We start from the raw sequence: 80,763 nt of genomic DNA, 5'->3' as shown, positions 1-80,763 counted from the left end.
ATAAAAAGCAAGTTTTTTTTTGAATCCTTAAGCCCATTATAAAATGTGACATGCAATGTTTAGAACCTATCCCCGCAAACTTTTAAGCAAATATATTATTATCGGACAACCCTATAAAAACTTTATTATAATTCATTTTAACTCATCAATCTGGTTTTTGAATATTTAAAAAATCCTCTATATCCATATCAAAGGCAAATGTATTTTTTGCAAAACTATTTTTTTTCAGGTTATTATCTTTAATTCTATCAATGCGCTCTTCTGTTAATTGATATACACTTGATATCTCGCCTACTTTTTGTGATCTTCATAAACATTTTAATCCCTTGTAAATGATAAAATTAAAATGTACAAAAATGTACATAGTTGCTATCTTTACTTTAGGAGGGATAGCAATGGAAGACGGCTTAAGAATGCAATTAGGCATAATAAAAGCTATGGAACTAAAACCTAACTTTTCAAAGTTAGCTAGAAAATATGGCATTGATAGAAGAACTGTTAAAAAATATTATGATGGATATGAAGGGAAAACCAAAATCAAGGAATAAACTAAGTAAATTAGATAAATATAAAGACGAAATAATTGAAAAACTTCAAATTGAGGGAGTTAAAGTTAAAGCTGTTTATGAGTATTTTGTGGACAAGGAGTGTGATGTAGGGACTAATTCTAACTTTAATAAATACATTAAGAATAATAATCTAAAACCCATTAGTAAGACAAAGGGACATCCAAAGTTTGAAACACCACCTGGCAAACAAGCTCAGGCAGATTGGAAAGAGGATTTAAAGTTAATATCTAAATATAACGAGGAGTTTATCATAAATGTTTTTACTTACAAGCTAGGTAATTCAAGATATTGTCACTTTGAATATAAGAAACATAGAACTCAACAGGATGTATTTGATTCATTAATTAAGGCTTTTAAAAAGACGGGAGGTATTCCTAAAGAGATCTTGTTGATAATATGAGTACTGTTGTAAATTTAATAAATGGAAGGAGGAGGATAAATACAAAGATGCAAGCATTTGCAGATGATTTTGGTTTTTAAATATCTCTTTGTAAGCCAAGAAGATCATTTACTAAAGGGAAAGTAGAGACAGCAAATAAATTTGTTGAATGGCTTTTAGCCTACAATTATGAGTTTGAAGATGAAGATGATTTGAAAAATATAATAAAAAAACAGGTAAATCAATATGTTAGTCAAGCTACAGGTGTACCACCAATACTTCTATTTCAAAAAGAAAAAGAGTATCTTCAACCCTTGCCTAAAAACCAGATAATTGAATCATATATGAACCATGAGTTGAGAGCCTGTGTTCATAAAGATTCATTAGTAAATTACAAGGGAAGAAAATACTCTGTTCCACCGAAATACATCGGTAAAGAAGTATTATTAAAGCAAATTCAAAATGAATTACATATCTATTGTAACACAGAATTAATACGTATTCATCAAATAAGTGATAAAAATTTCAATTATCATCATGAAGATTACAAAACACTAATGGCACAGTCTATTTTAGAAAAAATATGGTAACTAATAAAGTTAGACTTATTTTAGGAGTTTGAAATTAATTATATTGGGATTATCTATCCAAATATTAATTCTTTGATATTTGCTAAGCTAATATCTTTATTAAGACATTTATTAATAAAATAGCAAATATTGTGACCTAAAATTTTTGCTCGTAATCTTGTTATTAGACCCCATATAGACTTAGCTCTAACTATATTTATATTAAGCTGTTCAGTTAATTGGGAGAATGAAGTTTCTATCCTTCTTCTAGCATTAAAAATTAATTGTCTAAAGGATTTAGGAAATTGGGTTTTACTTTTATTTCTTTTCATAGATATTAACTCTATTTCTTTTTCTTGCTTTAGTTCTAAAGCTAGCTTTTCCCCTATATAACCTTTATCTCCTATAATGTTTAATGAGTTATAGTTAGAAACTAAGTCCCAAACAGCACTACGATCATCTTTATTAGCATCAGTTAAAACAAAGTCTGTAATATATCTATCCAAAGTGCATAGTATATGAGCTTTAAAACCAAGGTAATTTTCTTTTTTAGATGGACATTTGCCATAGGTGGCTATGCCCTAAAAGCTTTATGAAATACAGCTCTACCAAATTTGCAAACTGGTATAGGTATACTATAAATTATTCTATGAGGATCATTAATGTATCCAAGTTTTGAAGAAAGCTTTTTTCTAATTTCATCTATGATAGAATGTAGATTTCTACGTGTTCGATTAAATCTAGTTCTATCGCAAAATCTAGGAAATAGATCAGCTAGATTCTTTTTACAAAAGTTAAACCAAGCTTTTTCAGAATCTATAGATAGCAATTCATCTACAATACTAATGGTAATGATTTCGCTATCAGATAAAATTGAATACTCAATATTTTTACGAAATTTAACGTATTCTGGAGACACTTCTTGGCATAAATCATCAATAACTACATAGGTTACCAAGAAAAAATCCTTAAGCGCTTCCCTAAACATATCCTTTAGATATAAATGGAGATCACTAGCTGTCTTTAGGTTTCCTTCCTTTATCATTTCTCTTAATACTTATTTTGGTAATATTGACATAAAAAATGCTCCTTTCTGGTTTAAATATTATTTAGATTCTTGCCAGAAAAGAGCATTATTTTTCACAAAAGCACAAACTAAATTATATTACCATTTAATTAAAATCTCGCTTTAGGTGGACTTAGTTCAACCTGCTTTATTTTTATAGTTTTACAAATGTAATTATGCAATTTCCTCGATTGCATATTATTTTAGTGCATCCATTATATACATTGCGATATTTGACGAGTGATCCGACACTCTTTCAAGGTTGCTTATTAAGTCTAAAAATACTATACCTGAACTAGGTTCGCATGATTGAGTATTTAATCTTTCTATATGAGAATCTCTATATTTCTTCTCCATCATATCAATCTCTGCTTCTAATGTAATAACTTCCTCTGCAACCTTAGCATCTGCAGTTTTAAATGTCAATAGAGATTTACTGAATACTTCATCGACCTTATCAAACATTATATGCAACTCATCTAAGGCTGTGTCCGTGAACCATAGTTTGTTATCAATCCTATCTTGACATAATTCAGCTATATTATCAGCATGGTCTCCTACACGTTCAATATCGTTAATTGCATGGAACAATATATTCACTTTAGCATGTTGTTGATCCGTAAGAGGAGCATTAGAAAGCTGAACTAAGTATTTAGTTATCTCTCTTTCTATTTCATTTATCCTTTTTTCTTCTTCAAAAACCTTTTGAACTAGCTTCTCATCTTTTTGATAAAAAGCTTCAAATGCAGTTCTTAAATTGTCTCTTACAATTTTCCCCATTCTTAGCACTTCTTTACTTGCTTGATTTACAGCTATAGACGGAGTCTCCATAATTCTTGTATCTAAATATTTTAAACCATGAACTTCATCTTGTTCTTCACCTCTAATAAGCTTCCTAGCAGCTAAAACTAAAAAGCCTGCAAATGGGAATTGAATTATTACGTTAATTAAATTAAATAGAGTATGAGAGTTTGCTATTTGTCTTGAAATGTCATTTGGTGTAAAGCTCATAACTAAGGCCTCTACTGGCTTTCTCAAAATAAACATAAATATAATTGTTCCTATAACATTAAATAAAAAATGTATAAGGGCGGCTCTTTTAGCAGTTTTATTTGCTCCAATACTTGATATAAGCGCAGTAGTTGTAGTCCCTATATTATCTCCAAAAAGTATAGGTAATGCTATGTCTATAGTAATAAGACCTTGACCGGAAAGTGCTAGCAATAGTCCTATAGATGCACTACTGCTTTGAAGTAAAGTAGTTAGTCCAAATCCAACTAATATTCCTAAAAATGGGTTTTCAAGGCTTACCAGTAAATCTTTGAAACCTTGATATTCTCCTAATGGCTTTAAATGGTTACCCATAAAGTCCATACCGATAAAGAGAATACCGAATCCAATAAGAATCTCAGCTATTTCCTTATTCTTTTTCTTAGAGGAGAAAAGCCAGATTGCAACACCTATAGCTACTACTACAGGGGCATAGTCACTTAATTTAAAAGCTATAAGCTGAGCTGTCATAGTGGTTCCAACGTTTGCGCCCATGATTACTCCAACTGCTTGACTTAAGGTCATTAAACCTGCATTTACAAACCCTATAACCATGACAGTTGTCGCACTACTGCTCTGAATAACCATAGTAACAAGAGTACCTACGATTACTCCCATTAACCTGTTACTAGTAAGTACTTCAATAAGTCTCTTTAGTTTTTCTCCTGCAGCTTTTTGAAGGCCTGTCCCCATAAGATTCATGCCATATAAGAATAGCCCTAATCCTCCTAACACACCAAAAGCAATTTGCATAATTAACCTCCTGTTTTCAAAAATAAATTTGACACTAGCTAATGTGTTGATCTATATTTTTATATAAGTTTGGGAAATTTAAGCTGCCTTAAAGCCTCATATACTATTATGGCAACAGAGTTCGAAAGATTTAAAGATCTAGCTCTCTCATCCTCTACCATAGGTATCCTCATAGTCCTTTCAGGATACTTAGAAAGAATATTCTTAGGTAGTCCTGCTGTTTCCTTTCCAAATAATAAATAGGCTCCTTCTTGAAAATTAAACTCTGTATAGCTTTGATAGCCTTTAGTTGTGGCAAAATATAACTCATTTGAATCATTTTTTTGAAAAAATTCATCTAGACTTTCATAGACATGTAAATCAAGTAAGTTCCAATAATCAAGTCCAGCTCTTTTTACATGCTTATCGTCTATTGAAAATCCTAAAGGTTTTACAAGATGAAGTGAAGAGCCAGTTGCTGCACAGGTCCTCGCAATATTTCCTGTATTCTGCGGAATTTCCGGTTCAACTAGTACAACATTAAGTGGCATAATTTCCCCCCTATATTGGTATTATTAATTAAATGTTATTTATTACAACCCAATTGATTTTACTAGTCTTTTATTATTATGTCAATTGTTAAAATTACTAAATTTTTGTTCCCCATAAATATCCAATATTGTTATCATATTCGCTTCTGTCAAAGCTGTTTCGTATTGAATTATTGTTACATTTTTATCAATGGTCGTATAGTTAACATCATTGCCTTCAATCATGCAATAGCTTCCTAATTCTATTGAAACTCCATTTTCATAAAAACTAGCACATGAATTTCCAATAATAATCTTCCATAATTCCAAAATACTCTTCCTGACATTTCCGTCTATTTCAACAGCTAGAACACCCTTCTTATGTCTATGATAAATGATTTTTGCTAATTCTCTTGGGATATTTACAATTACTTGTCCTGAAAGTATACCTGAAAGACTTACGATTATAGATACCCCATCATTGAATTTTATATCTGATGATTTATAGGTTTTCTCATCTAAATCCATATTAACAAATTGCTTGAAAATTTCTTTTGTATTTTTATTAAATATCTCATCAATTTTTAAATCTATAATTTTTATCCCTCCAACAGGTTGTTTTCTATAGTCTACAGCACATATTTCTTCTAGACTACTCTTAACAATTTTGAACCTCGTTAAGTTTGGTCTTTCCTTCAGTCTCAAAACAATCAGGTTAGGTCATAAAAAAGATTCTAAGAATTGGTCCTTAGAATCTATTATTCTGTATTTTAAACAGATTTATTCTCATTTATTTTAAGATATTTAATGTTCTTATGTACAACAACTATATATTTTTCTTAGACTTTCTTAATAAATATATAAAAAATGGTCCACCAAAAATAGCAGTGATTATACCTACAGGTATCTCTGTAGGAGATATCATAGTCCTAGCTATTGTATCCGCAAATATCATAAATATTCCTCCTACTAGCATAGAAGTAGGAATAAGAATTCTATGGTCTGGACCTACTACTAGTCTTACAATGTGTGGGATTATAAGACCTACAAACCCGATTATCCCACTAACTGATACTGCAATTGATATAATTAAAGAACAAATTACTAATATAATTATCTTTGTTTTCTCCACATTAATGCCTAGATTTTGTGCTGATTCTTCTCCTAAGAGCATTATATTTAAATCCCTTGAAAACAAGTTAATAGCAATCATAGGTAATAATATTGGGACAGATATAGAAGCTAAGTGCTCCCAACCTTTCCCTGAAAAACTACCTAAAGTCCAATATATTATTTTTGTCATGTCTTTTGTGTATATTACCATTAAGAATGATAATATAGCTGTTAAAAATTGACCTACTGCAATTCCCGATAGCAGTAATATTGTAACTGGAACTTTATTTTTTACTTTTGAAATCCAATATACTAAAAAGGTTGATAATATAGCTCCTATAAATGCTGCTATAGATATAGTGGATATGCCAAAGGCTGTCCAAGTTAGTCCGAAAATAATAGCTAAGCCTGCTCCCAATGCAGCTCCAGAAGATATACCTATAACGTATGGGTCTGCCATTGGATTTTTGAACATACCTTGAAAAACAGCTCCTACCCCAGCTAAAGCAGCCCCTACTATTACTCCAATTAAAACTCTAGGGATTCTTATATTAAGTATGATAGTTTGATGAGACTTTGGCAAGTATGAAATATCTATATTATCTCCCAATAAAGGTACTCTAGAAAGCACAATCTTAAAGGTGTCTATTGGGCTAATACTTGCCGAGCCTAAAGTCGAAAACGTTATTATACTAATAATTAAAGATATTACACAGACTATAATAATGATACTCCATTTTTTTTTGCTTATTATTTTTTCATCCATATTACCTCTACCAACCTATTTTTATTCGAAAAGTTCAGGATATATGCTCTTAGCTATTAATTCAAGTCCATCTACTATTCTAGGACCAGGTATTGATATTAGTGGGTCTAATATATATATTCTATCGTTTTGCACAGCACTAAGTTCACTAAATCCTGGTCTTAATTTTACTGATTCAATAGTCTTAGTTTCCAAATCCTCAGACATTAAATACACTTCAGGATTTCTCTCTATAAGCTGTTCTAAATCAAACTGTGCATAAGCGCTTTCAGCATCACTAGCTATATTTTCACCACCAGCTAATCTAATCAATTCATCTACAAATGAGCCTGGACCTGCAGCTTGAAGTGGTTCATCCCAAATTTCAAAAAATACAGTGGCTTTCTTATCTACGTTACTTACTTTATTAGTTATATAGTCTCTTTTGCTTATCATATCTACAGTTATTGCCTCTGCTTGTACCATAGTATTTGTTACACTTCCTAATTCTTCTATAAGGCTGATAACCTCGTCTACTGACTCAGGTAGATAGCTAAGTACAGCTATACCAGATTCTGTTAATCTATTGTTAACATCTTCTTTTCCAGGACCATAATTTATTACTAAGTCCGGATCTAGCTCTAATATCTTTTCAAGATTTAAATTAAATGCATCTCCTACTCTCTCTTTAGCTTTAGCTTCTTCTGGATAGTTACAATAAGTAGTTACCCCTACTATTTCATCATTAAGTCCTAAAGCAAAGAGTATCTCTGTATGACTTGGAGCAAGTGAAATAATCCTTGTAGGTTGTTTTTCTATAGTTACTTTATTTCCAAATCCATCTTCAATCTCCATTGGATATACATCTATTTTCTCTTCTGATATCATAGGACTCTCTTCATTAATTTTAGGTTCTTCTTTTGGTGTGCAACCAATTACAAGTGTAAGAACCATCATAAATATAAGTCCAAAACTAAAAGCTTTTTTCATAATGTTTTTCATTTTATTTCCCCTCTCATAAATGTAATTGTCGTTAATAGATACACCTAAATAATAGCAAAACAGATAGGTTATTTCAAGACAATATATATTAGTTTATCTATTTACAAACATTTTGCTCCATAAAGATTTACAGTTGTATCCTTGCTGCTAAAGCTTCTTTTTATCATATCAATTTCTCCATTTCCTTCTGCAAAAAATACAAGCATTTCATAATCTTGTTCTTTTTCTGGATTTAGTCTTAATTTAATTTTTTCCTTCTCCTTTGAACTGAATATAATCCACCGTATATTATCTCCTATTTTTCTAGTTATAAAGTCTCTTGTAGTCACATTTTCTGCTATATTTATTGCTTTTTCCGCTATTCCAGAATGAATCTCTCCTATTGGAGCATTTCTCAATATAATACTATATACATAGTCTTTATTCTTTTCTCTTTTATTGTCATTTCTAGGAACGGATGGACGCATTAGTATTGATCCTAAAATATCTTTTGATTTTTTTAACATATCTCCATGATTTGAATTCAAATAATAGTTTTTACTATATATTGCTTCTGCACTACCTATAGTTATAGTTCCATCTCCATATGGCATTGAAATAGAATATATTGGTTTACCATCAAACCATTTATCACGTACTTTTTCGTTTTTATTCACGCAAATTATATCTATTGTTTCTAAGCCTGTTCCTATTATATGATATGGTATTACACCTCTATTAAATATTGTATAACTAGTCCCATTTAATTTATTAAGATGTCTATTTTGTGATTCCATTTGAGTAATTGGTACTGGCTTTTTAATTCTTCCATTATCATCATAAAATAAATAGTTTCCGTATTCATAGCTAGGAAGTAATTCCTCAGCTACTGGGAAAATATTTCTCAAAATATTCAAATTGCTTATTGGCCCATGTAAAAACCTATATATCCAAGTGAACCCAATTTTTAATAGCTGATAAAATACATTTCTCTCTAGTCTATCGTAAGGCATCTGCCCCCCGCTCCAAAAGTAATATGCATTTACTGCACCGGCATTGGGGGTTCCCATCATTATAAGGTTTCTGACATCACTATTATATATGGAGCCCTGAACATAAGTTCTAGCTACAAGTCCACCTAAGCTATGACCTATTATATCTATTTTATTTTTCATAGATATTCTCTTAGCATCTTCTATTTTAGGTATCAAATATTTTTCTACGTTGTATTCACAACCCTTTCTCCAATCATAAAAAGCTACGAACAAATCTTTTCCTTCTCTATACCCTAGTTCCTCTAAATTATCTATTATGGGCCTATATATATACTCAGCCATACCAAAGCTAAAATCTCCAGTTCCAGGTAATATATCATCGCCAAGTGAACCAAAAAGACCTGGTATAAGTACTATTGGTAATTTTATTGAGTTTCTGTTTTCTGTATAATAATACATAAATATCCCACCTTTAAAACATTTTATTATATACTATGTGGGACTTATTCCTGAGTGCAACAAAAAACCTGACAATTATAATGTCAGGTAAATATTAAAATTTATTACGAAACATAATACAGCTTATTTCCATTACGTTCTTTTTCAATTATATTCAACCCTTCTAGTTTTAATAGCTTTACTTTAGCCTCTATTCCTCCACCATAGCCTACAAGCTCTTTACTGCTTCCGATGACTCTATGACAAGGTACTACTATAGATACTGGATTTCTGTTGTTTGCCATTCCTACTGCTCTAAATCCCTTTGCTTTTCCTACTGCAATTGCAATGTCCTTATATGTTCTTACCTCTCCATAAGGGATTTTTATTAGCTCTTGCCAAACTGATAACTGAAAAGGTGTACCCACTAAATCCAAAGGTAAATTAAAGCTTTTTAGTTTTTTTTCAAAGTAAAGACTTATTTGTTTCTTATAGTCAGAAGCCGTTCCACTATATTCAATTATATCATCATAACTTTTTTTAAGTTCTACTGCAAACTGATCCTTCCTTATTGAAAATTCTAATCTAGCCAATCCTTTACTAGTAAACCCAATCCACAAATGACCTATATCTGTTTCCATACTTTCATAATAAATTTTCTTATCATTGCTCATTCTCGTCCTCCTTTGCTAGAAGCCATTGCTCCCTAGCTAAACTTTCTATCCTAGGATTAGTCTTTATTAGAGGATTTGATACAGTTTTTCCAAACCATAATAGAGCTTCTTTTTTTCTTCCTAATCTTCTATGTAGTTCACCAATTAAATACCCAAGTGTAATTTCATCTGTGGATTGTGATAATAAATCTTCTTCATAGAATGCTTTCTCAAAAAGCTCCACTGCATTCTGTAAGAACCTCATTTCTTCATCACTTTTTTTTGCTCTAAAAAACCAAGCTATCTTTAATGCAATATTTCCAAGTTCATAATTTTTTATTCCCATAAGTTGTCCACAATAAAAAGCAAGCATATAGCATTGAATAGCATCATCATCTGTTCTAGGACCAGAATAGTCTCTTTCTTTCCATTTTGATGATACTTCTTTCTTTATAATTTCTCTCTCTGCTGCTCTAATTTTATTGAACCTATTTTCTAATGCCGAATATCCACATTTAGGACACACAAAAACCTGATATTTTAATGGGTTTTCGCTCTTGTAATGATTCATAAAGTCTCCATCTACTTTATCTATTCTAACCTGAGTTGTCCTCATTTTACTAGTAGTAAATTCATTATTACATACAGGGCACTTCACTTTCTTAGTGTATAAAGCATCTACTGTCATTGTTGTCCTCCTTAAGCTATATATATTATTAAAGTAAAATTATTTTTTCCAATATACATCTACTCTGTCATTTTCTCTTAATTCTTGAGTAAACTCTGCCTTTATCCCATTAACATTTAAGATGAGCTCTCCCTGAGGTTTAGTCAGATTTATATCAATATAGTCGAAAACATCAACAAAAATAAAGCTTTTCTTATTATGGTGTATTATTTTTTCTTCTCCATTAATAATTAGTCTCAAGGCATTGCCACCTTCTGGTTCAAGACTTGTCTTGCTTGATTCTAGCAATGATTTTACTTCTATAGCATCATTATTTTTAAACTCATAGTCTTCACTAAGAATTTTACCATATTTATAAGCACCATAAGTATTTTTATCTAAATTTAAATACTCTAACATGTCTCTAACATACCTAATTTCATTAAATTGAATTGTATCTCCATCTCTTATAATAATATCGTCAGTCACTAGTTTGTTATTTACCTTAACTTCTTGAAATAAGCTAACATACCTATCGTCTACTAGTACTTTCTTATATAAATCAATACAATGAGATAATTTGATTTCAGCTATAGTGCCTTGAGTTGCTTCAATGACTTTTACATGATCCCCATTTTTAAGTTCCTTTTCAAGACTAACTAATTGATCATTTACATAGATACGGGCAGGTTCACCTACTTGTCCAAGAATCTTTTTTTCTTCACCATTTAAATAATATGTCAAATCCTCCCCTCTCTTAGGTATTAGTTTCCTTGGATTGTATCCTATAAATGCTAAAGCATCAGAAACCTTTATGTTTTTAGTATTAAATAGCTTAATTTTCTGTTCATTAACTTTTACCTCTATAAAATCCTTATAGGCATTTTTTATTGCATAATAGCCTATACCAATTGGGGTTATAGCATCAGGCCCCTTTAATTCTTCTGGGATATCGATGACATTTTCAATAATACTAGTATTTCTAATTACAACCCTTTCTTTGGGAAGTCCAATGTTCTTTGCAATATATTCTTTAAGTCGCGGTAGTTGGCTTCCCCCACCTACTAAAAATATGGCACTGGGGGCCTTGTCATTAAACTCCAAAATCTTAGCTGCAATTTCTTTAGCAATAGTATCAATGGTATCATCTATGCTATCTAATATTTCATCAGTTCTCAACTCATGCTCCATGCCAACTATATCTACAAATTTATGTATTTCCTTAGAATCCAAATTAACCTTTAGCTTTTCAGCTGCATCAAAATCTAAAAGATATGTCTTTGCAATATTTTCTGTTATCTCATCTCCGGCAACTGAAGCCATAGCATATGCTACTATAGTTCCATCTCTAGATATTGCAATATCAGAAGTTCCAGCTCCTATATCTACTAATGCAATATTTAAAAGCCTAAGGTTTTTCTTCACTGCAATATTAATAGCAGCTATTGGCTCTAAGGTTAGATTCACTACCTCAAGCCCTACTCTACCCATAACAGTGTATAGACTGTCTACCACTGTATAGGGCAAGAAAGTAGCTAATACATCTACTCCGATTTTATTTCCTCTATGACCTTCAAGGCTTTCCATAAAGTTACCATCTAAGTAATAATTCACCACTGTATAACCTACACAATAATATCTAGTTTCTTCGTTTTTCATGTTTTCATCTAGAGATTTTTGAGCTACTTGTATGGATTCCATCTCTAGACTTTCAACTAGCCTCGAGTCTATTTCAATACTAGAATCTATTTCTCTTTCTAGCTTTGTTCTATAGGTCTTTAATGCTCTTCCTGCTGCTGCTATTGCTACTTTATTTAAATTAATATTAGCCTTTTTTTCAAGTTTATCCTTAACTTTTTGCACGATGTTTACAACACTATTGATATCATGAATCTGTCCATCATACATATTTCTTTTATCATGCTCTACTATTTCACTTGCTAGAATTCTAAAATTATCACCCTGAAGCTCTCCTACTACGCCAATGACAGTCCTTGTTCCTATATCTAAGGAAAATATCATATTATTAACATTAATTGCATCCATAGGTTAATACTCCACCCTCTATATAATTTTTTGATTCTATTATGCTATTCTCCAAATATGTTTTATTTCCTTTTAATTTGACAAAAATTCGTTTAATCTTCTACATTTTCTTTGAAATATATACAATATTCTGTTAAGGGACATTCGTGGCATAAAGGTCTTCTAGCCTTGCAAATACGTCTCCCATGAAATATTATGAGATGATGGGCCTTAGTCCACTGATTTTCTTCTATATTTCTCATCAAATCTTCCTCAGTATCATGTACATTGTCACTACTAGCTAGACCAATCCTATTTGAAACCCTGAATACATGCGTATCTACAGCTATGGCATTTTGACCAAAGGCATTGCTAACTACCACATTTGCCGTCTTTCTTCCTACCCCAGGAAGCTTCATAAGCTCTTCTCTATCAGATGGAACCTTAGAATCATGTTCATTAACAAGTATTTCACATAATTTCAATATATTCTTACTTTTAGTTCTATAAAAACCTATACTTCTTATTAAATCAGCCAGTTGCTCTTCAGTTAGTTTAAGAAAATCATCTGGAGTTTTATATTGTTTAAATAATTCCTCTGTAACTATATTCACTCTTTTATCAGTAGATTGTGCAGATAAAACAGTTGCAATTAATAGCTCAAAGGGATTTGTGTGGTTAAGCTCACAAGCTGCATCTGGATAAGTTTTATCTAGAATCTCCAGTACTTTTTTTATTCTACCCTTGTCTAGTGTATTTTTCATAGCATACCATCCTCTTATTATAGTATTTCTATTCGATGATCAACTATTTCTACTCTACCATCACCTTCTATAAATTTTAACACATTGGATATAATCTGGTTAGCGTGTGTAGTATCATTAGTAACACAAGCAAAACCAATTTGAGAGTTTTTCCAAGTATCATTTAAGTCAACTTCTGCAATTGATACATTAAATCTAGATTGTATCTTTCCTATTATGCTTTTAATCACATGCCGTTTATCTTTTAAAGAGTTTGATTCGTAAATCATTAGTTCAACTGAACATGCACCAATTATCATTATGCTTCACCTCATTATGAAATTATTATCTTTTATAAGGTAAAATCCACCTCTTTATAAAATAATAATATTATATACATTATAGCCTATTTTATCACTATAAAAATAAAAACCACTAAATGAAATAAAACCTCAAAAATTTTTATTGAGATTCATTGAGATAAACCCTCTCGTATCAAAGCCGCTAAATTAGAGTTTTTCTATTGGTTAAAAGAAAAACCCTACAACTTTAGACTAAGTTTAATAGGGTTTAGTACCTTTTTACTATATTTAATTAGCTATATTTCAAAATATGCTATTGCTTTATATCCTTCAGGTATATTGTACTTGCCTGTATGAATAATATCAAATTTCCACTTTCCAAGTAATCCTTCTTCCTGTGCTACTTTTTCGAAATACAGCATTATGATACCAGCATCAAGTTTCTGTTGGAAGTCTTTGTCCATTATAACTAATATGATTTTGTCATTGTCTAGTATGAACCTCCAAGGCTGAAGATTTCCCCAAGAAGGAGCTAATCTTGTATAGTAAAGTATATTCATAATACCTCTTGTTTCTAGTATATCAGTAGTACATGGCTTATCCCACTGGTTATAGTATATTAGCTCTTCTACTCCAATTCTACTACTTTTTGAAGATGTATCTGTTTTAAAGATGCCTTTATATTGGTAGCCAATAGCAATTAAGGAAATAGGGATAAACTCTTCATTAATATTCAAAATTCTACATAATTCTTTTTCATCCTCAATGCTTAGCCAACAAGTTCCAAGTCCTTTATCCCATGCTCTTAGTCTTATATTTTCCATTACATAAGCACTATTTTCTACATATCCTTCAAACTGTCTTGATGAAATGAGTATATAATGAGGCGCTTCTATCATCTTCCCAAAATATCCAGCCTTTCCTATTAGATTGCTGTAAATATTTTGTCCGTCTTTAATGAATGTAATCAATAGGTCATCTCTTCTACCTGTTAAAATATCTTCTTTTATATCTATTATTTCCTCAATTAAGTTATTTGGCACTTCCTCTTTTTTATAATCTCTTATAGTCCTTATTCCTTCAATTATCTTTGTATATTTCATGTATATCCCCCTGACTTTTTAATATCACAATAAGTAGAAGCCCACATTTTATAGATATCCAATTATTGCTGTTTGAATCACAATTATGGAAATAGAGATGCAGGTTACCCTACATCTCTAGAATTAAATTATATTCATTTCCTTTCCAACTTTTTCAAAAACTGCTACTGCTCTATCTAATTGCTCCTCTGTATGAGCAGCTGTAACCATACATCTTACTCTTCCTGTTCCCCTTGGTACAGTCGGGAATACAATACCTGAAACAAACACACCGTTATCAAATAGTTTTCTACTAAATTCCATGGTTTTTGCTTCGTCTCCAATAATAACTGGAGTTATTGGAGTTTCACTCTTTCCAGTATTGAAGCCTAAAGCACCAAGTTTTTCTTTAAAGTATTTTGCATTTTTCCAAAGTCTATCTGTGTATTCTGTTGTTTCCATTAGCATAGTAATAGCTTCAATAATTGCTCCTACTGATGCTGGTGTTAATGAAGTACTGAATAATATCGGTCTTCCTCTGTGGTTTAGCCATTCTTGCATAGTTTTGCTACCTGCCACATATCCGCCTACTACCCCTATAGCCTTAGAAAGAGTTCCAATAGTAAAATCAACTCTACCATGAAGTCCAAAATGGTCAACTGTTCCTCTTCCACTTTCACCAAGAACACCTGAGCCATGAGCATCATCAACATAAGTCATAGCCTCATACTTCTCAGCTAATTCAACTATTTCTGGGAGCTTTGCTATATCTCCATCCATACTAAATACACCATCAGTGATAATTAGTATGTTTCTATATTTGTCTCTGCTTTCTTTTAATACTTGCTCTAAACTATCCATATCTGAGTGCTTATATATAGCTCTATCTGCTCTACTTAGTCTTGTACCATCTATTATACTAGCATGGTTTAACTCATCTGAAATTATGATATCGCCCTTTTCTGTAACAGCTTGTATAGTACCTGCATTACAATTAAAGCCTGATTGGTATACCATCGCTGCTTCTTCTCTTTTAAATTTTGCTAATAATTCTTCTAGTTCTTCATGAATAGTCATATTTCCTATAATTGTTCTTACAGCTCCTGCACCAGCACCATATTTTTCTATTGCTTCTATTGATGCTTTTTTTAGTCTAGGGTGGTTGGCAAATCCTAAATAGTTATTTGATGAAAGATTTATTACTTTTTTGCCATTTAAAATAACTTCTGCTTCGTTAGCTCCTTCTAAAATAGGCAGTTTTCTATAAACGCCTTGATCCTTTAACTCTTGTATTTTTTCTTTTAAAAATCCTAATTCATGAACATTACTCATCTTAACCCCTCCCAAATATTATGATTTTTAAAAAATTAGGTTGAAATACATGCTCATGCTTTCTGTAAGCGTTTGCCTAATATTTCTTTCATAATTTTTTGATACAATTAACTACATATAAAATAAAATTACTACACAAAACTCAAATATCCTTCATTTAAGTCTTTTTTTTAACAAGTATTTTTTGATTGCTATTTCTCTGTAATTCAATTAGTCTTTTCATCTCTTCTGCGATATCTATGTCTTTTTCTTTTAAAATTCTTTCCTGTACTAACTCTATTCCTCTTTCTTCGTCAATTTTAATTATTGCCCAAGCTGCATATTCTCTAATCATTGGACTCTCATCATTTAATGCATCCTTAAGTAATTCCATACAGCTTTTGTCTCCAATATTGGCTAAAGCAATAATGGCGTTTCTTTTTAGAACATTTTTACCTCTCCAAGCTCCTGACATGGTTCCGTATTTTCCTTTAAACTCCTTATTAGAAATAGTCATTATTTCTTCTATATTAACAACTCCATTTGTCGTTTTGGGTATGAATTCCTCACTATTGCCTTTCTGTATATTTTGGTTTTTAGGACATACCTGCTGGCAAGTATCGCAACCATAAATCTTTACCCCCATCTTTTCTCTTAAGTCATAAGGTACCCTATCCTTAGTCTGAGTTAAATAAGAAATACATCTCTTAGTATTTATAATGTATCCTTCTTCTATGGCTCCTCCTGGACAGGCATCTATACATAGTCTACAATCTCCACATTTTTCTTCTACTCTATTATCCTCTTCTAACTCTAAATCTGTTAAAATATATCCTAAAAAAATAAATGAACCAAAATCATCATTTATTATTGAGCAATTTTTCCCATACCAGCCAATTCCAGCTCTCATGGCAATTTGTCTATCTATTAATGGAGAGGTATCTACACAAACAGTATATTTGAAGTCTACTACTTTACTGATTTCCTTTACCAACATCTCCATTTTACTTCTCAAGACTTTATGGTAATCTTCTCCCCATGAGGATTTAGATAGTACCCCCTGCCATTTTATGTCTTTGGAGGAAATCATTTTATATTCAACATTATATGAAAGACCAATAGCTATGATTGTCCTACTGTCAGGCATCAAAATTAAAGGATTAGTTCTTAAAACAACATCTTTTTCTTCAAATTCTGTATCATATCCTTTTTCTTCTCTATCTCTTAAGAATTTAGCCATATCATTTAACTTTTCTGTTTTTGTAAATCCTATTATATCGATACCTAACTTCTTAGACTTATTTATAATGTATTCTTTTAAATCCATGCTATTCGTCCTCACTTATTTAATTTGTCTTCATAGCTTACTGCTAGGCTCTTGAATCCGCCCACGGGCCAGAGCTTTGTTATTGCCTTACCTTTAATACTTTTAATTGGTACAAATCCGAATACCCTACTATCATTACTATTATCTCTGTTATCTCCTAATAGAAAAACATGCCCTTCTGGAACTCTTCCTTTTAAAAGCTTAAATTCCTTATTACTAGAATTGTTATTATTAATATATTCCTCATAAACAGCTATACCATTTATGTAGAGTGTGCTGTCACTTATTTCAAAATAATCTCCAGCTACTGCAATAACTCTCTTAATAAAAAGCTCATGCTCTCTGCCTTCTATTGGAGGATTAAATATAACTACATCACCTCTCAATGGTTTTTCAAAAAAGTAGGATATCTTATTTACTAATATTCTATCATTATCTTCAATAGTATTCATCATGGATTCCCCGCTCACTATAGTAATACCCAATATATAGTTTTCTATAAGTATGGCCAAGGAAAATAATATTATCAATACTCTGCTTACTTTAATTATACTATGAAAATAGTTCTTTTTCATTTTCACACTTCCTATCTATGCAAATAATTTCTAAAGATACTGTATAATTAGTATTATTGCTATTTTTTGCTTTTTTATATCATTGCAGTTATATATACAGAAATCTTTTTAAATTATTATTCATAGACAGGTTAAATAATACTTAAAAATTAAAATGTAAAGAAAAAAGAAGTACAAGTCATCATTTTCTAATATTAATGATACTCGGTACTTCTACATAACATTATTCTAACAGCTTTTCAGTACATCCTTTATAGTTTCTATTTCTTTCTTATGTCCCTCAGGTTCATATGGAGTCTCTAAGAAAAATGGCAAGTCTTTAAGTTGAGGATGTTTTATAATGTTTATTATAGCCTCTAGTCCTATTGTTCCTTCACCTATTCCTGCATGTCTGTCTTTGTTGCTCCCAAACTCAGTCATACTATCATTTAAATGTATTGCCTTTAGCTTATCTATACCTATTATTTTATCAAAGCTTTCAAGAACACCATCTAAGTCATTTACAATATCATAGCCAGCTGAGTACAAATGACAAGTATCTAAGCACACTCCCATCAATTCAGAATGTTTTACCCTATCTATAATAGCTCTTAACTCTTCAAAGGTACTGCCTATTTCAGTCCCCTTTCCTGACATACCTTCTAATAAGATTATTGTACTTTCATTACCAGTGATTATTCCATTTAACACAGTTGCAATTCTCTCTATGCCATATTCTACCCCTTTCCCTGTATGACTTCCGGGGTGAAAATTATATAATGAACAAGGAATAGTTTCCAGCCTTTGTAAGTCATCTTTGAATGCCATCTTTGCAAAATTCCATGTATCCTCTTTATAGGAGGCCATATTTAGTGTATAAGGAGCATGAGCTAAAATCGGTCCAAAATCATAATCTTCCATTATTCTTTTTAACCCTTCTATATCTTCTGTATCGAGTGCTTTTGCATTTCCTCCTCTAGGATTTCTAGTGAAAAACTGAAATGTATTAGCACCTATACTCACAGCAACTTCTCCAGCCTTTGTGAAGCCTTGAGATATAGATAGATGACAACCTATGTGCATGTAATCACTCCTTAATCTTCATCTCTGATACTAAGAAACTTAAATAAAATACTAAGCGAACATTTGCAGGACATGATTATAATTCTTAGCGAATGTAGATGAAAAATCCGTTAAGCAACTTGCACTGTTTGAGTGTAGCGAGTTTGCAAGTTGTAGGATTTTTCATCGGAATGAGCTATAGAATTTTTCATGTCCGAAACCGTGAGTGTGTATTTTATTTAAGTTTCGTTCGCTACTAAAGACTATTATACCCTCCATTACTCACTAACAACCACCTCCATTAATTTTAGTAGTGTCAATAGTATAATAAATAACATATTTTAATATTGTAACCACTATTAAATATTTAGGAGGACCAGCTATGCTCTTTAAAAATAGACTTTCTATAGATAATATTAGAAAAAATATTGTTGGTATAGATAAAAAAGTAATGCTTAGAAATGGTAAAAAAACAAACTATATTTACTTTGACAATGCTGCTAGTACTCCAACCTTAGTACCTGTATTAGAGAAGGTAAATGAGTTTTTAGAATGGTACTCAAGTATTCATAGGGGAACTGGGTACAAGTCAGTAATATCCACACGTACATATGATGATTCTAGAAAAATCGTTGCAGACTTTTTAAACGCTGATTTTAAAAAAAATGTAGTCATATATGTAAAAAACTCTACTGAAGCTATAAATAAGTTATCTTATAGGCTACACTTAAACAAAAATGACGTAGTTATTAGTTCACTTATGGAGCATCATTCAAATGACTTGCCTTGGAGAAATAAGTGCAAAACCTTATTTGTAGATGTACTTGAAGATGGCAGTTTAGATTTAGATGACTTAGAAAAAAAATTAACTTCCAATAAAGGGAAAGTAAAGCTAGTAGCTGTTACTGGCTGTTCAAATGTCACCGGATATATAACTGACATACATTATATTGCATCTTTAAGCCATAGATATGGAGCAAAGATACTGGTAGATGCTGCTCAGCTTGCACCACATCGTAGTATAAATATGAGTGGTAAAAGTTCTGATGATTATTTAGATTTTGTTGTATTATCTGGCCATAAAATATATGCTCCTTTTGGAATTGGAGTTCTAGTAGGACCCAAATCAACTTTTCAAAGTGGAGAGCCTGAATATACAGGAGGAGGAACCATAATAAGCGTTTCTCAAAGCAATATTTATTACGCTGGTCCTCCTGAAAGAGAAGAGGCTGGCTCTCCTAATATAGTGGGAGCAGTTGCATTAGCTGAAGCTATTAAAGCTATAAACGAAATAGGAATAGATAAAATTGTAGAGCATGAAATAAAGCTTACTAAGTATTTTCTAGAAAAATTAACTAAGATACCAGAAGTTAAAATCTATTCAAACACTAAAGAATCCCTAATCCCCAATATGACAAGTGTTATATCCTTTGATGTAGTAGATTTTCATCATTCACTCCTAGCATGCTTACTTGCTTATGAAGGCGGTATAGGAGTAAGAAATGGCTGTTTTTGTGCTCACCCTTATATTCATAGACTACTAAATTTGTCACCTTCGGAGATTCGTAAAATACAACAAGATATGATATTTGGAAGACTTAAGAATGTTCCTGGTCTAGTGAGAGTAAGCTTTGGTATGTATAATACAACTCAAGAAATTGATGTATTTATAAACGTTTTAAATTATATTATAGAAAATAAAAAAAGTATTTGTGATGAATATAAGTATATTAGTTCCACAGGCAGATATGAACCAAAGAGTCTTCCTAAAAACATTTACTCCGAGTTTACGTTGTGATTTATATTAGAGGTATGATATAATCATAGTGTCCATTATATTAAAAGAAAGGGTTATTTTTTCATGTCGAACAAACGAAAAGGATTATGGAAAAGATTTGACTTCACACTCTTTTTTACTGTAATAGTATTGTGTATATATGGTCTAGTTGTACTTTCTAGTGCAACTGCAGGAGAAGGTAGTATGGGATATTTGAAAACCCAAGGAATTGCCTTTATCCTAGGACTAGTTTCCATAATGATAATAATCTTTATAGATTATGACACATTTAGCAAGTTCTATATGCCTATTTATGTTATATCTAATATATTGCTTGTAGCAGTTCTGGTTATGGGAGATAAAGCAAAAGGTGCTCAAAGCTGGCTTATATTAGGCCCTGTTCGCTTTCAACCTTCTGAATTCGTAAAGATAGGGATAATTATTTCGTTAGCAAAATTTATTGAAAAAAATCATGAAAAATTGAATCAATTTTTTACCCTTATTAAAATCCTTATATTTGCCTTTATACCAGTAGGATTGATCTTAATGCAGCCTGATTTTGGAACAGCTATTGTGTTTGTTTTCTTTATTTTCGTTATGTTGTTTGTAGCTGGTCTAGATTGGAAATATATACTTTATGCAACAATAGCAGGCATTGTAAGTCTTCCTATTTTGTGGTTTTCCTTAGATCCTTATCAAAAAAATAGAATCTTCGACTTTCTTGACCCAACTCGTGATGCTATGGGGTCAGGATATCAGGTTATCCAGTCTGAAATTGCCATAGGCTCTGGAAAAGTCTTTGGAATGGGACTCTATAATGGAAACTATACTCAATTTGGTTTCTTGCCTGAAAAGCATACTGATTTCATTTTTTCAGTTATTGGCGAGGAGCTTGGGTTAATAGGAGGATTATTGCTAATTGTTTTATATTTTCTTTTGCTATTTAGATTAATTAAAATAGCTAGAAACTCTAAGGACATATGTGGTTCTGTTATGGTTGTAGGTATTGCTGCCATGATGTTGTTCCATATACTAGAAAATATTGGTATGACTATGCGATTAATGCCTGTTACTGGTATACCTCTACCATTTATAAGCTACGGTGGTACATTTATGCTTTCGAATATGATTTGTATAGGCCTTGCTTTAAGTGTAGGTATGAAAAGAGAAGGGCTAAGTTTTTCAAGAGATGCTTAATCAATCATCTCTTCATTTTTATTTACTGTAATACAAAATATAATATTATGGAAAACTACTTGTATAAAATACTAAGGTGGTGTTAATTTGAAAGATAAAAAGAATATAGGTGATATTGATGCAACCCTTAGATTAAGCGGCGGATTTACCTTGTTAGGTACAGGTATAATAAAAAAATCAACTCTTATGATAATAGCTGGCTCCATAATGCTAGCAGAAGGAATAACAAGATTTAGTCCTTTATTTTACTTGTTAGGTTTCTCTACTTATGATGAAGATGTCAGCATAAAAATAAGCAAGGAATTCTACTAGTCAAAAACTTACTAAAAAAAGCTAAAGCCTAAGACTTAGTTTGGTCAACTTAACTTACTCAACCAATATAGGCTCTAGCTTTTTTATTTGTCTCTTAATTATCTTTTTTAGTATTAAGATAATTTTTTAATTTAATATAATCTAAAACCATTTCATACATCTTTTTATCTTCTACCTCTTGAGGAAGCTCATCAAATAATTTTACTAAATCTGCTTCACACCATTCTAGTCTTGGTTCAAATCTACTAGCCTTACCAAAATAAATACCTTTCTTTACGGGTGTAATACCTTCTAGGACAGTATAGGATCCTATTAAAAAAACAATTTCTAAAATAGCACCAGTTCTTTCAAAAGTTTCTCTAGTTATGCATTCTACCATAGTTTCATTTTTTTCTTTTTTTCCTGATGGAATTACCCATATCTTCCTTTTAGAATCAAATATCATAACTAAGTTAGAATTATAAAATATAAAAATACTGCCTTCTTCTAAATCTTCAACTTCTGAAACATTCTCATTCTCAAAATAAATTAGAGCATCTTCATCAGTGTCATTAGTCATTATATTTCCACTCATTTTATCACCCACTAAGAAACTGTTATATAATATCTTATGAGTGATTTAAGATTAATGGTACCTTACCCTAAAAGAAACTCAAGTCCAATTCCTTAGATAAATCTTTTAATACTCCATAACCTGCTATGGAATTTCCCTTCTCATCAAGTGCAGGACTAAAAACTCCTATTCCCATTCTACGTGGAACTGCTGCCATTATCCCCCCACCAACTCCACTCTTAGCAGGTATTCCTACATTTATTGCAAATTCTCCAGAAGCATTATACATTCCACAGGTTACCATAAAGGTTTTGATAGTTTTAGCTACCTGTTCTTCTACTACCCTTTCTCCTGTCTCTAGAACTACACCATTATTTGCTAAGAACAATCCTATTTTAGCTATGTCTATACAATCTACTTCAATTGAGCATTGCTTAAAATAAATATCTAATATACCTTCTACTTCCCCATGAATAACTCCTACATCCTTCATAAAGTATGCTAAAGCTCTATTTCTATTGCCAGTTGACTTTTCTGATAAATAAACCTCTTCATTAACTTGTAGATCTTCATTATGACATATCTTCCTAAAAAGAGCTAATAGTCTATCAAATTTTGATTCAGGGTCTTCTCCCTTTATTAATGAAGCCACTGCAATAGCTCCAGCATTAATCATAGGGTTTAGTGGCTTAGAAGGTAAAATTGTCTCTAGTTTAATAATGGAGTTAAAAGCATCACCAGTTGGTTCCATACCTACCTTGCTAAAGACTTCCTCTGCTCCATTATCCATAATAGCCAGCATTAAGGATATGGTCTTCGATATGCTCTGTATTGTAAATTTCTGCTTATAGTCTCCTGCTGCAAAAATATTTCCCTCCATATCTGCTATGCAAACTCCTATTTGGTCAGGGTTTGCCCTTCCTAATGCTGGTATATAGCTAGCTACTTTTCCTTTGTTTATTAAATACCTATTTTTTTCAATAATTTCATCTAATAAATCTTTCAAACTTATACCCCCTTTAAAAACAGCTTCCTCCTATAAATTCCCTAACTATCGAAGTGCAAGGAATGGCTTGCTCATCTTTGATGTCTATAAAATAGCTCAAAAATCTAAGTAACCTTTTACTTTCCTTATAGTATGAACTAGTTTTACTAATCTCTCGCAATAAAGGCTCAGCATACTTTTTTAATACAGATAAATCATATACTAGAGATGAATTGAACATAGCATCTGCCTCTTCCTGATATGGGAAGATATTCTTTTCTTCCCCTCTTCTTACAGAATCCCAGCGCTCTAAGGTCATTTCTGCACTATAACCTCTATATTTGTAGTCTCTAACCATCCTTCTTATTAGTCTTGTATCTGTAGTATGAATTCGATTATGAGAGTCTAGATTTAGTTGAGTTAATGCACTGATATAGATTTTATATTTATTTTCTTGAGGAATAGACTCAGTAAGTCTATTATTTAGACAGTGTATTCCCTCAATTATAATCGGATGCTCTTCATCTATTTTGATTTTTTTTCCATTATACTCCCTTTTCCCTAACACAAAGTTAAATGTAGGAACTTCAACTTCCTCACCTGCTAATAGTTTTGATAAATCTCTATTGAAAAGCTCTAAATCTACTGCTTCTATAGCCTCGAAGTCATATTCCCCATGCTCATCAAGAGGAGTGTCCTCTCTATTTACAAAATAATCATCTACAGAAATAGATATGGGTTTCTTACCATTTACCTTAAGCTGAATGCCTAGTCTTTCAGCAAAGGTGGTTTTACCAGATGATGAAGGTCCTGCTATAAGAATTATTCTGATTGCATCATTTTCACATATTTTATCAGCTATATTGGCAATCTTTTTTTCATGTAGTGCTTCTGATATTCTAATTATCTCGTTTATCTGTTCATTCTTAATTTTATCATTAAGTGCTCCTACATAACCTATATCAAGTATGTCTCCCCACTTCTCTGATTCCCTAAAAATCTTAAAAAGCTTCGGATGCTCTTCAAAGTCTGGAATTTGAAGATTAGTTTCTTTAATAGGATATTGTAGCACTATGCCAGGACAATAATATACTAAATTGAATTCGTCAATATAGCCTGTTGATGGGGCTAAATAACCATAATATGTATCATATAGGTCTCCTATTCTATATATATGAATTCTAGTTTTTGCTACATGATTTAAGAGCCTTACTTTATCTTGCATATTTTGCCTTGTGAAAATTTCAATTGCCTCTTCCTTATCTATTTCTTCTCTGCTTATTTCATAATCTTCCTCAATTATTTCCTTCATTCTTTGCATTATTTTTATGGTGTCATCTTTACTAATTAAAGATTCTTTATGTATTTCTGAATATATACCTTTACTTAGAGAATGTTCTATAGTGACTTCGCAATTTTTAAATATGTCATTGCAGGCCTTAACATAAATAAAAGAAAGTGTTCTTGCATATATTCTGCGTCCATCCTTGTGATTTAAGTCTATAAATGTTATACGACAGCTTTCTTCAATTCTATACCCCAAATGTCTAACCTCGTTATTGATAATTGCACCTAGATATTTTTTATAATCATTTTCAAAAATTCTCTTTGACAAGTCTAACAAACTTATATTTTTATCTACATCAATATCCCCATAGCCTTCAACCATTACTCTAATCTTTTCAACACTCAAAAAAAGACCCTCCCTATTGTTTATTTCTTCAGTTAATCCTATTGTATACTATCTGCTGCTTAATCTTCAAGTGTTTGCTAAAAAATAAGCTCCTGACAAACAGGAGCTTATACTACATCATTGGACTAGCAGGTTCTGAAATACTAGATAATGCATCACCAGCTTCATTTATATAAATATCTCTTACTGCAAGATCTCCTATAGACACTATACCTACAACCTCATTGTTTTCAACTACAGGAAGTCTTCTAATTTGATTTTTAGCCATAATTCTAGCTGCTTCGTGAACACCAGTATCAGGACTTATTGAAACTGGATTTGTGGACATCACTTGACTGACAGGAGTATTTGAATCTACACCAGAGGTTAATCCCCTAATAACCAAGTCTCTGTCCGTAACCATACCTACTAACTTGTTAGATTGATTACATACTGGAATAGAACCTACATCTAAGCTTTTCATATGTTCAGCTGCTTCTTGTATAGTACAGTCTTCACTAATTGTTTTCACATTCTTAGTCATTATTTCTTTAATCTTCAAAATCATCCCTCCTAATTATTCTTATATTAGGATATGTAATTTTAAAGATTTTTAAACAATTTCTCTTCAATATTTGAAAGCTTATGATCAAGCTCTGCAATAAACTCCTTATTGTTGAGATAGTTTAACTCATCGTCTAATCCATTAAAAACAATCTTATATGCATGCAGGTATTGATTTGTTAAATCAAATTCATTTTTAAACTTCTTATTCGTCTCCATATCTCCATACTTTAAGTCTCCTACTATAGGATAACCTATAGATGCTAGGTGAGCTCTAATCTGGTGTGTTCTGCCAGTAATTAAATCTATCTCTATTAGGCTATATCTTCCATTAGTACACATTGGTTTTACCACTGTATGTATGTCCTTAGAACCATTCATATTTTTATTGGTAATATATACCTTGTTTTCTTCTTCATCTTTTACTAGAAAACCTTTAAGCTTCATTTCCTTATCTAATTTTCCTCTTACTAAAGCCTTATAATATTTTTTTATATGCCCTTTCCTAATAGCTTCATTTATTGCTTTAAGTGATGTAAAATTTTTAGCTCCAATAATAAGTCCACTAGTATTTCTATCTAATCTGTTGCATACTGAAGGTGTAAATGTCTTTTCTAATCTAGGTACATATTCCTTCTTTTCATAGAGATAACTGATTAAATTATCTACTACATTATTTTCATGGTTTTTCCCCGTTCCATGAGACAACATACCCTTTGGTTTGTTTATTAGCACAATGTTATTATCCTCATAGATAATATTTAGGGATTTTCCCTTGCTGATTTCCTTAGGTTTTAATGCAAACTTTTCAATTGTATCATTAGATAAGTAAAGCTGTATTATATCTCCTTCCTTGATAACATCCTCTGGTTGTGCTTTTCTTCCATTAAGTTTAATATTCTTTTTTCTTAGCATCTTATATATGAAGCCTAAGGATGCATTAGGCAAATATTTCTTTAAAAATCTATCTAATCTTTGGTCATGCTCATTTCTATCTATAATTATCTCCTTCATTTAGCTAACTCTCCTTTATCAATTTTGTCATAAACTCTACGTAGGAAACATATTAGGTAATTCCATTATAACCAACTACATATAAAAATAAATAATTTTTTTAACTAATAATATTTAGGCATGGATTCTCAAATATTGCCATCTAAGATTGTTGAAAATCATATACTATCTGTGATATTATTTAAATAGTACTAAATAGTGGAGGTATACATAATGAAAAACTTTGTAGAAAAGATAAAAGACTTTTTATATGATGCCACAGATTACCTGTTAATATTAGTTATAATAGTTGGCGTTGTAGCTGTTATAGGATGGAGACTTGATATATTATTTGCTAAAGATATGGACAAGACTGATGAGGCTCATGACAAACCTCCTATAGTTAATGTAACATCAGATAAAAAAGATAATGATACAGATTCAGATAAAAAAGACAATGATATTACAGATAACAACGATAATATGGACAGCAATGATAAAGAAGATAACATTAACCAAGATGAAACTAGAGACAATACTGACAATGAAAATGACCAAAATACAGATAATAATGATGAAGATATAGATTCAAAACCTGATACAGATGAAATAGTTATCTTTAAAATCCCAAGTGGTTCGTTCCCTCCTGCTATTGCGAATATATTGTTAGAGAAGGGGCTAATAGATAATAAAATGGACTTTTTAATAAAATCACAGGAGCTTAAACTAGATACAAAGCTTAAGTCTGGTGAATTTAAGATTAAGAAAGGTACTGACTTAGAGGAGTTAATAAAAATATTGGCAAAATAAGATAGAGATAATATGAAAACTACAATCGTAGAGACTAAAATTCTCTACCACGATTGTAGTTTTTCTTCTTTTTCTATAGTTTTTCTTCTAAAAAAATATACTATTAGCGTTACCAAAGGTAATATGACTAAAAAAATCGCAGATAGAGTAGTCGACAAGTCCCCTAAAAAACTTCCTAAACCTAAAATAGGGCTTTTCAAGCTTACATATAATGCTATTATCCCTATTGCAATACCAGTAATAATTACAAGAGTTTTTTCCTCACCCCTACCAAATATCTCTCTTAATGATCTACTTGAAATATATAAAAATCCTGTGACTTTAATGAACTTTGCAAATATCCAAACGGCAACATAAAAAGACTCTATTCTCTCTGCAACTCCATGAGCAGTTATTAGTCTGGTATAGGTTAAAAAAGGAAAGTTAGCATGTTTAGCCTGCTCCACTCCTAATGCCCCCTGACTAAAAACTATGGGAAATATTATAATTATTGTAGAGAAAAAAACTGATTTTAAAAAAATAGAATTTAGCTTAGTGCTATCTTCAAGATTGGGGCAAATCATAGTCAATACAACTACTTCTCTAAATAAAAGAGTCATTTCTATAGCCCCTTGACTTAATTCTAATAAAGTAGAGTCTTTATATATGGGTAACAATAAAGCTAACTCAACGTTTCTATAGCCTGAAATTAATACAATAAAAATAACAAATATAATAATAGGACCAAGTAGCTCTGAAGTTCTTCCGTAAACCTCTAGCCCTTTAGAAGCAATATAAACACATACAACAATTATTATAGAAGTAATAATAAAGTTAGATGCCTCTGTTAAGAGAGTAGTAGTTATTACCTGAACCTGAACATTTACCATATAAACTGTTTCATACAAAAAATATAATCCATATGATAATCCTAAAATTTTACCTAATCCCTTTCCAAAAATTATTCCCATATATTCAATAATACTAAATTTACAAAACCTATTAGTTAGAAACACAATTGGTGATAGCAAAATTATACTATAGAAAATGGATATGATTACCATAAGCCAAATATCTTGATTGGCTGGTGGCATGTTTATTGTTGGCATAAAGGATATAACAGTAGTTACCCTACTAATAATAATAAAAAATATGACTTGTCTTGATGATACCTTTTCTATTCTCATAATTTCACCTTTTTCTTATGTTTCCGGGAGTATCTATTAGCCCAGTCCTTAGTATTTCTGTTTTAACATCTACAGTATAACTAATTTTAGTGAAAACATTATGCCAGTCATCAGATACTTTTCTCCATTCAACTGGGTGCTTTCTATGCATTAATGCTCCAATACTAAAATTATCGTATTGAAATTCTTTCTGAGCTTTTTCCATAGTGTTTTCTATAAGCTCTTTTACTCTTTCTGAACAGGCATTTTCAATAACCTCTATGACCTCTGGATTACCTACATCAACACCTGCAGTTGCTTCTCCCAATGATCCTCTGATATTCACTTTGATAGAAAGATGTATTTTCCCATCCACAATTTCTATTTCTTTTTTTGTCTTACTCCTAAGAACTTCTACTACTAAGTTTTCGCTAGCTCTCCCTATGCTAGAAATATCCTCACTTAGTTCTTTAGGAGTTTCAAGCACTACTAACCCTTTTTCATATTCATCAACAATAAAGTTGAACCCTATCATTTCATCTCCCGAAAAATATCCTAGTAGTTTATCCCTTGCAAATGCTGCTCCACCAGTTAAATCAAGAATATATTTATCTAAGCTCTCATCTTTTGATTCTTGAAAAATTTCCTTATTTGTTTCCTTACTTATCTCAATTTTTTCCTTTTTTTCTACTACCCCTAGTATAGGTCCTGTACTTAGATCATAATAATATCTAAAAAACTCAAAAACTGTCAGACTTCTAGTTTTTTCATTTCTTTGATAGTTCTCTATTATATTTGTTAAATAACCACCAAAAGAATTACTTAACCCTGCATTAATTCCCATGACCTCATAAGCTTTAGCATCTTTGGCTACAACTAAATATGCTGTTTCTCTCTGCTCATTGTCTCTAGATAAAAAATCAATAATATCGCCAATTCCACGTCTTGCAAGCTCTTCACCTATAATTATTACATTGTTATGTGATAAATATGCTCTTCTATCAAATTCCAATGTCACATTTCTCCCAGCCTCAAATACTGTATTGCCTATTCCTTGAATAAAAATAGAACTCCTTTGTGCAGGCATACCAGCTGATAGTTTAGAGGATGTAGGGTTGATTATTTCAAGCGTCATAATTATTTTTTCATCTTCAACATCTAGACCCATAGATATAACAATCCCTAAGTCGTCTAATTCTCGACGTTCTGTACATGATGTTACGGTTATAATGATCATTATCCATAGTACTAACAGAACTACCCTTTTTTTCATACTCTCTCATTCCTTTTTCTAGCCTTCTTATATGAAATATTTCTTGGTCTTAAGTCAAGTTTATCCATTGGAAATCTGATAATAAAATCCTTCATCCCTTTCTTGTCATAGGGTGCAATTGGATAGAGATAAGGTACGCCAAAGGATCTCAATGAAGCAAAGTGTACTACGAGTATAGTTATTCCACATGCTATTCCATATAAACCAAAGAGTGTCCCTAGAAAAAGTGATATAAGTCTATATATAGATATTATCTCTCTTAGTGAAGGTACTATAAACTCACATATCCCTGAAATAGCAACTATAATTATCATAATTGGACTTACTATTCCAGCATCTACAGCTGATTGCCCTAAAATTAAAGCACTTACTACACTGACTGCTGAGCCTATATTTTTAGGCAATCTAAGTCCTGATTCTTTAATTAATTCAAAAAATATAATCATTAAGAGTGCCTCTAGAAAAGAGGTAAATGGCACTCCTTCTCTTTGCCCAGCCATAGATACTAAGAGCTTTGTAGGTATCATTTCTTGGTGAAAACTTTGCAAAGCTATAAAAGTCCCTATTAAAAATATTGATATGAAAAGTGAAGTAATCCTAATAACCCTAAGGAAGGTTGCATATTGTGGTTTTACATAATAGTCCTCTGCTGTCTGTAGGTTTTCAATAAACAGTTTAGGTACAGTCAAAACATTTGGTGTTCCATCACATAAAATCCCTATTCTACCTTCTAGTATTTTAGCAACTGCCACATCAGGCTTCTCAGTATATCCAATAGTACTTATTAAAGACTTTGGTGAGTCTTCTATATGCTCTTCTATGTACCCAACATCTAGTACTCCATCAATTTGGATTTTCTTTATTCTTCTTCTTACCTCTTCTAATATGGGTTGTTTTACTATGCCATTTATATAAACTAAGGAAATTTTTGTATTCGTTTGAATCCCTAGGGTATAGTCTTCAAAAATCAAATTATTGTTTTTTATTTTACGTCTAATAAGAGCTTTATTTACACTTATATCTTCAATGAATCCTTCTTTAGGACCTTTTACTACCTGCTCTGAATCTGGCTGTTCTACTGTTCTTCTATCCCTATGACTAGTGTTGTATAAAAAGCATACTTCTAATCCCCCTATGAAAACTGCTACATACCCTTCGGTCATAGGACTGATTAATTCTTCTATGTTAGATACTTCTTTGACTTCAGAAATAAAAACTGTCGACCTAATGTCCTGAGGATGAGTTAGGTTTTGTATTAAAGGCTTTATTATATATTCATTTAAGCTATTTTTATCTATGAGACCATCTATATAAGCTACTAATATCCTAATATCTGACAAAGTTCTAAACTCAAATAATACTAAATCACTTGAATTGTTAAATAGCATGGTTGTTTTTTCTTTATTTTCCTGTACTTTTTTAGAAATCAAGACCATCACCTGCCTTATAAAAATAGTTCCCAATTTCTAAATAAAAAATTCTTCTCACTAGTTATAAATATACTATAGCCCAAAAAAATAGATAGGTTTGATGTTATCTCAAACCTATCTATTCTCACTATAAGAATAACTATAAATTCTAGTATTTTTCATTAATATATCCATCTATAAGAGATACCTTTTTCTTTTCGATAAAAACCCCTTCTTCTCTCAAAATTCTCAGTAGCCAATTGCTTTTAGAGTGAAATATTGCAAATTCATAATCCTTTAGTACAATTTCATACAACTTATCCTTTAAGTATTCAGATTCTACCTTAATAAAATAAGCCTCAATATTTTTGAACTCTAAAAACCTCAATAATTGCAGTGTAGCCTTATCTTTTTCATTATAATAATAGTTTGCCTTATATCTACAGGATTTATATTGCCTAGCAAAGTTAATGTCATCTTTAATATCTGCTGCAAGCATGTTATAATATTTTGCTAGTACATTATAGTATTGATAATTATATATTCCCTTTTCATAGCTGTCAACCTTAGAAAAGGGCTTAAGCTTAATCTTTTGAACAAAATCAAAGTTCCCTTCTAAAAATTCTCTTTTTGTTATATCTCCGTTTTTATACTGAATTATCAAAGAGTCTCTATGTTCAAAAAATCTGTCAAAAATACTCTGTCTTTTAAAATGTTTCAATAATAACACCCTATCTAATCTTGTATTCACTTATTCTATTATACCATAAATATTAAAATCTTCCATGGCAAAAAGAAACTACTTTGATAATCCCTTTTTTTCAAGTAGCAATATTTCTTCATTTGTCAACTCTCTATACTCTCCAAGCCCCAAGCTTTCATCAAGTCTTAAACCGCCAATTGCCATTCTCTTTAAATAAATAACTCTTTTACCAACTGATAAAAACATTCTTTTTACTTGATGAAACTTCCCTTCTTTAATAGTTAAATATATCTTGGAAATACTATCTGAAGCAATAATCTCAAGTTTAGCTGGAAGAGTCTTATATCCATCATCAAGAATAACCCCTTCACTAAATAATTTTTTGTCCTCCTCAGTAACTACCCCTTCTACCTCAGCGTAATATAGCTTTTCAACATGCTTTTTAGGAGATAAAACACGATGAGATAGCTGTCCATCATTTGTCAGAACCATAAGTCCTTCAGTGTCCTTATCTAGTCTACCTACAGGAAAGGGGTTAAACACCTTATACTGGTCTGAAATCAAATCAATTATTGTTTTATCTCTAAAATCATCTGTAGAAGAAATCACACCTTGGGGTTTATTCATCATTAAATATATAAATTCCCTATACTCTACTACTTCACCTTTTATCTTAAGCACTGAACTATATGGGTCTATCTTAAGAGAGCCGTCTTTAACTATCTTTCCATCGACTTCTATGCTACCAGATTTAACCAAGCCCTTGACATCTTTTCGACTTCCATAGCCTAAATTTGAAAGAATCTTATCTAATCTCTCTTTCTTTTGCATAGGATCACTCCTTAAATAAAGTCTATAACATTCTCCACTGACTTCTATAATAGTTTTTAAGGCTACCTTGGATTTGCTTGCCCCAACCTACTGGATATCCATCTATACATACTAGATTCCAGCCCTTTTCTCCTTCTAATAATAGAGTCTCTCCCTTTAGGTATTTGATTGCATCAATACTTTCACTTGGTATATCTACATAATTAGTCACGTCTTCCTTTTCCAACGCCATTGCAAGAGCTTGACTAGGCTCAAACCTATTTTTTAAAAACTCTCCTATGTATAAGCCTGTGTTTACAACATTAATACCTCTAAGTTCAGGTATATCCTGCGGAATAGCATACAATCTATTTCCAACTCTGTGTAATCTCTCTTTAAAATCTATCTTTAAGTTTTCTTCTGTAAATTTATAGAATTCATCTAGCTCCTTATTATTTAGCACAAATGGTTTAAAAGAACTTAATATGGAGTTGTCTTTTTTTCTAAGACTTGCAACAAAATGTCCTTCACCATTGATTTTATGAGGCCATGCCCTTCCAGCCTTAGTTAATTGGCTACTAGCTCCTATCCATTCTGGTCTTCCTCTATCTAATCCTTCTATGCCTTCAATAGCTTCTATTTCAAACTCAGGGAACTCTTTTAAAAACCAATCTATTGTCCCTTCGTTCTCCTCTGGTGAAAAAGTGCAAGTAGAGTAAACAAGTCTACCGCCTGGCTTTAGCAGTTTTGGTATCCACTGTAAAATATCTTTCTGCATATTGCAACATTCATGGACAGAGAACTCATTCCAGCTTTTAGTAGCCTTTGGATCTCTTCTAAACATTCCTTCTCCTGAACATGGTGCATCTACTAAAATCTTATCAAAATACTCTACAAACTTCGTTGCTAGCTTTTTAGGCTCTTCATTAGTTACTATAAAGTTTTTAATCCCAAAAATTTCAATATTTTTAACTAATGCTTTTGTACGCTTAGGACTAATATCGTTTGCGACTATAACTCCTTCACCTTGAAGTTTAGCTCCGATTTGGGTAGATTTTCCTCCTGGAGCTGCACTTATATCCAGTACCTTATCTCCAGGCACAGGAGCTAATACTTCTACTGGTATCATGGCACTTGGCTCTTGTATATAATATAGGCCACAATGATAATGTGGGTGCTTACCAGGTCTATCTTGTTCGTCATCCATATAGTAAAAGCCTTCTTTAACCCAAGGTATAGGCTTAAGCTTGAAGGGCGTAATTTTCAAATATTCATCTACTGGTATTTTTAAAGTGTTTATCCTAATGCCTTTATAATGCTCATAGTCATAGGTAGATACGAATTCACCATATTCGTCATCTAAAAGCTTCTCCATTCTTTCTGTAAAAGCCAAAGGTAGCTTCATTATTTTCACCCCAATATTTATATTTAAATACGAAAAAAGCACTCTACTCAGGAGTGCCACATATCCGTCTACAGTTTGTTTATTTGGTGGGGAGTATAGGACTCGAACCTACGACTTCCACCATGTCAAGGTGATACTCTACCAGCTGAGTTAACTCCCCATAATAGATATAATACAGTTTTTTTATTTATTTTTCAACTATTTTGTTTAAAATATTCAATATATGAATATTTCCATTGTATTTTCACAAAATAATGATTGAGGTAATACTAATTTAAGGAGGTATATAATGCGTATCGAAAAAACAGATAGAAATCTAAGTGGAGTTAAATGTGTAGTCAATACTTGCTATTACCATGCAGAAGGTGACAATTGCACAGCTGCAAGTATAGAAATACAACCAAGAAATGCAACCTCAACTGATGAAACAGATTGCGCTACCTTTACTCCTGCATTAAAATAATAATATTAATGGGCAGAAATTTTTCTGCCTATTTATTATTTTTTGCAACTAACCTATATATGCTTTTTCCTTGACTAATGAATTTTTCTTCATATTCAGTTTTTATTGTGTCAATACTTTCATCTCTATAAAGGTTTAAGGATACATCTCTCACTATATATTCTGTATCTAACATTTCATTTAGAGAAAATTCAAATAGCTCCTCTCCATCAGTTTTAAAATGTATCTCACCATTCTGGCTTAAAATTTTTCTATACTTATCTAGAAATTCTCTATGTGTCAGCCTTCTTTTACTATGTCTCTTCTTTGGCCAAGGGTCGCAAAAGTTAATATAGATACGTTCTACTTCATCTTCGTCAAAAATAGTATCTATATTATTAATATCATGCCATAAATATTTTATATTATTTAGTCCATTATCTAATGATTTTTTAACTGCATCCAAAAGAATTTCTTCTTTAATTTCTATCCCTATAAAAAATATATCTCTATGCATCTCTGCAAGAGTGTTTATAAATTGCCCTCTACCAGTTCCAAGCTCAACATGAATTTTCTTATTATTGGAAATATCCTTCCACTTTCCTTTGTTCTCCTCTGGACTTAATATTAGCAAGTTCTCAAATTTTAGCAGTTCATCTTTGGCTCCTGGTTTTTTTCTTCTTCTCATAGATTGCTATTCCTCCACAACTTTGTATATAAATATGAAAATTCTTCAGCTTCGCTTCAGAATGACCTAATGTGTAATCCTCTTTCTTGCTTCGTTAGAATATTAAGCTTTGCTACTTATTAAATTTCTTTAGAGCCTTTCCATTGAGATAGTCACATTTTTTCCCTTGATATGTTTTCATCTCTTCCATTTTTTCCAGTATTTCATCTCTTATTTTCCACCAACTTGTATTCCAATTAACAAAAAGAGTGTTCTCTTCTGGTGCTCTTCCAATAACTCTTTGTATTATAGTATCAGGGTGAAGATATTCAAGAAAAGCAACTACTCTATTTATATACTCTTCCTTTGATAGCATAGTAATTTCACTGTTTTTATACATTCTTTCAAGCAATGTATTTTCAACTATATATAGAGAATGTAGCTTTACCTGCTCCACTGATAATGCAGATAATATTTTGGCACATTCAATAGCATCCTCAATATTATCCCAAGGCAAGTCTAATATAACATGGGCACATACGTCAAAACTATGAGGTTTTATTCTTATCATACTATCTATAAATTCTGCAAGGGAATGTCCCCTATTTATTTTCTTTAATGTATGATAATTTACTGTTTGTAATCCTAGCTCAAAGCTAATATTAATTTCATATTCTTCTTTAATATGAGAAAGAAACTCTAGATACGAATCTGATATACAGTCTGGTCTAGTAGAAATACTTATCTCAACTATATCTTCCATAATTGCATCTTTGATATATTTTTTAAAAGTCTCTAATCCCATATATGTATTTGAAAAATTTTGAAAGTAAGCTATAAACTTCTCAGCTTTATATTTTTTTCTTATATATTCTTTATTTTCTAAAAGTTGATCTCTAACTGATATGGTATTAGAAAGATTTTCATAACCTGCACCTTCTTCTCCACAGAAAATGCATCCTCCATATCCAACACAACCGTCCCTATTTGGGCATGTAAGAGGTAGATTTATAGGTAATTTATAAACTTTTGTTCCATATTTGTTTTTTAGATAGTCAGAATATACTCTATAATAGTTTCTCTCTTCCATAAAAATTCCTCCTATAATAATTAGGAGGAACTCCTAGCCACTAAAAAATTACTTGTGTCAATAATAGCTTTTTAATGGCCTTGGAACTCCCCATTATTCACTTACTATTGCATTTTTACTTCATATTTATTCAATAGTTCTGTAGCTTTATTGGTATAAGCAGCGTTTTGCTTTACAATGATAATTTGCCTTTCAAGTTCATCTCTTACTTCATCTATTGTACTTTCAGATTCTTCTTTTTTGTCAGTTACATGAATAATATGATATCCAAATTGAGTTTTAACAGGATTGCTAATTTCATCTTTACTCAATTCAAATGCTGACTTCTCGAACTCAGGAACCATTTTTCCTCTAGTAAAATATCCTAGATCTCCACCATTAGTGCTTGAAGGACATTTAGAATATTCTTTTGCAGCCTCTGCAAAGGATAATCCTTCTTTTATTTCTTTTATTATGTTCAAAGCTGTATCCTCATCATCAACTAATATATGGCTAGCCTTTACACTTTCAGGCTTCTTAAATGTATCTTTGAATTTTTCGTAATAATCTTTTATTTCATCCTCAGTAGCAGTTACACTGTTTAATATTTTAGCTACCGAATACTGTTTAAGTAAATTTACCTTTATACGTTCAAGTTCAGTAATAAAGGCTTCTTCTTTATCAAGATTATTATCAATAGCATCAAGATAGAATAATTCTTGATTCACAAGCTCCTGCAAAAGCTTTTTCTTACCTTCTTCACCACCAAACTGTGCTGCTACTTGAGGTTGAAGACTCTGAATAAATGCTTCTACATCATTTTCTGTAATTTCCTTACCATTGACTATTGCTAATACTTTATTTTCTTCCATTAATAACTCTCCTTTATTTTAGTTTAGAGTATACCCAATTTAAGTACACTCTAATACTACCAGAAATAAAGGATAAAGTAAAACCCAAGCTTAACTTGGGTTAAAAAAGATAGGTTTTTATTAAAATTATTTAATTCTTACTTAGTCAATAGCTTTAACTGTCCCAATTTGTATTCTAACACTTTCATCAAATCCTATTTTTTCTGTTCTTCTTTTACTATATTTTCTATCTCTTCAGGAGTTAGGACATTCTTTTCTTCATAATACGTATTCATTATTTCTTCAACACCTTCATTCTCAAGATGTTTCATTATGGCATTTAGGGATTCCAAATCGGTACCCATAGGCTTAATTAGTTGAATACCTGTCTCTGAAATAAAGGAATCTATAGAATCTCTCGTGAAGTAATATTCACCATTAACAGATATGAACTCAATTCTTCCTTTGTCAGCCCACTCAGTCACTGTTTTTGTACCTACTCCAAGAATTTTAGACACTTCTTTAAGCGTTAACATATTTACCACCTTTTTCATAATAGAATTAACCTAAATCAAAATCATTTATGACAAAATCGAATATTTTTTTGGTTCCTTATATGAAGCACAGGAAGTTATTATACTAATATGTAACATCTTTTGCAACTAGCTAAGTCACTGAATAGTAAATGAAATCTTTTTGTCAAAAAAACCTTTTGATGTCTTTCTATGACTGATAAGAATAATTGTAATATCTTTAAATCTGTTAACTATATTATTCAAGATTCTTATTTCCATTTCTTCATCCAAGGCTGAGAGGGATTCATCAATAAGTAATACTTTTGGTTCTCTAATCAAACTTTGAGCTAGATTTATTCTTGACTTTTCTCCACCAGAGAGTTTGTCATTGCTAACACAACCTGTCTTATTGTGCTCATATATATCTTGAATTTCACATATCTTCACAACATCATCAATGGGACTATCAGTACTTAACTTAATAGCTTCTTCGAAAGATAGATTGAAAACTCGATTATCTTGAAATGTAATCCCAATGACTTTTCTCAAATCTGTTAAATTTAGCATCTTAAAATCAATATCGTTTATTTCGATAGTTCCTTCATAGTTCTTAATGAGTCCACAAAGTATATTGAAGAATGTAGATTTGCCACAACCACTAGCTCCACTTATTAATATCTTATCTCCTTTATTGACAATCATATCTTCAAATTTTATTGTAGTATTGCCATCAAGAGTTACAATCAGATCTTTGATTTTAAGTTTTTGAAAATCTGTTATCGGAACAGAACCTAACTCTTCAGATTCAATTTCATACAAATCACTTAAACTTTCCATATAAGGCTTTGAGGACATCATTTGGAGTATCAGAGAATGAATATCCTGCAATGTCCCTAAAATTATAGGAATGTATAAATACACTGATACAATATTCCCCACTGAAGTAAAGCTATGTCCTGAGATACTGATTATCACAGTAACAGCAATAATTGGAGTAATGTTAGAAATGAAGTTAACCAAATTACTAGATATGTTCTTTATTAAACTATCTTTTATTATGTTATCATTAAGCCTATTTTGATTTTCTTCAATCTTTGCAATGAAGTACTCTTCTTTATTTTTTGCCTTTATATTTCTAATCAGTTTTATATACTCAACAATTGAAGAACTTAAATTTTGAGAAGCAAGTAAAAATTGTTGCTGATAGTATTGGACCTTTTTCTTTATTTTGTTTATTATAAATATGTTTATAATGAAAACAATCAGTATTATGAGGCTTGCGTATAAATCTATAGAGATTAAGACTGTAAAATAAATTAATATTTTTATTACACGATATATAATATTAATGAAAGCATCATAATACATACATATATATGAGGTACTAAGATTAATATCTGTCCACAATTTGCTTGAATCTTTTTTAAGGAACATTTGGACATAATCTGCTGAAAACACCTTCGATATTGTTTCATCAATGAAATTGGTACACCCTTTCCAGTAAGTAGCGGTTTTTAGTACTGGCAATGCAATATTTAATAGGATTAATGATATTGATGCTATTAGAAATAAAATCATATCCCTATTCAATTCTGAACTATTTGCTGCTAATATACCTTTGTCTAAGATGTTTTCTATTAATGAAATGTTTTTTACTGAAAGTACCCCTACAGAAACAGTTACTAAAAATAAGAGTATATTGTTTATGATATTGTTTTTAAGATAAATTCTAGCATTTTTCAACAGATACACCCCCTTCTTCAAAATTTATAGTTCTATCGAAGTATTTTTCTAAGGATAAATTATGACTTATGCAAATAATAGTAGACTCCTTATATTTTTTTAAAATTCCCTGCATAATCAAATCTACATTGTACTCATCTAAACTGGAAAAAGACTCATCAATAAGGATAACATCAGGATTTCTTATGAGGTTTTGCGCCAAACTTATTCTTGATTTCTCACCACCTGATAGCTCGTTCTTGTTGATAACAGAATTAGAGTTATTTTTCAGCTTGTCTAATTGGCATAAATCTAGAATACTTTCAAAACTTTCAAATTCTACTTTGCCACCCAAGGTAATATTATCTTCTAGACTAAGTGAAAATAAGTCATTGTTTTGAAATGATATTCCGAACACATTTCTTATTGACTTGATATCATATTCTTTCAAATCAACGTCATTTACAGAAATAGTTCCTTTGTAGTTTTTTGTGAAACCCAATAGGATATTAAAAAATGAAGATTTACCTATTCCGCTTCTTCCTATTATCAGAACTTTTTCCCCTTTTTCCACTATCATATCAGGTATTTTTAGCTCCCTCATATTATCAAGTTGAACGGTCAAATTTTTTGTCTGTAAAAGTTCAAATTTTTCAATTATTCGATTACCTGTCAACTCAGTATTTAAATCACATATTTCCTTATAAGTAAGTAGATATGGTTTGCATTCAAAATAATCCCTAAAAATATTATATAGATTAGAAAAACTATACAAGAACATAGGTATAAAGGTAAATAGCATTATAATTTCAGCACTACTTAAAGCATTGCTTTTAATGAAAACTATATATGTATATATGACTAGTACTGGTGCTAAACTTATTATGAAATTAACTATGCTATCAAAATAGGAGTAAAAAAGTGTATATATCGTTGTATTCTTTTTTAGTAATAGTTGCTCGTTGAGAATTTTACCCTTAAACAAGTCATACTCATTTTTTACCTTGATGTTTTTAATATTGTCAAAAGCATCTAAAACTCTACTTGTCCTATTTTTTGAGTAGTCAAAAAATCTTGTCTGATAATGTGTGATCTTTTCCTTAATCCCTATAGTACATAGGACAATCAAAGGTGTTAATAATATACATAGGATCAATACAGTTGAATCTATCTGGATTATAATACTTGCATATGCAATCAGAATGATTACTGAAGTAATTATTTTAATTACTGAAGTGTAGTACTTTGAAATTGAATTACAGCTCATGGTAGCCTTGCTTATAAGAAGATTTGAATTTTGGTTTAATATATATACATCTTCACTATAGAACACCTTTCTCATAAAGAAAATCAATAAATTATTGACACCCTTTCGAAGTAATTTGACTTCAATTAAATTCGATAAAATATTAATGCCGAGCAATAGAAAGTATAAGAATATTAAGATAGCAACAATACTAAAGTCGAAGCTCAATGTACCACCAGTGATTTCCTTAAAGAATGAATCCAATTTATCGTATATTACAAAATTAAGGTAACTGATTAGTAGTGTAAGTAGCAAGAGAGTAATCACTTTTGCTCTGTTAGCTTTTAAGTATATTTTAAATGTTTGCATAGACGACCTCCTTTACCTTGTAAAATGGAGTAAATAAGCTACTGCCTTCATAAGCTAGCCCATTATCTAATGAATTAATGTCCTCGAATTGACTCAAATGTAATTCTTGAAACTTAATCTGTACTTCTGGAAAGATTACTTGTCGATTACAATATTTTTTTATCTTCAGTATTTCAGTTTTTACATTCTTTATCTCATCAAGGTTTCTATTAGGCCCCAAACTATATCTAAATAAATGATAGCCTAATTTCTTTAATTTTGCATAATTCTCGCAAAAGCCTTAAATGAGCAACTGCAAAGTATAAACTATTAGTCCTTAAGACTAGGGAATTTAAACCTTTTAGCCTTAGCAGTTCTGAAAATATTGCAATGTTAGTCATATATGTTTCAATGGTTAAGAATCTACAGGATAATCTTAAAAGGATTCTAAAGGCTATTCATCAGTTGATTACTGATGACTTATCCAAGGACATTCCTATGCTATCCTTAACTCTTAAACTTCTTCAGAGTATCCCTGGTGTCGGTCTCCTTACAGCTGCTACAATTATTGCTGAAATTGGTGACTTCTCCGCATTCTCTAAGCCTAATAAATTGGTAGCATTCTTTGGGGTTGATCTTCTGTTAAACAATCTGGTGAATTTACTGGTACTAAGAATAAAATGTCTAAGAGAGGCTCTATATTACTTAGGAGAGTACTTTTTACTATAGCACTTGCTAATATCCGTACTAAGCGAAATAATGAGGCTTGTAACCCTGTATTGATGGAATATTATAAAAAGAAATCACAAAACAAGCCTAAAAAGGTAGCCTTAGGAGCTGTTATGCATAAGCTTATTTTTATCATCTTTGCTGTACTTAGAGACAGAAAACCATTTGAGCTTCGTTCACCAGAAGAACATGTTAAGATGCTTACAGCAAAGTGCTCTGTAGCTTAATAGTACTTATATTTGATGTTCAGTTTTCAAAGTTCATTTATTAATAATGATTCTTTCACTAATGTTAATGTACTTTTAACTAAACACTTCATTATCTTACTAAACATATTAACATGTAAATATATTTATGTGTTAGTATATTTACCTTAAGTATATATTGTTTAAACTTGATTTTCAATTGATATTTTTCGACAATATTTTGTATTATCAAGCTTTCCATATGGTTATATAAGTGACTATACAGTACAGTAAGCATGGAGACAGCAGACTGCAAAAAAATGTAGATAGCAATATAAAATCTGATTTTAACAATTAAATTTGTTAAATGCAGATGTGAAAATCTTGATTGTAACACAAAAGTATTTAGCGGAAAGATAGATGATTTAGCTGGTACGAAGGAACAAAAAGCAAATAGATTAATAGATTATAAAGTTAACACTAGAAATAAAAGAAGAATCAGCAAAAGAAAAGTCAAATATAAGCATAGCAAGAAAATATGGCATAAATAGAAGAACAGTTGCAAAGTATGTTAGTGTTACAGATATAGAACAAGTTAGTGTTTATAATACTAGTAATAGGAGCTTTGTTATCTTGACCCTTATAAAAAGAAAATATAAACAAAATAATGCAAAGCAAAAGGGATATATAGCCGAGCAAAAAGCTATAAACTATTAAGATCAATCCTTACTTTTTTGACCAACTTAACCGATTATTAGGAATAACCTTTTTTATATTGACATTACATTGTTAACTTTTAAGTATATCTTATATGTTTTCACAGATGACCTCCTTTACTTTAATAGAATTTCTGAAAGCTTGTCCTTTATGAAAAAACAGGTATATTATGTGAATAAGTTATTGTAATTGCAGTATGTATATATACAAGTATGCCAAAATTCTATGACTTATAAATAAGTAGTCTAATCTGTTTTTTTCATTCCAGAAGATTAAGCTTCTATTTAATTTTAGCACATACTTATAATATTTTCCATAATTCTTGCATATTTGACATAATTATATAAAATCTGCGTGTTTTTACAGCTACACCAATAGTTAACTATAAACATGCTAATTTTTTAGAGTAGACTTAATTGAAACAATCTAATACTACTAGAAATAAAGGATAAATTAAACCCAAGCTTGGCTTGGGTTATAAAAGTAAATATAAAACTGTATATATTCCTGCCAATCCTATAATTAAGTATATTATTCTAGATATAGTTTTATCTCTTCCACCAAATAAAACCTCTACAATGTCAAAGTTAAATAAGCCAACAAGTCCCCAATTTATTGCCCCTAATACAATGAGTAATGATGCAATCCCTGTTAGAATCTTCATCGAACCTTCCCCCCAATTTTTAGCTTTAGTAAAATATATTAGCTTATTCACATATTTATTCAAATATTCTTATATATTATTTGGTTATAGTCCAAAAACCTTAGTTAAAACTTCAGCCACTCCACACTCATCATTTGTCTTTTCTGTAATCATATCGGCGACTTTCTTTACTCCTGGAGAAGCATTTTTCATACCTATTCCTATACCTGCATTTTGAATCATTTCTATGTCATTATCATCATCACCAATGGCTACTATTTCTTTTTCATTTATTCCCTTTTGTCTAGTATAGTCTAATAATGTCTTCCATTTTGACCCTAAAGGACCCATAACCTCTAATATTGGGCCAACTTTGCTTAAACTAGTCAATACATGAGAACAATATTTATCTTTATGGGTATTATTAAGCAGCCCATGAAAATCCTTAAGTAATTTAATATCTCCAGGGAACACTACTGACAATACCCTAGGATTCTCATATAAAAGTAAATCCTCTATTTGCTTATATCTATCAGGTATATCATATAGATAGGATGAGTACTTTTCGTGTTCCTTGTCTAATTCAATCATTATATCATAGCCCTCTTCAAAATGATCAACGTGGATAATTGGGTATAAGCCCCTTTTTCTTCCTTCCCTTACCAATTCATAAAAGTCTTCTTTATTTAAATACTTATTTAGTATTGCTTTATCATCATTCATACTTCTTATTATTGTTCCATTGTTTGCTACAACAGTTAGATTCATATTAATTTCTCTCATGAACTTTCTAGCAGACCAATACCTTCTTCCAGTTGCAATAATTATTTCAATCCCTTTATCTGATAGCTTCCTTAAGACATCTGCATTTTTTGAAGGGATTCTTTTTTCCTCTGTAAGCAAGGTACCGTCTAAGTCAATAGCAACAAGCTTATAATTCATAGTCGCACCCCTTAATATATGTTTAATCATGTTTTGAAGATTTCGTTGAGTACTTTTATAATAGTATCCATAGAATACCCTCTTCTCTGCAAAAATCCACCTAACTTTCGATATGCAGCTTGAGTATCATCATTCTTGTAGGTAGTACTCATTTTCTTCTCTGCTAATTCTAAGGCTCTTTTATACTCAGCATCCATATCAATGAGTTCACTTAATGTACCTTCAATAATTTCACTATCAATACGCTTTTGGAAAAGCTCGTTCTTAATTCGAACATATCCTAGCTTTTTTATATTTACTTTATCCTTTACATAGCTCCTTGCATATTCTTCATCATTAATATATTTTTGTTCTTTTAAATATTTCATTGCTTTTCTTATAGCTTCTTCATTGAAGCCTTTCTTAGTCATCTTGTCCTTAATTTCATACTCATTTCTCGCCTTATGGCTTAGTAGCTTCAATCCAAAGGCTTTACATGAGTTTATCTCCTCTTGTTCTAAAATATAGTCTAATTGTTCTTTATCAACTTCCATTCCCTTTCTTAGTCTTAGCTTTACAAGTGTGTCCTCGCTAACTGAAAAAGAATATTCTTCATCTAAAAATATAGAATATCTATGGATATTCTTTTTTTGCTGCTCTATTTTTGTAATTATACTCAATGGTTTCACCTTCCTATGTATAGGAATGATAATAATAGACCCTTCCCATCACCCAACTTAACATTCTATAGTCATCTTGGATGTAGCGAAGGATCTAATATAATCTATCAAGCTTTATAATTTATAAAACTCATCAAAGGATTTCTTAATATAATAGTGATCTAATACTCCTCCTAGCTCCCTAATAGAATGCATAGAAAGCATTGGATTTCCTATATCTATTGAACGGATATCTAGATGTGTAGAGGATATTGGACCAATAGTAGACCCTCCTCTTAGGTCAGATCTATTTACAAATTTTTGAACTGGTACTCCAGCTCTTTCGCATAGTTTTTCATATACAGCACTTGAGTCACTATCAGTTGTATATGACTGATTTGCATTTATCTTTATTACTGGTCCCTTATTTATTATAGGTCTATTTGTAGGGTCATGCTTATCAGTATGGTTTGGATGTAGTGCATGGGCCATATCCGAGGAAATAATAAATGAACTATACAAAGCTCTGAAAAAATCTTCTTTGTCTTTTCCAAGCCCATATACTATTCTTTCTAATACAGTTTTAAGCATTGGTGAATCAGCACCCTGCTTAGTACTACTTCCAATTTCTTCATTATCAAAACATACCATAACTTTAGTAGCATTAGAGTCAGTGGATTCAATTAGTGCTTCTATTCCAGCATGTACCATAGCCAAATCATCAAGTCTACCACATGAAATAAACTCATTATTTAAGCCTATAATCCTTCCCTTTTCAAATTCATATAAGAATAAATCAAAGTCTATTATTTCACTAGGTTCTACATTTAATTCTTGAGCTACTAGCTTTAATAAATAATTATCCTTGTTAAATTCCTTGTCAATTAGAGAAAGTAAAGGTAGCATATCTTTTTGCTTGTTAAGCTCTACTCCCTCGTTTACATTTCTATTCATATGTATAGCTAGATTTGGTATTATAAGTACCGGTCTATTTATATTTATCAATTTATTATTTGGATATAATGGGTTTTCAGATTTTAAGCTAACCCTTCCTGCTATTCCAAGTGGTCTGTCTAGCCAAGTAGATAATATGGGACCACCATAGGTTTCTACATTGAGCTTTAGATAATTATTTTCCACAACTATTTCTGGATTTGGCTTAATTCTAAAAGTTGGAGCATCTGTATGAGCACCTATGATTCTAAATCCTTCTTCTTCAAGCTCTCCGTTTCCTACTACAAAACCTATTAATGCAGTTCCATTCTTTTCAATATAATATTTGCCACCCTTTTCGATATTCCATCTTTCTCTAATATCTAACTTCTTAAAGCCTTTCTTATCTAGCATGGTCCCAATATTTTTCACTACATGAAAGTTACTTGGGCTTTCATATATGAAATCAATAAGCTTCTGTGCAAAATCTAACTCTTTAGTCATGTTTTCCCCTCCTATACTAATTGAAGTCTCGCAACACAAATTCATTTGCTCGCTATCGCTCACATGAATTTGGTGCTCGGTGCGTTTGACCTACCATCGATTTTCTGAAAAAAGCATTCAGAAAATCGGGTTAGGTCATAAAAAACAAGTACCTCGGTTACTACCCCGAAGTACTTATATTTTAGCCTAGTTTATTCTTCGTCTTCCTCTTCGTCATAATCTTCATAATCTTCATCGTCGCTGAATAATTCATAGAAGGCTTCTACAACAAGGTCGTACTCGCTGTCATCTTCAATAGTTTCTAGTTCTATACTCTCTTCAGTTTCACTATATTTGTATAGTAAGACATTCTCCTCTTCTAAAGGAAGTAGAGCTATATACTCTTTGTCTTCTACTCCGAATACTCCTAAAACCTGACATTCCATATCAGTACCATCATCTAAAGTCAATGTCATTATTTCCATTTCTTCATGGTCATGACCACAGCCGCATCCATCATGTTCATGCTCGTGGTCGTGTCCACAGCAGCAACCATCTTTATGTTTATTGTCTGTCATATTTTCATTCTCCTTTATTATTTATTTCATACTTTTCCCACAGTCTTGCAACACAAATTTATTTGCTCGACTATCCTCCATAAATTTGGTCCTAGCGGACACTCCTATCATAAACCTACAATAGGGTTGGTGCTCGGTGCGTTTGACCTACCTACGATTCTTTCAGAAAAGCATCCGAAACAATCGGGTTAGGTCATAAAAGTATGTATATTTTATATGATATATCATTCCCTAGAATTAGTATATAGTAAAATGTAAAATTTTCTTATAAATTATTTGATTGACTTAAGAACTTCTAGCAAATACTCCCAAACTCTCTTTGTAGATGATATGCTGACATGCTCGTTTGGTGTATGTACATCATACATATTTGGTCCAAGTGAAATCATGTCTACATTATCAAGCTTTTCATCAAAAAGACCGCATTCAAGACCTGCATGTATAGCTGTTATTATTGGCTCCTTACCGTACATTCTCTTGTATGTATCAACAAATACTTCTCTTATATATGAATCTTTTCTATACTCCCAAGCAGGGTAATCTCCCTCGCTTGATGTTCTGGCACCAATTAAATCCGCTAATGCTTCCATTTTCCTTACAATGTCCAGTTTTAGAGTTCTAACAGAGCTTCTTATAGCACATTCTAATGAAACTTCTTTTTCAGTAGTAGTTAAAACTCCTAGATTCGTTGAACTTTGAACTAATCCTTCAATTTCCATACTCATGGTCTGTACGCCATTTGGGATTAAAACTAATGCAGTCAATACTTTTTTCATTGTTTCTTTAGAAAATACTTTTTCATATGTAGAATTTGATAGTTCTAATTCTATTCTTAGATCTGGATCAGCTGTTTTTAGTTCATTCCCTATAATCTTATTCCATTCTGCTATTTCTTCTTCAACCTTAGCTCTACCATTACTATTTACTAATAAGACAGCATCGCTTTCCCTAGGTATGGCATTCATCTTAGCTCCACCGCTAATTGCTGCTAGATAAATATCATTATTAGTCGATATTTCTTTAAGGACTCTTCCTAATATAATATTGGAGTTTCCTCTTTCTTTATTGATTTCCATTCCAGAATGTCCACCCTTTAATCCTCTTACCCTTAAGTCATATACCAGGTAGTCCTTTGGTGAATCATTCCATTCAATAGGTATACTAATAATATTTCTAATGCCTCCTGCACAGCTTACTAAAAGTGTACCCTCTTCTTCAGAATCTATATTTATTAATATTTTCCCCTTTAAATTACTAGGATCAAGGCTATTTGCTCCACCCATTCCAGTTTCTTCTTCAGTAGTTATAAGTACTTCTAGTGGCGGATGTGAAATTTCGTTAGAATCTAATATAGCCAATGCGTATGCTACAGCTATACCATTGTCTGCTCCTAATGTAGTTCCTGTTGCCATTAACATATCATCTACTACCCTTAGTTTTAATGGATCAGTAGAGAAATCATGATCTGTATCTTTATTTTTTTCGCAAACCATATCCATGTGACCCTGCAAAATTACTGTTGGTGCATTTTCATATCCTTTAGTACCAGGCTTTTTTATTATGACATTTAATGCCTCATCTTGAATTACTTCTAGGCTTCTTTTCTTTGCAAATTCTACTAGATAGTCACTTATAGCCTTCTCATTACCTGAACACCTCGGAATTTGAGTCATGTCCTCAAAGAAACTAAAAACAGCTTTTGGTTCAAGATTTTCTAACACTCTACTCATCTTATACACCCCTTATTATGTAATTAAAAATAATTTTTTGGAATTTATTCATGATTAACATAGTAGAACAGTAGTCAAACTATTCAACCACTGTTGGTTATCGTTCAACTACCGTTATACTATTGCTAAACTTTCCATAAATCATCTAGTTCTTAATAGCAGTCCTTACATGATTATCACTTTTAAACTCTAATTTCTTATGATGCTATCAATAATCCCTCCACCTAGGCATTCTTCTCCATCATAAAATACAACAGCTTGCCCTGGAGTGACTGCTTTTTGAGGTTTTTTGAATATTACCTCACACTTATTATCATCAGTTAAATAAACACTTACTTCATTATCAGGTTGTCTATATCTAAACTTTGCTGTGCACTCGAATTTCTTTGGCTTAGGTCTATCACTTATCCAGCTCAAGTCACTTGCCATAAGCCCATTTGAATACAACATAGGATGTTTATCACCTTGAACTACATACAAAATATTTTTATTTAAATCCTTATCTACAACAAACCAAGGTTCCCCTGTGCCTATACCTCCAATTCCCAGTCCCTTCCTCTGACCTAATGTATAATGCATTAGGCCTGAATGTCTACCTACAACTTTTCCATCTAAAGTCATTATATCTCCTGATTGAGCAGGTAGATAATTGTCTAAGAATTTATCAAAATCTCTTTCTCCTATGAAGCAAATTCCAGTACTATCCTTCTTACCAGCCGTGATAAGACCTTCTCTCTCTGCTATAGCCCTAACCTCAGCTTTTTCTAAATGTCCAACAGGGAACATACTCTTTGATAGCTGGTATTGATTTAAAGCACATAGAAAGTAAGTTTGATCTTTATTATTATCCAAACCTCTTAAAAGCTTATACTCTCCATCCTTATAATCAACTCTAGCATAGTGACCTGTTGCAATATAATCTGCTCCTAGCTTTAATGCATAATCTAAAAAAGCCTTAAACTTGATTTCTTTATTACACATAACATCAGGATTTGGAGTTCGCCCTTTCTTATATTCCTCTAAAAAATAGGAAAACACCCTATCCCAATACTCTTTTGTAAAGTTAACTGTATAATATGGTATCCCCAATTGAGTAGATACTCTTCTAACATCTTCATAATCCTCTTCAGCAGTACATACACCTGCTTCATCCTTTTCGTCCCAGTTCTTCATGAATATACCTATAACATCATATCCCTGTTCTTTCAAAAGATATGCAGTAACAGAAGAGTCTACTCCACCAGACATACCTACTACAACTTTAATGTCCTTGTTATCCTTAGCCATTCATATCATTCCTTACCGTTTATTCAATTTCTATTGTTTCCTCTTTACTCTCCAAAAATCCTTTTATTTATAGCCTTTCCTGTTTCAGTAGTTGCTAATCCTCCTAAAGCTGTTTCTCTTAATTCCATAGGAAGAGATTTTCCAACTCTATACATTGCATCTACAACTTCATCAAATGGAACTATACTTTTAACTCCGGCTAAAGCCAAGTCAGCTGATATCATAGCATTTGCTACACCAGATGCATTTCTTTTAGCACAAGGAGCTTCTACAAGTCCTGCTATAGGGTCACATACTAAGCCTAATACATTTTTTATGGCAGTTGCAGCAGCATGAAGAGACATTTCTGGTGTTCCTCCTGCCATTTCTACTATGGCAGCTGCAGCCATTGCAGCAGCAGAACCACACTCTGCCTGACACCCTCCTTCTGCTCCTGCTACAGTAGCATTTGAGGCTATTATAGTTCCAATTCCTGCTGATGTAAACATTGCATCTATCATCTCTTCTTCTCCTAAACCAAGCTCTTCTGCAACTGTTATTATTGCTGCAGGAATGATTCCAGAAGAACCAGCAGTAGGTGACGCACATATTCTTCCCATAGCTGCATTTACTTCAGATGTAGAAAATGCTCTAGCCATAGCCTTATTTACTATGTCTCCACAAATTGTTTTTCCTTTCTTTCTATATGTCTCAATTCTTTTAGCATCTCCACCGATAATTCCACCAACTGATTTAACTTCCTCATCAATGCTCTTTTGGGCAGAACTTTTCATAACTTTTAAGACACTCTTCATTCTTTCTCTTAGCTCTGATTCTGTTATTTCCAAAAGTTCACTTTCTCTTTTTATTACTATTTGAGATATCTTAACATTAAACTCTTCTGTTAATTTTAATAATTCATAACCATGGTTAAACATTTTATCACCTCACCTTTACTGGATTAATTACTTTTACTCCCAAAACATTTTCTGTATTTTTTAGCTGATTAACTACATCCTCGGTGATCTCATCATCTGTCTCTATAATCATGTAAGCTTCTACGCCCTTTTTCTTTCTTCTAACCTTCATAATTCCAATATTTATACCATTTTGTGAAAGTACTCTAGTGACTTCACTAATAATTCCTTTCTTATCATTTTGTACTACGATTAAGGTTGGGTGATCTCCTGTCATCTTAACATTAAATCCGTCTACATTTGTAATTAATATATTTCCCCCGCCAATAGATGAACCAGTTACCTCCGTTTTGCTTCCATCATTTTTATCAACAACAATCTTTACTGTATTCTCATGCTGTATACCTAAGTCAGCTTCTATAAACTTGATTTTAACACCTTTTTCATTAGCTATTTCTAATGAATTCTTCAAATTCTCATCATAAGGCTCCATCCCTAGAATTCCTGCAACTAAAGCCCTGTCTGTACCATGTCCCTTGTAGGTTTTAGCAAAAGAACCATGAAGATAAAATGTAACTGAATTAAAATTGCTTCCTGCAATATATCTAGTAACTTTACCAATTCTAGCGGCACCTGCTGTATGGGAGCTAGAAGGGCCAATCATAATAGGTCCTAGTATATCAAATACACTATATTCCCTCATGGATAATCACCTCTCCTTAATATTTTTTTGTTTTATTTTCTCGAATTCTACCATAAAATATTTACCATTTCAATTATATTATCTATGTTCCAAAAGTAAGCTGCTGAACTTTTCAGCAGCCTATTTAATAACTAGATTTCCGTCTTCCACATCTACATTTATGGTATGTCCCTTTGTAAATTCATCTCTTAAATACAGCTCTGCTATTTCATCTTCTATATATTTTTGTATAGCTCTTCTTAACGGTCTAGCACCATATTTTTGGTCATATCCCTTTTCTACTAAAAAGTCCTTTGCTCTGTCTGATACATGAATATTCATGTCCTTTGCTTTTACATCTTCTTCAACTTCCTCAAGCATTAAATCAACAATCTTGCGTAACTCTTCCGCAGATAAATGAGTAAATACTATGGTCTCATCTACTCTATTAAGAAATTCTGGTCTAAATGTTTGCCTTAGTGCATCCTTTGCTCTAGTCTCCAATGCTATATAGTTTTCTCTTGCAAAACCAAATGTGCTTGTGTTAAAGCTAGTTCCAGCATTAGAAGTCATTATAATAATAGTGTTTTCAAAGAAAACAGTCCTACCTTGGTTATCAGTAAGTCTGCCATCTTCTAGTATTTGAAGAAGCATATTAAACACATCTGGATGTGCTTTTTCTATTTCATCTAGTAATATAACCGAATATGGTCGTCTTCTAACCTTTTCTGTTAATTGTCCGCCTTCATCATAACCTACATATCCCGGAGGAGCTCCTATAAGCTTAGATACAGTATGCTTTTCCATAAATTCAGACATGTCTACACGTATCATAGCTTCTTCACTTCCAAACAGCTCACTGGCAAGGGCCTTTGCTAACTCAGTCTTTCCTACGCCAGTAGGTCCTACAAAAATGAAGGATGCTGGTTTTTTCTTTCTCCTAAATCCAGAACGGTTTCTTCTAATGGCTTTAGATAAGCTTACTATTGCTTCATGTTGGCCTATAACTCTTTTGTGCAAAATTGCCTCTAAGTTTAAGAGTTTAGTAGCTTCTTCTTTTGTGATTCTTTGAACAGGGATCTTAGTCCAAGATTCTATTACATAGGCTACATCATCAACAGTCACATGTATTTCTGAACATTCCTTTTCAATTTCTCTAATTTTATCTTCTAGCTCATATTCTCTCATCTTATATTCTGCAGCCTTTTCATAGTCGTCAGAAAATGCAGCAGTCTCTTTTAATTCCTGTACTCTTTTTAATTCTTCTCTCAAAGCCTCTAGCTCAACAAACCCTTTATTTTTCAAGTTTACTCTTGATCCAGCTTCATCAATTACATCAATAGCCTTATCAGGCAGAAATCTATCAGTAATGTATCTTTCAGAGAGTCTTGCAGCAGATTCTATTACTTCATCTGCTATCTGAACCTTATGGTAGTCTTCGTAATAGCCTTTTATTCCCTTTAAGATCTCAATAGTCTCTTCCACAGTTGGCTCATCAACTAATACTGGCTGAAATCTTCTTTCTAATGCTGAGTCCTTTTCAATATGCTTTCTATATTCCTCTAGGGTCGTAGTGCCTATAACCTGAATTTCTCCCTTAGCTAGAGATGGCTTTAGGATGTTTGCAGCATTCATCACTCCACCATGAACTTCTCCTGCACCCATTATATTATGAACTTCATCTATAACTAAGATTATGTTTCCTAGCTCTTTTGCTTCATCTATAATAGCTTTCATACGTCCTTCAAACTGTCCTCTAAACTGGGTACCTGCTACAATTGCAGTTAAGTCTAATAAATACACCTCCGCATCATAAAGCTTTGAAGGAACTTGTCTTTCAGCTATTCTAACAGCTAATCCTTCAGCTATTGCAGTTTTTCCCACTCCTGGTTCACCAATAAGTACAGGATTGTTTTTTGTTCTTCTATTTAATATTTGAATTACCCTATCAATTTCTCGATTTCGTCCAATAATTCTATCTACTTGTTTGTCTATTGCCTTATTTGTAAGATTCGTTCCATAGGTATCTAAATATTTCTTTTTCTTTCTACGAGATTTTTTTTCATCCTTTACATTAGATTCCTTTTCTTTTAAATCTGAATCTATACCCTTAGTCTCTGAGTTGTCCTCTTTATTTGACATATTGCTAAAAAGACTCATAATTGGGTTCTCTGAATCCAATTTTTCTATATCTGCATCCTGAAAAACATTATTCATCTGATTAGTTATATTTTCAAGTTCTTCAGGCTTCATATTCATTTGCTGCATAAGTTGGTCTATTACAGGTAAGCCCATTTTCTTGGCACATTCCATACAAACTCCTGTAATTTCAGTTTTCCCATTTTCTATTTTTGTAGTTAGCATTACAGCAATATTTTTCTTGCAAATAGAACATAACTTCATCACAACCACCTCTATCTTTATAAGAAAATACAACATTTTTAGTATATCACACTTTATACCCTCATTTGAATAAGTTAACTAACAATTCATTAGTCTCTTATTACCGACTCTATCCTAGCTCCACCAATGATTTCATTTCCCTTGTAAAATACTACAGATTGACCTGGAGCAATTGCTCTTTCTTTCTTATGAAAAGTCACATTTATTCTACCATTTCCTAAACCTGTAATAGTAGCTGGTAAAAGCCAACCCCATTGGCAGACCTTTGCCTCAGCTTCTATGGTTCCTTCTAATTCATCGAATAGAGTAAAATTTGCATCCTTCCCAACTAACCCTTTAGAATAAGTATCTTCATCATCTCCGAGAACAACTGCATTATTCTCTGGATCTATATCTACTACAAACATTGGCTTATTAAAATACTGACCTAAACCTCTTCTTTGTCCTATTGTATAGTGGACTATTCCTTTATGCTCACCTATAATATTCCCATGTTTATCTACAAAGTATCCCTTCTTTACCATCTCAGGTCTTTCATTTTTTATATGTTTTCCATAATCACCATCTGGTATAAAGCATACTCCCATGCTGTCCGATTTCTTGGCAATATTTGCATCTATACTATTTGCTAGCTTCCTTACTTCACTCTTTGACTTAAATACACCGATGGGTAATATTACGTGCTTTAGCTGTTCCTGAGTAAGTGAATGAAGTACGTATGCTTGGTCTTTTCTTCCCGCTTGACCAGAATATATGCGATACCTTTTCAAGACTTCATCATATACTATATTTGCATAATGACCTGTTGCTATATAGTAAGCCCCTAGTTCATTAGCTGCTTCGATAAATTTCCCATACTTAATCCTTTTATTACAGGTAACACAAGGATTAGGAGTTTTTCCAGCAATATATTCATTAATAAATTCCTTCTTTACCATAGTATCAAATTCTTGTCTTAAATCAATTATATAATGAGGAATATCTAGAACCTTAGCTATGGCTCTAGCATCTTTAATAAATTGTGGTTCTATAGCTCTCCCTTCCTCATCATAAGCATCAAAAAGAAGCATAGTTGTTCCAATAACTTCATATCCTTGTTTTTTTAGCAAATAGGCTGCTACTGTACTGTCTACTCCACCACTTAAGCCTACTGCTACTTTTTGCTTACTTATCTCCATTGGACCACCTTTCAATATTTATAAGATCAAAATATTCTAATTTAACTAACTATATTATATCATACATATATTCTGCATATATGAAATCTTTATGGGTAAAAATATAAATGTAATAATTCTAAATCTAATAATTTTAGTTGCTATTACATATAAAATCCCTTATAATTAGAATGGTTTAAACAGGAAATTTGATAAAATAATGAATACTTACATAATTTAATATAATTTTTGTTTATACTACTATAAAAAATATATAGAGAAGGAAAAGGTATTATGAAAAATTTAACATTTAATGAATTAAATCTATCTTTGGAGATAGAAAAAGCAGTTGCTGAAATGGGCTTTGAGGAAGCAACTCCAATCCAATCTCAATCCATACCTTATATAATGGATGGAAAGGATATAATAGGACAGGCACAAACTGGTACTGGAAAAACATGTGCTTTTGGTATACCGGCAATAGAAATGGTGGACCCTAGAAATGAAAGTATACAGGCTCTAATCTTGTCTCCGACAAGAGAGCTTGCTATACAAATTTCAGAGGAACTAAAAAATGTATCTAAATACAAAAAAGGAATTAGAATTCTTCCTGTATACGGTGGTCAGCCAATTGAGCGTCAGATCGCTGCACTTAAAAAACGACCTCAGATAATTATAGGAACTCCTGGAAGATTGATGGACCATATGAGAAGAAGGACTATTAAATTATCTGAGCTAAAACTGGTGGTATTAGATGAAGCAGATGAAATGCTAAATATGGGCTTTAGGGAAGACATAGATGAGATCTTAGAAAAAGTACCCACCAATAGACAAACAGTTCTATTTTCTGCTACTATGTCTAAGGAAATTATGGACTTGACTTCTAAGTATCTAAGGAATGCTGTTCTAGTCAAAGCAATTCATAAGGAGCTTACGGTCCCTAGAATTGAACAATATTATCTAGAAGTTAGAGAGTCAGCAAAATTAGAAGTTCTTTCAAGAATTATTGACAAAGAAGGAATCAAGTTAGCACTTGTGTTCTGTAATACTAAAAAGCGTGTCGATGAACTCACCTCTGGGCTTCAATCAAGTGGCTATATGGCAGAGGCTCTCCATGGAGATATGAAGCAGTCACAACGTGATAGGGTAATGTCTAGATTTAGGAATGGAGCAATTGAAATATTAGTAGCTACTGATGTGGCTGCACGTGGAATTGATGTAGATGATGTTGAAGCTGTTTTCAATTACGACATTCCAAATGATGAAGAATATTATGTTCATAGAATAGGTAGAACTGGTAGAGCGGGAAGAACAGGAAGAGCCTTTACATTTGTATCGGGTAGAGAATTTTATAGGCTTAAGGACATTCAAAGATACACAAAATCTAAAATTACACTTATGAGTCCTCCCTCTCTATCTGATATAGAGGAAAGTAAGGTTAATAATGTAATAAAAGACATTAAAACTAGCTTAGAAAAAAATAATCTTTCCAAATATGTAATCTATGTTGAAAAAATACTTGAGGAGCTACACGTAGGTATTCAGGAGAATTATGTAACAACAATAGATGTAGCAGCAGCATTATTGAAATCAATAATAACTGACAATGGCAAGAGCGAGTTTTCTGATATTGATGAACTGGATTTTAAAGAAACTGGTGCCGAAAAAGGTATGGCAAGGCTATTTATCAATATGGGAAGTAGAGATAGAATTCAACCTAGACATATTGTAGAAGCCATTGCTTCAAAGACTAGCCTGCCAGGAAAGAAAATTGGTGCCATAGATATATTTGATAAGTTTTCTTTTGTGGATATACCTTTAGAATATGTCAAAGAAGTGTTGTCAACAAAAGGATTTAGAATAAAAGGTAAGAAAATTAGTATAGAGAAGGCCAATAGAAAGTAAATGGTTTAAAATATGGGCTTACAGAAAAGGGCTTTTTAGCCATCATCTTAAGCCTTAGCGAAAAACCCAATGTTGTTGTTTACAACATTGGGTTTTTCGACTATACAAAACTGTACAGAAACTTTCATGAAAGGAATTAAAGTGTCTCAAAAATATTCTTCTTTTCCTTTAAAACAACAGATATTTTATATCCTATCCCAATCAATATATTGATTTAATTTTTCAACAAATCTCTCAAAATATTTTACTTCAAGCTCTGTAAACCTTTCAAACTCTGGGCTATCTAAGTCAAGTACACCATATACTTTGTTATTTTTTATAATTGGTACTACAAGCTCTGAATTGGATGCAGAATCACATGCTATATGTCCCGGGAAATCATGTACATTAGGTACTAGCTGAATTTTCCTAGTGGTTGCTGCTGCACCACACACTCCTGTATTTAGCTTTATTCTGTTACAAGCTGGTAGCCCTTGGAAAGGTCCCAAAACTAGTTCTTCTCCTCTCATGAAGTAGAAACCAGCCCAGTTAAGTCTATCTATAATTGCATATATCAATGCTGAGGCATTAGAAACATTTGCCAAAGGATCACTTTCAGAACTTAACTGTCCTTCTAAACATAAAAGTAAATATTCCAGTTTTTGTTTGTCGTTCATTTTTTCAATTCCCTCTAGTTTAATCATAAAACTCTCCCCATTTATTCGATTTATGTATTATAATACTATTATAAAAACTAAGTCAAACTATAATAAAACTAAATATCTTAATGTATTAAATAGCTACTGATTTCAATTATATCACTAAGTACATAATATTGACTAATATTTTGTATATGAAACCACAAATAATAGCTTTATAAGCAACCTAATACATACTAAAATAGTCTAGAAAGGAATGAATCTATGGAAAAACTAGAAAGAAGCTTTTATAGAAAAACTGCTTTAGTTCTTGCAAAAGATCTATTAGGTAAATACCTAGTATTTCACAATTATAAGGAACAATTAGTAGGAAAAATAGTTGAGACTGAAGCATATATGGGATTTAATGATAAGGGATCCCATACCTATAATGGAAAAAGAACTCCCAGAGTAGAAACCATGTATGGAGAAGAAGGGCATGCGTATGTATATATGATATACGGAATGTACAACTGCTTTAATGTAGTAGCAGCAGAAAAGGATATAGCCCAAGCAGTTCTTATAAGAGCATTGGAACCTGTTAAAGGTTTAGAAGTAATGTCATTAAATAGATTTAAGAAGCCTCTTGACCAGTTAAAAAAGACACAGATAATAGGTCTTACAAATGGTCCTGGAAAGCTCTGTAATGCCTTTGGAATTACAAGGGAAATGAATGGTGAAGATTTGACTAAAGACCGACTATATATATGTACTGGAGTAGAGGAAAAGTTTCATATAGTAGAAACTACAAGGATAGGAATAGATTATGCTGAGGAAGCAAAGGATTTTCCTTGGAGGTTCTATATTAAAGATAATAAGTTTGTTAGTAAGCCTTAACAAAACCAACTAGTATGGGTATTATATTAACCCCTATTCCATTAGTCAATCCTTATTTGCTTTCTACATAATTGACTAGAAAATGTAAAAAAGGGAATAAGTTTTATTTTTCGTAAAATTTATTCCCTTCTTATATAAAACAACTTATTATTCTTTGTTTATCATTATTATTCCTGATGAGACAAGCACAATTCCTAATACTATATTAATCCCTAGTAGTCTTTCTCCTAAGAAAATATATGAAAGTAATACACCAAATAACGGCACAGAAAACTTATAGATTGAAATTCTTCCTACACTATTGTACTTTAGCAGAATAGTCCATAGTGAAAATGCTGCCGCTGATATAAAACCAAGATATAGAAGTAGCATCATACCTTTTAATGTAAAATCTATATTTTCTCCACCACCAAGAATGCCTACAATTATTAAAAATATAGATCCTATAAACAATTGATATCCTGATACTGCAAAGGGAGATATGTTCTTTGCCACTTTTTTAGTATATATACCTGCTAAAGCACCTACTAAACTAGAGATTATAATAAATCCATCTCCTGTAAGATTAAAACCACCCTGAAATCCACTACCACCTAAGTTAACAATCGTGACTCCTAAAAATCCTAATATGACTCCACTAATCCTTTTGACGCTCAGTTTATCTTCCTTATAGAAAAAATGAGCTAATAGCACACTAAAAAATGTAGTAGTTGCAGAAAGAATAGAGCCTTTTGTTCCACTAGTGTTGGAAAGTCCAATATAGAAAAATATATACTGTATTGTAGTTTGCATAATGCCTAAAAAACCAACTTTGGGAATATCTTCTTTGTTGATTCTTAAAGGTCGTTTCGTTACTAAACAGAATATGAATATCATCATTGAAGATATAAAAAACCTAAACCCTGCAAAGACTATTTTTTCATAGCTATTAGAAGCATCAACAGAAAAAAGCTCATATCCTATTTTTACAGAAGGAAAGGCACTTCCCCATAAAAAACAGCTAAATAGTCCTAATATCGTTACTATATAAGTCCTTGTAAAAAATGCTTCTTTCTTTTCTCTCAATCAAATCTCTCCTTTTGTTACATCTATCACCGTCCTATTATATAAAATTAAATTAATAAAATCAATAAAATTAAGACCTACTCAGATTAGAGTAGGTTCAATATTTTTACACCTTTAGTTTTTATAATTATCCATAAAATTATATTTGTAATCAGTAATCCTAGAACTACTAATACAGAGAAAACATTGAAGTTTTCAGGCTTAAGACTAATATATAGGAATATTGGGATAACTACAGAGATAGCCCCTGCCAGCATAGAAATCATTGAACTAGCACTTTGCTTTACAATCTCTACATGAGATTTCCATTCAAGCTTTGGCAAGTGTAAGTTTACTATTATACCTATCATTGAAATTAAAAAAGCGTATAAAACTGTGATAGCCAAAAATAACAAGTATTGTATCAATATTATCCTTAGTGAGACAGCTAAAATTAAAGTATTGATTATTAAAATTGGAATAATTATAGTCAGATTAACTAATATTTTGCTTTTTATAATTTCAATAGGGTCAATTGGCAAAGACTTCACTATCCAAAAGTTCCTACCTTCAAGTGATATAGATGAAGAAGTTGTACAATTTAAACAAACACACATAGATACAATTGCCATAATTACAGGAACTATAAATTCTCCCATCATAGGCAACTCTAAAAACTGAGCTACTTTATCTCCTCCAAATATGGCTATTCCTATAGTTAATATAGTCATCATTACCATACCCATTGCAGTATTTAAAACATACACATGAGAAGAAAAATAGAAACTAAGTTCTTTTTTAAATAATGATTTTAAGGGCGATGATACTCTTAATGATTCCATTTTATAATTAGATGCTTTAAAGCTTTCATTCATTTTTGAATTAATAGATTTAAAACTCTTAGAAAATATATAAACTAGTGCTAAAAAAGGTACTATTGCAGTTAATATAAATCCTGTTAAGGATACAATATCTATACTTACTAATGCATTTACATAAAGCTTAATAGGAAAATATGCATTTGATATTATATCCATCAAACCGGTAATATCCTGAATAAATTCTGGAGTTACATTTCCTATAAAATTAGAGCCTATCATTATCAAAAGTATTAAAGCAAATGAGCCTATTATCATTGCTAAATTTGTTGACTTAAATCGTGAGGAAATTTTACCTACTATAAACGAAAATACTGCTCCAATAATCATGGGAAAAAGAGAAATAAAAAACATTGCGATTATTGCAAATATATAGTATGTCACTCCGCTTGAAGATCTAATACCATACACTATTAGTGAAGGCAGTCCCATAACAATAGTTATCATAAAGTTTGCAATATATAGTAAAAGTAACTTGCATATAAGTACCTCAGATGTTTTTACCGGTAAGGACATCAGCAAATCAAAATCCTTAAATGAAAATAAATATCCTGATGCTTTATAAATGCTCATGAACAAGGATACTACACTTATATTAATAAATGAAATAACTAAAAGCATAGATAGAGCATTAAACTGTACTAGAACATCTGAAATCATATTGAAGTAAGCAAAAGCTGAACCAAAAACTGCTATAATTGCCCACAAGATCACTACTGCCAATAATATCATTTTCATTTTTTCAGATTTTGAAGATTCCTTCAGGAACTTATTTGCCCCAAAAGAATTAATGATGTTTGCTTTAAGAAGCAGCTTAACATTATTCATTATCAGTCACCTCTAAGAACAATTGTTCAAGAGAACTATCACCCTTAACTTTTTCTGTCTCTCCACTAGCAATAATCTTTCCAGCTTTAATAATAGCAATTTTATTACAAAGCTTTTCAGCTACTTCTAACACATGAGTAGAAAAGAATATAGCACTCCCTCTTTGGCACATTTCCTTCATGAATTCCTTTAAGGTATGAGAGGCTTTCGGATCTAATCCTACAAAAGGCTCATCTAAAATAAGTAGCTTTGGCTCATGTATTAAAGCAGAAATAACTGCAAGCTTTTGCTTCATTCCATGTGAATATGATGATATCAAATCACCAAGGTTTTTTGTAAGCTCAAAAGCATCTGAAAACTTTTCTATATTTCTTTCTCTAGATTCTTTAGAAATGCCAAATATATCTGATATAAAATTTAAATATTGTATTCCCGTCATGTTATCGTATAGGTCAGGATTATCTGGAATATATGCTATAAGCCTTTTACAGCCTATTGGATCGTCTTTTATAGATTTTCCATCAATGAATATTTCACCTTCATCAAAGTCCAGTATTCCAGTAATACATTTAATTGTAGTAGTCTTTCCAGCACCATTATGACCTATAAATCCATAAATATCACCTTTATGAATTCTCAAACTAAGTTTATCTACTGCTTTCTTTCCACCTTTATAGGTTTTCGAGAGGCTTTCTATTCTTAGCATCTTACATCTTCCTTTCTTTATTTCTTAATTTGTCCTTTCTAATTACCAAAAAGTAAAAGAAAACTAGTGGCATAGGAAAATGAATTAATCCCCAAAGCCCCCAAAGCCAAGGGAAAATACCACGTTTTTGAGCACTTCTGAAAAGCCATAAGGCCTGTGTAAATAATAACACAGCTATTAAACATATAATGATAACCAATAGCCAAGTAGGTAAATTGTTTGGAAAATCAGGTTTTATCATTGTAGCTTAGCCTCCCTTGCTAATAGCTTCATTATAATAAATATTATTATAGGAGCTATTATTGATAGGACCTGCATTACGATAAAAGCTGAAAAGAAAAAATTGTATAAGCAAAATAATAGTGTAATGATACCTACTCCTAGTGCACCAAAAATTGATAATTGCTTATTTTGTTTCTTTTCAATTTTCAGTTGTTCATCTGAAACTAAATTAACAAAATACATTAGTTCGGGTTCTTTTATATGCGTAGAATCAATGTTTTCAATTGCTTTCTTTATTTGATTTTCTATGGAAGTGTTATTCATAAGATTTCAACTCCTTTCTCATAGCTTTTATTCCGTTAGAAATCCTTGACTTTACTGTTCCTATAGGTATCCTTAAATACCTTGCAATTTCCTTATAGGAAAAATCATATCCATATTTTAAAATTATGGGAGCCTTCAGCTTAGGAGAAAGTCTTCTTATATATGATATTAATTCATCATTTTGCAAATAATCGTCTAAGGATAAAAGTTGTGCTTTATAATGGCTTTCTATCTTACTTTCAGCCTTATATTTCTCAAAGCGCTTCCTCTTTCTAGTGCTATCGATGAAAGTATTTCTTGCTATTGTAATCAACCATGTAGAAAATGAAGATTGCTCGTAGTTATAGGAATTAATTTTTTCAATAGCTTTCACCATAGCATCTTGAGTAATATCCTGTGCCTCATGTTCGTTTAGCGTTAATTTAAGCAGGTACTTATATACAGTTGTATAGCTTTCATGCAGTAGCTGTGCTAGTTCATATCTATTGCCTTCCTGAGCTGCTTTTACTAATTCAATTGTCCTTTCATCCAACTGTATCCCTCCTTAAATTTTATCTTCATATGTTATACGCATTAAGTTTTTGTTTTGTTCACTTTTAAATTCAAAAAAACGAAAAAAAATTGACTGCAACACACATTGCAGTCAATTTTAATTAGAAATTACTATCGTCTATATTATCTAGCCATTCTTTTATAGGTCCAACTACCTTCTTGATTGTACCATCTACAAATGGATTTTCTAGGTTTGCTAGCTCTACTAATTCTAGGAATGACTTACTTCCTCCTGCTTTACATAGTCTGATATAGTCTTCCCAAGCTTTATCTCTGTCTAGATTTATTTTAATCCAGAACTGGAATGCACAAACTTGAGCCAATGTATAGTCAATATAATAGAATGGAGATGCAAATATGTGACCTTGTCTAAACCAATAACCACCTCTATTGAAGAAATCATTATCCTCATAGTCTCTAAATGGTAGATACTTCTTCTCTATTTCTCTCCATTTAGCCTTTCTCTCCTCTGGTGTTGCTTCTGGATTCTCATAAACAAAATGTTGGAACTCATCTACAGTAACTCCATAAGGTATAAAGTTAACTGCTCCACTTAAATGGCTAAATTTATATTTATCAACTTCTTCTTTAAAGAATAGTTCCATCCATGGCCATGTGATAAATTCCATACTCATAGAATGAATTTCACACGCTTCATATGTTGGGAACCCGTATTCAGGAACCTCATAATCTCTACTCAAATATACTTGAAATGCGTGACCTGCTTCATGGGTAAGTACATCCACATCTCCACTGGTTCCATTAAAATTAGAAAATATAAATGGTGATTTGTAATCAGAAATATATGTACAATATCCCCCACTCATTTTTCCTTTTTTGCTCACTAAGTCCAATAATTCTCTCTCTACCATAAATGTAAAGAACTCATCTGTTTCCTTTGACAATTCTTTGTACATTTTCTTACCATTTTCTAATATCCACTCAGGTTCTCCCTTAGGTGTAGCATTACCAGTAGTGTATTCTAATGATTCATCATAGTATTTAAGCTCGTTAAGTCCAAGTCTTTTTCTTTGTCTATCCTTTAATTCTACTACTACTGGTACTAAATCTTCATAAACCTGCTTTCTATAGTTGGCTACCATACTAGCATCATAATCTGATCTAGACATACGAGCATATCCCATAGCTACATAATTTTCAAAACCTAGTTTTCTTGCCATGGCAGTTCTTACTTTAACTAAATTATCATAAATCTCATCAAATTTTGATTCATTTTCTTTAAAGAAATTAGTATAAGCTTCATAAGCTCTTTTTCTCATAACTCTATCTTTTGATTGGATGAATGGAGCCATTTGACTAAGATTTCTTTCTTCACCTTCAAAATCTATTTTCGCTGAAGCTATGAGCTTGTCATATTCAGTAACTAACTTGTTTTCTTTAACTAAATCCTCCATAATTTCCTCTGAGAATGTTTTTAGTTGCAACTCTGCCAATGTAAATAATTGCTTACCCCAAACTCTTTCTAGGTCTTCTCTAAACTTTGACTTAACTAATGCCTTATAATATTTGGATATTATATTTTGATACTTTGGCATATTTTCATCTAAAAAATCCTGTTCCTTGGCATAAAACTCATCCTCAGTGTTAATAGAATGTCTAATGTAAACTAGATTTCCCATAGTATCAACATTAGAACGAATCTTATTAATCTCTGTCATTATTTGATTTTGCTCATCAAATGTTTCTGCATTTTCAAACCTTGACAATAGACCTTCAAATTGCTCTGCAATTTTGTCCAGATCAGGTCTAACGTATTCATAATCCTTGAATTTAATCATAAAGTACCTCCCCCAAAAATAATTAATCTAATTAGTTATATATACAGTAACCTAATATAACACTACCACAATATGGAGAAAAAAACTATCCTATGACTATCATTTTAAATATTTGTTAAACCAATTTGTAATTTCCTCTAATCTCCTAATTCTATGCTTTGGCTTACCTGATCTACTTAACTCATGATTTTCCCCTCTAAACATACAAAGTCTAGATTCAACTCCATGATATTTCAGTGCTGTAAACATTTGAATACCTTCTGTTAGCCAACAACGATAGTCCTCTTCAGAATGTATAAATAATGTTGGTGTAGTAACCCTACCTGCATACTTCATTGGAGAATGAAACCATAATTTTTCATAATCAGACCAAGGAGTAGCTGCATTTTGGTCTTCTACAAAATAATATCCTATATCAGTTGTAGCAAACTTCGAAATCCAGTTGGATATACTTCTTTGAGATGCTGCTGCCTTAAATCTATTTGTATGACCTATTATCCAGTTTGTCATAAAGCCCCCATAGGAGCCACCAGTTACCCCTATTCTCTTTTCATCTATACAAGGATATTTCTCTAATACCAGATCAGTAAACTTCATTATATCGTCATAGTCTATAGTGCCATATTTTCCACGAATATCTGCAAATTCATTGCCCCTACCATCACTACCTCTTGGATTACAGAAAAATACTACATATCCCTCATTAGCCCAATACTGCATTTCATGATAAAAAACTTCACCATAAGCAGTTTTCGGTCCACCATGAATATCTAATATAGCAGGATATTTTTCCTCTTCCCTATAATCTACAGGTTTTAGAACCCATCCTTCAATAGTTATGTTATCACCAACTGTAAATGTCAACCTTTCAGGCTTTGATACTTTTCTTTCTTCCAATACCCAAGCATTAAAATGGGTTAGCTGTGTCTCTTGTTTTCCATCTAAGCAATATAATTCTTGTAATTTAAGACCTCTTAAGCCTATAAAATGTATTTTACCATCTAATACATCAAAGCCATCAATCGAACCTTTTTCAGCAGATAATTTCTCTATATTTCCATTTAAATCTATTCTATTTATAAATGAACTATCCCATTCAGTCGTTACAAAGTATAAATGCTCACCATCTACCTTCATAGATTGACTGCTACCATATCTACAGTCAGACCCCACTGAATTTCGAATGCTATAATCAAAGTCTTTAGAAATTCTTTCAACATTTGAGCCATCTAAGTCCATTTTATAAAAGTGTGGATTTTCATTGACACCATAGTGTTCCCCAGCATGTCCTGTAAATACTATTTTATCCTCTAAAAAATTTCCATACGAATATCTAAATGGCTTTTCCATAGAAATATTTTTTAAATTGTTTTCAGCTATATTATAAATATAAATATCTGATTCTAATTCCATTTTATCTGCATATGTAGTTCCAATTACAATGACCTTAGTTTTTTCTTTGTTTAGCTTATAGCTGTTTACATCTGTGTATTCATCAGTTATAGCGGTAGCTTTATTTTCTTTTATATTATAGATATACAGCCTATTTCTTTTCTTATTTATAAAGCCTTGTCCATTTAACCAAAAAGGAATCTCATCTAGTACTTCATAATCCTCGTTCTCCTTTATTTTCTTCAATTCATCTTCTCTTTCTTCACTAGTCAAACCGTCTAGCTTAGGATAGTTATGATCATATACAGCTGTAAGCAATAATTTGTCCTCGTCTAATATTTCTAAGCTTGTAACATTAAGAGGAATTTCAAAAGCCTTATTTGCTTCTCCACCCTTAAGGCTAATTTCATAATATGAAGTTAATTGCTCTCCTTTTTCTTTTCTAGCTTTGTCCTTTTTATTACGTATTGCAGGAAATAGGAGGGTACTGTCATCCTTCCATGCAAAAGCTCTCTCTTCATCTAAAGAAGTTAGCTTAAAGGTTTTTTCTTCTTTTAGATCATGAATATAGATATTGGAAAGGTACTTGTTTTCATCTACATCCATTTGATGAAGGACAAATCCAATATTTTGTCCATTAGGTGAAGCTTTAATCCCAGATAAAAATTTATACTTAGTAAAATCATCGAGTCTTAAATTTTCCATAAAAACACCCCCTAAATTATTTTGAGACTCTAAATATATTATATATGATTTTTGGAAGATTAGAAAAAGTATTTATAAAATTTAACATAGTTGTACTTAATTATACTTATTCAATTCCAATAAAAATCATGAGGACAGGTCCTATGATTTATTGTTATAAATCATGGGACCTGTCCCTGTGATTTTTGCTATGCAGTCCATTGTTTTATTTCTTCCTTAGTACCTAAAACAAAGTGTCCTTTTTCTATTTCTATGAATTCACCTTTATCATAGTCAACTTTTGATTTGTCATAGCGAACTCTCTTTCTAGCTTTTTCTAAAATAGGGTTTGGGTGAGGTATGGCTGATAAAAGTGATTTTGTATATGGATGAACTGCATTGTTATAAATAGCATCTGCAGTTCCTAACTCAACCATTTTACCCAGATGCATAACTCCAATCTTATCGCTAATATATTTTACCATTGAAAGGTCATGAGCTATAAAAATATATGTTAGGTTTCTCTCTTCTTGTAGCTTTTTTAGTAAGTTTACAACTTGAGCCTGAATTGAAACGTCTAAGGCACTTATTGCTTCATCTGCTATGACAAAGTCTGGATTAACAACTAAGGCTCTAGCTATGCCTATTCTCTGTCTTTGTCCACCACTAAATTCATGAGGATATCTATGTGCATGCTCTTTAGACAATCCAACTGTTTCAAGAATCTCATAGACCTTTTCTCTTCTTTCTTCCTTTGTTCTATATAGCCCGTGAATATCTAATCCCTGAGCTATAATATCTAACACAGTTTTTCTTGGATTAAGAGAGGCCATTGGGTCTTGGAATATCATTTGCATCTTTGTCCTAAGGATTTTTTCAGTGGCTTTATCGATTTTACCTGATATTTTCTTTCCACAGAAAGTCACTTCACCAGCAGTAGGATCATAGAGTCTGATTATGCTTCTACCTGTTGTAGATTTACCTGAACCACTTTCTCCTACAAGCCCAAAGGTTTCTCCCCTATATACAGTAAAAGATATATCATCTACTGCCTTTAGTACACTTTTTCTACCAAGTCTAAAATGTTGTTTTAAATTTTTTACTTCTAGAATAGCTTCTTTATCAGCCAACATATAAAGCAGCCTCCCTTTTCATATTTTCAATCCTATCTTTTAATATGCTAGGCATATGAATTTTAGGCGCCTTTTCATGAAGTAGCCATGTGGCAGCATAATGAGTATCTGATACCTTAAAGAAAGGAGGTTCTTTTTCAAAATCAATTTTAAGTGCAAAATCACTTCTAAGTGCAAATGCATCTCCCTTAGGTGGATAAAGCATATTTGGTGGTGCACCTGGAATGGCATATAATTCATTTTGTTGATTTTCCATATCGGGAACTGATGCTAATAATCCCCATGTATATGGATGGCGTGGATCAAAAAATATCTCTTCTGAGGTCCCATATTCAACAATCTTTCCAGCATACATTATAGCTACTCTGTCAGCTATATTTGCAACTACACCTAAGTCATGGGTGATAAATATAATAGACAAGCCGATTTTTTCTTGTAATTCCTTAATTAAATCTAGTATTTGTGCCTGTATAGTAACATCAAGTGCTGTAGTAGGTTCATCTGCTATAAGAATTTTTGGATTACATGCAAGGGCAATAGCTATTACAATTCTTTGCCTCATACCTCCACTTAATTGATGCGGATATTGTTTATATCTCTTTTCAGGTTCTGTTATACCAACTAGTTTAATTAACTCTATTGCTTTTTTCTTAGCTTCAGATTTAGTCAGCTTCTGATGCTCTATTATACTTTCAGCAATCTGATAACCTACAGTCATTGTTGGATTTAATGATGTCATAGGGTCCTGAAATATCATAGCTATTTCTTTTCCCCTAATAGATGTCATTTCATTTTTTGTAAGCTTAGTTAAGTCTTTATCTTTATATAATACTTCCCCACTTTCAATGATACCATTTTTTGCAAGTATACCCATTAGGACCTTAGTAGTTACTGATTTTCCTGAACCACTCTCTCCTACAATTGCTAATGTCTCCCCTTTATATAAATCAAAGCTAACTCCCCGAATAGCCTTAATATCACCACTATGTGTCTTAAAAGATACATGTAAATCTTTAACTTCTAATATTTTTTCTTTCATCCTTTCACCTTCTTTCTTTAATTTACCTTCATCTTTGGATCTAATGCGTCTCTTACTCCATCTGCTAATAGATTAAAACTTAGCATAAGAACTGCTAAAACAATAACTGGAGCTACTATAATATGTGGATACACTAATATAGATTTATAACCGTCACTGATTAATACTCCCAGTGAAGCCATTGGTGGCTGCAAACCTAGCCCAATAAAAGCTAAAAATGATTCATAAAAAATTGAGCTAGGTATTGAAAACATACTCATAACAATAACTTGTCCGAAAATATTTGGGAATAAGTCCTTTCTGATTATATCTAGCGGACTTGAACCCAATGTTCTTGAAGCTAGTATAAAGTCTAATTCTTTTAGCTTCAATACTTGTGAACGTACAACCCTGCTCATACCTATCCAGCCTGTAATAACTAATGCCAAAGATATTGATAGTATTCCAGGATTTAAAACCATAACAAACAGTGTAACTACTACAAGATTGGGAATCCCACTTAGTATTTCAATAGCTCTCTGCATGATTATATCTACACGTCCACCTATATATCCTGATATAAGTCCATATCCCATACCTATAGCCATATCTATTATAAGTGCAAGAAAGGCAATATATAAGGATACTTGGGTACCAACCCATACCCTTGTCCAAATATCTCTACCTAAGTTATCAGTTCCAAACCAATAATATACATCGTCAAACCCATTTTCTTTATAGACATTTACTCCATTAACCTCCCCATCAAGTATACCTAATTTTTCTATAATAGGAATTCTAGGTGGAAGATTCATATGTTCTGTCTTAATGCTTTTATAAGTATGAGGATTTATATGAGGTCCTACAAAAGCCATTATAGTTATTATTGATATCAAAATAAGTCCTATCAATGCCCCTTTGTTTTGGCTAAACCTCAAAGCCACATCCTTCCAAAAGCTTACGCCTTCATATACCACATCAGTTTGAACTCTTTCGTCCTTAAATACTCTCTCAAAGGAGCCACTATTAAAATATGTTCTTATGTTTTCCATTAATTTGCCTCCTTTGCTACACGAATTCTAGGGTCAATTATTCCATATAGTATATCGATTAATAACATCATTAGAATATAAAATGCACTATAGAAAAATGCTATTGATATAACTACATTAAAGTCATTTACAGTGATCGCAGTAACCAGTAAGTCTCCGATTCCAGGTATACCAAAGATTCTTTCAGTAACCAGAGAACCAGTCATCAAGCTTACTGTTATAGGTCCTAAAACTGTCACTACTGGGATAAGAGCATTTCTTATGGAATGCTTTATAATTACTTTTTTAGATTTTAGCCCTTTAGCCTCTGCCAATAAAATATATTCTGTGCCTAAAACCTCTACAAGCTCTGTTCTCATAAATCTAGCAACTGTAGCTATGACAAACATTGACAGTGCAATGGTAGGAAGAATACTTGATTCAAAAGTTCTATAAATATCATAAGTAAAAGGGAATAATTTAAACTTGTAACCTAAAAAATAACTTAATCCTAATGCAAATACATAGGATGGCACTGAAATTCCAATTACCGCAAATACCGTAGTTAGAGTATCAAGCTTGGAATTTTTCTTAACTGCGGCCACTATTCCAAATAGTAATCCTATTACTGAACCTAATATAAGAGACTGTATACCTAATCTAATAGATACAGCCAATCTGCTTTTTAACATATCAGATACAGGAGCATCTTTTTGTATAGCGTAGGAGTTTCCAAAATCGCCTTTTAATATTACATTTTTTAAATACGCCACATATCTAATATGCAACGGCTTGTCCAAATTATATTTTTTATATAATAGAACCCTTTGGTCTGGGGTCAACTTTTCATCATTAAATGGTGAACCTGGCATCAATTCTAATAATAAAAACAAAACTGTTAGGATTACTAATAATGTAATTGCCGAAATAATTAGTCTTTTCTGAATATACTTAAGCAAATAAATCAGCTCCTTTCTCTGCTTAGTTTACATGAGATTCTTCAACTAAATCTCAAAATCTTAAACAAAAGAATATAGTTTTTAGTAAACTTATTTATTATGACCTGCTATTTAGAGGAGAATATCCCCTAAACAGCAGGTCTTTACTTAAAATTATTCTCCTATTTCTACATTCTTATAAATATATGGTGTTCCTACTGTGTGACTTTCAATTCCTTTTACTTTAGGATTAATCAAGAATGCATATCCACTTTGGTATAGTGGTGATACTGCAGCATCTTTTTCTAACAATACTTTTTCTGCTTGTTTCATAGCTTCCCAACGTCCTTCTGGGTCACTAGCTAAGCTTCCACGACTTGCATCAAAAACAAGTTGATCATATTCTGCACTTGAATAATTAGGAGAATTTGAAGCTCCATCTGTTATAAATAATTCTAGATATGTTAATGGGTCAGCATAGTCAGGTCCCCAACGAGTAATTCCTGCTTCAAAGCTTCCTTCACGCATTAATTCTAGACGATTTTTCTTTGGTTGAGCTTTTAATTTAACTGTTAGGCCTGGTAAATTAGTTTCAAGTTCTGCTTGTATAAACTCAGACATTTTCTTTATTGTTTCTGCATCATCAAATAGTATTTCAACTTCAAAGCTATCTTTTCCTAATTCTTCTTTAGCTTTATTCCAATATTCTAATGCTAATTCTTTGTCTAATTTAGCATAGGTTCCTGCAGTTTCTCTAAAGTCTTTTCCATCAGGTCCAGTTGCTAATCCTCTTGGAATTATGAAATCTGCTGCTACAGAACCGTCATTAAGAATTTTATTAGCAATATGTTCCTTATCAATTGCATAGCTAAATGCTTTACGAGCATTTAAGTTGCTAAAAAGCTCTGTCTCGTGGTTAAAAGACATATACCATAAAAATCCTGAATCTACTTGATTAAAGCTTGGTTGTGATTTGTATTTATCAACTAATTCTGAAGAAAGTTTAACTACATCTAGTTCGTTAGATTCGAATTTAAGTGCTGCTGTTTGATTTTCTTTTATAATACGAAACTCTAATCCATCAATTTTTACACTATCAGCATCATAATAATCTGGGTTCTTATCAAGTTTAAACCCGTATCCTTTGTTCCATTCAACCATTTTAAAAGGTCCATTAGCAAGTAAGTTTTCAGGGTCAAGAGCGAATTTATCTCCTTTTTCTGTTACAAACTTTTCATTCAATGGGTAGAATGATGCAAAAGTAGTTAGAGATCTAAAGTATGGTGTTGGTCTTTCTAAAGTAACCTTTAAAGTGTAATCGTCAACAGCTTCTACCCCTAACTCTTCCTTTGGAAGCTCTCCTGTTGTAATTTTGGATGCATTTTTCACACCAGCTACATCCATTATGAAGTTGTATTCACTTGCAGTCTCAGGGTCTACTATTCTTCTCCAGCTAAACACAAAGTCATTAGCAGTTACAGGCTCCCCATTTGACCATTTAGCATCTTCTCTTAACTTAAATGTATAAGTTAATCCATCTTCACTTACCTCATCTGAAAGAGCTATAGCAGGAATAATATTTCCATCTTTATCTAGAGAATATAAACCTTCAATTGTTGCAGCTATTGTTTCAAAAGATAGCTCATCTGTTGCTATATGTTGATCCATAGATGCTAATTCAACATCTTTTGCAAGTCTCAAGTATTTTTTACCATTTTCAGAAGTGGCATCCTGTCCACATCCTGCTAGAATTAAAGATGATATTAGTACTAAAGCTAATAAAACAGTTAATAATTTCTTAGATCTTCTCATTTTAATATAGACCCTCCTTTTGTTTATTAAAAATTTCCTCTAGAGTTTTTTATTTAATAGCTATTATATATACTGAATATTTGACTGTCAATAAGGAATTTTCTGAATTTTGCATGTTATCGTTTTCCTTTTTTCATAATTAGCATAGATTTTAGAAATGTTCTCATTTGTTAATTTGTGATATGGTTAGTTGGGTAAAGGTTTTCCTCGAATAGGATTTTAAAATGATAATTTAATACATTTCAATTTATGCAACTTTATAAAACATTACTTGCAAAATAAAAAGCAAGTACATAATTTAGGTTCTATAATAAATGTTGGGGTGCATGATTTATGCAATCCAACATTTATTATAGAACCTATTTTTTCATGTCATTCTAAAACGAAATTGAAGAATCTCCTGTTTGAATATAATAGAGATTCTTCACTAAGATTCAGATGACAGAAATAGATTTTGTCAGTCGCTTCGCACATTACCTAGGCTAATTGTTAATTTCCAACTTCTAATTCTTACTTATTCATCATTCTATACTCAGCTATTAAAAGATCCACCATTCTTCCATAGCTTTTCACGCCATCTTTTTGATTATTGGATTTTAAATAAGCGTTATTCATTTTATTAGAAACCTTTTCTATAGGTCCCTCATATTTGGCCCAGTGTCCATTTATCTCACTTAAGTCCCTTTTCACTTCATCACTATATTTTTGGCTTAGCTCTATGAACTTTTCTCTGTTATTGGTATAAAGAGTATTCATTGAATGAGTCAAAGCTAATATATATCCAGAATATTGAAAGCTTAATTCAGGATGGAGTTTACATGTCAGATATGCAATATAATTTGCTTCATCCTCACGTGCGAATCCTCTCTGATGTGCCATTTCATGGGTAACTGTTGATGGTAGCGATATAAAAGGCGTATCCATATTCACGTTTGCTTCTCCCGTAAAGGGAAAATATACCCCTGTTATTCCCATGTAAGACATAGCCTTAGAGAATATAACACCTTTGGGTCTACCATAACTACCATCTAGCTCTGGATAAATATTCTTAGCTACTTCATAGCCTTTGTAAGCATTTCTCAGTATGTATTTATAGTCTTTTCCATAAAACACATCATCTTCACTTTGCTGAATTTTTCTTCTAAGCTCATTAGTCCTTTCAATCAAATCATCACATAATTCTACTAACTCCTGCACTGTAGCTGGTCTTACATCAATATTTGCTATCTGTGCAAAAGATAATCTATAATAATTTAAGCCCCATAAAATATTGAATAGAAAGTATATAATGCTAAAGGCAATAAGCATATTCTTTGTATATCTAAGTATTACTTTGTAACCAACCTTTCTAGTTATAGTATTATAGACAAGCCACAATATTCCTGCAATTATAAGCAACACTCCGAATATAACTATTGTCTCACCCAATGAAAAAGGGAAAATACCCGTAATCATACTAAGGGCACTTCCTATATATGTATAAAGCCTGCTCGAGTATACTTTTTCAACTATATCAGGGTTTTTTTGTGACGCATAAACTACACCAAAAGTAAGAGGAATCAAAGTCAATAACCATATGCTATTAAACTTCCGTTTTACATTCAACTAAAGCACCCCTTTTCAAATCTCGTTTATTATCATCATATCTTAACACTATATATTAAATACTCTAAATATATAGTTATATTTTATGCTAAACCTAAAATACTATCAACGATTCATTTTTTGCTAACATTATGAATTCTTTATGAATTTTTTGAAATAATATACAGGAATAGATTATTACTAAGGAGTGTGTTTTTAATGGCCAGAATACAATTTTGTGAGAATAATTATGAACAAGGAGCAGAAGAAGTTATTGAAATGCTAGAAAATGATGAAATAGAATACGAAGTAGAGTCTTGTCTAGGATATTGCGGTGAATGTGCAATGCAACCTTTTGCTTTAGTTGATGATGAATACATCGAAGCTGATAATCCTGAAGAATTGTACAATAAGATAAAAGAAATCTTAGAGTAGCTTTCATGCTTAGTACTACTTTAAAGCTTCATACCACTCAATGTCATGAGAAAAGGAGCCTTTGCTCCTTTTTGACTTTTCTAATTATCAACTTTTATTTGCCGATGCAAGGCCAAAGGCACTACCTATAATCCCTAGAATAATGCTTATGGATAAGGTCATTATTATGTTTCCTTTAATTAAACTATCTAAAGGTGGAAGCGGAATAAAAGGCAATGGTCCTGTAGTTTGAACATAAACATATTTGAGGCTTAAAATTCCAATTGTTACTGCAAATATGCCTGCTACCAATGCCAAAATCAGTCCTTCTATAAAGAAAGGTAATACTATAAATGATTCTGGAGCACCTAAAAGCTTTAGAGTATTTATCTGTTCTTTATTGTTATATATACCTTGTCTAATAATATGTGAAGTTATAACTAAGGTAGATACACCTACAGCTGATATTATTAAAAGTCCTAAAACTCTTATAATACTTGAAATACTCCTAAGTCTATTTAAGACACTTTGATTATCTCTAATATGCTCTATATCATTTATCTTTTCTATTTGGTCAACTATTAAGTCTATCTTCTCCAAGTCTATTTTTACTTCTATAAAAGCACTAAATGGGTTATGACTAAAAAAGTTTAAAATATCTGCATCCTTTCCCATGATTTTTACCATTCTACTATAAGCCTTTTCCTTATCTATAATTGCTGCTTCTTTAACACCACTTATGGCTTCAATTTCACTTAAAATACTGTTAATCTTTGCATCACCAAAACTTTCATCAAAATAAACACTAATCTCTGCCTCTTCTTCCATTAATTCAATCATTTGACTACTGATCCATACTCCTGAAATCACCATTGAAAGCATTAAAAATATAAATCCCATGCTTAGAATAGAAAATATGTTTGAAAGAAAATTTAATTTTAAAATAGTTTTTGTTTCCTTTAAAAAATAACTAAAGTTTTTAAAAATGTTCTTCATGACTCAACCTTCCCCATTGAATATTTCCTTTATCAATTTGTATCAACATATCTCCCTCTATATTCTCAATTAAGTGAGTAGCATGTGTAGTTATTATTACTGTAGTATCATTGTCCTTAAATGATGTTAAAAGCTCTAATATATTTATTGCATTATCCTTATCAAGATTACCAGTAGGCTCATCTGCAATAATCAATTTAGGCTTTCTAGCTACAGCCCTTGCTATGGCTACTCTTTGACGTTCTCCCCAAGACAGATTATCTACAGATGAATTTATTTTATGATTAAGTCCTACTCTTTGGATAGTCTCCCTAGCATCTTGTAGCATTTGCTGCTTATTAAAATCTAAAAACCTCATACCTAAAAGTACATTTTCCATAACTGTTCTACCTTGGAGTAGTCTGAAGTCTTGGAAAATAGGGCCCATAGCCATTCTCATTTTTCTAATTTGAGAACTTTTATCTTTAGTTATTGAGTGTCCTAAAACACTTAAATACCCAGAGGTTGGATGCTCCATACCTAGCAAGAGCTTTAAAAAACTTGTTTTACCTGATCCACTGGGACCAATAACAAATACTACCTCACCAGTTCCAATATTTATGTTAATATCTTTCAATGCTAATGTACCATCAGCATATCTCAAGCACAAATCTTTTGCCTCAATCATATATGTACCCCCTAAAAATAATTAAAATAAAACTGGAGTAATTTGCAGTTCTATGCTATCATCATTAATCTTAATAGATTTTAGTTTATTTTTGCCAAGAATGTTACTTAGATCAAGCTCCATATAGCCCTCACTAAATAAATCTTCTATAGTAGCCTTTTCAAGAGGCATTCCGAAAAAACTGCCTTCTTCTACTATAAAAACGAGTTTTTTACTCTCTACAATTTCAAAGTTTCCAGCAAGATACAGATGTTTATCTGGTATATTAATCTCCAACTTGTCATCAGAAAACTCAAACTCTAACTCCATTGGAAAAGACCGACTTGCGATTATCTCCTTAAATACCTTCTCTTCAATTATGCCTTTAACATTTAAAAAAGAAAACTCAATTTTTATCACATCTGGTGGAAGAGTAGTATCATAAAGCATTCTTGAAAATATTTTAGTAGTTTCAGAGAATAGCGGTTTCAACTCTGACCAATAAAGCTCCACCTTTGTCAAATAGTCCTCGTATTTAGTTCTCTCCCCTTCTAAAGAAGCTAAGTAGATTTCAAGTTCTTCCTTGAGAGCAATATTTTTATCAAGAGTCTCTTCCAGCTTTTCTTGTTGTTCTTCCAAAAGATTTAACTTTTCAGTTACTCTCTCTTTTTCAAATTCTAGCTTAAGCTTGCTTTCTTGTAAGGATTCTAATAGCTCATTAGTATTTCTAGTTATATCTCCCAAGAGATTGAGCCTTTGCAATAGTTCCTTAAGATTATCTGAACTAAGTATAAGCTCAATGAAAGAACCTGGTCCACTTTTTTGATATGTCTTAAGGATATCTTCCATTATTCTAAGGTTTTGATCAAAACTAAGTGTCTCTGCCGCTATTAGTTCCTCGATTTTCAATATCTCTTCATTGAGACTTTCTATTTCCTTAATTGATTCTACTCTTTGCCTTTCCATTTCTTCAATATCTTGGGACAAAGTAAAGAGTTTTTCAAGTACTCCCTTTTCTTCTGCTGATATGTCAGCCAGACTTTCTTGAACTTCTGACAAATAATTATCCTCTTCAGTTATGTTTGGAGTTGCTATTCCAATATTTGAAAAACAAGGTATTATTATGGATATTAAAATCAACCCTATAAACGAATATAATAGGCATAGCTTTCTATTCATACTCAATCCCCCACGCAGTAATAGAATTTATAATATTATATTCTACATTATGCTTCTTTTCCCTTTAATGATTGAGTAGCTTCCCCTTCTTTTTATTGCCTAATTTGATTTTCTGAATGCCTTTAATAACCCATATAGTAAGAAACAGATAACCTTCTGTTACGAGACTACAATTTTTTATAGTAACTAAAAATAACGGCTAGTTTATCAAGACTTGATAAACTAGCCGTTGTTTTTTTCTTTACTCCTATTCACTATTTAGGATTATACATACCTTTGCTTTGCATATAATTGAATATTTGCTCACCATGCTGCTGTTCTTCTTTTTGAATATGATTTAGAGCCTGACGAATATTTGCATCTCTGAACTCAAAAATTGCTGTGTCATATGCTCCAGAAACATACTTTTCTGTAGATAGAAGATCTGTACATAAATCTGCATCCTGCTGATTTACCATTCCTGTTGTCATATTCTGCATACTTGTGCTTTGACTGCCTTGGTGCTGACTTTGTTGTTGACCTTGCTGTCCTCCCTGCTGGCTCGTATTTGGAGTTTGACCATTAAGTATTTGATTAATAGTATTTAGATGTTGTTGTTCTTGTTGAGCAAGTTGTTTACACAATTGCTTTAGCTGTGGACACTGAGCTTGCTCTGCATAATTGTTATACTTTTTGATACATAATTCTTCCTGACTTTTTTGGTCCTCTAATAAATATCTTTCTTTTTGAGTTAATTGTAACATTTAAACACCTCCTGTATATATAATTTACAATAAGGAAAAAAATATTCAGACAAAAAGAAGCTACTGTTTAACTGAATTAAAAAGAGATCCCTCACTTACGTTTAGAATGATATCTTGAAAGCATGTCACTCTAAGTACGCAAGTCCGAAGAATCTCTTCACTAATTGCTTATATTAAACTTTATATATTATATAATACAATAACCCATTTTTGATTATAGACTTATACCATCTATCTCTTCAGTTAGTTTTATAATTTCATCTATTATATTTCCAATATGCTCTATAGTATTTAATAATGGTCTCTCTGTTGTTATGTCTACACCTGCCATTTTCGCAAGCTCTACTGGTGTCTTAGTTCCACCTGCTTTTAGGACTTCCTTCCAATCATCTAATGCAGCCTGTCCTTCTGTTAGGATTCTTTTGCTAACTTCTGTAGCTATAGTTAATCCTGCACTATATGTATATGGGTATAGTCCCATATAATAATGTGGCTGTCTCATCCAAGTTAGCTCTGCTCCATCAATTATTTTCACAGTATCTCCCCAGAACTTTTCTAATACACCTTTCTTCAGCGCATTAAGTTTAGGAGCCTGAACGCTTCCACCTTCATCTATTATTCTATATACCTCCCTTTGATAAGCTGCTTCTAATAAATGAGTTACAAAGTTATGGTAATAGGTACGGCTAATCATAGAAGATAATACCCATCGCTTAAACCTTGGATCATCACTATTTTTCATTAAATAATTTGCCATAAGCATCTCATTCATAGTAGATGGTGCTTCTATAAAATATTGAGATGGTCTTGTATCAAATATATTTTGATTTTGATGAGCTAAATAAAAATGTCCTGCATGACCAAGCTCGTGGGCAAGTACAAACACTTCTCTCATTCTTTCAGTCCATGATATCAATATAAACGGATGGCTACCATAAGGACTAGAGCAAAAAGCACCTGTTGATTTTCCTCTGTTCTGAACAAAGTCAATCCATCTTTCACTATAAGCTCTTTTAACCATATTTAAATAGTCTTCCCCAAGTACAGATAGAGCTTCTTCTACATATTTCTTAGATCCTTCAACTGTTATTGCCGGTTCAAAATCTGGATCCACTACTAACTTTAAGTCAGCGAAAGTCATTTCATCAATATTATGAATTTTTTGAAGAAGCTTTGCGTATTTTCTCATATGAGGGGCAAGTTTCTCCATAATGATGTCTATTTGTCTATTATACAGTTCTCTGTCTACCTTCTGGTGGAATAGTAAACTGTCTATTACTGAATCAAAACCTCTGAGATTTGCTAAAGTCTTTTCCTTTTGAACTTGAACTTGATAAGCTGCTGCTATAGTATGTTGATACTCTTTTAATTTATTAGAGAAGGCTTTAAAAGCTGCTCTTCTTATTTCATGGTTATTTTCATATTCCCATTCATTTTCAAATAGTACAAAGCTTAGAGGGTATTCCTTTCCATCTACAGTAAATGTTCCAAAGTCCATATCTGCAAGCTTAGCTCTGTTGTATATACTATATGGAGAATTTAATGTACTAGATAAAGCAGATAATACTCTTTCAGCCTCAGGATGAAGTGTATGTTTTTTAGCTTCTATAATATCTTTTAAATAACCACTATTCTCTTTAGACTGTTCTATAGCTTCATTAATGATTTCTTCCCTAGCTTCCATAATCTCGCTTTTTACAAAGCTTAATCTGCTATTTAAATTAGACATTATATTTGAGAACTTCATCTGTCTTTCTTGATTCTCACTATTAGTTTGATCAACTGCTACTGCTAGATGTGCATATGTACCAGCTAGGTTAATTATTTGCATTAAACTCTTCATCTTATCTAGACATTCGTTTATTACTTTAGCAGAATTTAATTTACCCTTATACTCTTTTTCAACTTCTTCAGTAAGTCTTTGTGCTTCCTTTACAGCAGAACTAAACTCTTCTTCGGTTTTAAATATTGCTGTTAAGTCCCATGTCAGTAATTGATCAACATCCTTTCTTGCTTTTAACTCTTTACTCAATACATAACCCCCTTTGTTTTTTCTA

Annotated in this window: 73 protein-coding genes, 1 tRNA gene and 3 pseudogenes; 10 read left to right on the top strand and 67 right to left on the bottom strand. The window is 31.8% G+C overall.

The features are described from left to right. Positions 1-413 precede the first annotated feature (413 nt). Positions 414-1,508 (top strand): annotated as a pseudogene (istA, locus tag DW1_RS15800) (IS21 family transposase); the annotation flags it as partial. A gap of 83 nt (positions 1,509-1,591) precedes the next feature. Here istA and DW1_RS06995 read toward each other — a convergent pair. From DW1_RS06995 to DW1_RS06915, 17 genes and pseudogenes are all read right to left on the bottom strand, one after another. After that, a pseudogene (locus DW1_RS06995) lies at positions 1,592-2,505 on the bottom strand (IS982 family transposase). 276 nt (positions 2,506-2,781) lie between these two features. After that, positions 2,782-4,386, bottom strand: coding sequence for a Na/Pi cotransporter family protein (locus tag DW1_RS06990; RefSeq protein ID WP_074349897.1), 1,605 nt, complete (start codon positions 4,384-4,386; stop codon positions 2,782-2,784). Between the two features lie 59 nt (positions 4,387-4,445). After that, entirely contained in the window at positions 4,446-4,916 is a 471-nt protein-coding gene (trmL, locus tag DW1_RS06985; protein WP_074349896.1) for a tRNA (uridine(34)/cytosine(34)/5-carboxymethylaminomethyluridine(34)-2'-O)-methyltransferase TrmL, read from the bottom strand. An 81-nt stretch (positions 4,917-4,997) separates the two neighbouring features. Further along, positions 4,998-5,600 carry a hypothetical protein gene (locus DW1_RS06980; RefSeq protein WP_074349895.1) on the bottom strand — a complete coding sequence of 201 codons (603 nt, stop codon included), beginning with the start codon at positions 5,598-5,600 and terminating at the stop codon, positions 4,998-5,000. Positions 5,601-5,721: 121 nt separating this feature from the next. Further along, positions 5,722-6,774 (bottom strand): FecCD family ABC transporter permease, encoded by a 1,053-nt coding sequence (locus tag DW1_RS06975; protein WP_074349894.1) that lies wholly within the window; start codon positions 6,772-6,774, stop codon positions 5,722-5,724. Between the two features lie 21 nt (positions 6,775-6,795). Continuing rightward, positions 6,796-7,755, bottom strand: a complete 960-nt coding sequence (locus tag DW1_RS06970; protein WP_083605572.1) for a cobalamin-binding protein — start codon at positions 7,753-7,755, stop codon at positions 6,796-6,798. A gap of 101 nt (positions 7,756-7,856) precedes the next feature. Continuing rightward, complete coding sequence (locus DW1_RS06965; protein ID WP_074349893.1) at positions 7,857-9,188, bottom strand: lipase family alpha/beta hydrolase; 1,332 nt, start codon at positions 9,186-9,188, stop codon at positions 7,857-7,859. 104 nt (positions 9,189-9,292) lie between these two features. Next, a complete protein-coding gene (locus DW1_RS06960) occupies positions 9,293-9,841 on the bottom strand; it encodes a methylated-DNA--[protein]-cysteine S-methyltransferase (protein ID WP_074349892.1) in 549 nt (182 codons plus the stop codon). Beyond that, positions 9,831-10,508, bottom strand: coding sequence for a DUF2225 domain-containing protein (locus DW1_RS06955; RefSeq protein ID WP_074349891.1), 678 nt, complete (start codon positions 10,506-10,508; stop codon positions 9,831-9,833). Before DW1_RS06955 ends, DW1_RS06960 begins: the two co-directional genes overlap by 11 nt. Before the next feature lie 39 nt (positions 10,509-10,547). Further along, on the bottom strand, positions 10,548-12,533 hold the full coding sequence (locus DW1_RS06950) for a cell division protein FtsA (protein WP_074349890.1): 1,986 nt from the start codon (positions 12,531-12,533) through the stop codon (positions 10,548-10,550). Positions 12,534-12,625: 92 nt separating this feature from the next. After that, positions 12,626-13,276: an endonuclease III gene (gene nth, locus DW1_RS06945; RefSeq protein WP_074349889.1), complete on the bottom strand. Its 651-nt coding sequence runs from the start codon at positions 13,274-13,276 to the stop codon at positions 12,626-12,628. A 17-nt stretch (positions 13,277-13,293) separates the two neighbouring features. Further along, complete coding sequence (locus tag DW1_RS06940; protein ID WP_074349888.1) at positions 13,294-13,575, bottom strand: DUF503 domain-containing protein; 282 nt, start codon at positions 13,573-13,575, stop codon at positions 13,294-13,296. Between the two features lie 278 nt (positions 13,576-13,853). Then, the gene (locus tag DW1_RS06935) at positions 13,854-14,660 is read right to left on the bottom strand and encodes a nitroreductase family protein (RefSeq protein ID WP_074349887.1); all 807 of its coding nucleotides are present in this window, start codon (positions 14,658-14,660) and stop codon (positions 13,854-13,856) included. Between the two features lie 123 nt (positions 14,661-14,783). After that, entirely contained in the window at positions 14,784-15,971 is a 1,188-nt protein-coding gene (locus DW1_RS06930; protein WP_074349886.1) for a glycine C-acetyltransferase, read from the bottom strand. A 157-nt stretch (positions 15,972-16,128) separates the two neighbouring features. After that, positions 16,129-17,277 (bottom strand): tRNA epoxyqueuosine(34) reductase QueG, encoded by a 1,149-nt coding sequence (gene queG / locus DW1_RS06925; protein ID WP_074349885.1) that lies wholly within the window; start codon positions 17,275-17,277, stop codon positions 16,129-16,131. Between the two features lie 11 nt (positions 17,278-17,288). Further along, positions 17,289-17,852 carry a signal peptidase I gene (lepB, locus tag DW1_RS06920; RefSeq protein ID WP_074349884.1) on the bottom strand — a complete coding sequence of 188 codons (564 nt, stop codon included), beginning with the start codon at positions 17,850-17,852 and terminating at the stop codon, positions 17,289-17,291. Positions 17,853-18,080: 228 nt separating this feature from the next. After that, entirely contained in the window at positions 18,081-18,914 is an 834-nt protein-coding gene (locus DW1_RS06915) for a deoxyribonuclease IV (RefSeq protein ID WP_074349883.1), read from the bottom strand. Between the two features lie 361 nt (positions 18,915-19,275). Between DW1_RS06915 and DW1_RS06910 the strand changes: the two genes are divergently transcribed. From DW1_RS06910 to DW1_RS06900, 3 genes are all read left to right on the top strand, one after another. Next, complete coding sequence (locus DW1_RS06910; RefSeq protein WP_074349882.1) at positions 19,276-20,691, top strand: aminotransferase class V-fold PLP-dependent enzyme; 1,416 nt, start codon at positions 19,276-19,278, stop codon at positions 20,689-20,691. Between the two features lie 63 nt (positions 20,692-20,754). Then, positions 20,755-21,867 carry a rod shape-determining protein RodA gene (gene rodA / locus DW1_RS06905; protein ID WP_074349881.1) on the top strand — a complete coding sequence of 371 codons (1,113 nt, stop codon included), beginning with the start codon at positions 20,755-20,757 and terminating at the stop codon, positions 21,865-21,867. Positions 21,868-21,954: 87 nt separating this feature from the next. Continuing rightward, a complete protein-coding gene (locus tag DW1_RS06900; protein ID WP_074349880.1) occupies positions 21,955-22,179 on the top strand; it encodes a YgaP family membrane protein in 225 nt (74 codons plus the stop codon). Positions 22,180-22,273: 94 nt separating this feature from the next. Here the strand turns inward: DW1_RS06900 and DW1_RS06895 are convergent, their stop codons facing one another. The 5 genes from DW1_RS06895 to DW1_RS06875 all read right to left on the bottom strand — a co-directional run bounded on the left by DW1_RS06895 (position 22,274) and on the right by DW1_RS06875 (position 26,967). Further along, positions 22,274-22,753 carry an NUDIX hydrolase gene (locus tag DW1_RS06895; RefSeq protein WP_074349879.1) on the bottom strand — a complete coding sequence of 160 codons (480 nt, stop codon included), beginning with the start codon at positions 22,751-22,753 and terminating at the stop codon, positions 22,274-22,276. 67 nt (positions 22,754-22,820) lie between these two features. Further along, positions 22,821-23,738 carry a glutaminase A gene (gene glsA, locus DW1_RS06890; RefSeq protein ID WP_074349878.1) on the bottom strand — a complete coding sequence of 306 codons (918 nt, stop codon included), beginning with the start codon at positions 23,736-23,738 and terminating at the stop codon, positions 22,821-22,823. A gap of 13 nt (positions 23,739-23,751) precedes the next feature. After that, positions 23,752-25,410, bottom strand: a complete 1,659-nt coding sequence (locus DW1_RS06885) for a nucleoside kinase (protein ID WP_242942448.1) — start codon at positions 25,408-25,410, stop codon at positions 23,752-23,754. A gap of 112 nt (positions 25,411-25,522) precedes the next feature. Next, positions 25,523-25,957, bottom strand: coding sequence for a CBS domain-containing protein (locus tag DW1_RS06880; RefSeq protein ID WP_074349877.1), 435 nt, complete (start codon positions 25,955-25,957; stop codon positions 25,523-25,525). Positions 25,958-25,992: 35 nt separating this feature from the next. Next, positions 25,993-26,967, bottom strand: a complete 975-nt coding sequence (locus tag DW1_RS06875; protein WP_074349876.1) for an RluA family pseudouridine synthase — start codon at positions 26,965-26,967, stop codon at positions 25,993-25,995. Between the two features lie 213 nt (positions 26,968-27,180). Between DW1_RS06875 and DW1_RS06870 the strand changes: the two genes are divergently transcribed. Then, on the top strand, positions 27,181-27,756 hold the full coding sequence (locus DW1_RS06870) for an MltG/YceG/YrrL family protein (RefSeq protein ID WP_074349875.1): 576 nt from the start codon (positions 27,181-27,183) through the stop codon (positions 27,754-27,756). A 44-nt stretch (positions 27,757-27,800) separates the two neighbouring features. On the opposite strand, the gene DW1_RS06865 is transcribed toward DW1_RS06870, so the two are convergent. From DW1_RS06865 to DW1_RS06835, 7 genes are all read right to left on the bottom strand, one after another. Next, on the bottom strand, positions 27,801-28,922 hold the full coding sequence (locus tag DW1_RS06865) for a GerAB/ArcD/ProY family transporter (protein WP_074349874.1): 1,122 nt from the start codon (positions 28,920-28,922) through the stop codon (positions 27,801-27,803). Positions 28,923-28,926: 4 nt separating this feature from the next. Further along, the gene (locus tag DW1_RS06860; protein WP_074349873.1) at positions 28,927-30,174 is read right to left on the bottom strand and encodes a Ger(x)C family spore germination protein; all 1,248 of its coding nucleotides are present in this window, start codon (positions 30,172-30,174) and stop codon (positions 28,927-28,929) included. Further along, on the bottom strand, positions 30,171-31,604 hold the full coding sequence (locus tag DW1_RS06855; protein WP_074349872.1) for a spore germination protein: 1,434 nt from the start codon (positions 31,602-31,604) through the stop codon (positions 30,171-30,173). The genes DW1_RS06860 and DW1_RS06855 overlap by 4 nt, the downstream gene beginning before the upstream one ends. Before the next feature lie 148 nt (positions 31,605-31,752). After that, on the bottom strand, positions 31,753-32,334 hold the full coding sequence (locus DW1_RS06850; protein ID WP_242942447.1) for a DUF6648 family protein: 582 nt from the start codon (positions 32,332-32,334) through the stop codon (positions 31,753-31,755). Between the two features lie 48 nt (positions 32,335-32,382). After that, a complete protein-coding gene (locus tag DW1_RS06845) occupies positions 32,383-33,117 on the bottom strand; it encodes a pseudouridine synthase (protein ID WP_074349870.1) in 735 nt (244 codons plus the stop codon). A gap of 22 nt (positions 33,118-33,139) precedes the next feature. Further along, entirely contained in the window at positions 33,140-34,501 is a 1,362-nt protein-coding gene (locus tag DW1_RS06840) for an RsmF rRNA methyltransferase first C-terminal domain-containing protein (protein ID WP_074349869.1), read from the bottom strand. Between the two features lie 84 nt (positions 34,502-34,585). Continuing rightward, positions 34,586-34,661: transfer RNA gene (locus tag DW1_RS06835), tRNA-Val, on the bottom strand. 129 nt (positions 34,662-34,790) lie between these two features. Between DW1_RS06835 and DW1_RS06830 the strand changes: the two genes are divergently transcribed. Further along, positions 34,791-34,964: a DUF1540 domain-containing protein gene (locus DW1_RS06830; protein WP_074349868.1), complete on the top strand. Its 174-nt coding sequence runs from the start codon at positions 34,791-34,793 to the stop codon at positions 34,962-34,964. A 28-nt stretch (positions 34,965-34,992) separates the two neighbouring features. On the opposite strand, the gene trmB is transcribed toward DW1_RS06830, so the two are convergent. The 7 genes from trmB to DW1_RS15275 all read right to left on the bottom strand — a co-directional run bounded on the left by trmB (position 34,993) and on the right by DW1_RS15275 (position 41,602). Then, the gene (trmB, locus tag DW1_RS06825; protein WP_074349867.1) at positions 34,993-35,631 is read right to left on the bottom strand and encodes a tRNA (guanosine(46)-N7)-methyltransferase TrmB; all 639 of its coding nucleotides are present in this window, start codon (positions 35,629-35,631) and stop codon (positions 34,993-34,995) included. Between the two features lie 112 nt (positions 35,632-35,743). Beyond that, positions 35,744-36,700 (bottom strand): tRNA modification radical SAM protein MnmL/YtqA, encoded by a 957-nt coding sequence (locus DW1_RS06820; RefSeq protein ID WP_074349866.1) that lies wholly within the window; start codon positions 36,698-36,700, stop codon positions 35,744-35,746. A 104-nt stretch (positions 36,701-36,804) separates the two neighbouring features. After that, positions 36,805-37,551 carry a peptidylprolyl isomerase gene (locus tag DW1_RS06815; RefSeq protein WP_074349865.1) on the bottom strand — a complete coding sequence of 249 codons (747 nt, stop codon included), beginning with the start codon at positions 37,549-37,551 and terminating at the stop codon, positions 36,805-36,807. 194 nt (positions 37,552-37,745) lie between these two features. Continuing rightward, positions 37,746-38,084 (bottom strand): helix-turn-helix domain-containing protein, encoded by a 339-nt coding sequence (locus DW1_RS06810; protein WP_083605571.1) that lies wholly within the window; start codon positions 38,082-38,084, stop codon positions 37,746-37,748. Positions 38,085-38,201: 117 nt separating this feature from the next. Then, the gene (locus DW1_RS06805) at positions 38,202-39,788 is read right to left on the bottom strand and encodes an ATP-binding cassette domain-containing protein (protein ID WP_074349863.1); all 1,587 of its coding nucleotides are present in this window, start codon (positions 39,786-39,788) and stop codon (positions 38,202-38,204) included. Beyond that, the gene (locus DW1_RS06800) at positions 39,775-41,382 is read right to left on the bottom strand and encodes an ATP-binding cassette domain-containing protein (protein ID WP_074349862.1); all 1,608 of its coding nucleotides are present in this window, start codon (positions 41,380-41,382) and stop codon (positions 39,775-39,777) included. The genes DW1_RS06805 and DW1_RS06800 overlap by 14 nt, the downstream gene beginning before the upstream one ends. Beyond that, entirely contained in the window at positions 41,369-41,602 is a 234-nt protein-coding gene (locus DW1_RS15275; protein WP_143474373.1) for a hypothetical protein, read from the bottom strand. Before DW1_RS15275 ends, DW1_RS06800 begins: the two co-directional genes overlap by 14 nt. On the opposite strand from DW1_RS15275, the pseudogene DW1_RS15795 reads away from it, so the two are divergent. Then, positions 41,506-42,317, top strand: a pseudogene (locus DW1_RS15795) (transposase); the annotation flags it as partial. The gene DW1_RS15275 and the pseudogene DW1_RS15795 sit on opposite strands and share 97 nt — an antisense overlap. Before the next feature lie 1,150 nt (positions 42,318-43,467). Here DW1_RS15795 and DW1_RS06785 read toward each other — a convergent pair. The 11 genes from DW1_RS06785 to mnmA (DW1_RS06735) form a co-directional block, all read right to left on the bottom strand. Then, a complete protein-coding gene (locus tag DW1_RS06785) occupies positions 43,468-43,656 on the bottom strand; it encodes a DUF378 domain-containing protein (RefSeq protein ID WP_074349859.1) in 189 nt (62 codons plus the stop codon). A gap of 84 nt (positions 43,657-43,740) precedes the next feature. Continuing rightward, positions 43,741-44,577, bottom strand: a complete 837-nt coding sequence (locus DW1_RS06780; RefSeq protein WP_074349858.1) for a Cof-type HAD-IIB family hydrolase — start codon at positions 44,575-44,577, stop codon at positions 43,741-43,743. 26 nt (positions 44,578-44,603) lie between these two features. Beyond that, a complete protein-coding gene (locus DW1_RS06775) occupies positions 44,604-45,236 on the bottom strand; it encodes a RecX family transcriptional regulator (RefSeq protein WP_074349857.1) in 633 nt (210 codons plus the stop codon). Between the two features lie 114 nt (positions 45,237-45,350). Next, positions 45,351-46,652 carry a M18 family aminopeptidase gene (locus tag DW1_RS06770; protein WP_074349856.1) on the bottom strand — a complete coding sequence of 434 codons (1,302 nt, stop codon included), beginning with the start codon at positions 46,650-46,652 and terminating at the stop codon, positions 45,351-45,353. Positions 46,653-46,843: 191 nt separating this feature from the next. After that, positions 46,844-47,209, bottom strand: a complete 366-nt coding sequence (locus tag DW1_RS06765; protein WP_083605569.1) for a DUF1292 domain-containing protein — start codon at positions 47,207-47,209, stop codon at positions 46,844-46,846. A 272-nt stretch (positions 47,210-47,481) separates the two neighbouring features. Continuing rightward, positions 47,482-48,939 carry an aminoacyl-histidine dipeptidase gene (locus tag DW1_RS06760; protein ID WP_074349855.1) on the bottom strand — a complete coding sequence of 486 codons (1,458 nt, stop codon included), beginning with the start codon at positions 48,937-48,939 and terminating at the stop codon, positions 47,482-47,484. A 189-nt stretch (positions 48,940-49,128) separates the two neighbouring features. Continuing rightward, positions 49,129-50,226: a tRNA 2-thiouridine(34) synthase MnmA gene (gene mnmA / locus DW1_RS06755; RefSeq protein WP_074349854.1), complete on the bottom strand. Its 1,098-nt coding sequence runs from the start codon at positions 50,224-50,226 to the stop codon at positions 49,129-49,131. A gap of 44 nt (positions 50,227-50,270) precedes the next feature. After that, positions 50,271-51,143 carry an L-serine ammonia-lyase, iron-sulfur-dependent, subunit alpha gene (gene sdaAA, locus DW1_RS06750; RefSeq protein ID WP_074349853.1) on the bottom strand — a complete coding sequence of 291 codons (873 nt, stop codon included), beginning with the start codon at positions 51,141-51,143 and terminating at the stop codon, positions 50,271-50,273. A 4-nt stretch (positions 51,144-51,147) separates the two neighbouring features. Continuing rightward, on the bottom strand, positions 51,148-51,825 hold the full coding sequence (sdaAB, locus tag DW1_RS06745) for an L-serine ammonia-lyase, iron-sulfur-dependent subunit beta (protein WP_074349852.1): 678 nt from the start codon (positions 51,823-51,825) through the stop codon (positions 51,148-51,150). 120 nt (positions 51,826-51,945) lie between these two features. Further along, positions 51,946-54,207: an ATP-dependent Clp protease ATP-binding subunit gene (locus DW1_RS06740; RefSeq protein ID WP_074349851.1), complete on the bottom strand. Its 2,262-nt coding sequence runs from the start codon at positions 54,205-54,207 to the stop codon at positions 51,946-51,948. A gap of 89 nt (positions 54,208-54,296) precedes the next feature. Continuing rightward, positions 54,297-55,385 carry a tRNA 2-thiouridine(34) synthase MnmA gene (gene mnmA, locus DW1_RS06735; RefSeq protein WP_074349850.1) on the bottom strand — a complete coding sequence of 363 codons (1,089 nt, stop codon included), beginning with the start codon at positions 55,383-55,385 and terminating at the stop codon, positions 54,297-54,299. 273 nt (positions 55,386-55,658) lie between these two features. Here mnmA (DW1_RS06735) and DW1_RS06730 point away from each other — a divergent pair, with 273 nt between their 5' ends. Then, positions 55,659-57,269, top strand: coding sequence for a DEAD/DEAH box helicase (locus tag DW1_RS06730; protein ID WP_074349849.1), 1,611 nt, complete (start codon positions 55,659-55,661; stop codon positions 57,267-57,269). Between the two features lie 185 nt (positions 57,270-57,454). On the opposite strand, the gene DW1_RS06725 is transcribed toward DW1_RS06730, so the two are convergent. Next, entirely contained in the window at positions 57,455-57,952 is a 498-nt protein-coding gene (locus tag DW1_RS06725; RefSeq protein ID WP_074349848.1) for a GAF domain-containing protein, read from the bottom strand. A gap of 219 nt (positions 57,953-58,171) precedes the next feature. Here DW1_RS06725 and DW1_RS06720 point away from each other — a divergent pair, with 219 nt between their 5' ends. Then, complete coding sequence (locus tag DW1_RS06720; protein ID WP_074349847.1) at positions 58,172-58,783, top strand: DNA-3-methyladenine glycosylase; 612 nt, start codon at positions 58,172-58,174, stop codon at positions 58,781-58,783. Between the two features lie 147 nt (positions 58,784-58,930). On the opposite strand, the gene DW1_RS06715 is transcribed toward DW1_RS06720, so the two are convergent. The 14 genes from DW1_RS06715 to DW1_RS06650 form a co-directional block, all read right to left on the bottom strand. Then, a complete protein-coding gene (locus tag DW1_RS06715) occupies positions 58,931-59,848 on the bottom strand; it encodes a DMT family transporter (protein ID WP_083605568.1) in 918 nt (305 codons plus the stop codon). A gap of 86 nt (positions 59,849-59,934) precedes the next feature. Next, on the bottom strand, positions 59,935-61,533 hold the full coding sequence (locus DW1_RS06710) for an ABC transporter permease (protein ID WP_074349846.1): 1,599 nt from the start codon (positions 61,531-61,533) through the stop codon (positions 59,935-59,937). After that, the gene (locus DW1_RS06705; protein WP_074349845.1) at positions 61,526-62,239 is read right to left on the bottom strand and encodes an ABC transporter ATP-binding protein; all 714 of its coding nucleotides are present in this window, start codon (positions 62,237-62,239) and stop codon (positions 61,526-61,528) included. The genes DW1_RS06710 and DW1_RS06705 overlap by 8 nt, the downstream gene beginning before the upstream one ends. A gap of 1 nt (position 62,240) precedes the next feature. Next, on the bottom strand, positions 62,241-62,480 hold the full coding sequence (locus tag DW1_RS06700) for a hypothetical protein (RefSeq protein ID WP_074349844.1): 240 nt from the start codon (positions 62,478-62,480) through the stop codon (positions 62,241-62,243). Next, positions 62,477-62,785, bottom strand: a complete 309-nt coding sequence (locus tag DW1_RS06695) for a DUF5345 family protein (RefSeq protein WP_074349843.1) — start codon at positions 62,783-62,785, stop codon at positions 62,477-62,479. The genes DW1_RS06700 and DW1_RS06695 overlap by 4 nt, the downstream gene beginning before the upstream one ends. Further along, on the bottom strand, positions 62,778-63,317 hold the full coding sequence (locus DW1_RS06690) for a sigma-70 family RNA polymerase sigma factor (RefSeq protein WP_074349842.1): 540 nt from the start codon (positions 63,315-63,317) through the stop codon (positions 62,778-62,780). The genes DW1_RS06695 and DW1_RS06690 overlap by 8 nt, the downstream gene beginning before the upstream one ends. A gap of 121 nt (positions 63,318-63,438) precedes the next feature. After that, the gene (locus DW1_RS06685) at positions 63,439-65,136 is read right to left on the bottom strand and encodes a M3 family oligoendopeptidase (RefSeq protein ID WP_200800482.1); all 1,698 of its coding nucleotides are present in this window, start codon (positions 65,134-65,136) and stop codon (positions 63,439-63,441) included. A gap of 99 nt (positions 65,137-65,235) precedes the next feature. Then, on the bottom strand, positions 65,236-67,233 hold the full coding sequence (locus tag DW1_RS06680) for a S9 family peptidase (RefSeq protein WP_074349841.1): 1,998 nt from the start codon (positions 67,231-67,233) through the stop codon (positions 65,236-65,238). Positions 67,234-67,421: 188 nt separating this feature from the next. Further along, on the bottom strand, positions 67,422-68,345 hold the full coding sequence (locus DW1_RS06675) for an ABC transporter ATP-binding protein (protein ID WP_074349840.1): 924 nt from the start codon (positions 68,343-68,345) through the stop codon (positions 67,422-67,424). Then, positions 68,335-69,384 (bottom strand): ABC transporter ATP-binding protein, encoded by a 1,050-nt coding sequence (locus DW1_RS06670; RefSeq protein ID WP_074349839.1) that lies wholly within the window; start codon positions 69,382-69,384, stop codon positions 68,335-68,337. The genes DW1_RS06675 and DW1_RS06670 overlap by 11 nt, the downstream gene beginning before the upstream one ends. A 17-nt stretch (positions 69,385-69,401) precedes the next feature. After that, positions 69,402-70,415 (bottom strand): oligopeptide ABC transporter permease, encoded by a 1,014-nt coding sequence (gene opp3C / locus DW1_RS06665; protein ID WP_074349838.1) that lies wholly within the window; start codon positions 70,413-70,415, stop codon positions 69,402-69,404. After that, positions 70,415-71,353 (bottom strand): ABC transporter permease, encoded by a 939-nt coding sequence (locus DW1_RS06660; RefSeq protein ID WP_074349837.1) that lies wholly within the window; start codon positions 71,351-71,353, stop codon positions 70,415-70,417. Before DW1_RS06660 ends, opp3C begins: the two co-directional genes overlap by 1 nt. Positions 71,354-71,506: 153 nt before the next feature. Then, positions 71,507-73,144, bottom strand: a complete 1,638-nt coding sequence (locus tag DW1_RS06655) for a peptide ABC transporter substrate-binding protein (protein WP_074349836.1) — start codon at positions 73,142-73,144, stop codon at positions 71,507-71,509. Positions 73,145-73,654: 510 nt separating this feature from the next. Next, on the bottom strand, positions 73,655-74,749 hold the full coding sequence (locus DW1_RS06650) for a DUF3810 domain-containing protein (RefSeq protein WP_074349835.1): 1,095 nt from the start codon (positions 74,747-74,749) through the stop codon (positions 73,655-73,657). Between the two features lie 198 nt (positions 74,750-74,947). On the opposite strand from DW1_RS06650, the gene DW1_RS06645 reads away from it, so the two are divergent. After that, positions 74,948-75,163 carry a DUF1450 domain-containing protein gene (locus tag DW1_RS06645; RefSeq protein ID WP_074349834.1) on the top strand — a complete coding sequence of 72 codons (216 nt, stop codon included), beginning with the start codon at positions 74,948-74,950 and terminating at the stop codon, positions 75,161-75,163. An 87-nt stretch (positions 75,164-75,250) separates the two neighbouring features. Here DW1_RS06645 and DW1_RS06640 read toward each other — a convergent pair whose 3' ends face one another. The 5 genes from DW1_RS06640 to pepF form a co-directional block, all read right to left on the bottom strand. Then, positions 75,251-76,138, bottom strand: a complete 888-nt coding sequence (locus DW1_RS06640) for a cell division protein FtsX (protein ID WP_074349833.1) — start codon at positions 76,136-76,138, stop codon at positions 75,251-75,253. Next, positions 76,122-76,805, bottom strand: coding sequence for a cell division ATP-binding protein FtsE (locus DW1_RS06635; RefSeq protein WP_074349832.1), 684 nt, complete (start codon positions 76,803-76,805; stop codon positions 76,122-76,124). The genes DW1_RS06640 and DW1_RS06635 overlap by 17 nt, the downstream gene beginning before the upstream one ends. A gap of 21 nt (positions 76,806-76,826) precedes the next feature. Further along, positions 76,827-77,963 carry a coiled-coil domain-containing protein gene (locus DW1_RS06630; protein WP_074349831.1) on the bottom strand — a complete coding sequence of 379 codons (1,137 nt, stop codon included), beginning with the start codon at positions 77,961-77,963 and terminating at the stop codon, positions 76,827-76,829. Positions 77,964-78,217: 254 nt separating this feature from the next. Beyond that, on the bottom strand, positions 78,218-78,706 hold the full coding sequence (locus tag DW1_RS06625) for a spore coat protein (protein ID WP_074349830.1): 489 nt from the start codon (positions 78,704-78,706) through the stop codon (positions 78,218-78,220). A 214-nt stretch (positions 78,707-78,920) separates the two neighbouring features. After that, a complete protein-coding gene (gene pepF / locus DW1_RS06620; RefSeq protein WP_074349898.1) occupies positions 78,921-80,738 on the bottom strand; it encodes an oligoendopeptidase F in 1,818 nt (605 codons plus the stop codon). Positions 80,739-80,763 lie beyond the last annotated feature (25 nt).

This window comes from Proteiniborus sp. DW1 (assembly GCF_900095305.1).
Taxonomy (GTDB): Bacteria; Bacillota; Clostridia; order Tissierellales; family Proteiniboraceae; genus Proteiniborus.
The sequence above is the reverse complement of the archived record's forward strand: the minus strand, read 5'-3'. Positions and strand labels throughout refer to the sequence as shown.

What these genes read in the sequence shown, in the direction of transcription:
- DW1_RS06705 (WP_074349845.1), bottom strand. Translation starts at nt 62,239, where the DNA reads ATGCTAAGAATAGAAAGCCTCTCGAAAACCTATAAAGGTGGAAAGAAA.
- DW1_RS06860 (WP_074349873.1), bottom strand. Translation starts at nt 30,174, where the DNA reads ATGAAAAAAAGGGTAGTTCTGTTAGTACTATGGATAATGATCATTATA.
- DW1_RS06970 (WP_083605572.1), bottom strand. Translation starts at nt 7,755, where the DNA reads ATGAAAAACATTATGAAAAAAGCTTTTAGTTTTGGACTTATATTTATG.
- DW1_RS06990 (WP_074349897.1), bottom strand. Translation starts at nt 4,386, where the DNA reads ATGCAAATTGCTTTTGGTGTGTTAGGAGGATTAGGGCTATTCTTATAT.
- DW1_RS06770 (WP_074349856.1), bottom strand. Translation starts at nt 46,652, where the DNA reads ATGACTAAAGAGTTAGATTTTGCACAGAAGCTTATTGATTTCATATAT.
- mnmA (WP_074349854.1), bottom strand. Translation starts at nt 50,226, where the DNA reads ATGGCTAAGGATAACAAGGACATTAAAGTTGTAGTAGGTATGTCTGGT.
- DW1_RS06810 (WP_083605571.1), bottom strand. Translation starts at nt 38,084, where the DNA reads ATGAAAAAGGTGGTAAATATGTTAACGCTTAAAGAAGTGTCTAAAATT.
- DW1_RS06680 (WP_074349841.1), bottom strand. Translation starts at nt 67,233, where the DNA reads ATGGAAAATTTAAGACTCGATGATTTTACTAAGTATAAATTTTTATCT.
- DW1_RS06870 (WP_074349875.1), top strand. Translation starts at nt 27,181, where the DNA reads ATGAAAAACTTTGTAGAAAAGATAAAAGACTTTTTATATGATGCCACA.
- DW1_RS06930 (WP_074349886.1), bottom strand. Translation starts at nt 15,971, where the DNA reads ATGAGTAATGTTCATGAATTAGGATTTTTAAAAGAAAAAATACAAGAG.
- opp3C (WP_074349838.1), bottom strand. Translation starts at nt 70,415, where the DNA reads ATGGAAAACATAAGAACATATTTTAATAGTGGCTCCTTTGAGAGAGTA.
- DW1_RS06635 (WP_074349832.1), bottom strand. Translation starts at nt 76,805, where the DNA reads ATGATTGAGGCAAAAGATTTGTGCTTGAGATATGCTGATGGTACATTA.
- DW1_RS06675 (WP_074349840.1), bottom strand. Translation starts at nt 68,345, where the DNA reads ATGTTGGCTGATAAAGAAGCTATTCTAGAAGTAAAAAATTTAAAACAA.
- DW1_RS06815 (WP_074349865.1), bottom strand. Translation starts at nt 37,551, where the DNA reads ATGGAAGAAAATAAAGTATTAGCAATAGTCAATGGTAAGGAAATTACA.
- DW1_RS06765 (WP_083605569.1), bottom strand. Translation starts at nt 47,209, where the DNA reads ATGACAGACAATAAACATAAAGATGGTTGCTGCTGTGGACACGACCAC.
- DW1_RS06800 (WP_074349862.1), bottom strand. Translation starts at nt 41,382, where the DNA reads ATGCAAACATTTAAAATATACTTAAAAGCTAACAGAGCAAAAGTGATT.
- DW1_RS06645 (WP_074349834.1), top strand. Translation starts at nt 74,948, where the DNA reads ATGGCCAGAATACAATTTTGTGAGAATAATTATGAACAAGGAGCAGAA.
- sdaAA (WP_074349853.1), bottom strand. Translation starts at nt 51,143, where the DNA reads ATGTTTAACCATGGTTATGAATTATTAAAATTAACAGAAGAGTTTAAT.
- DW1_RS06840 (WP_074349869.1), bottom strand. Translation starts at nt 34,501, where the DNA reads ATGAAGCTACCTTTGGCTTTTACAGAAAGAATGGAGAAGCTTTTAGAT.
- DW1_RS06625 (WP_074349830.1), bottom strand. Translation starts at nt 78,706, where the DNA reads ATGTTACAATTAACTCAAAAAGAAAGATATTTATTAGAGGACCAAAAA.
- DW1_RS06740 (WP_074349851.1), bottom strand. Translation starts at nt 54,207, where the DNA reads ATGAAGTTATGTTCTATTTGCAAGAAAAATATTGCTGTAATGCTAACT.
- DW1_RS06710 (WP_074349846.1), bottom strand. Translation starts at nt 61,533, where the DNA reads ATGAATAATGTTAAGCTGCTTCTTAAAGCAAACATCATTAATTCTTTT.
- DW1_RS06700 (WP_074349844.1), bottom strand. Translation starts at nt 62,480, where the DNA reads ATGATAAAACCTGATTTTCCAAACAATTTACCTACTTGGCTATTGGTT.
- DW1_RS06695 (WP_074349843.1), bottom strand. Translation starts at nt 62,785, where the DNA reads ATGAATAACACTTCCATAGAAAATCAAATAAAGAAAGCAATTGAAAAC.
- mnmA (WP_074349850.1), bottom strand. Translation starts at nt 55,385, where the DNA reads ATGGAGATAAGTAAGCAAAAAGTAGCAGTAGGCTTAAGTGGTGGAGTA.
- DW1_RS06785 (WP_074349859.1), bottom strand. Translation starts at nt 43,656, where the DNA reads ATGAAGATTCTAACAGGGATTGCATCATTACTCATTGTATTAGGGGCA.
- DW1_RS06685 (WP_200800482.1), bottom strand. Translation starts at nt 65,136, where the DNA reads ATGATTAAATTCAAGGATTATGAATACGTTAGACCTGATCTGGACAAA.
- DW1_RS06780 (WP_074349858.1), bottom strand. Translation starts at nt 44,577, where the DNA reads ATGAATTATAAGCTTGTTGCTATTGACTTAGACGGTACCTTGCTTACA.
- DW1_RS06820 (WP_074349866.1), bottom strand. Translation starts at nt 36,700, where the DNA reads ATGGAAGAGAGAAACTATTATAGAGTATATTCTGACTATCTAAAAAAC.
- DW1_RS06725 (WP_074349848.1), bottom strand. Translation starts at nt 57,952, where the DNA reads ATGATTAAACTAGAGGGAATTGAAAAAATGAACGACAAACAAAAACTG.
- DW1_RS06640 (WP_074349833.1), bottom strand. Translation starts at nt 76,138, where the DNA reads ATGAAGAACATTTTTAAAAACTTTAGTTATTTTTTAAAGGAAACAAAA.
- DW1_RS06965 (WP_074349893.1), bottom strand. Translation starts at nt 9,188, where the DNA reads ATGTATTATTATACAGAAAACAGAAACTCAATAAAATTACCAATAGTA.
- DW1_RS06720 (WP_074349847.1), top strand. Translation starts at nt 58,172, where the DNA reads ATGGAAAAACTAGAAAGAAGCTTTTATAGAAAAACTGCTTTAGTTCTT.
- DW1_RS06935 (WP_074349887.1), bottom strand. Translation starts at nt 14,660, where the DNA reads ATGAAATATACAAAGATAATTGAAGGAATAAGGACTATAAGAGATTAT.
- lepB (WP_074349884.1), bottom strand. Translation starts at nt 17,852, where the DNA reads ATGAAAAAGAACTATTTTCATAGTATAATTAAAGTAAGCAGAGTATTG.
- trmL (WP_074349896.1), bottom strand. Translation starts at nt 4,916, where the DNA reads ATGCCACTTAATGTTGTACTAGTTGAACCGGAAATTCCGCAGAATACA.
- DW1_RS06950 (WP_074349890.1), bottom strand. Translation starts at nt 12,533, where the DNA reads ATGGATGCAATTAATGTTAATAATATGATATTTTCCTTAGATATAGGA.
- DW1_RS06670 (WP_074349839.1), bottom strand. Translation starts at nt 69,384, where the DNA reads ATGAAAGAAAAAATATTAGAAGTTAAAGATTTACATGTATCTTTTAAG.
- nth (WP_074349889.1), bottom strand. Translation starts at nt 13,276, where the DNA reads ATGAAAAATACACTAGACAAGGGTAGAATAAAAAAAGTACTGGAGATT.
- DW1_RS06830 (WP_074349868.1), top strand. Translation starts at nt 34,791, where the DNA reads ATGCGTATCGAAAAAACAGATAGAAATCTAAGTGGAGTTAAATGTGTA.
- DW1_RS06880 (WP_074349877.1), bottom strand. Translation starts at nt 25,957, where the DNA reads ATGATTTTGAAGATTAAAGAAATAATGACTAAGAATGTGAAAACAATT.
- DW1_RS06655 (WP_074349836.1), bottom strand. Translation starts at nt 73,144, where the DNA reads ATGAGAAGATCTAAGAAATTATTAACTGTTTTATTAGCTTTAGTACTA.
- trmB (WP_074349867.1), bottom strand. Translation starts at nt 35,631, where the DNA reads ATGAGAAGAAGAAAAAAACCAGGAGCCAAAGATGAACTGCTAAAATTT.
- DW1_RS06895 (WP_074349879.1), bottom strand. Translation starts at nt 22,753, where the DNA reads ATGAGTGGAAATATAATGACTAATGACACTGATGAAGATGCTCTAATT.
- DW1_RS06730 (WP_074349849.1), top strand. Translation starts at nt 55,659, where the DNA reads ATGAAAAATTTAACATTTAATGAATTAAATCTATCTTTGGAGATAGAA.
- DW1_RS06875 (WP_074349876.1), bottom strand. Translation starts at nt 26,967, where the DNA reads ATGAAGGAGATAATTATAGATAGAAATGAGCATGACCAAAGATTAGAT.
- rodA (WP_074349881.1), top strand. Translation starts at nt 20,755, where the DNA reads ATGTCGAACAAACGAAAAGGATTATGGAAAAGATTTGACTTCACACTC.
- DW1_RS06845 (WP_074349870.1), bottom strand. Translation starts at nt 33,117, where the DNA reads ATGCAAAAGAAAGAGAGATTAGATAAGATTCTTTCAAATTTAGGCTAT.
- DW1_RS06960 (WP_074349892.1), bottom strand. Translation starts at nt 9,841, where the DNA reads ATGAGCAATGATAAGAAAATTTATTATGAAAGTATGGAAACAGATATA.
- DW1_RS06910 (WP_074349882.1), top strand. Translation starts at nt 19,276, where the DNA reads ATGCTCTTTAAAAATAGACTTTCTATAGATAATATTAGAAAAAATATT.
- DW1_RS06760 (WP_074349855.1), bottom strand. Translation starts at nt 48,939, where the DNA reads ATGAGTAGAGTGTTAGAAAATCTTGAACCAAAAGCTGTTTTTAGTTTC.
- DW1_RS06865 (WP_074349874.1), bottom strand. Translation starts at nt 28,922, where the DNA reads ATGAGAATAGAAAAGGTATCATCAAGACAAGTCATATTTTTTATTATT.
- DW1_RS06955 (WP_074349891.1), bottom strand. Translation starts at nt 10,508, where the DNA reads ATGACAGTAGATGCTTTATACACTAAGAAAGTGAAGTGCCCTGTATGT.
- DW1_RS06940 (WP_074349888.1), bottom strand. Translation starts at nt 13,575, where the DNA reads ATGATAATTGGTGCATGTTCAGTTGAACTAATGATTTACGAATCAAAC.
- DW1_RS06975 (WP_074349894.1), bottom strand. Translation starts at nt 6,774, where the DNA reads ATGGATGAAAAAATAATAAGCAAAAAAAAATGGAGTATCATTATTATA.
- DW1_RS06915 (WP_074349883.1), bottom strand. Translation starts at nt 18,914, where the DNA reads ATGCACATAGGTTGTCATCTATCTATATCTCAAGGCTTCACAAAGGCT.
- queG (WP_074349885.1), bottom strand. Translation starts at nt 17,277, where the DNA reads ATGGATTTAAAAGAATACATTATAAATAAGTCTAAGAAGTTAGGTATC.
- DW1_RS06630 (WP_074349831.1), bottom strand. Translation starts at nt 77,963, where the DNA reads ATGAATAGAAAGCTATGCCTATTATATTCGTTTATAGGGTTGATTTTA.
- sdaAB (WP_074349852.1), bottom strand. Translation starts at nt 51,825, where the DNA reads ATGAGGGAATATAGTGTATTTGATATACTAGGACCTATTATGATTGGC.